The sequence below is a fragment of the Bacillus sp. C-3-6 genome, from assembly GCF_054509685.1.
This window is the reverse complement of record NZ_CM137247.1, coordinates 3,185,641-3,300,983: the sequence shown is the minus strand read 5'-3', so window position 1 is coordinate 3,300,983 and position 115,343 is coordinate 3,185,641. Positions and strand designations below refer to the sequence as shown.

The 115,343-nt window shown below is 33.6% G+C and carries 116 protein-coding genes and 4 pseudogenes (2 of these 120 only partly in view); 84 read left to right on the top strand and 36 right to left on the bottom strand.

Annotation, left to right across the window (positions count from 1 at the left end):
* Nucleotides 1-277, top strand: the 3' portion of a protein-coding gene (locus ACW0JX_RS16950; protein ID WP_095690417.1) for a fascin domain-containing protein. It extends 272 nt beyond the left edge of the window; 277 of the gene's 549 nt are visible here — the last part of the coding sequence; its start codon lies beyond the left edge, outside the window; the stop codon is at nt 275-277.
* Between the two features lie 898 nt (nt 278-1,175).
* Here the strand turns inward: ACW0JX_RS16950 and ACW0JX_RS16945 are convergent.
* The 4 genes from ACW0JX_RS16945 to ACW0JX_RS16930 all read right to left on the bottom strand — a co-directional run bounded on the left by ACW0JX_RS16945 (nt 1,176) and on the right by ACW0JX_RS16930 (nt 6,796).
* Nucleotides 1,176-2,303, bottom strand: a complete 1,128-nt coding sequence (locus ACW0JX_RS16945; RefSeq protein WP_459244957.1) for a Ger(x)C family spore germination protein — start codon at nt 2,301-2,303, stop codon at nt 1,176-1,178.
* Complete coding sequence (locus tag ACW0JX_RS16940) at nt 2,300-3,403, bottom strand: GerAB/ArcD/ProY family transporter (RefSeq protein WP_075678058.1); 1,104 nt, start codon at nt 3,401-3,403, stop codon at nt 2,300-2,302. The genes ACW0JX_RS16945 and ACW0JX_RS16940 overlap by 4 nt, the downstream gene beginning before the upstream one ends.
* 1 nt (nt 3,404) lies before the next feature.
* Nucleotides 3,405-4,898 (bottom strand): spore germination protein, encoded by a 1,494-nt coding sequence (locus ACW0JX_RS16935; protein WP_098976448.1) that lies wholly within the window; start codon nt 4,896-4,898, stop codon nt 3,405-3,407.
* Nucleotides 4,899-5,752: 854 nt separating this feature from the next.
* The gene (locus ACW0JX_RS16930; protein ID WP_001204212.1) at nt 5,753-6,796 is read right to left on the bottom strand and encodes a Fic family protein; all 1,044 of its coding nucleotides are present in this window, start codon (nt 6,794-6,796) and stop codon (nt 5,753-5,755) included.
* A 1,393-nt stretch (nt 6,797-8,189) separates the two neighbouring features.
* Here ACW0JX_RS16930 and ACW0JX_RS16925 point away from each other — a divergent pair.
* Nucleotides 8,190-9,566, top strand: a complete 1,377-nt coding sequence (locus ACW0JX_RS16925) for a lytic polysaccharide monooxygenase (RefSeq protein WP_459244956.1) — start codon at nt 8,190-8,192, stop codon at nt 9,564-9,566.
* Nucleotides 9,567-9,837: 271 nt separating this feature from the next.
* Here ACW0JX_RS16925 and ACW0JX_RS16920 read toward each other — a convergent pair whose 3' ends face one another.
* Entirely contained in the window at nt 9,838-11,253 is a 1,416-nt protein-coding gene (locus ACW0JX_RS16920) for a phosphatidylinositol-specific phospholipase C (RefSeq protein ID WP_089171538.1), read from the bottom strand.
* Nucleotides 11,254-11,665: 412 nt separating this feature from the next.
* Nucleotides 11,666-12,235 (bottom strand): methyltransferase, encoded by a 570-nt coding sequence (locus ACW0JX_RS16915; RefSeq protein ID WP_089171537.1) that lies wholly within the window; start codon nt 12,233-12,235, stop codon nt 11,666-11,668.
* A gap of 707 nt (nt 12,236-12,942) precedes the next feature.
* Between ACW0JX_RS16915 and ACW0JX_RS16910 the strand changes: the two genes are divergently transcribed.
* Together ACW0JX_RS16910 and ACW0JX_RS16905 are read left to right on the top strand one after the other, a co-directional pair.
* Nucleotides 12,943-14,142 (top strand): NAD(P)/FAD-dependent oxidoreductase, encoded by a 1,200-nt coding sequence (locus ACW0JX_RS16910; RefSeq protein WP_459244955.1) that lies wholly within the window; start codon nt 12,943-12,945, stop codon nt 14,140-14,142.
* A gap of 66 nt (nt 14,143-14,208) precedes the next feature.
* Nucleotides 14,209-15,645 carry an MBL fold metallo-hydrolase gene (locus ACW0JX_RS16905; protein ID WP_089171535.1) on the top strand — a complete coding sequence of 479 codons (1,437 nt, stop codon included), beginning with the start codon at nt 14,209-14,211 and terminating at the stop codon, nt 15,643-15,645.
* Nucleotides 15,646-16,251: 606 nt separating this feature from the next.
* Here the strand turns inward: ACW0JX_RS16905 and pssA are convergent.
* The 3 genes from pssA to ACW0JX_RS16890 form a co-directional block, all read right to left on the bottom strand.
* The gene (gene pssA, locus ACW0JX_RS16900) at nt 16,252-16,743 is read right to left on the bottom strand and encodes a CDP-diacylglycerol--serine O-phosphatidyltransferase (protein WP_000483075.1); all 492 of its coding nucleotides are present in this window, start codon (nt 16,741-16,743) and stop codon (nt 16,252-16,254) included.
* Nucleotides 16,744-17,619: 876 nt separating this feature from the next.
* Complete coding sequence (locus ACW0JX_RS16895; RefSeq protein ID WP_078186891.1) at nt 17,620-17,802, bottom strand: hypothetical protein; 183 nt, start codon at nt 17,800-17,802, stop codon at nt 17,620-17,622.
* Nucleotides 17,803-18,003: 201 nt separating this feature from the next.
* Nucleotides 18,004-18,507: a GNAT family N-acetyltransferase gene (locus ACW0JX_RS16890; RefSeq protein WP_098127981.1), complete on the bottom strand. Its 504-nt coding sequence runs from the start codon at nt 18,505-18,507 to the stop codon at nt 18,004-18,006.
* A 255-nt stretch (nt 18,508-18,762) separates the two neighbouring features.
* Between ACW0JX_RS16890 and ACW0JX_RS16885 the strand changes: the two genes are divergently transcribed.
* From ACW0JX_RS16885 to ACW0JX_RS16860, 6 genes and pseudogenes are all read left to right on the top strand, one after another.
* Entirely contained in the window at nt 18,763-19,161 is a 399-nt protein-coding gene (locus tag ACW0JX_RS16885) for a DUF2871 family protein (protein ID WP_000737891.1), read from the top strand.
* Nucleotides 19,162-19,287: 126 nt separating this feature from the next.
* The gene (locus tag ACW0JX_RS16880) at nt 19,288-20,679 is read left to right on the top strand and encodes an FAD-binding oxidoreductase (protein ID WP_459244954.1); all 1,392 of its coding nucleotides are present in this window, start codon (nt 19,288-19,290) and stop codon (nt 20,677-20,679) included.
* Between the two features lie 50 nt (nt 20,680-20,729).
* A pseudogene (locus ACW0JX_RS16875) lies at nt 20,730-20,873 on the top strand (transporter); the annotation flags it as partial.
* A gap of 12 nt (nt 20,874-20,885) precedes the next feature.
* Nucleotides 20,886-21,233: a DUF4260 domain-containing protein gene (locus ACW0JX_RS16870; protein ID WP_446025790.1), complete on the top strand. Its 348-nt coding sequence runs from the start codon at nt 20,886-20,888 to the stop codon at nt 21,231-21,233.
* 23 nt (nt 21,234-21,256) lie between these two features.
* Nucleotides 21,257-21,784 (top strand): GrpB family protein, encoded by a 528-nt coding sequence (locus ACW0JX_RS16865; RefSeq protein ID WP_459244953.1) that lies wholly within the window; start codon nt 21,257-21,259, stop codon nt 21,782-21,784.
* Between the two features lie 141 nt (nt 21,785-21,925).
* Nucleotides 21,926-22,525: an FMN-binding negative transcriptional regulator gene (locus ACW0JX_RS16860; RefSeq protein ID WP_095690421.1), complete on the top strand. Its 600-nt coding sequence runs from the start codon at nt 21,926-21,928 to the stop codon at nt 22,523-22,525.
* 58 nt (nt 22,526-22,583) lie between these two features.
* On the opposite strand, the gene ACW0JX_RS16855 is transcribed toward ACW0JX_RS16860, so the two are convergent.
* The 5 genes and pseudogenes from ACW0JX_RS16855 to ACW0JX_RS16835 all read right to left on the bottom strand — a co-directional run bounded on the left by ACW0JX_RS16855 (nt 22,584) and on the right by ACW0JX_RS16835 (nt 27,150).
* A complete protein-coding gene (locus tag ACW0JX_RS16855) occupies nt 22,584-22,793 on the bottom strand; it encodes a hypothetical protein (RefSeq protein ID WP_000721431.1) in 210 nt (69 codons plus the stop codon).
* Entirely contained in the window at nt 22,793-23,887 is a 1,095-nt protein-coding gene (locus tag ACW0JX_RS16850) for a response regulator aspartate phosphatase (RefSeq protein WP_089171529.1), read from the bottom strand. The genes ACW0JX_RS16855 and ACW0JX_RS16850 overlap by 1 nt, the downstream gene beginning before the upstream one ends.
* 257 nt (nt 23,888-24,144) lie before the next feature.
* The gene (locus ACW0JX_RS16845) at nt 24,145-25,611 is read right to left on the bottom strand and encodes a protein adenylyltransferase SelO (protein ID WP_095690422.1); all 1,467 of its coding nucleotides are present in this window, start codon (nt 25,609-25,611) and stop codon (nt 24,145-24,147) included.
* A 177-nt stretch (nt 25,612-25,788) separates the two neighbouring features.
* Nucleotides 25,789-26,787 carry an NADP-dependent oxidoreductase gene (locus ACW0JX_RS16840; RefSeq protein ID WP_095690423.1) on the bottom strand — a complete coding sequence of 333 codons (999 nt, stop codon included), beginning with the start codon at nt 26,785-26,787 and terminating at the stop codon, nt 25,789-25,791.
* Between the two features lie 18 nt (nt 26,788-26,805).
* Nucleotides 26,806-27,150 (bottom strand): annotated as a pseudogene (locus tag ACW0JX_RS16835) (ArsR/SmtB family transcription factor).
* 91 nt (nt 27,151-27,241) lie between these two features.
* Between ACW0JX_RS16835 and ACW0JX_RS16830 the strand changes: the two are divergent.
* The 3 genes from ACW0JX_RS16830 to ACW0JX_RS16820 all read left to right on the top strand — a co-directional run bounded on the left by ACW0JX_RS16830 (nt 27,242) and on the right by ACW0JX_RS16820 (nt 30,620).
* Complete coding sequence (locus ACW0JX_RS16830) at nt 27,242-27,373, top strand: hypothetical protein (protein ID WP_001227549.1); 132 nt, start codon at nt 27,242-27,244, stop codon at nt 27,371-27,373.
* Between the two features lie 287 nt (nt 27,374-27,660).
* On the top strand, nt 27,661-29,280 hold the full coding sequence (locus ACW0JX_RS16825) for an FAD-dependent oxidoreductase (RefSeq protein WP_095690425.1): 1,620 nt from the start codon (nt 27,661-27,663) through the stop codon (nt 29,278-29,280).
* Nucleotides 29,281-29,675: 395 nt separating this feature from the next.
* Nucleotides 29,676-30,620, top strand: coding sequence for a glycerophosphodiester phosphodiesterase (locus ACW0JX_RS16820; RefSeq protein ID WP_459244952.1), 945 nt, complete (start codon nt 29,676-29,678; stop codon nt 30,618-30,620).
* Between the two features lie 38 nt (nt 30,621-30,658).
* Here ACW0JX_RS16820 and ACW0JX_RS16815 read toward each other — a convergent pair whose 3' ends face one another.
* Both ACW0JX_RS16815 and ACW0JX_RS16810 read right to left on the bottom strand, forming a co-directional pair.
* Entirely contained in the window at nt 30,659-31,168 is a 510-nt protein-coding gene (locus ACW0JX_RS16815) for a DUF3916 domain-containing protein (RefSeq protein WP_001208334.1), read from the bottom strand.
* On the bottom strand, nt 31,161-32,012 hold the full coding sequence (locus ACW0JX_RS16810) for a LysR family transcriptional regulator (RefSeq protein ID WP_016512498.1): 852 nt from the start codon (nt 32,010-32,012) through the stop codon (nt 31,161-31,163). Before ACW0JX_RS16810 ends, ACW0JX_RS16815 begins: the two co-directional genes overlap by 8 nt.
* Nucleotides 32,013-32,098: 86 nt before the next feature.
* On the opposite strand from ACW0JX_RS16810, the gene ACW0JX_RS16805 reads away from it, so the two are divergent.
* Complete coding sequence (locus tag ACW0JX_RS16805; protein ID WP_141241004.1) at nt 32,099-33,328, top strand: MFS transporter; 1,230 nt, start codon at nt 32,099-32,101, stop codon at nt 33,326-33,328.
* Nucleotides 33,329-33,438: 110 nt separating this feature from the next.
* Here the strand turns inward: ACW0JX_RS16805 and ACW0JX_RS16800 are convergent, their stop codons facing one another.
* The gene (locus tag ACW0JX_RS16800) at nt 33,439-33,669 is read right to left on the bottom strand and encodes a hypothetical protein (protein ID WP_095690427.1); all 231 of its coding nucleotides are present in this window, start codon (nt 33,667-33,669) and stop codon (nt 33,439-33,441) included.
* A 257-nt stretch (nt 33,670-33,926) separates the two neighbouring features.
* On the opposite strand from ACW0JX_RS16800, the gene ACW0JX_RS16795 reads away from it, so the two are divergent.
* From ACW0JX_RS16795 to ACW0JX_RS16765, 7 genes are all read left to right on the top strand, one after another.
* Complete coding sequence (locus ACW0JX_RS16795) at nt 33,927-35,054, top strand: serine hydrolase domain-containing protein (protein WP_000915203.1); 1,128 nt, start codon at nt 33,927-33,929, stop codon at nt 35,052-35,054.
* 329 nt (nt 35,055-35,383) lie between these two features.
* Nucleotides 35,384-36,541, top strand: a complete 1,158-nt coding sequence (locus ACW0JX_RS16790) for an agmatine deiminase family protein (protein WP_459244951.1) — start codon at nt 35,384-35,386, stop codon at nt 36,539-36,541.
* Between the two features lie 168 nt (nt 36,542-36,709).
* Nucleotides 36,710-37,126 (top strand): phosphate-starvation-inducible protein PsiE, encoded by a 417-nt coding sequence (gene psiE / locus ACW0JX_RS16785; RefSeq protein ID WP_000916570.1) that lies wholly within the window; start codon nt 36,710-36,712, stop codon nt 37,124-37,126.
* A 180-nt stretch (nt 37,127-37,306) separates the two neighbouring features.
* Nucleotides 37,307-38,239 (top strand): bestrophin family protein, encoded by a 933-nt coding sequence (locus ACW0JX_RS16780; RefSeq protein ID WP_071731252.1) that lies wholly within the window; start codon nt 37,307-37,309, stop codon nt 38,237-38,239.
* 231 nt (nt 38,240-38,470) lie between these two features.
* Nucleotides 38,471-39,448, top strand: a complete 978-nt coding sequence (locus ACW0JX_RS16775) for an agmatine deiminase family protein (RefSeq protein WP_000435519.1) — start codon at nt 38,471-38,473, stop codon at nt 39,446-39,448.
* A gap of 42 nt (nt 39,449-39,490) precedes the next feature.
* Complete coding sequence (locus ACW0JX_RS16770) at nt 39,491-40,312, top strand: MerR family transcriptional regulator (protein WP_000287980.1); 822 nt, start codon at nt 39,491-39,493, stop codon at nt 40,310-40,312.
* A 187-nt stretch (nt 40,313-40,499) separates the two neighbouring features.
* Entirely contained in the window at nt 40,500-41,546 is a 1,047-nt protein-coding gene (locus ACW0JX_RS16765) for an agmatine deiminase family protein (protein ID WP_001244187.1), read from the top strand.
* Nucleotides 41,547-41,593: 47 nt separating this feature from the next.
* Here the strand turns inward: ACW0JX_RS16765 and pepF are convergent, their stop codons facing one another.
* Both pepF and ACW0JX_RS16755 read right to left on the bottom strand, forming a co-directional pair.
* Nucleotides 41,594-43,381 (bottom strand): oligoendopeptidase F, encoded by a 1,788-nt coding sequence (gene pepF, locus ACW0JX_RS16760; RefSeq protein ID WP_029442916.1) that lies wholly within the window; start codon nt 43,379-43,381, stop codon nt 41,594-41,596.
* 117 nt (nt 43,382-43,498) lie between these two features.
* Nucleotides 43,499-44,290, bottom strand: a complete 792-nt coding sequence (locus ACW0JX_RS16755) for an arylamine N-acetyltransferase family protein (RefSeq protein ID WP_095690428.1) — start codon at nt 44,288-44,290, stop codon at nt 43,499-43,501.
* A gap of 203 nt (nt 44,291-44,493) precedes the next feature.
* Between ACW0JX_RS16755 and amyS the strand changes: the two genes are divergently transcribed.
* The 4 genes from amyS to ACW0JX_RS16735 all read left to right on the top strand — a co-directional run bounded on the left by amyS (nt 44,494) and on the right by ACW0JX_RS16735 (nt 49,833).
* Nucleotides 44,494-46,035, top strand: a complete 1,542-nt coding sequence (gene amyS, locus ACW0JX_RS16750) for an alpha-amylase (RefSeq protein ID WP_017656311.1) — start codon at nt 44,494-44,496, stop codon at nt 46,033-46,035.
* 494 nt (nt 46,036-46,529) lie between these two features.
* Nucleotides 46,530-48,431, top strand: a complete 1,902-nt coding sequence (locus ACW0JX_RS16745) for an endonuclease MutS2 (RefSeq protein WP_095690429.1) — start codon at nt 46,530-46,532, stop codon at nt 48,429-48,431.
* A gap of 6 nt (nt 48,432-48,437) precedes the next feature.
* On the top strand, nt 48,438-48,962 hold the full coding sequence (locus ACW0JX_RS16740; RefSeq protein ID WP_095690430.1) for a GNAT family N-acetyltransferase: 525 nt from the start codon (nt 48,438-48,440) through the stop codon (nt 48,960-48,962).
* A gap of 160 nt (nt 48,963-49,122) precedes the next feature.
* Nucleotides 49,123-49,833: a histidine phosphatase family protein gene (locus tag ACW0JX_RS16735; protein ID WP_001042044.1), complete on the top strand. Its 711-nt coding sequence runs from the start codon at nt 49,123-49,125 to the stop codon at nt 49,831-49,833.
* Between the two features lie 65 nt (nt 49,834-49,898).
* Here ACW0JX_RS16735 and ACW0JX_RS16730 read toward each other — a convergent pair whose 3' ends face one another.
* Nucleotides 49,899-50,864, bottom strand: a complete 966-nt coding sequence (locus ACW0JX_RS16730) for a quinone oxidoreductase family protein (protein WP_459244950.1) — start codon at nt 50,862-50,864, stop codon at nt 49,899-49,901.
* 123 nt (nt 50,865-50,987) lie between these two features.
* Between ACW0JX_RS16730 and ACW0JX_RS16725 the strand changes: the two genes are divergently transcribed.
* The 3 genes from ACW0JX_RS16725 to ACW0JX_RS16715 all read left to right on the top strand — a co-directional run bounded on the left by ACW0JX_RS16725 (nt 50,988) and on the right by ACW0JX_RS16715 (nt 53,188).
* A complete protein-coding gene (locus tag ACW0JX_RS16725) occupies nt 50,988-51,881 on the top strand; it encodes a LysR family transcriptional regulator (protein ID WP_459244949.1) in 894 nt (297 codons plus the stop codon).
* A gap of 300 nt (nt 51,882-52,181) precedes the next feature.
* A complete protein-coding gene (locus ACW0JX_RS16720) occupies nt 52,182-52,694 on the top strand; it encodes a DUF2690 domain-containing protein (protein WP_098976461.1) in 513 nt (170 codons plus the stop codon).
* Between the two features lie 17 nt (nt 52,695-52,711).
* The gene (locus ACW0JX_RS16715) at nt 52,712-53,188 is read left to right on the top strand and encodes a DUF2690 domain-containing protein (RefSeq protein WP_459244948.1); all 477 of its coding nucleotides are present in this window, start codon (nt 52,712-52,714) and stop codon (nt 53,186-53,188) included.
* A gap of 113 nt (nt 53,189-53,301) precedes the next feature.
* Here the strand turns inward: ACW0JX_RS16715 and ACW0JX_RS16710 are convergent, their stop codons facing one another.
* Entirely contained in the window at nt 53,302-53,790 is a 489-nt protein-coding gene (locus ACW0JX_RS16710; protein ID WP_098126235.1) for a DinB family protein, read from the bottom strand.
* Nucleotides 53,791-53,982: 192 nt separating this feature from the next.
* On the opposite strand from ACW0JX_RS16710, the gene ACW0JX_RS16705 reads away from it, so the two are divergent.
* Together ACW0JX_RS16705 and ACW0JX_RS16700 are read left to right on the top strand one after the other, a co-directional pair.
* Complete coding sequence (locus tag ACW0JX_RS16705) at nt 53,983-54,438, top strand: DinB family protein (RefSeq protein WP_459244947.1); 456 nt, start codon at nt 53,983-53,985, stop codon at nt 54,436-54,438.
* A gap of 192 nt (nt 54,439-54,630) precedes the next feature.
* Nucleotides 54,631-55,668: a DUF4003 domain-containing protein gene (locus tag ACW0JX_RS16700; RefSeq protein WP_459244946.1), complete on the top strand. Its 1,038-nt coding sequence runs from the start codon at nt 54,631-54,633 to the stop codon at nt 55,666-55,668.
* A gap of 128 nt (nt 55,669-55,796) precedes the next feature.
* Here the strand turns inward: ACW0JX_RS16700 and ACW0JX_RS16695 are convergent, their stop codons facing one another.
* Nucleotides 55,797-56,561 carry a DUF817 domain-containing protein gene (locus ACW0JX_RS16695; protein ID WP_050844368.1) on the bottom strand — a complete coding sequence of 255 codons (765 nt, stop codon included), beginning with the start codon at nt 56,559-56,561 and terminating at the stop codon, nt 55,797-55,799.
* Nucleotides 56,562-56,838: 277 nt separating this feature from the next.
* On the opposite strand from ACW0JX_RS16695, the gene ACW0JX_RS16690 reads away from it, so the two are divergent.
* The 5 genes from ACW0JX_RS16690 (at nt 56,839) to ACW0JX_RS16670 (ending at nt 60,918) form a co-directional block, all read left to right on the top strand.
* Nucleotides 56,839-57,873 (top strand): FecCD family ABC transporter permease, encoded by a 1,035-nt coding sequence (locus tag ACW0JX_RS16690; RefSeq protein WP_071731237.1) that lies wholly within the window; start codon nt 56,839-56,841, stop codon nt 57,871-57,873.
* Nucleotides 57,874-58,890 (top strand): FecCD family ABC transporter permease, encoded by a 1,017-nt coding sequence (locus ACW0JX_RS16685; protein WP_071731236.1) that lies wholly within the window; start codon nt 57,874-57,876, stop codon nt 58,888-58,890.
* A 21-nt stretch (nt 58,891-58,911) separates the two neighbouring features.
* Nucleotides 58,912-59,820, top strand: coding sequence for an ABC transporter substrate-binding protein (locus ACW0JX_RS16680; protein WP_459244945.1), 909 nt, complete (start codon nt 58,912-58,914; stop codon nt 59,818-59,820).
* Nucleotides 59,821-60,039: 219 nt separating this feature from the next.
* Nucleotides 60,040-60,591, top strand: coding sequence for a GNAT family N-acetyltransferase (locus ACW0JX_RS16675; protein WP_000178509.1), 552 nt, complete (start codon nt 60,040-60,042; stop codon nt 60,589-60,591).
* Between the two features lie 99 nt (nt 60,592-60,690).
* Nucleotides 60,691-60,918, top strand: a complete 228-nt coding sequence (locus ACW0JX_RS16670) for a coiled-coil domain-containing protein (protein ID WP_001047304.1) — start codon at nt 60,691-60,693, stop codon at nt 60,916-60,918.
* A 71-nt stretch (nt 60,919-60,989) separates the two neighbouring features.
* Here ACW0JX_RS16670 and ACW0JX_RS16665 read toward each other — a convergent pair whose 3' ends face one another.
* Nucleotides 60,990-62,315: an ArsB/NhaD family transporter gene (locus ACW0JX_RS16665; RefSeq protein ID WP_000437988.1), complete on the bottom strand. Its 1,326-nt coding sequence runs from the start codon at nt 62,313-62,315 to the stop codon at nt 60,990-60,992.
* A gap of 262 nt (nt 62,316-62,577) precedes the next feature.
* On the opposite strand from ACW0JX_RS16665, the gene ACW0JX_RS16660 reads away from it, so the two are divergent.
* Nucleotides 62,578-62,928, top strand: a complete 351-nt coding sequence (locus ACW0JX_RS16660) for a YojF family protein (protein ID WP_000407045.1) — start codon at nt 62,578-62,580, stop codon at nt 62,926-62,928.
* A gap of 15 nt (nt 62,929-62,943) precedes the next feature.
* Nucleotides 62,944-63,606, top strand: a complete 663-nt coding sequence (gene bshB2, locus ACW0JX_RS16655; RefSeq protein WP_459244944.1) for a bacillithiol biosynthesis deacetylase BshB2 — start codon at nt 62,944-62,946, stop codon at nt 63,604-63,606.
* Nucleotides 63,607-63,718: 112 nt separating this feature from the next.
* Here the strand turns inward: bshB2 and ACW0JX_RS16650 are convergent, their stop codons facing one another.
* Entirely contained in the window at nt 63,719-64,462 is a 744-nt protein-coding gene (locus tag ACW0JX_RS16650; RefSeq protein WP_000768018.1) for an SDR family NAD(P)-dependent oxidoreductase, read from the bottom strand.
* 699 nt (nt 64,463-65,161) lie between these two features.
* Between ACW0JX_RS16650 and ACW0JX_RS16645 the strand changes: the two genes are divergently transcribed.
* The gene (locus tag ACW0JX_RS16645) at nt 65,162-65,440 is read left to right on the top strand and encodes a hypothetical protein (protein ID WP_078994393.1); all 279 of its coding nucleotides are present in this window, start codon (nt 65,162-65,164) and stop codon (nt 65,438-65,440) included.
* A 310-nt stretch (nt 65,441-65,750) separates the two neighbouring features.
* Complete coding sequence (locus ACW0JX_RS16640; protein ID WP_000390469.1) at nt 65,751-65,975, top strand: hemolysin XhlA family protein; 225 nt, start codon at nt 65,751-65,753, stop codon at nt 65,973-65,975.
* Between the two features lie 43 nt (nt 65,976-66,018).
* Here ACW0JX_RS16640 and ACW0JX_RS16635 read toward each other — a convergent pair whose 3' ends face one another.
* Nucleotides 66,019-66,585 carry a DUF5823 family protein gene (locus ACW0JX_RS16635; RefSeq protein ID WP_065484590.1) on the bottom strand — a complete coding sequence of 189 codons (567 nt, stop codon included), beginning with the start codon at nt 66,583-66,585 and terminating at the stop codon, nt 66,019-66,021.
* Between the two features lie 397 nt (nt 66,586-66,982).
* Here ACW0JX_RS16635 and ACW0JX_RS16630 point away from each other — a divergent pair, with 397 nt between their 5' ends.
* The 3 genes from ACW0JX_RS16630 to aiiA all read left to right on the top strand — a co-directional run bounded on the left by ACW0JX_RS16630 (nt 66,983) and on the right by aiiA (nt 71,265).
* Complete coding sequence (locus ACW0JX_RS16630) at nt 66,983-68,182, top strand: multidrug effflux MFS transporter (RefSeq protein ID WP_459244943.1); 1,200 nt, start codon at nt 66,983-66,985, stop codon at nt 68,180-68,182.
* Nucleotides 68,183-68,719: 537 nt separating this feature from the next.
* Nucleotides 68,720-70,111, top strand: a complete 1,392-nt coding sequence (locus tag ACW0JX_RS16625) for an amino acid permease (RefSeq protein WP_001284410.1) — start codon at nt 68,720-68,722, stop codon at nt 70,109-70,111.
* A gap of 401 nt (nt 70,112-70,512) precedes the next feature.
* Nucleotides 70,513-71,265, top strand: coding sequence for a quorum-quenching N-acyl homoserine lactonase AiiA (gene aiiA, locus ACW0JX_RS16620; protein ID WP_071731229.1), 753 nt, complete (start codon nt 70,513-70,515; stop codon nt 71,263-71,265).
* A 40-nt stretch (nt 71,266-71,305) separates the two neighbouring features.
* Here the strand turns inward: aiiA and ACW0JX_RS16615 are convergent, their stop codons facing one another.
* From ACW0JX_RS16615 to ACW0JX_RS16605, 3 genes are all read right to left on the bottom strand, one after another.
* A complete protein-coding gene (locus ACW0JX_RS16615; protein ID WP_000901701.1) occupies nt 71,306-71,800 on the bottom strand; it encodes a hypothetical protein in 495 nt (164 codons plus the stop codon).
* 89 nt (nt 71,801-71,889) lie between these two features.
* Nucleotides 71,890-72,354, bottom strand: a complete 465-nt coding sequence (locus tag ACW0JX_RS16610) for a DMT family transporter (RefSeq protein ID WP_000965811.1) — start codon at nt 72,352-72,354, stop codon at nt 71,890-71,892.
* A 13-nt stretch (nt 72,355-72,367) separates the two neighbouring features.
* Nucleotides 72,368-72,814, bottom strand: coding sequence for a DMT family transporter (locus ACW0JX_RS16605; protein WP_071731227.1), 447 nt, complete (start codon nt 72,812-72,814; stop codon nt 72,368-72,370).
* 108 nt (nt 72,815-72,922) lie between these two features.
* Between ACW0JX_RS16605 and yeiL the strand changes: the two genes are divergently transcribed.
* From yeiL to ACW0JX_RS16585, 4 genes are all read left to right on the top strand, one after another.
* Nucleotides 72,923-73,615 (top strand): transcriptional regulator YeiL, encoded by a 693-nt coding sequence (gene yeiL, locus ACW0JX_RS16600; protein WP_459244942.1) that lies wholly within the window; start codon nt 72,923-72,925, stop codon nt 73,613-73,615.
* Between the two features lie 13 nt (nt 73,616-73,628).
* A complete protein-coding gene (locus ACW0JX_RS16595; RefSeq protein ID WP_000632403.1) occupies nt 73,629-73,982 on the top strand; it encodes a glyoxalase superfamily protein in 354 nt (117 codons plus the stop codon).
* Nucleotides 73,983-74,132: 150 nt separating this feature from the next.
* Nucleotides 74,133-75,176 (top strand): flavin-containing monooxygenase, encoded by a 1,044-nt coding sequence (locus ACW0JX_RS16590; protein WP_459244941.1) that lies wholly within the window; start codon nt 74,133-74,135, stop codon nt 75,174-75,176.
* 280 nt (nt 75,177-75,456) lie between these two features.
* A complete protein-coding gene (locus ACW0JX_RS16585; protein ID WP_000666947.1) occupies nt 75,457-75,705 on the top strand; it encodes a hypothetical protein in 249 nt (82 codons plus the stop codon).
* Nucleotides 75,706-75,793: 88 nt separating this feature from the next.
* On the opposite strand, the gene ACW0JX_RS16580 is transcribed toward ACW0JX_RS16585, so the two are convergent.
* Complete coding sequence (locus ACW0JX_RS16580) at nt 75,794-75,988, bottom strand: hypothetical protein (RefSeq protein ID WP_459244940.1); 195 nt, start codon at nt 75,986-75,988, stop codon at nt 75,794-75,796.
* Between the two features lie 133 nt (nt 75,989-76,121).
* Between ACW0JX_RS16580 and ACW0JX_RS16575 the strand changes: the two genes are divergently transcribed.
* Nucleotides 76,122-76,403, top strand: a complete 282-nt coding sequence (locus ACW0JX_RS16575; protein ID WP_459244939.1) for a hypothetical protein — start codon at nt 76,122-76,124, stop codon at nt 76,401-76,403.
* A 28-nt stretch (nt 76,404-76,431) separates the two neighbouring features.
* Here ACW0JX_RS16575 and ACW0JX_RS16570 read toward each other — a convergent pair whose 3' ends face one another.
* Nucleotides 76,432-76,722: a DUF3784 domain-containing protein gene (locus tag ACW0JX_RS16570; RefSeq protein ID WP_459244938.1), complete on the bottom strand. Its 291-nt coding sequence runs from the start codon at nt 76,720-76,722 to the stop codon at nt 76,432-76,434.
* A 124-nt stretch (nt 76,723-76,846) separates the two neighbouring features.
* On the opposite strand from ACW0JX_RS16570, the gene ACW0JX_RS16565 reads away from it, so the two are divergent.
* The 8 genes from ACW0JX_RS16565 to ACW0JX_RS16530 all read left to right on the top strand — a co-directional run bounded on the left by ACW0JX_RS16565 (nt 76,847) and on the right by ACW0JX_RS16530 (nt 83,750).
* Nucleotides 76,847-77,128 (top strand): MazG nucleotide pyrophosphohydrolase domain-containing protein, encoded by a 282-nt coding sequence (locus tag ACW0JX_RS16565; RefSeq protein ID WP_001028132.1) that lies wholly within the window; start codon nt 76,847-76,849, stop codon nt 77,126-77,128.
* A 34-nt stretch (nt 77,129-77,162) separates the two neighbouring features.
* Nucleotides 77,163-77,900, top strand: a complete 738-nt coding sequence (locus ACW0JX_RS16560) for a glycoside hydrolase family 25 protein (protein WP_459244937.1) — start codon at nt 77,163-77,165, stop codon at nt 77,898-77,900.
* A gap of 136 nt (nt 77,901-78,036) precedes the next feature.
* Complete coding sequence (gene bla2, locus ACW0JX_RS16555) at nt 78,037-78,810, top strand: BcII family subclass B1 metallo-beta-lactamase (RefSeq protein WP_095690445.1); 774 nt, start codon at nt 78,037-78,039, stop codon at nt 78,808-78,810.
* A gap of 747 nt (nt 78,811-79,557) precedes the next feature.
* Nucleotides 79,558-80,844, top strand: coding sequence for a hydroxylamine reductase (gene hcp / locus ACW0JX_RS16550; RefSeq protein ID WP_263039649.1), 1,287 nt, complete (start codon nt 79,558-79,560; stop codon nt 80,842-80,844).
* Between the two features lie 486 nt (nt 80,845-81,330).
* Nucleotides 81,331-81,651, top strand: coding sequence for a PadR family transcriptional regulator (locus ACW0JX_RS16545; protein ID WP_000429488.1), 321 nt, complete (start codon nt 81,331-81,333; stop codon nt 81,649-81,651).
* A 75-nt stretch (nt 81,652-81,726) separates the two neighbouring features.
* Nucleotides 81,727-82,068 (top strand): DUF1048 domain-containing protein, encoded by a 342-nt coding sequence (locus ACW0JX_RS16540; RefSeq protein WP_000891986.1) that lies wholly within the window; start codon nt 81,727-81,729, stop codon nt 82,066-82,068.
* A 170-nt stretch (nt 82,069-82,238) separates the two neighbouring features.
* On the top strand, nt 82,239-83,000 hold the full coding sequence (locus ACW0JX_RS16535) for an ABC transporter ATP-binding protein (RefSeq protein ID WP_071739348.1): 762 nt from the start codon (nt 82,239-82,241) through the stop codon (nt 82,998-83,000).
* Nucleotides 83,001-83,750, top strand: a complete 750-nt coding sequence (locus tag ACW0JX_RS16530; protein ID WP_095690446.1) for an ABC transporter permease — start codon at nt 83,001-83,003, stop codon at nt 83,748-83,750.
* A gap of 159 nt (nt 83,751-83,909) precedes the next feature.
* Here ACW0JX_RS16530 and ACW0JX_RS16525 read toward each other — a convergent pair whose 3' ends face one another.
* Entirely contained in the window at nt 83,910-84,872 is a 963-nt protein-coding gene (locus tag ACW0JX_RS16525) for a helix-turn-helix transcriptional regulator (RefSeq protein WP_000755025.1), read from the bottom strand.
* A gap of 109 nt (nt 84,873-84,981) precedes the next feature.
* On the opposite strand from ACW0JX_RS16525, the gene ACW0JX_RS16520 reads away from it, so the two are divergent.
* The 12 genes and pseudogenes from ACW0JX_RS16520 to ACW0JX_RS16465 all read left to right on the top strand — a co-directional run bounded on the left by ACW0JX_RS16520 (nt 84,982) and on the right by ACW0JX_RS16465 (nt 96,694).
* Nucleotides 84,982-85,461 carry a GyrI-like domain-containing protein gene (locus ACW0JX_RS16520; protein WP_000801042.1) on the top strand — a complete coding sequence of 160 codons (480 nt, stop codon included), beginning with the start codon at nt 84,982-84,984 and terminating at the stop codon, nt 85,459-85,461.
* 146 nt (nt 85,462-85,607) lie between these two features.
* Entirely contained in the window at nt 85,608-85,865 is a 258-nt protein-coding gene (locus tag ACW0JX_RS16515) for a DUF3963 domain-containing protein (protein WP_095690447.1), read from the top strand.
* Nucleotides 85,866-86,016: 151 nt separating this feature from the next.
* A pseudogene (locus ACW0JX_RS16510) lies at nt 86,017-86,182 on the top strand (LysE family translocator); the annotation flags it as partial.
* A 169-nt stretch (nt 86,183-86,351) separates the two neighbouring features.
* Nucleotides 86,352-87,836, top strand: a complete 1,485-nt coding sequence (locus ACW0JX_RS16505) for a WD40/YVTN/BNR-like repeat-containing protein (RefSeq protein WP_459244936.1) — start codon at nt 86,352-86,354, stop codon at nt 87,834-87,836.
* 105 nt (nt 87,837-87,941) lie between these two features.
* Nucleotides 87,942-88,097: pseudogene (locus tag ACW0JX_RS16500) on the top strand (DUF3963 domain-containing protein); the annotation flags it as partial.
* Between the two features lie 152 nt (nt 88,098-88,249).
* Nucleotides 88,250-88,882: a LysE family translocator gene (locus ACW0JX_RS16495; protein WP_459244935.1), complete on the top strand. Its 633-nt coding sequence runs from the start codon at nt 88,250-88,252 to the stop codon at nt 88,880-88,882.
* A gap of 98 nt (nt 88,883-88,980) precedes the next feature.
* Nucleotides 88,981-89,742 carry a glycosyltransferase family 2 protein gene (locus ACW0JX_RS16490; RefSeq protein ID WP_459244934.1) on the top strand — a complete coding sequence of 254 codons (762 nt, stop codon included), beginning with the start codon at nt 88,981-88,983 and terminating at the stop codon, nt 89,740-89,742.
* Between the two features lie 574 nt (nt 89,743-90,316).
* Nucleotides 90,317-91,039, top strand: coding sequence for an RNA polymerase sigma factor SigI (gene sigI, locus ACW0JX_RS16485; RefSeq protein WP_002082432.1), 723 nt, complete (start codon nt 90,317-90,319; stop codon nt 91,037-91,039).
* The gene (locus ACW0JX_RS16480; protein WP_063548130.1) at nt 91,029-92,366 is read left to right on the top strand and encodes an anti-sigma factor domain-containing protein; all 1,338 of its coding nucleotides are present in this window, start codon (nt 91,029-91,031) and stop codon (nt 92,364-92,366) included. Before sigI ends, ACW0JX_RS16480 begins: the two co-directional genes overlap by 11 nt.
* Before the next feature lie 204 nt (nt 92,367-92,570).
* Nucleotides 92,571-95,918 carry a glycosyltransferase gene (locus tag ACW0JX_RS16475; RefSeq protein ID WP_098127950.1) on the top strand — a complete coding sequence of 1,116 codons (3,348 nt, stop codon included), beginning with the start codon at nt 92,571-92,573 and terminating at the stop codon, nt 95,916-95,918.
* A 250-nt stretch (nt 95,919-96,168) separates the two neighbouring features.
* Nucleotides 96,169-96,444: an ArsR/SmtB family transcription factor gene (locus ACW0JX_RS16470; protein ID WP_000660066.1), complete on the top strand. Its 276-nt coding sequence runs from the start codon at nt 96,169-96,171 to the stop codon at nt 96,442-96,444.
* A 94-nt stretch (nt 96,445-96,538) separates the two neighbouring features.
* Complete coding sequence (locus ACW0JX_RS16465) at nt 96,539-96,694, top strand: hypothetical protein (protein WP_016080830.1); 156 nt, start codon at nt 96,539-96,541, stop codon at nt 96,692-96,694.
* Between the two features lie 193 nt (nt 96,695-96,887).
* Here ACW0JX_RS16465 and ACW0JX_RS16460 read toward each other — a convergent pair whose 3' ends face one another.
* Entirely contained in the window at nt 96,888-97,211 is a 324-nt protein-coding gene (locus ACW0JX_RS16460; RefSeq protein WP_001072958.1) for a winged helix-turn-helix transcriptional regulator, read from the bottom strand.
* A gap of 124 nt (nt 97,212-97,335) precedes the next feature.
* Between ACW0JX_RS16460 and ACW0JX_RS16455 the strand changes: the two genes are divergently transcribed.
* The 6 genes from ACW0JX_RS16455 to ACW0JX_RS16430 all read left to right on the top strand — a co-directional run bounded on the left by ACW0JX_RS16455 (nt 97,336) and on the right by ACW0JX_RS16430 (nt 102,599).
* Nucleotides 97,336-97,869 carry an NAD(P)H-dependent oxidoreductase gene (locus tag ACW0JX_RS16455; protein WP_048538105.1) on the top strand — a complete coding sequence of 178 codons (534 nt, stop codon included), beginning with the start codon at nt 97,336-97,338 and terminating at the stop codon, nt 97,867-97,869.
* Between the two features lie 143 nt (nt 97,870-98,012).
* Complete coding sequence (locus ACW0JX_RS16450) at nt 98,013-99,506, top strand: class I adenylate-forming enzyme family protein (protein WP_098127976.1); 1,494 nt, start codon at nt 98,013-98,015, stop codon at nt 99,504-99,506.
* Nucleotides 99,507-99,650: 144 nt separating this feature from the next.
* Nucleotides 99,651-100,214, top strand: a complete 564-nt coding sequence (locus tag ACW0JX_RS16445) for a GNAT family N-acetyltransferase (RefSeq protein WP_089171498.1) — start codon at nt 99,651-99,653, stop codon at nt 100,212-100,214.
* Nucleotides 100,211-100,915 carry an SDR family NAD(P)-dependent oxidoreductase gene (locus ACW0JX_RS16440; RefSeq protein WP_098127952.1) on the top strand — a complete coding sequence of 235 codons (705 nt, stop codon included), beginning with the start codon at nt 100,211-100,213 and terminating at the stop codon, nt 100,913-100,915. The genes ACW0JX_RS16445 and ACW0JX_RS16440 overlap by 4 nt, the downstream gene beginning before the upstream one ends.
* Nucleotides 100,912-101,688, top strand: coding sequence for a GNAT family N-acetyltransferase (locus tag ACW0JX_RS16435; RefSeq protein ID WP_103597362.1), 777 nt, complete (start codon nt 100,912-100,914; stop codon nt 101,686-101,688). Before ACW0JX_RS16440 ends, ACW0JX_RS16435 begins: the two co-directional genes overlap by 4 nt.
* An 11-nt stretch (nt 101,689-101,699) precedes the next feature.
* Nucleotides 101,700-102,599, top strand: a complete 900-nt coding sequence (locus tag ACW0JX_RS16430) for a PhzF family phenazine biosynthesis isomerase (RefSeq protein ID WP_048564551.1) — start codon at nt 101,700-101,702, stop codon at nt 102,597-102,599.
* A gap of 33 nt (nt 102,600-102,632) precedes the next feature.
* Here ACW0JX_RS16430 and ACW0JX_RS16425 read toward each other — a convergent pair whose 3' ends face one another.
* On the bottom strand, nt 102,633-102,842 hold the full coding sequence (locus tag ACW0JX_RS16425; RefSeq protein WP_000801654.1) for a hypothetical protein: 210 nt from the start codon (nt 102,840-102,842) through the stop codon (nt 102,633-102,635).
* 82 nt (nt 102,843-102,924) lie between these two features.
* Between ACW0JX_RS16425 and ACW0JX_RS16420 the strand changes: the two genes are divergently transcribed.
* The 6 genes from ACW0JX_RS16420 to ACW0JX_RS16395 all read left to right on the top strand — a co-directional run bounded on the left by ACW0JX_RS16420 (nt 102,925) and on the right by ACW0JX_RS16395 (nt 108,534).
* Nucleotides 102,925-103,674 carry a Nif3-like dinuclear metal center hexameric protein gene (locus ACW0JX_RS16420; RefSeq protein WP_048564552.1) on the top strand — a complete coding sequence of 250 codons (750 nt, stop codon included), beginning with the start codon at nt 102,925-102,927 and terminating at the stop codon, nt 103,672-103,674.
* A gap of 165 nt (nt 103,675-103,839) precedes the next feature.
* Nucleotides 103,840-104,679, top strand: coding sequence for an aminoglycoside phosphotransferase family protein (locus tag ACW0JX_RS16415; RefSeq protein ID WP_000355256.1), 840 nt, complete (start codon nt 103,840-103,842; stop codon nt 104,677-104,679).
* A gap of 27 nt (nt 104,680-104,706) precedes the next feature.
* Nucleotides 104,707-105,264 carry a DUF7010 family protein gene (locus ACW0JX_RS16410; RefSeq protein ID WP_098127956.1) on the top strand — a complete coding sequence of 186 codons (558 nt, stop codon included), beginning with the start codon at nt 104,707-104,709 and terminating at the stop codon, nt 105,262-105,264.
* Between the two features lie 25 nt (nt 105,265-105,289).
* Nucleotides 105,290-106,117, top strand: a complete 828-nt coding sequence (locus ACW0JX_RS16405; RefSeq protein WP_081366351.1) for an MBL fold metallo-hydrolase — start codon at nt 105,290-105,292, stop codon at nt 106,115-106,117.
* A 15-nt stretch (nt 106,118-106,132) separates the two neighbouring features.
* On the top strand, nt 106,133-106,699 hold the full coding sequence (locus ACW0JX_RS16400; RefSeq protein WP_029442875.1) for an SGNH/GDSL hydrolase family protein: 567 nt from the start codon (nt 106,133-106,135) through the stop codon (nt 106,697-106,699).
* 458 nt (nt 106,700-107,157) lie between these two features.
* On the top strand, nt 107,158-108,534 hold the full coding sequence (locus ACW0JX_RS16395) for a S8 family peptidase (protein ID WP_071731211.1): 1,377 nt from the start codon (nt 107,158-107,160) through the stop codon (nt 108,532-108,534).
* 161 nt (nt 108,535-108,695) lie between these two features.
* Here the strand turns inward: ACW0JX_RS16395 and ACW0JX_RS16390 are convergent, their stop codons facing one another.
* Nucleotides 108,696-109,112, bottom strand: a complete 417-nt coding sequence (locus ACW0JX_RS16390; RefSeq protein WP_088024547.1) for an SRPBCC family protein — start codon at nt 109,110-109,112, stop codon at nt 108,696-108,698.
* 80 nt (nt 109,113-109,192) lie between these two features.
* Nucleotides 109,193-110,203, bottom strand: coding sequence for an aldo/keto reductase (locus ACW0JX_RS16385; RefSeq protein WP_000040529.1), 1,011 nt, complete (start codon nt 110,201-110,203; stop codon nt 109,193-109,195).
* Between the two features lie 413 nt (nt 110,204-110,616).
* On the opposite strand from ACW0JX_RS16385, the gene ACW0JX_RS16380 reads away from it, so the two are divergent.
* The 5 genes from ACW0JX_RS16380 to ACW0JX_RS16360 all read left to right on the top strand — a co-directional run bounded on the left by ACW0JX_RS16380 (nt 110,617) and on the right by ACW0JX_RS16360 (nt 114,982).
* Complete coding sequence (locus ACW0JX_RS16380; protein WP_459244933.1) at nt 110,617-110,961, top strand: winged helix-turn-helix transcriptional regulator; 345 nt, start codon at nt 110,617-110,619, stop codon at nt 110,959-110,961.
* A 191-nt stretch (nt 110,962-111,152) separates the two neighbouring features.
* Complete coding sequence (locus ACW0JX_RS16375; RefSeq protein ID WP_000816339.1) at nt 111,153-111,479, top strand: winged helix-turn-helix transcriptional regulator; 327 nt, start codon at nt 111,153-111,155, stop codon at nt 111,477-111,479.
* Nucleotides 111,480-111,764: 285 nt separating this feature from the next.
* On the top strand, nt 111,765-112,937 hold the full coding sequence (locus ACW0JX_RS16370; RefSeq protein WP_098127960.1) for a cyclopropane-fatty-acyl-phospholipid synthase: 1,173 nt from the start codon (nt 111,765-111,767) through the stop codon (nt 112,935-112,937).
* Between the two features lie 213 nt (nt 112,938-113,150).
* A complete protein-coding gene (locus tag ACW0JX_RS16365) occupies nt 113,151-114,212 on the top strand; it encodes an oxidoreductase (RefSeq protein WP_098127962.1) in 1,062 nt (353 codons plus the stop codon).
* 32 nt (nt 114,213-114,244) lie between these two features.
* Complete coding sequence (locus ACW0JX_RS16360) at nt 114,245-114,982, top strand: GntR family transcriptional regulator (protein WP_000146276.1); 738 nt, start codon at nt 114,245-114,247, stop codon at nt 114,980-114,982.
* Nucleotides 114,983-115,034: 52 nt separating this feature from the next.
* Here ACW0JX_RS16360 and ACW0JX_RS16355 read toward each other — a convergent pair whose 3' ends face one another.
* A protein-coding gene (locus ACW0JX_RS16355) for a winged helix-turn-helix transcriptional regulator (RefSeq protein WP_000860831.1) crosses the window boundary here: on the bottom strand, nt 115,035-115,343 show its 3' portion. Its footprint extends 36 nt past the window's final position; only the last 309 of its 345 coding nucleotides appear in the window; its start codon lies off the right edge, out of view — the gene reads right to left on this strand; the stop codon is at nt 115,035-115,037.

The window sequence follows — 115,343 nt, the reverse complement described above, 5'->3', positions numbered from 1 at the left end:
CGAATTAATTCCGACTGGGGAATTATATACGTACGCTTTAAAAGCTAAAAGTAATGGGAAGTATGTTTCGTTTGAGCCAAATGGTAGAGTAGTAGCAGATCGTACATCAATTGGGGCATGGGAAAAGTTTATCTTATATAATGGTGGAGACAATAGGATATATGTATTACAAGCATTAAGTAATGGTAGATATATATCAGCAAATGGTGGTAGAGAATTAACAGCTACTAGTTATGTAGCTGGAAGCTGGGAAAGATTTGTTATTGTATACTTCTAAACTTTGAAGTGTTATATATTTAAATGATAATGGCATGTTTAGTTTTTATAAACGCCTTAATACAATAAAGTATTAAGTATTTAATACAAGTGTATATTAACGTGTAAAAGGGCTGCAAGTAATTAGCAGTCCTTTTTACATGTTAAATAAGGACTTACTGAGGTTATAATGAAAAGAAAAAGAACCCTATAGGGTTCTTTTTCAAGGCATATTAACAGTAAGGAGAATCATGAAATGCTACTTCAAATCTTTATTAGGGGAAAGATTTTGAATAAGCTTAACATACATCTATTTTTACATAAATGTAATATATAGTAAATTGATAATGTTTATACTTACTATTACTAATATTCAATTAAGATAATTAACACTATTTGTATAGTGTTAATTAAGTCTGTATTTAGAAAACTAATAATAGTCCCCAAGTTGGTTATATATGTATAATATTATATTATACATATATTATATTTGCTAAAAGAGCTTATAGATATATCATTTTAAAAATTAATTAACATTTAAACAATTTTAACTGAAATTGGGTGTGTATTATCTAAAAGCAAATAAAATAAACAAAGACCCTGTAATTATTGTAGTAAGGTACATAGAACTAAAACCAAGATATTCTTGCGAACTCAAAAAGCCTAAATTCCTAAATTCCTTAATTTAGGAATTTAGGCTTTGACGCTATGTCATGGATTACAATCGGAATGGAATCGGGCATATCTACTACAACAGAGTTATAATTTCTTCAGCTCACTAAATTAGAAACTGGTGTTTGATTACCGTAGTTGAATTATTTCTCTTTTAAAAGAACGGAAAGATTTTTTACGTTAGCATTTTTTACATAATAATTATTTAAGAGAAAAAATACTACTGAGTAATGCTATTAAATCCCAGTCTAATTTCTAATGGTCCCAGTATCTTTTATTTTGACGTGCGTCTTTACATTTATTTTAGCCTCTGCTAACGCTTGCAACCAATCACCTTTTACTTTTTTCCACTCTTTATATTGAAATGCTCTAGCATATAGGGATAATCCGATTGGATCAATTTTATTCTGCTGTATTTCATACAACATATTTTGTAAATTATTATTAATTTCTTTTTGAATAGCCCTTTTTAAATTATTTATATTTTTTTTATTATCATAGTGTCCCTTAATTAAATTCGCATTGGTTTTTTCTATTAAAGCTACATTAGCATATATATCGAGATTAAATACAAACTTTCCGTTTTGAAAATTAACAACTACCTTCCTTGTCGCGTTCTGTACGAAGATAGAAGTGTTTGTTTTTTTGTTCGACTTTTTAGGAGGAAGCGCAAGGTGTAGTATCATTCGCCCGCTATTTTTTTGCTTATTTATAAGATTGAAAAATTTAACATCTTTTTTAGGGATATGAGTTAAATATTTCCCTTTTCGATTTAAAAATGCAATTCCTACTGTGTCGATTTCATTCTTTGTTTTTTTGATAATTGGAACAGCTTGCGTCATTCCTTCTTCATTTTGTTCTCTCATTAATTGTTGAATTGTAGAAGAGACGGATTGGTTATTTTGAATTGACGATTCAATTACACCATTTATATAAGATGAAAGTGATGGTTTACTAGGCTTATGAATTTTAAAAATTTCTTCTGCAGGTCCATCTACAAGTACTACTTTAGCATTAATGGTAGCGTAAGGATCACGGTAAGAAGAATCAAGCTCCTGCAACCAATTTGCTTCTTGCGCTAATTTTTTCCCAATTAAAATGATTTCAGCTTTGGAAGCTGTCATAAAGCCCGTTAACTTCGTATCTATCTTACTGAATCCAGTATATACAGTTGATGCTTGTGTCCAATGTTCTATAGTACTTTTTTGCTGTTTATGATGAAAGAGTGGTATGCTTGTTCCAACTTTTATATCTCCATTAGGGGTTCTATCCAAGCCAATTAACAGGATTAATGAAACCTTCTCAAGAGGAATTCTCTGACTACAACCAATTATATATACACAACAAATTACAATCCATATCCATTTTCGAATCAAAGTTGTTTCCTCCTAGTAATCCAAGTAAAAAGAATACTGTAAGTGAAAAATAAGATTGGTAATAGAATAAAGAAAACGACATTTAAGATATCCATAAGAGAATATATAAACAAATATTGATCCACATCAGGATTTAGGAAAATAAATAGGCCAACTATAAATAACATAAAAGCAAGCAGCACCCAATTGCGGGCGTTTTTTTGAAGTGAAATGGTCACAGATTCAAAACTGAAAAATAAATACGGATATATCGTAGTGGAAAATACAATTAAATAGTAAGCGATATATATAATTTCTAATCGTTCCATGAAAGAAAAACGAACCCCTTTTAACAGATGAAATACTGGCCAGATTACGTCTTTTATCCCCTCTGGACTAAAGTATATATAAGAAAGAATAGTAACATATAGATAGAAAAACATGGTTCCAGTATTCGCTATTAGTAGTCCTTTTATGGCTTTTTGTTTTTTTTGTAAGAATGGGTATATATAATATGCAATTTCTAGCCCAGCATAAGGAGTAATGGTTTCTTTTGTTGCTTTTACAATAGGGTATAATCCTTCTTTAAATATAGGTAGTAGGTGTAAAGGATTGTAGTTAGTCTTTAGTGAAAAAAGAAGAAATAGTGGCATCCAAGTAGTGAAGAAGAAAACAAGCATAGAATAACTAGTAAGAGCCCTTAACCCACTCAGGGCTAAAATAATGAAAGGTAATAGTAATAATATGGTGATTTGATAAGCAGGAGTGGAAGGGAATATCCACACTTTTACAATATCAGTTGCCTTTAATAAAGTATTAAATCCAGCAAAAAATAGATAAAAGGCATATGCAAGAAAAAGAATTGTCCCTATCCATTTACCAAAGTATGTTTTTAAGATTTGTGAGAAATTTTTGTTAGGATTTTTTTGTAACATTAATATAATAAATACACCGATTATAGAAGTAACTATCCATCCGAGAATGATCGAAATCCAGCCATCTGTACCAGCAGTAGTAGCAAGTGGGCTTGGCATAATTAACATACCAGATGCAAGTTGCAGCGAATGAATGAAAATAATAAATTCGAATAAAGTTACTTTTGGGAACTTAAGATACCCCATGTTAACCACCTTCTTTTTTCTTTCTTTGTTTCGGCTGTCCTGTACTCGAGCGGGTGGTAATCATCGAAATAGGAAATCTTACAAAAGAATCTTTTAGCTCTTGGAGACGAAATGGTGCGATTGGCATGCCGTATGGTGAACCATAGGAAGTTAGTGAAACAAAATGAGCAAATAAGAGCATTAATCCACTAACAATACCGACAATCCCATAAAAGTAGGCCAATAACATCATTGGAAAACGGATAAGGCGTATAGAACTTGATAAATCATAATTAGAAACAATAAATGAAGCAATGGCTGTAATAGATACGATAATAACCATAACGTTACTAACAAGACCAGCTTGAACAGCTGCCTGTCCAATTACAATCCCTCCAACGATCCCAATAGTTTGTCCAATTGGTTGTGGTAAGCGAATACCAGCTTCACGTAGCATTTCTAGTGTAATTTCCATTATAAAAGCTTCCAATAAGGGGGAGAAAGGGACTTTGACTCTTGATGTTGCAATAGAAGTGTATAAGTCTATAGGAATAATTTCAAAGTGAAAAGAGACTATAGCAATATAAAATGCGGGTAAAAAAATAGCTATAATAAATCCTGCAAATCGTAATAAGCGAAAAAATGATGCGATGAGCCAATGAATATTATAGTCATCTGGGGTTTGAAAAAATCCAATCAAATTCATAGGAACAACCATTGCACCAGGGGATCTATCCATTAATACTGCTACTTTCCCATCAAGTATATGATTTGAAATGGCGTCTGGGCGCTCGCTTAAATAAGCCTGTGGAAAAGGAGTCCAATTTTGATCTTTTGTATAATTAGATAGCTCTCCAATACTTAATACCGCATCTGTTTTGATTTTACAGATTCTAGTTTCAATTTCTTGGACTACATCTGCGTTTGCTACATCACCTAAGTAAATTAAATAGACTAAAGAAGTGGCTCGTTCTCCAATCGTCAGCTTTTTGATTTTTAACTCTGTAGAAGGAATATATCGACGGATAAGACCTATATTTTTTGTGGCATTTTCAATAAATCCATCATGGGATCCTTTAATAGTAACTTCTGAAATTGGCTCTTGAATTGCTCTCTCTGCCCAGCCTTTTGTATTTATTAGAAGTGACCGCTTTTCTTTCTCCATAAACAGTACACATTGCCCCTCAAGTAATCCTTCTTTAATTTCATTCCATGTATATACTATTTTGGTATGAGTAGCAATAATATTAGAATTAAATATTTGACTGTCGTCATTTACTTCTTGTAATAATGGTGTAACAACATTGGTTTTTAATGCAACACCATCTGTAAGGCCTTCAAAATAATATAGTAAAATATTCGTGTTTGTTTTTAATTGCAAAGGATGTTCAATTAAATCTGCACTAATATCAAAGATATTATCTAGTGTATTTTTAAGTTGTTTTAAGTTACTTGTTTGGATCTTTTCAATGGTTTTATCTGTCTTAGTTTCTAAGGTCTCTTCATTTAAGGACAAAATTGACACCTCTTTAATATATAACGATTAGTTGTATTTATTATTTTTATATGATTGAATTTTATTCACTAATTTAAACTAATTGAAGATAAGAATTAATAAATTTGATGTGCTATATTATTAATTCAATAATTGAGAGCAAAAAGTAGATGTAATTTGTGTGGAAATGTAAGTATTAAGATAGAATTGAAATTTGAATGATTATAATAAAAAGAACCCTCGATAGGTTCTTTTTATTTGGTAAATATGTTGTCAACAATAGATGGCGATAAAGGTAGTAATTTAGATGTCTTTATGTTAATCAGCTAAATTTTGTAGGAAGAATTCTTTTTTCATACCTTAATACTCAATGAAAAAGGATATTTCATTTATTTGGATGTTCTAGTGTATTTGAATTTTGCGCACCAACAAATTTTGTTTAGGGACAAAATGCATTTTCTTAATTATCAGAAAAAACAGCGCAACAAAATTCCTATTCATTATTTTGGTAGGTATCAAATATTTCTTTGGCCTTATTTTCTTGATATTACCGTACGTTTATATGTTTCTAAGGGAAAGAAATACTTTCATTTTTATTACCATCTATTGTTTGATTAAGATGGTAACATGAAAGTGAAACGTTTACAACCAGAAAATAAAGAAAAAATATTAAAATGCGACTTTTTTCGACAATTATTCTATGTTTATATTTAATTTTATTATAGGAAAAGGCGGAGGGAAGCGGACCTTTTCCTATAAACTGTTTTGTTGGAATTAGAAATAACTAAAAAAGTAATAATAGCTTAAAAGGAAAATGAAATTCAATGATAAAGTTATTATTGAATTTGTGAACCTCAGATATCTTGAAAGTATGGTCAAATTTTAATCCACTTTGCGTTTCTTCCTTTTGTAACTAGCTTAATATGGCCAAACAGTTGCAAGGAATTTAAAGCCTTACTGATTGTGCTCTCTGCAATGTCTGGATAAGTGTTACGAATACTTTCCTTAGTAAAGGGTTGTTTTTGTTTAAGTATAAAATTCTGAATTCTCTCAACTTTAGTATGTTTACATATAGAATCTAGAACTGTGTTATGAAGATCTTTGTAAGCCTCTAATATAATTGTTAAAAACGTTTTTAACCAAAAGCTATTATTATGTTCCTCGCAGTACCAATTCACCGAAGATTTATAAATCGAATTGTAATAATCAGATTCATGTTTCTTAATATATTTATCCAAACATACATATTTTACAAATGTGTGTCCACTCCTAATTAACAGCAATTGCATTAACATAAATGCCAACCTGTTATTACCTTGATTGAAAGGGACTATGCAATAAAAATTTAATATAAAACGAGCTATTAATAAAAGTGAATGAAGCCCCTTACTAGTATTTAATGAGTTGTATTGATCACATAATTGCTCCATAAACTGTGGAATAAGTTCATGCGGAAGAATGCGGTAACTATTCAAGTGCATTCCATGTTCTGGAATTCCTGGAATAATAAAAGGTTTTTCACGCCATTTGGCACTGTCAGAGGTAATGTAATGTATTAGTTGAAAATGTAATTCCTGTATAGTTGCTGGATTGATTAATAAAGTACAGGAGTTTTTATGTACAAAAGAAAGTGTTTGATAATAGCAAAAAATAGCATCTTCCGAAATATTTTGAGGTACGATATCATCTAAAATAAGTTCTTTTAATCTTTTATTAGGAACTTTTATATCCTCGTAAATAGTTGTGAAATTTTTTATGTAATGTAGTGGTATAGTTTTTTCTAAGCTATTAAATATGTCCGGGTTTTGTTCCTGATAAGCAGCTAATTTTCCTTTGAATTCGCTAATTTCACTTATTAAATTTATTAACCTCCTTTTCAATTCAATATTTTTATACTTATCATCAAAAAAGTCTCTCATTTTTGTTCCCCCTGTAACCCCTTAACACGTTGTTGCATATATCTTTCCATTCTAAAGGTATGCCACGACATCATTGTAAAATAACGACATTTTCATTCTGATTTTAAATATATATCAGAATCAATATTTTTATTTAACAATTAAAACATGGAAATTATAAAGAAGAATCGTTAGGATTCAATTTTAATAGGCATAATCCTAACATCAAATGTACAAATGTACAATAAAAAAATAAAAAATATAAAACTATTGACTCTTTTGAAAGATTATTTAAAAGAATTTTAAGAAATTGTAGGTACAGAGGTGCTTTAGTTTAGCGGTAAATATTGAAGTGGTAATAAAGTTTTCATAGCTAATCAAAAAGTAGATAAACTATTAATTTGTGACAATTATGTGCCTAATCTATTATATACTTTTATGAGAATTCTAAAATTAAATCCTAAAGAGCTGAATTTTCTATATTTATCATAAAGATTAGAAGAGGCGTGTTGATGAAATGTATCATTTTATATAAAAATATGTAACGTTTAATACTCGTATTGTAAAATATTTTGACATACGTTAATTTAAATATTAGGTACAGGAACATTTAATAAAAACTCAGTACTAAAGTACCCTTTAAACGTTCCACCCTAAGAACGTTTTCTCAAGCACACTGAAGTTCATCCTTTGTTTCTGTACCTTATTAGATAAAAATAACACAACAAATTATTGAAATACGATAATTAAAATTGGATTTTTAAATCATTTCTCTTTTCTTGGACATTAATAATCTCTTGATAATCTGTTTAAAGTAAGGAAATACAGGATAGAAAATGGCTATTAATAAAGAAAATATAGTTAAGCTAGATACCTTAAGTTATTTTATGAGTAATTAAGCGTTAGTTTGAATTAGTAGGAGTATTATATGTGTTTGTTAAAAGGCTTGTTTTATTTGATTTGTTACTATTAATTTATGAATTTTAACATCTAGAAGCTAGTCAATATATAGATAATATTAGTTATGTGGGTTTTAACCTCAAGTGTATATGTTTAAGGTTAAAGGATTTGTGGTGGTATAAAAGAAGTGAAAGTCTGGAAGAAACGGATATAATCGGTTTCTTCCAGACTTTTTTTGCTTTTTTTGTAATATAAAAAATTTATTTTTCCTACATGATTTAATTATCTGTTTTAATATTTGAATTTTTTGTGAAATCAAACGGAGTTTTTAGTCTTCTTTAAATACATAATGTTACAAAATAGCGTAATTGTATTTACTTTATTTTTATAGGAGATTAAAAATAATAATAAATGTACCAATTTATGAGAGATATTAATATATTAATTGGTGATTTGTTCGTTTATCCCTATATTGCTATTATATTAGCGAGAACAATATATTGGGGGGACAAGAATGAATTTGAAATTAACATCTAAATTGGAAAGATTAAGAAAAAGTAAAAAAGGAATTGGTGCTTGTGTTCTGGCTGCAGGGGTGACGGCAATTACAATGATTCCTCAAAGTGCGTATGCACATGGGTTTGTTGAAAAACCGAGTAGTCGTGCTGCTTTATGTAGTCAGAATTATGGGGCATTAAATTTAAATTGTGGAAATGTAATGTATGAACCTCAAAGTCTAGAAGCACCTAAAGGGTTTCCAGATGGTGGACCGATTGATGGGAAAATCGCTTCGGCAGGAGGATTATTTGGAGGAACTCTTGACCAACAAACAACAAATCGTTGGTTCAAAAACACAATTAAGGGTGGAGAAAATACATTTACATGGAAATATACAGCAGCACATTCTACAAGTAAATGGCATTATTACATTACAAAAAAGGGATGGGATCCTAACAAACCGTTAACACGTGCTGAATTAGAACCAATTGGTACTGTGAAACATGACGGTTCGGCTGCATCAAATAATTTAACACATACAATTAATGTACCAACTGATCGTAATGGTTATCATGTTATTTTAGCTGTATGGGATGTAGCAGATACGTCAAATGCCTTTTATAATGTAATTGATGTAAATTTAGTAAATAATGAAACACCTGATACAGTAGCTCCAAGTCAACCAACTGAATTAAATGCCTCTAAAGTTTCTGCCAATAGTGTTGAAATAACATGGAAGGCTTCTACTGATAATATAGGTGTAAAAGAATATCAAGTGTTACGTAATGGAGAAGTAATTGATACGGTACCAGGTACAACTTTTATTGATAAAAAGTTAAAAGCAGATACGGAATATACCTATACAATAAAGGCATTAGACTCTGCTGGAAACATATCAAAAGAAAGCGAAAAACTAATGGTTAAGACAACACATGCAATCCCAGATATAGAGGCTCCAAGTCAACCAAAAGGATTACATATTATGGGTACAACAGCGACAACTGTTGATTTGATGTGGAGTCCGTCAGAAGATAATGTAGGTGTTGACCATTATATTGTATATAGAGAAAGCGCTGGGGTTATGAATAAAATTGGGACCGCGGCTAATTCATCCTTTATGGATAAAGATTTGAAGGCTAATACATCGTATAAATATGTAGTGACGGCGGTTGATTTAGCTGGAAATGAATCTAGTAGAAGTGATGTTTTGAATGTAACAACAAAGTCAGAGGATTCCGTATATGAAAAATGGGATGCAAGAAAAGCATATACTAAAGGTGATAGAGTAGTACATGAGGGGAAAGTGTATGAAGCAGTTCAAAATCATCAAGGAAATGGCGACTCAAATTGGATTTTTGCTTTATCGCTTTGGAAGCCAGTTTTGAATAAATGATAAGCTGAAAAAGGTAGTAAACAATTTTGGATTGCTCTTTAAAAATTAAGGGCTGTTTCAAATATAATTATCTAATGGATTAAATGATATGTTAATAAAGTGAAACTTTAATCAGTGAAGGTTTTGTTCATCCCCCACTGATTATCATCCCTCACCAATCGGGCTTTTACGGGCGCCCGTTAATGCGGGATAAAATTTAAACGCCACCCTAATGTTTACGAAATGAAATTAAAAAAGAATCCCAATAGAATTCCATTGGGATTCTTTTTTTCTAATTTGTAATAGCGTATATTTTCACTGTGAATTTGCTAGTGGCACCAATTGGACTTGCAATATAATATTTAGTATTTGTGTAAGCTTCAGTCCTAGATTCATGTGAAATATTTTTCCAACGAGTGGAATCTATTCCTAGGGAAACATCAATCATTACATTGAAAGAAATAGTAGAAGGATAATCTTTTTCTGAAGGCACAATAACCCATTTTAATTCTTTGGTACCTACAGGTAAACTATCAATTTTAAAGTTTTGGCTGGATCGATTTTGTTGCCCTGATAAAGGACTAGATTCAGATGATATTTGTGAAATTAATATTTCCTTTTCATTTGAATGTATACCATTTAATTTAATGATACTATCAATTAAACCTGGACCGGGAAAATCAGCTGCGATGATACCAGAATGTTTAATTGCGCCTTGTTGTAAGAGTTCGGTCCCAAGTGTATTCATCCCCCCATAGTATACTTGTCCGTTTCTATCGCGAGGGAAATCACTCCACGCATTAGTGGAATTCGTTTGAATCAATTTAGGACTACTGTCAGTATTTCTGCTCTCTTTTCCGCTTGCAACAAACCAAGGATATACATTATTTAAAAATGCGGCTGCGCCCCCCGTACCACTAAAATGGTTGAGATAAATTTTTCCATTATTAAAATTAGTATTTGTATTTTGTAGATGGTTTTTTATCGCAATCCATTTTGTATATATTTCGTCTGGTCCGCTTCCAATTTCAAATTTATCTTGTATATTCAAACCTTCGTAATCAATCCCGTACAATTGAGTGGATGTAAAGTTTTGTAAGATTACAATTTTCCCGCGGGTATCTCCTAAAGTAGGGTTATTTCTATCTGAAGTTGGTACGGAATTAGGATCCCAAAAATATGAAGCATTAACGTTTTTATATTTTAAAAATATCTCCTCAAATGATAGAGATCCACTTTCAGGAGTAGTTTCTTCTTTTAAGCGCATTAATATTGTTTCTGTTGGGTGATCTTTTAAAAATTGAATGGTCTCTTTTAATACATCTTCAAACACAGCTTTTTGATTTACAACGCCATGATACATTGCAAAAGAATCTTTTACACGTTTAACACGCATATCTACATATCGAATTCCGGAATTTAATTGTTGGGATAAACTCATAGTTTGATTTCTTGTCAAATTTTCATCAAGAAAACTCGCTCCATGTAAAGCCATCGTACCGTGAGTCCCTGGAATAGATATTTCACTTATTTTTGTTGAACCTTCTATTTTCGACATCCACGATGGATTTTGATACCCTATATTGGATTCGTAGGAGTAACCTGGATGACTATCAGCTAAAATAGTAGATGGTGTACTTAAACTTGCTAGTGTAATACAAGTAAGGATGCTAATTTTAAAGAAATTTCTCATTTTTATTTTGTTCATTTTTTCTCTCCTGACCTTTAAACAATTGTTAGATGATTTTTTACTATATTTATTGTTTTTCATTCTTAAGATAATAAATTTTTGTATTTAAAAATAATTAACAATAGGGGGAGTAAGTTATTTGAGACTTTAATAATTTTTTATTATAAATTGTCCCTAATAGCTAAACAGATTCTTGAAAACTCGAAGTATAGCCTCCAAAAAACAACTGTTTATCGTATTGAATACAAACAAAACAGAAGTCCTAAAAAAGACTTCTATTTTGTGACATATAATGAATGATAAGGTGGTAAACAAGTCAAGATAATGTGATTGAGTGGTAAAAATTTATTAATAGCTGTTTTAGAATCTCTTATAACAAGGCTGATTACAAAAAGCAGATCTCTACACTGCTAATAAAAATTGAAAAATTCTACTCATTAAAACTGAGACTAACTACAGTTGCAATTGATTGGGCTGCATGTTCCCAGCTTCCATCTATAACTTTACCAATCTGCTGACCAAGTGCATTTAAATCATTTGGATTAACTGGAATTCCATTATACGCAGCAAGAATTGATAAAAGTGGAGCAGCAAATGGTGTCCAACCACCTCTATCAATATTAAATACAGGTTTATCTAGTACCTTTCCATCTTGTACTGTAAACTCATAATAAAATTGATCATCTGGACGAAAACTTAAATGATGAGAGATTTGCCCCTTAACATATTTTTTTCCTGCACCTAGATTTACTACTTCTATTTCTTTTACATTAAATTCATGTTCAAATACTTTGATTTTTTTGACTTCTGGACCATTTAAGGCAGCTTGAACGGCTGTTTCCAAATTGTTTTGTGCAAAAGGTTGAATACTTAATTGTGCCTCTTTTGGTTGAATGGGAGCCTCCTTTTCTGCAGCAAACACTGAGGTAGTAGGTAGTGCACCTGTAGCTAACGTAGCTGCAAGTGCTGTTGTCATCATGATTTTCCTTTTCATCTTCATAGTTTTTCTTCCTCTCTAAAAGTTTTGATATATAATCTTTTAAAGACTGACACGGTGCATTTTTTTTCATAATGTACGCAAAAAATCAGTTTAAGAATTATGTGAAATCGTGTCAGAAAATTAAAAATCATATATGTATTTAAGATGATATCCATCTACACATATTTTTTCAATTTTTAGATAAATGTAATAGTAATGACTTCTTGAGAATTAATTTAGCACCTTGTTTATTTAAAAAAGTCCTATAAACACATTTAGTTCATAGTAAAAGTAATATATTTGATATTAAATGTCTTGTATAATGCGATAAAATTTCACAATTTTTTATCATTATATACAGAAAAAGGTAAAGAAACTTAAGTGATATTTAATGCTTGTCTTAGTTGTGAATTATGTGAATCTATTTATTGTAACAGCTAAGATGTTAGATCTTGTTTTTTTTAAACATTACTTATCCGGATTCATGAAAAGTATTTTAAGATATTAGTTTTATTCGATGTAACAATATATGGTTTTGTTATTTAAAATAAAATATGGAAGTAACATAGGGGATTTACGCATATAGTAATGGTAATGGTGTAATTAACGGAATTTTCACTTAAATATGATAAAACTATGGTGTTTTTAACTTATAATAATGTTACTACGATGAAAATATGGCTACTAATTAGTTAATTTAAAAATCAATTTTAGATAGGAAGAGGATAATGAAGACTAGAGATAGTTATAAAATTATTGTCATTGGTGCCGGGACTGCAGGACTATCTTCTACTGCACATTTATTACGAAATGTCCCCCTATTGAAAGAAAGTATAGCGATTATTGATCCGTCAAAAAAACATTATTTTCAGCCACTATGGAGTTTAGTGGGGGGAGGAATTGTTTCAAAGGAAAGTACGATGCGTGATCAAGAATCACTTATTCCAAAAGGGGCAACGTGGATCCCTAAAAGTGTTGTTAAGTTATGTCCATCTGAAAATAAGATACTTTTAGATGATGGACTGTTGCTTGAGTATGAAATTCTTATTGTAGCAGCCGGAATACAAATGAATTGGGAAGGTATTAAAGGCTTAAAAGAGTCTATTGGGAATAATGGGGTTTGTAGTAATTACTCTTATAAATATGTTGATTCAACTTGGAGAGAAATTGAAAAATTTAAAGGAGGAAATGCGGTTTTTACCCACCCCAATACTCCTATTAAATGCGGTGGTGCTCCACAAAAGATTATGTATTTAGCAGAAGAGTATTTTTCTAATAGCGGTGTAAGAAACAAAAGTGAAGTAATGTTTTATACTGCGAACGCTAACATATTTCAGGTTCCACGTTATGCAAATACTTTAGAACAAGTGCTAGAAAGAAAGCAAATTATAACAAATTATAATAAAAACTTAGTAGAAATTATTGCCGAAAAGAAAGAAGCAATTTTTGAAGATACGCAAACACTGAAAAGAGAAACTGTACCATACAGTATGATCCATGTTGTTCCACCAATGGGGCCACCTAATTTTATTAAAGAGAGTGAGATAAGTGATTCTCAGGGGTGGGTAGATATAAGCCCTTATACTTTACAGCATATACAGTATAAGAATATTTTCGGACTTGGAGATTGTACCAATTTACCCACCTCTAAAACTGGAGCGGCAATTCGAAAACAAATACCTGTCTTAAAACAAAATATTATGGACGTAATTAACGGAAGAGACTTGCATGCTAAATATGATGGATATACATCCTGTCCGATTGTTACAGGATATAAAAGTCTTATACTCGCTGAATTTAATTATGAACATGAGCCCCAAGAAACGTTTCCATTTAATCAAGCGAAAGAACGGTATAGTATGTTTTTACTTAAAAGATATATGTTGCCCTATATGTATTGGAATTTAATGTTGAAAGGGACCTTATAGGAGAAGATAAAAAGTGGTTATAAAAATTGAAAAACAATTTGAAATAACTATTTGGAGGGAATAACTATGCTTTTAAAATATTTTTATGATGAAAAATTAGCACATGCTTCCTATTTAGTCGGTTGTCAGAAGGAAGGTGTAGCAATTGTAATTGATCCAGGTCGCTATATAGAACAATATATAGAGTTTGCTAAGAAAGAGGGGATGGAAGTAATTGCTGCAGCTGAGACTCACATTCATGCAGATTTTCTTTCTGGATCTAGAGAACTTTCTAATCTTTATCATGCAAATTTATATGTATCTGATGAAGGAGATTGTGATTGGAAATATCAATATCTTAACGAAGGTCGATACAAATTGGTTAGAGAGGGCACAGAGTTTAAAGTAGGCCATATAAAATTTAATGTAATTCACACCCCAGGGCATACGCCTGAAAGTATTTCTTTTTTAGTAACTGATACAAGTCAAAATAACTATACCAATGATAAGCCGATAGGAATATTCACAGGTGATTTTATATTTGTAGGGGATATAGGAAGACCGGATTTATTAGAAACTGCTGTCGGCATGAAAGATACTGCAAAAATAGGAGCGAAACAATTATTTGATTCTATACAAAAAATAAAAATACTCCCTGATTATTTGCAAATATGGCCTTCACATGGTGCAGGAAGCGCATGTGGAAAAGCATTAGGAGCAATTCCAACTTCTACATTAGGTTATGAAAAGATGTTCAATTGGGCATTTCAGTGTACTGAAGAAAGTGATTTTGTATCGACTTTATTGACGGGACAGCCAGAGCCTCCAAAGTATTTTTCATTAATGAAGAATTTAAATAAGTATGGTCCGCCAATTCGTAAGAAGAGAAAAGGTACTGCTATTAATACAGTAGAAGAACTTCAAGAAATTTTGAGGAGCGTTCATCAAATAGTTGATATAAGGGATGTAGAGAGTTTTGCTGCAGGTCATATTGAGAAATCAATTAACATACCTTATAACAATTCATTCACAACTTGGTGTGGATGGTTATTAGATTATAAAAAAGAAACTTTAATAATTCTAGATGAAGAAAAAGTTAAAGTGGAGGCAGTTATTAGAGAATTTGAATCCATTGGGTTAGATAATATTATTGCTTTTGCACCCTTAAAAGTAATACAAAGACTTGATAGATTTGAAAGTTATAAAGAAAAAACATCGATTGAATTATATCCGCATATAAAAGGTGAAAGCGTTAAGGTTATCGATGTGCGTAGTAAAAAAGAGTGGGAGGAAGGACACCTTCATGATGCAATACATATCACTTTAGGTAATCTAATTGAACAGATAGATTATATACCGAAAGATTGTCCAATAGTTTTGCAATGTCGAACCGGACTACGTTCCGCTATAGCAGCTAGTATTTTACAAAGAGCTGGTATAAAGGAAGTAGTGAATTTAAAGGGAGGATTTCTTGCATGGAAAAAAGAAGGGCTTCCTTATACAACATGCAATCTCAATGTGTAGGAAAATATTATATGATAGGTAAGGATAATTAAAAGAAGTTATAGATGACGTGTTAGACAAGGAAATCATAATTGTTGCAGCTTCAGGAAATACATTAGGATTATTAATTGATTATCCGGTAAATATGAAAATGTAATATTTGTTTTAGCATTAATGAATTTAACATTTGATCCATCTTTTATGGAATGGTAGTGTTGGAAGTACTTAGGTATTATCAATATGAACCCAATCAAAAATTCTCTTGGATGCAAGAGAATTTTTTTATTGGGAATAGTAAGGGGGAGGGGAGGTGCATTACATATGGGAAAAGGTAGAAGTAATAATGCTGGTAAAAAGCAACCGAATTTTGATGATTCATCTAATTTTGCTAAACAAAGCCAACCGACAGAAAAGAAGAAGAAATAAGAACAGGAGCTCTCTTGATAAAGGGAGCTCCTATTAAAAGTGTATTAACGCTTCAGAACAACATATCGAAATAGCTATAAATACAAGGTTTTAATTTTTACGAATGGCACCTCATTTAATATTATTGTCCCGCTTTTTTATACTTATTGACGCGTTAAATCTATTTGAGATGCTCCTTAATGGCGTTGGGCGTGACCTTAATTAAAATTTTTTAAACCTAATGGGACTTACCATTAAGAGGGCGAGGATTAAAGTAATCCATGCATTACTATATGAAAACAATGCCATACCAGCCAATGATAATCCTGCAGCTGGAATAGGTAATCCCTTAAAATATCCAATAGTTGGTTTAATACTAAATTTAGCTAATCTTAAAGCACCCATTGTTGGGAATAGGATAAATGCCAAAGAAGTTAAAATAGAAGGTGTTGCTATCGTATGAAATAAAAGCGCAGGAGCGACGCCGAAACTAACAATATCAGCTAAGGAATCCAATTCTACGCCAAACTCACTGTTCACTTTTAATTTTCTCGCAATTCTTCCATCAAGAAAATCTAAAACAGCTGAAAAGAAAATGAGAATGGAGGCTGTTCCTAAATATTCACTCATATTCAAGGTAATTGAGAAAACACCGCACAATAAATTTCCAATCGTAAATAAATTCGGTATAATTTTTACAAGCTGATTAAACAAGTTTGTTCCTCCTAAATTAATTAAACTTCACATTTCTGTAGCGATTTCTATATATTCTTCCGTTATTCTTAAAAATATATGACTATTGTATTACTATAAGCTAATTAAATTTCGATAAGAGAAAAATCGACTTCCTAAACGTTACGCTGATTTATAATAATGTTTAATCATTTTCGGTACGCGTTATTGAATATTAGCACCTGATAGTTGATATTTCGAGTAGTCAGGGATTTTCCGGTTCTGGTGCAAAAAATTCAAGGTAATTAAAAATAATCTCTAAAAAGGAGACATAATGATACTATTATTCTAAAAAGTTTCGTGGTTGGTATCGAATATAAAATGGGGTTTTTATACAAAAAGCACCCGAAAGGGTGCCTTTTGTATCTCTTAAAATGACTGAAGATGCGTTTACTTGAGTTCATTAGGTAGTTAGAGACTATCTTTAACGAAAATGTTGAATAGTTTATCATCATTATATATCAATTTAGTAATGGATAGGAATTTAGAAAGTTCCATGGAAAGTACATATCAACCTCATTGGAAGATTGGAAATTTAATAACTGGTGATACATTTTACTTAACGCAACATTTTGGTGCGCAAATGAAAAATTTTAAAGTCCACACAAATGGTACCCTAGAACGATTTCAAACAATAGAACTAGAATTAAAATAAAATTTTTGCAGGATCAATTAAATTCATTTCTTGTTATGCAAACACATTTTCAGCGAAACTAACTTCTTTACTATTTTGCGCAGGACAGACTTTATAAAAAATGGCTACGTTTCCTGATTTTGAAATAATCCTCTTAAATTGCAATTCTGCTTTTCTAAAAGCTTTACTGCATCAACAATAGAAGTAATTGCTACAAAGGTTATTCAAATGAAATTTATAAAAGCTTGATAGGCGATACCAAGTGAAAATACCGTAGCTACTATATGTGCAGTCCATTTAGGCATATTTAATTTCAATACGGTATTGTACAAGATTCCATATACGATACAAATAATTAATATAAATGCAATGAATTGAAGAACTAATAAAAATAGCGGTTGTTCCATTTATTTTCACTTCCTTTATTTAATATATTAATATATTTTCTTTAGAAGTGAAAGTTTTATTTCTGTAAATTTCCAAAAATGTGATATGAAAGGAATAGTGGTAATCACAAGAATTACTGCAAAACTATAATGTAACTAAAAGTATTATTACGAGATCAGTAAAGTAGTAAAGAAGGTCGCCATTCAAGGCGACCTTCTTTACTATGCGTTATACCCAAATAATTTTAAATCTTCTCCTGAATCTGAAATGATTTTCTCAAATCGTAATCCTACTTTTTCTAAAAGCTTTCCTGAGGCGATGTTATCTATAGAAGTAATTGCTACAATTCGTTTCATGCCGAGCTTTTGTACACCGTATTCGATTATCGCAGAAGCTGACTCGTAGCCATATCCTTTTGAACGGAATGTTTCTAAAAAGGCAAATCCGATATCAACGTCTTCTAATGAATCTCTTTTAATAAGGCCACACATACCAAGTGGAGTGAGATCTTCTTTGCATTCTACTAAGTAAAGGCCAAATCCGAGTTTGTTATACATATCGATGGGACCGTTTACAATATAATTTTTTGCATCTTCTAAGTTTCTAACTCCTTTGTCACCGATAAACTGAATCCATGCAGAATCGTTTACTAACTCAAGAATAAAAGGAGCGTCTTTTATATCAAGCCAACGAAGGTTAAGACGTTCGGTTTCAAGAACTATCAATGATTACACCACCTTTAAAAAGTTATAACAATTAGTATGGATTGTGTAAAACAAAAGTGCAACATATTTTAGTGGGGCTTTGTTTGTTCACATAAAGTTCGTTTGTTTTGTATAGAGAGATATTTTATAATTAAGATTGATTGTAAAGAGTGAGATGCTTATACAATGACTCCTAGGTGACTAGGAGTTTTTACTATATAACTATCATTATTACTAAATATGACACACTACACATTCTACTCAAGGAGGTACATAATGAAGAAATTATATAATGCATCGTTTACGTATTTGATTATCGGTTTATTATCAGGGATTTTCGCTAGGGAGTATGGTAAGTATAAAGGGATTTTAGGATCTACTTTGTTAAATCTTTTGCATACACATACACTTGTACTTGGCTTTTTCTTCTTTTTAATTGCTTTAGGATTAGCAAAAGTATTCGCGTTTCATGAAGTGAAAGGGTTTAATAAGTGGTTTGTTTTACATAACATTGCATTAACATTAATGTTAGGTTCGCTAGCAGCGAGAGGGCTTCTTCAGTTAAATGGAGCTGACTTTAAAGGGTTAACTTATATTGTAGGGTTTTCTCATTCGTTGATGGCAGTTACTTTAATTTGGTTTATGTTGTTAATAAAGAAATCGTTTAAAATGTAGTGAAAAAGAACTTGTAGCGTGTGCTGCAGGTTCTTTTTTCTATGTTCACGCTAAATAATCTTATTTTTCTAATTATTTTGTATAAAAATGGTATACTAATTTTAAACTTAAAAAGGAGAGTTGATTATGGAAATAACAATTGAACATGTAGTAAATGAATTAAAAGGCATACTTCCTGAAGATCGAGTAGTAATAAATATGACAGTAAGAGAGTTACATAGTAAAGATGAATCTTACCATGTTAGTAGTTTACCTGATGTAGTTGTTTTTCCAAAAACGACCGAAGAAGTTAGCGCGATAATGAAAATAGCGAGTCAGCATGGGACAGCTGTCGTTCCATTTGGAGTAGGGTCCAGTTTAGAGGGACATGTAATTCCTTACGAAAAAGGAATTACAATGGACTTTTCTCTTATGAATAAAATACTTGAAATAAGAGAAAAGGATTTTCTTGTGAGAGTACAGCCAGGGGTGACGCGCTCTCAGCTTAATAAAGAATTGAAAAAGTATGGATTATTTTTTAGTGTAGACCCAGGAGCTGATGCAACGTTAGGAGGAATGGCTGCTACAAATGCGAGCGGAACGACAGCGGTAAAGTATGGGGTAATGCGTGATCAAGTTCGAGATTTAAAAGTCGTTCTTGCTGATGGAGGAGTAATACATACCGGGAATTTAGCGGCGAAGTCATCATCAGGTTATCATTTAAATGGTATTTTCGTAGGCTCAGAAGGAACACTTGGATGTTTCACGGAGTTAACTTTAAAAGTATACGGTATACCAGAACATGTTATGGCTGCGAGGGCATCGTTTCCAACTATAAATGATGCAGTAGAAGCTGTAATTAACATATTACAAGCAGGTATTCCAATCGCGAGAATTGAACTCGTTGATGAATTATCTATGAAACAAGTAAATCATTACAATGAAACAAGTTACAGAGAAGAACCGACACTGTTTTTAGAGTTTCACGGCAATGAAGCAGGGTTAAAGCAAGATATTGAATTTACGAAAGAAATCGTTCTTGATCATAAATGTATAGAAATTGCATTTGAGACGGAAACAGCAGCGAGAAATAAACTGTGGGATGCAAGACATAACTTAGCGTACTCTTACGTGCATAGTTATCCTGGTAAAAAGCTAATGAGTACAGACGTATGTGTGCCAATTTCGGAATTAGCTGGCGCAATTCAACATGCGAAAGAGGTATTAGATAAAGTAGGCCTTATTGGTGGTATTCTCGGTCATGTTGGGGATGGGAATTTCCATGTACTCTTAATGATTGACGCAAATGATAAAGAGGAAGTGAAGAAGGCAGACGAAATAAACGAAAGTATCGTTTTGTATGCTCTTAAACGAGGAGGAACGTGTACAGGAGAACATGGCGTTGGAATCGGAAAACGAAAGTATCAAGAAGAAGAACATGGGGCGGCATTATTTGTAATGGAGAAAATAAAGAAAGCTCTTGATCCGCAAAATATTTTGAATCCGAATAAGGTGTTTCAATTAAAAGATAGGGGCTGAGTGGATGAAAGTACTAGAAGCGATAAGTAATATAGCTGGAAAGTATTTTGCATTTTGGACCGGCTGCTGCACTCCCAAGTGTATTAGCGGCAGTATGGCATAACATTGCAGGGCTAATATTAGCAACCATCTGGTCAAAAAATGCAAAGAATACTTTCAGCGATGAAAATGTATTAATAAATATAGAAAAATAGGAATGATAAATAATGCAAAAACGTATTGTACATTTTGAAGGAATGGTTGTATTTTTAGCCACGATTTATATGTATTCAATATATGAGTTTAATTGGATTATATTTTTTGTATTCCTTTTAGCGCCGGATTTATCCATGTTAGCGTATGGGATCAATAATCACGTTGGTGCGAAAATATATAACGTATGTCACACATATATTATATCCATATTAATTGTTCTAATAGGTGTCTATTTTAAGATAGATACCGTTATAGTGATTGGCTTAATATGGACAGCACACATTGGAATGGATCGAATGTTTGGATATGGATTGAAATATGAGACGGATTTTAAGGATACTCATATTCAACGGTTATAATTTGTTTTGAGAAGAGGGGTACGTTGAAGCAGAGAATTGCTATCGAAGAATATAATGTCAAATGGGAAAGTGAATTTAATAAAATACACACTCTTATTAACAATGTAATGGAAGACAGCATTGTATCTATTGAACATGTTGGGAGTACATCTGTTAAAGGGCTTGCATCAAAACCAATACTAGATATCGATATTGTAATAGAAGAGTACGAAATTTTTCATGAGGTAGTAAAAAAACTTGAGAAGATAGGGTACTATCATCAGTTAGAATGGAGCTTTAAAGGAAGAGAGGCGTTTGGAAGAAAGGATACGTTCGTTCCATGGAACGAGGGAAATACAGTTTGGATGGAACATCATTTATATGTGTGTGATAAAAATAGTGAAGAGTTGAGAAGGCATATAGTGTTTCGAGATTACCTTCGTGAACATACTGAAGTAGCTAATGAGTATGGAAACTTGAAGGAAGAGTTAGCAAGAGAGTCGAAAAATCAATCTAGTTATATTGAGGGTAAGACCGTATTTATTACAAATATATTAGAAAAAATAAACTAAAGCAGCATGGAATACATGCTGCCTATTGTTTTGAAATAGAAAGCTGCCATTATAAAACAAATGCAAACTGGCCCTGTTGATTGATGCGGTTACTAAATATAATAGGAAATAAAATAGAAAAGAGCGGAAAAGAGGGAGCTTATGTACATACCAAAATATTTCGCAATACAAGATGAAGAGATGAAGTACGAAATAATGGAACAAAATAGCTTTGCGACATTATTTTCTCAACATAACGGAGAACCATATGCAACGCACTTGCCGTTGTTATTAAATAGGGAGACCCTTACTTTACATGGTCACTTCGCACGGCCGAATGAACAGTGGAAAGATATTGGGACTCAGCAAGTACTAGCTATATTTCAAGGACCACATAGTTACATCTCTCCGTCATGGTATGAAACAAACAATGCAGTACCAACATGGAATTACGTTGCAGTGCATGTATATGGTGAATTAGAAATTGTTGAAGATGAGAAGAAATTAGTAGATTCTCTTCAAGATTTAGTAAGTAAATATGAAGATCCAGAGAGCACCTACTCACTTAATGATGTAGATCCGAATTATATGGGAGGATTAAGTAAGGGGATAGTTGGATTCAAAATAAAGATAAATAAAATAGAAGGAAAAGCGAAGTTAAGTCAAAATCATTCTGTAGAGAGACGAAATTTAGTTGTGGAGAAACTTGAGAAAGTTGGTAGTGAGGGGAGTAGAGGGATTGCAGGGTTCATGAGAAAATAGAGTTTATTCTAAATAAGCGTATTTAAAAAGACCTTCTTAATGGAAGGTCTTTCGTTTTTTAAAGTGCTTTTTCAGTTGTTGTTGAGTTGTAGTCTTTACTTACGTCAACGGATTGAACAAGGTCAGGTCTTTGTGGTGCAGGGGTGTCCCCAATGTTTAATGCTACATATCCTAACTGTGTTTTCGGTGTTTCTGAGGTGAAGCTTAATCCAAGAGTTGTGATGCTAATAACAGCTAAGCCAATGATGCTCAATTTAATCTTTTTCATTATATCAAAGCTCCCTTTTCTTCATGTTTTTTTCTTGCTTGATTGGCCATGTAAAAGTATTGACTAGCTTTTATATGGTCTTCTTTTTCATAAAACATATTTGCTAGAACATCAGTGTACTCTTGTATACATTCCCAAAGGTTTTCTGTTTTAAAGTAAGAAATTCCTTCCAAAATTATCATTTCTAAATCATTTATAGAAGTTTTATTATTTAGTTCTCTTAAAATCATGAAACGATATTGAAACTCTTTGTTTTCTAGTTTATTTGAGATGTTTAATCCTTTTTTTATAAGTTCTTTAGCCTGGGTATATTCTCCAAGCTTGTAGTATTCACGTGCTTCAACAAAAAGTGCTTTAAAGTGATTTGGTTGCTTAGTTGTAACCTCTGAAATATGACGCATTGCTAACTCTGAAAGGTTTTGACTTGCATATAGCCAAGCTAAATTATGTCGTACTCTTAATGATAAAGTCTCCTCTGAATACTTCTGTAGAATATTTAATGCTGAATCAAGTCTAATTTCAGCTTGTTCAAACTGTTTTAAATCAATACAAGATAAACCAAAGATGTTATCACACAAAGCAACATTAATTTCGCAGTTTATATGTTTTGAAAAAATCGCTTTAGCTTCATTTGCAGATTGGATTGCTACTAGTGGTTGATATGTTTGATAATAATAGGAAGCTAAGCGGTAGTTAAATTCAGCATTCTCTAGTTCGTCAGATACGTGTATTAGCAGCTTTTTAGCGTTCTCGAAAAGGTGTTTTGCTGTATTGTAGTTTCCAATAATTGTATTGTGAATAGCCTTAAAAAAATGATAATAATAAGAAAATAGCCCATTCTCTGGAAGTGGGAAAGAATCAATTTTATTAAAATCATCTTTATTAATATTTAAACCATCTGTTAAAATTTTGTATCTGAAATTAAAAAGTGAATAATACAATTGTAGGTTTGTATCTTCTTCTGAATTAGAGATGATATTTTCAATATCTTTTTTTATTTTTGTTGCATGGGTAGTTTGATGTTGTAACATAGCTCTATACCAGTCATTAAATAATTTTGTAATTTGTTCATTACCTTGTAGTTGAACGTTCATGAAATCCCCTCACTTTTTGAATATTCTTATAAAATATAGTATCAAAAATAAAAATATTTAGAAATGATGTTTTATATTTCTCAATATTTGTTTAACAAGCTTCCGAGTAAGTATATGGGAATAGTGTGGAATTTGTTTTGAACTAAAGAAATGGCATCGGGGGATGTGCATTTTAAAGTTTTAGTTGAGTGGGGGGGGATATAAAAAAGGTGCGTTCACACAATTTATATGAACGCATCTTTTTACATATTAAACAATCAAGTCCCACAAAAAGTACGATAAGGGCGATTCGTCGGTGCAGGTGGAATGCAGTATTCTTCTTGATCTGTAGAATACGCATAAGGGTTTGATAAAGCTTCAAGAAGTTTCTCCATTACGCTATAGTCGTCATTTGTAACAGCTGCTTCTAGTGCTTCTTCTACACGGTGGTTCCTCGGGATGATTGATGGGTTATTATTTTTCATCATCTCGTAGGCGTTTTCTTTCGATTGTTCTTGTCTGTCTAATCGAGATTGCCACAGTTTGTACCATTCTTTAAATTCAGGACTTTCAAATAGAGCTGTATTTTCGATAGCATCAAGAGTTAATGAACGGAATGTATTTGTGTAATCCGCTTTATATTTCTCCATCATTTTTAAAAGTTGCTCAATAAGTGATTGATCTTGTTCTTCGTTGCTAAATAGTCCTAATTTCTTTTTCATTCCAAGGAACCAATGGTTTTCATACTGTACGCTAAATTTCGAGATTTCGTCTTGGGCGATTTTTAGTGCTTCTTCTTCATCTTCGTGCAGAATTGGTATTAAAGATTCTGCTAATCGGGCGAGGTCCCATGCGGCCATATATGGTTGATTTCCATATGCATAACGGCCTTGTGTGTCAATAGAGCTAAATACGGTTCCTTGGTCGTAATTGTCCATAAATGCACAAGGACCGTAATCAATTGTTTCGCCACTGATCGTTATATTGTCAGTGTTCATTACGCCGTGAATAAATCCAACAAGTTGCCATTTTGCGATAAGACTTGCTTGTTTTTTAATGACTTCTTGTAGTAATGCAGTATATCGGTTTTCATGGGATTCACTTTCTGGGTAATGTCTTTTTATCGTATAGTCAGCTAGCGATTTAAGGTCCTCTATTGAACCACGAGCTGCAGCATATTGAAATGTACCAACCCGTATATGACTACTAGCGACTCTAGTTAAAATTGCTCCAGGTAATTTTGTTTCACGATATGTTGGTTCCCCGGTTGTAACAACTGCTAAACTGCGAGTAGTCGGAATATCAAGTGCATACATTGCTTCACTAATAATATATTCACGTAGCATCGGACCGAGTGCAGCACGGCCATCTCCTCGGCGTGAATAGGGAGTAGGGCCAGAACCTTTCAGTTGAATATCGAAACGCTCACCTGAAGGAGTAATTTGTTCGCCAATTAAAAGAGCACGACCGTCGCCTAACATATTAAAATGTCCGAATTGATGACCAGCATATGCTTGAGCTAATGGATGAGCTCCTTCTGGAAGTCCATTGCCAGCGAAAATGGCAATTTCAGCTTCCTTTTTCAGTTCTTCAGGGGTTAAGCCAAGAGATATCGCTAATGAATGGTTTAGTTTAACTAACTCCGGTGAACTTACGGGAGTAGGGGGGATTTCTGTATAAAATGATTGTGGTAAAGTCGTATAACTATTATCTAAATTCCAACCTGTTTCATTATTTTTAGTCATTGTATCTCCTCCTTTTTGTATTTTAAATTATGTATTTGTACGTATATATTCTTTGTAAAGTTAACTAAAAGTATAATATAATATTTCCCCTTGCAATCTATTGTAAGGACTTCATTGCACTATGTCTATTTAACAGCAAATTTAAAACCTCCATTTTTTAAAATGGAGGTTTTATTATTATTTAATTTTTACAATTATTTTGCCTTTTGCTCTTCCAGCCTCGGAATATTCCATTGCTTTTTGCGCATCTTCAAAAGGGAAAACTCGATCGATTACAGGTTTGATTTCACCAGCTTCAATATAGTTTGCAATAGTACGTAATTGATCCCCACTTGGCTTCATAAATAAAAATGAATATTGAGCATTATGCTTTTTTTCAAGTGCAGTAAGTTTTTTGCTGGCTAATGAAAATAAGAGAGTTTTAAAGAATCCTGAACCAAATTCTTTACCGAAGCGAGCATTCGGCATGCCTGAAACGGAAACAATGTTTCCTCCCCTTTTTATAATATTGAATGATTTTTCAAGTGTTGCACCGCCGATTGTATCAAATACGGCATCATAATTTTTTAGTATATCTTCAAATTTCTCTGTTTTGTAATTAATAATTTCATCTGCGCCAAGAGACGTTACTAAATTCGCACCAGCTTCACTAGCAGTCGTTGTAACAATGGCACCCATTATTTTTGCTAGCTGAATAGCGAAAGTACCAACACCACCGGATCCGGCGTGAATTAAAATCTTTTGTCCTTTTTGTAATTGCATGATGTCATGTAATGCTTGATATGATGTTAAGCCAACAAGTGGAATCGAAGCCGCTTCCTCAAAACTTAGATTTTTTGGTTTTAAAGCAATATCATCTTCATGAATGGCTATATACTCCGCGAAAGTACCAATCTTATTTTTTCTTGGACGAGCATATATTTCATCACCGACTTTAAAACGAGTCACTTTTGATCCAACCTTCGTGATGACACCGGAAAAGTCATTCCCAAGGATTAGAGGCATTTCATATTTCAGTAACATTTTAACTTTTCCATCACGTATTTTAAAATCAATTGGGTTAATACTAGCTGCATGAATTTCTGCGAGCACTTCATACTCATTAATTTCAGGAGTAGGTACCTCTGCCATACGCATTGGGACTTTTCCATATCTATCAATTATCATTGCTTTCATTTCTTATACCTCCAAGTTTTAATAAAAGTTTTGCAATAGCTTCTCAATATCTAATACAAGATTTTTTAATAAACCTAATTTTGTACGTATATTAATATAATAAAAATTCTTTGTACCTTCTTTTCTCATTAAAATAATGCCAGCTTATCGTAAAATCTTAAGGTGATGTGATACTGCTGGACGGGAAAGGTGTGTTTGCTTCGTAATTTCTCCTACACGTAATCCTGTTTGACATTCTGTTTCCATTAGCACTAATAAAATAGCTTGACGTGTTTCATCACCAATTGCCAATAATACTTTTTGAGAATCAATAAAATCTTTTTTTATAATATTTAATTGTTCTTGTTTATTCATTTCAATCACTTTGCCTCCAGGTAATTAGTCGAAAGGTTTAAGATGATGAACCATTACTTCGATACGGTAATGCTACATGATTGTTGTACGAGGTGCAATATTGAGAAAGAAAATCGAGACGAATGAATTTTTTATTGTTGAAAATTATAGGGAGATAGAAAAGGGATTGGAAGGATTACATAACACAATAGATGAAGTTTTAAAAACAAAAAATGATGTAACAATAAAATAAGCGGTCGTAACCTTGTATAATCCATAAGGTTACGACCGCTTATAATGTTTGTATTATTTTTGATTTTTACGATAGAACATGGTTCAACGTAAAGTACATTCTTTTGTTTTACACTTTCATACAGACACAATTCAGGTGGATTATAGATGTATGAAAAGGTAAAAGGAATTTTGGGGCATAATCTATCCATATGATAATTCAAAATGAAATATAAGTCTATATTTTAATGTTTTTTTTGATTATATTTATGTCACTGAGCTCAGAACAATGATGTGGAGGGTAAATATATGAAATCCAATTATGTACCAGTTTTAATTGTTGGAGGGGGATTATCTGGGTTAGCGTCTGCGTTATTTCTTGCAAAACATAACATTGAGTACTTACTTATTGAAAGGCATCCGTCTACTGCCATTCATCCGAAAGCAGGCGGTCTTACTTTACGTACAATGGAGTTATTTCGAGAATTAGGCTTGGAAAAAAGAATTAAATTGGCAGGTAAAGCATTAGAGAACTGCAGAGGAAGAATAGCGGTTCATACAATAGCTGAGGCGAATAAAGAAGAATTGGAACAAATGAGAGCGACGCAATACGGAAACGATGAAGAGTTACTTCAAAAAATAGAAAAGATTAGTCCATCAAAACAAACTGCGTGTTATCAAATTATTTTAGAAGAGATGATGTTACAAGAAGCGAAAATATTAGGCGGGCAACTATCTTTTTATCATGAATTAGTTTCATTTGAACAAAATGAAAACGGGGTAAAAGCAACGATTCGAAATCGTGAAACAGAAAAAGAAAGTGTCATACATTGTGACTATGTAATTGCAGCGGATGGAGCGAAAAGTAAAATACGTGAGCAGTTAGGGATTAAAACTGAGGGTCGTGGAACCATTGGTGGCTATTATATGAATATTTATTTTGAAGCTGATTTAAGAGAGCTTATACAAGGAGACGCATTCGGTTTTTCGATGGTACTTCATCCGGAGGTTCTTGGTGCACTTATCCCGGTTGATAACGTAAAAAAATGGATTTATCATGTAGCCTACGATCCATTAAAAGGAGAGGGGCTAGAGGACTTCACTATAGAACGTTGTAAACAAATTATTCAAATAGCAATTGGAAGTACAAATGTTGAATCAAAAATATTAAGTGTTTTACCGTGGGAAGCGGCCGAAAGTACAGCGGTGAAATTTCAAGAAAATCGAATTTTTTTAGTTGGAGATTCAGCACATATTATGCCGCCAACAGGAGGATTTGGTTCAAATACAGGAATACAAGATGCGCATAACTTAGCTTGGAAATTAGCGGCTGTTATAAAAGGGAAGGCAAAACCAAAATTGTTAGAAACATATCATGAAGAGAGACACTCTGTTGCAAAATTAACGACAGCTTATGCAAGTAGTTTACTGTTTCGTGCTGCGAAGAGAGAGGAAGGCAGTTTGAATAATATGGATGGTTTAGCTGTTACAGTTGGATATCAGTATTGTTCAGAGGCGATTATAGATAATTCAGTCACTCCACATAGAATGGATAGCATAGAGTTGAACGGAAGACCTGGAACGCGAGCGCCACATTTATGGGGAACGTATGAAGGAAAGGAAGTTTCTATATTAGACTTATTCGGTAACAGTTTTGTATTACTTACAAGAGTAGAAAATAGTTCTTGGGCTGAGGCAGCACATGCTGTTTCAGCTAAATTAGGAATAAATATAAAAGGGTATCGTGTTGGCTTAAGTGGAGACTTTGTTGCTCCAGAAGATATTTTTAGCAAATTATATGGTATAGAGAATGGAGGTGCTGTATTAATTAGACCAGATGGCTTTATCGGATGGCGTTCGGAAAAAACAGTAGTAAATCCAGATATAGTATTGGAAGAGGTAATGAGAAATTTATTATGTGATTTTTAAGTAACTACAGAAATATTGTTTTATGTGCTTCACTGTACTGAAAAAAATATTCACAAATTTCAATAGGTTTGATATGATTAAATTCGACAAGTTAATAGAGGCCGGAGATATTTGAGAAAAGCCATAAATTTATTTAGGGATACAGGAGTGTAGCCTAAATAATTTATGGCTTTTTTTATTGAATGAACCGTACAAAATAGGGAGTTACATGTGAAAAGGAGGGCTATAGGAATTAAATAGGATAATACTAGTTTTCTATATTAATAATATAGAGAAAGTATATTTGTAAGATTGGAATTTTAATATAGGTTTATAAAAATATTGAAAGTGTGTCTTCTATTTCGTGTAAATCTCATTAGCTTGTTGAAATTTGCAACGTAGGAAGGGTTAGAAGGATGAGAAAGATTATTAGCGTTTTAGTTATTTTCTTTATGACGGGGAGCATCTTTGCTGGGGGAGCTGTTCATGCGAAAGCAGAAGGAAAGCATGAATGGAATACGAATAAGTTTTTAAATATTGCACATCGCGGAGCAAGTGGACATGCACCTGAACATACTTTTGCTTCTTATGATCTAGTGAAAAAAATGAAAGCGGATTATTTAGAGTTAGATATTCAATTAACAAAGGATGGCCAATTAATTGCAATGCATGATACAGCAGTTGATCGCACTACAAATGGAACAGGCGAAGTACGTGATAAAACGTTAAGCGAAATAAAGAGTTTAGATGTAGGATCATGGTTTAATAAAGCGTATCCAGAAAAGGCTAAGCAAGAGTATGTTGGGCAAAAAGTTCCAACTCTTGAAGAAATTTTTCAAAAGTATGGAAGAAGTATGAAGTATTATATTGAAACAAAATCACCAGATGTGTACCCAGGAATGGAAGGGAAATTGTTGGCGTTGTTACAAAAATATAATTTAGTAGGTCAAAACATGTCTTCTAGCCGTGTTATGATTCAATCATTTAGTAAAGATAGTTTGAAAAAGATTCATAGTATGAATGAAAATATTCCGTTAGTTCAATTGCTTTGGTATTATCCAAATGAAAACAATGAAAATGTCGAATGGTCTGGCATTACACATGAACCGAAAAGTGTAACGAATGATGATTTTCAAGAAATTAAAAAGTATGCAGCTGGTATTGGACCAAACTTACGTAATGATAACGGAGAACTAATTATTGATGAGTCATATATGAAAATGGCTAGGAAAAATGGACTGTTAATTCACCCTTATACAATTAACGAGAAACCTGATATGAGACTGTTAATCAAATGGGGTGCTACAGGAATGTTTACAAATTATCCGGATCGATTACATAGTGTATTGAAGGAAAAATAAGTGGAAAAGGGTATACCAGTGTTTTAGGTATACCCTTTTTAATTTAACTCCCCGATAAACAGAATCTCTTTTTCATAGCATTCATCTTCATCATAAATAATTTCTTGAAAGCGAAGTGTTTGGAAGGAATGATAAACTGAAATTTCCCATGTCTCCCAAAAATCAATTTCATTTGAAAGAAGGATCCATTTTTGACATTCACTATTTCTATTAAAGAAATTATGAAAATAGTCCTCATTTTTAAATATAATGATTTGCGAATCCCACAAATTATTTATAGAAATCAAAACAACAACTCGATATGTATGTGTATCGCTCGGTTTCATATTTATTAAATGATTTGCTTGATTTAATAAGGTTTGAATACACAATCGTTTTACTTTTCTAGGTGTTTTACGAGAGGCAATAAAAGCTTGCGAAACTGGCAATAGCATATTCCAATATTCATCGTTATAGAAAGTAGAAGGGAATGTTTTTGTATGTTCCTCAATTCGCTTTATCATAGTGTTTGTTTTTCGTTTCATACCACGTATTTTCTTTTCACGCATTGAGAGTCATCTCCATAAATTTTTGTAATGCAGCAGAGTGATATATATCTTTTCTAGTAATAAAAGTAGTAGGAACTTTTTTGAAGCTATTTGGCAAAGGATTGAATGATATGTCATGTTTATGACCATTTAAAATAGACTTCATCATAATTGCTACGCCCATACCTGATTTTACACATGCGAGTATCGCTTCAATTGTTCCAAACTCTAATACTCGTTTAGGTGAAATTCCTTCTTCTTGAAGCCAATCTTCTAATAAATTTCTATAATAGCACCCGTGACTAAATGCAAGTAAATTCATGTCTCCTATGTCTTTAAAGGAAGATAAAGGCTTTTTGCTAATGAGAACTAATTCTTCTTCATGAAATATATTTGTATGAAGTTCAGCATGCTGAGTGGTTCCAGCGATAAACGCCCCGTCTAGTTTTCGTTCTAATACAAGTCTAATCAATTGTTCCGTCGTATTTGATTCTAAAATCAATTCGACTTTTGGGTATTCCTCATAATAGGCCGTTAATATAGATGGAAGTCTTACAGCGGTTGTAGATTCTGTACATCCAATTTTTAAAGTGCCCCTTGGTTCGATCCCATTACTTTGAACTGCTTTAATAGATTGATCCATTAAGTGGATAATTTGTTTAGCGTATGTTAATAAAATCTCACCGTTAGAAGTTAAAGTTACACCTTTTCCGTTTCGGTAAAATAAAGGTACACCTAGTTCGTTTTCTAGTTGTTTCATACGCATTGTTACGCCAGACTGTACATAGTTTAAATTTTTAGCTGCGTGAGATATGTTTTTTTCTTTCGCAACTTCGTAAAATACAGTTAAATCTTTTATATCCAAGTATCATCCCTCCATAAAAGGTATCATTTTTTTTGATGGATTACATGATAAATCTTTATTTTATATGATATCAGAACTTTCATACAATGGAAGGGGATGGAGGGATTATTGTGTTAATGGAAGAAAGGATGAATGGTACTTATAAGTGGGTTATGTTAATTTTTGCGACAGTTGCTCAAACAACAGCGACACTTATAACGTATGGTGTTGGAGCATTTGCTTTATTTTGGAAAGAAGAATATGCACTTACGAATACGGAGAGTGGATTGTTAGTAAGTGTTGTAAATATAGGACCGCTATTTTGTATGCTTTTTGTTGGGCGGCTACTTGATCAATACAATGAAAAGTTGTTAATTTCGATAAGTTTATTTTTACTAGGGGGTTCGTTTTTACTGACTAATATGGTCAATGGATTTAATGGGTTACTCTTTGTACTTTTATTAGTAGGAACGTTTTATAGTGTTTCGCAGCCAGGAGGAAGTAAGGTGATAATGAAGTGGTTCTCAAAAGAAAATCGCGGGTTAGCGATGGGGATTAGACAAGCCGGTATACCGATTAGTGGTACATTAGCGGGAGTATTGATCCCGTTTCTTACAATAAAATATAATATGGCCTATGCGGTAAATAGCATTGCATGCATTTGTATAATTGGAGGGTTTTTATTTTTTATATTTTATAAGGAACCATATATTCAAGAGAAAGTTAAACAAGAACGTAGTAAACTTTCTTTTTGGATGCAGTTAAAAGAAGTGATGTGTAAAAAAGAGTTGTATGCAATTTATATAACTGGCATTTGTATGATTTCATTGCAAATGGTGTTAGTTGCACACTTTATAAAATTTTTAGTATTGGAACAATCAATCACGCCAATTTTAGCTGGAAAAGTATTTTCCGTTATGTTCTTTTCTGGAATGGTTGGTAGGGTTATATTAGCAGCTACTAGTGATTTATTTTATAAGGGGAATAGGCGTACCCCCTTATTTATAACTGTTTGTATTTCTATTTTCTTCATTCTAATATTAGTAATGAGCATACATACAATAACGAATGTATTGTATGGCGTAAGTGCATTGTTAGGGTTCTTTTCAATTGGATGGTTTAGTCTTTTTATAACTGAAGTTACGGAATCAGCAAGTGAAGAATCGGTAGGGATGACAGTGAGTTTTGCACTTACATTAAATCAAATTGCTATTATTGTTGCGCCTGCTTTATTTGGTTATATTGTAGATAAGAAGGGATATACGTACGCGTGGTTATGCATAGTTGTATTACTAACTATTTCAGCGGTTAGCTTATATAGGAAGTATAGAAAATGAAGGAATGTTAGCAATGTGAATTTTTTATGAAGAAAGTCTAAAGAAATGTTGAATGAGCGACATTTCTTTTTTTATTTGTTGTATAATCAAAATGTAAATGAGATTCGTTTTCAATTTCGTTCATTACCTCTTTTGAAATTACCTGTAATTTTAGCTATAATTAGCTGTTTTTCTTTATCGTTATTTGCATGATTTATTTTATTTAAAAATTTTTCAGCATCATTCCCTTTTAATATTTTAATTCGTTTTCCGTAATATTCAATTAATTCCATGTTGTTTTTTATTATCCGATAATGAAACATCTTATCATCTAAACGATTGCGTTTATCGGTATTTTTCATATTACATCTCCATTCTTTTTAGTATGTAACAAATGTTACAAAAGAATTTGAAATTATAGTTTAATGCATCCGATTGTATGTTGGAAATTTTGCAAGAAAGAAATACAATAGAGAGTAGTAAAAATTGAAAATGAGAAAAAGGAATCTAGTTTTAACAGAGTGAATATTAAATAATATTATAATATACTTGATAATTAAAAGATATAAAATAGAATGGATGTACGTTAAGTGAAACTAGATAAAAGAGGGTTCCTAGTATGTTAAAGAAATGGTTAATCGTTTTCTTTATTTTTGCTGTTTTTTGTGGAAGTGTTGTTACACTAATACATGCAAATAAAGGAAAAAAATATGATACAAAGGCATTTTCTAATGTAAATAGTAAGCAAAAAGATGTTAAGCAGGAAGTTGATGCGAATGAGAAAAAGCGTTATGAAATTGCAGCTGGAAAACTAGATCAGTACTTAAAAGATAAAGGATTTAATGGGAGTGTTCTTGTAGCAAGTAAAGATCATGTCATTTTACGAAAAGGCTACGGTTATGCGAATGTGAAAGATCAAGTATTAACAACGCCAAGAACGAAATATCGCATTGGGTCTATTACGAAAACAGTAGTTGCAATATCTATTATGCAACTAAAAGAAAAAGGGAAGTTGAACATTGAAGACAATGTAAATAAATATATCCCATCGTTTCCGGCAGATAAAAACATTACGTTACGAAACTTGTTAACACATACGTCTGGATTACCAGAACAGGGACAAGGTAGTGTTGACGCAGCATCACGGTTAAAATTAGTAACGTGGATTGGGGCACAAACGTTACAATTTCCAGCAGGGACAGGATGGAAATATACAGATTATAATTATATGGTGCTTGCATATATTGTAGAAAAAATATCGAATAAACCACTTGCTGAATATGTGAAAGAAAATATTTTGACTCCTGTTGAAATGAATGAATCTGGAATGGGCGCAACACTCCCAGAAGATATTTTCTTAGCAGAAGGGTATACGAAAAAAGATAATAAGTTAATAGCCACGCCTCGCTTAAAAATGAACTGGCTGTATGGTTGTGGTGAAATGTATACGACTGTTGAAGATATGAAAAAGTTAGATGAAGCTATTATGGATGGTAAACTACTTTCCAAACAAAGTGTATCAGATATGTTTTCTGCATCACCTGCAAGAAAATATGGATTTAGTTTCTATATTTACCCAGATTATTATCATAACCACGGTGTATTAGCTGGCTGGAACACTTTTAATAATTTTAACTGGGATAAACGAACGTTTGTCATATTATTTTCTAACGTCCAAAATGGTATGAATGATGCATTTAATCAAGAATTTAGGAAAATGGCGAATGATTTAATAGAAGGAAAGTAATTATAAAAAAATCGGTATTGATATGTAATTATCAATACCGATTTTTTTATTTTGTAAAGTTTTACTTACTGAATAAAGTGAAACTTTAATCAGCAGGGCCCCACCTAACTTCTTTGCTTTCGCTGAATTTTGAGGTGGGGGTCTTACTGCCCACAAATGGCGGGATAAATAGGTAAAAAAGGTGATTGGCATTTGAATAAATCTAAATAGGTAGTTAAATGATAAGTAATGCAAAGAACAATTGGTAATTTTTACATTGATAAAAAAGCTTGAGCTTCACACTATGTGAAGCTTTACAGTATTGGAGACAAGAACAGGAGGTTGGAAAAATGAAAAAAGCAATAAAGTTTTGTTTAATAGCTACATTATCTACAACGATTATTAGTGGATGCTCTTTTGAGGGTAACAATGAAAATGTTAAAGGGAAAGAAGGAGAAAAAGTAGAGGTACAGAAAAACGCTGGGAAATATACGATGCCAGATGAAAAAGATAAACATGAAGGTACATGGCTGCAATGGCCACATGAATACACATATGGTGAAGAGTATAAGCAGGAAGTTGAACCTATTTGGGTTAAGATGGCAAGTGCTTTAACTGAGGGTGAGAAAGTTCACATTGTTGCATATGACCAGGAAGAAAAGGAGAGAATCAATAAGCTTTTAACAGATGAAGGGTTAAATATGGAGAAGATTGATTTCTTTATCGCGCCTACTGATGATGTATGGGCAAGGGATAGTGGACCAATTTTTGTTTATGACAGCAACAAAAATCTCAAAATATTAGATCCAGCATTTAATGGTTGGGGGAAGAAGACACCTTATAAAAATGATGCTCAAATACGTAAGAATGTTAGTAAACAATCAGGAATTGAAAGAATTGATTGGGGGAAATTTGTCCTTGAAGGCGGCGCAATTGAATTAGACAGCAATGGGACTGCTTTATTAACTCGAAGTGCGGTAACGAATAAAAATAGAAATCCTGATTTATCAGAAAAGGAAATTGAAAAATATATAAGTGACCTTGGGGTATCAAACTTTATTTGGTTAGACGGAGTACCTAATTTAGATATTACGGACTTTCATATTGATGGATTTGCTAAATTCCATAATAAATCTACCATTGTAACGATGAAAGAAGATGACCTAGCTGAATGGGGTTTATCTAATAAAGATATGGATACATTGTTAGATGCCAAAAATGCTTCAGGACAGAAATATCAGTATGAATACTTGCCGCTTAGTAAAGAAAAGGTTGCTTTAGAGAATGGAAAAACTCTCGATTATAAGGGATCGTATATCAATTATTATATTGGGAATACAGTTGTATTAGTGCCTAATTATAATGATCCGAATGATAAAATCGCAAACGATACGATTCAGAAGTTATACCCAGATCGTAAAGTAGTCGGTATTGATGTGAGAGAGTTGTATAAAAACGGTGGTATGATTCATTGTGTGACACAACAACAACCAATTGCATTGAAGTAATTGATTGTAATTTCGTTGTGCTGCTTATATAGACAAAATAGGTGAAATCTTATCTTTACCTATTTTGTCGTTCCTTATTATTTGTAAAAATAAAATTTAAATATAATGATAATTGAATTGTAGTGTATGTTCGCTTTTCGTTTTATATGGTAAAGGAGAAAAATGTTTGTGTTAAAGAATTTTAAAATAGTGTTTTCGTATTTCCCTATCGTTTTACAGTACATTTTAAATGTAGCTTTAATTTGCTTAGGGGTTGTTCTAAGTGTGTTTCTTATGAAAGAAGTCATTCAGTTTATACAAGAACTGAAATTGGATGGTAATGAATCTAGTTATCATTTAATTGATAGTATCGTCGTATTCTTTTTGTACTTTGAATTCATCGTAATGATTATAAAGTATTTTCAAATGAATTTTCATTTTCCATTACGATATTTTATATATATAGGTATAACAGCTATTGTTCGTCTTATTATTATAGATCACGATAGTCCGTTAGATTTATTGTTATATGCCTGTGCAATCTTTGTATTAATTAGTGCGTTGTTCATTGCGAATTCTAAAATGATGCGTCGTGATTTAGAATAGTGAACATTTGTTGTTGAATTAAATAAGATATTTTATCTTTTTGAAAAAAGGAGTAACGGTATTGAAAGAAATAATCTTAACCAGCCTCATAATGATAGGGTTTATGATTCTATTATTTAATTGTATACTTTCATAATTTAAAAGAATAAAAGGTTAATAGAGAAAGAGGTTTTTGTAAATATGGTTCAGTACAATAATCAAAATAGTTTACATCAAATATTTACATTAAAAGGGACAATTATAAGAGATATTTTCCCGCAAATCGTATTATATACGTGTATTTCAACGATAGTAGCTGTAATTAATTATTACTATGCAGAAATAAATATAAATCAGACTCCTTGGGTAATCGTAGGAGGAGCTTTAGGATTACTATTAGTGTTTCGTACGAATACTGCCTATGATCGGTACTGGGAAGGTAGAAAGCTCTTTGGCACGATTGGTGCTTGTACTAGAAATTTAGCAATTAGTTTTTTATGTCATTGGGATTCTAAAGGGAAGAGTATGGAGCAGGAAAAAATAAAATTTTTACATTTATTAATTGCATTTCCAAAGTTAGCGAAAGGACACTTGAGAGAGGAAAAAAATCTATCTGAAGTGAAATCATTGCTCGCTGTCTGTTCTGAGAAGGAAAAAGCACTTTTGGTTGAGTCCAATCATTTACCGATTAGTATAGTTTTTATGTTGAAAACTATACTATCAAAAGGTTTGAAAACGGGGCAAATTCATCCAAATGCGATAATTAGTATGGAAATGGATTTGAATACGTTACTTACATCTGTGGGTGGATGTGATCGTATCAAAACAACACCTATTCCTTTTGCATATTTTGCTCATATAAAAATTTTATTGATTATATTTTGTGCGACTTTACCGATTGGTCTTGTTGATAGTCTCGGATGGTTTACAGTACTTGCGACTACGTTTATAAGTTTTGCATTCATAGGTATTGAAGCAATAGGGGTTGAAATTGAAGATCCCTTTGGTCAGGATCCAAATGATCTTCCGCTAGAAGGAATTTGTATAGGAGTAGAAGCGCATTTAGTGAATTTATATAATCAAAACGATCTATTAGAAGTAATGGGTTTGAATCTTGATACAAAAATCATTTAATCATTTATTGTTGTTTTAAAATAGGTTATTTAAAAAACTTGTCAAGAGTCAATTTAAGGCTTAACGTCAGCTTTATATTTTTTATATAAATATATAATATTTCTCCATGCTATAATCCATTCATGAAATATACGCGGTTCATGAGTTGTAATGAAAAGAGAAATGAATTGAGGAATAGTTGGCTTTGTGAAATCAGTTATGTAACTACTATTAAAAAGCGAGGTAAATAATATGGAACAAAAACATAATGGGATTATTTTTACTGCAATACCAGACGAATCGAATGAATATTATCAACCATTTTATGAAGACTTGATTTACTTTAATGAATGTTTAAATGAAAAGAAATCAATTGCGGATCAACTTATATCTTTATCTGTTGAAGAACAAGACTTTCATACGAGCTGTTTTGAGTATGATGATATTTGGCTAAGAGATGTTGCACCGGTTGTCACAAATCATCTAGTTAAATTTAAATATCGACCAAATTATTTGCCAGATGATCAAGGGCGATATTTAGATCAACAGTTTAATAAATGGTTGAAAAAGAATGACTTTGAATATGTGAAATCCCCATTAATATTAGATGGTGGTAATCTTATTTGGAATAAAAAAGATACCGTAATATTAACAGAACGTATATTTGATGATAACGATGATTGGACAGAAGAGGAAATTATTGAGCAGTTAGAATGGGATTTAGATGTGAGTCGAGTTATTATTATTCCTGCTGAAGAAGGGGATGTACTAGCACACGCAGACGGAATGGTTAAATTTATTGATGAACATACAATGTTTATTAGTGATTTTTTAGGAGATCATGAATTTAGATATAGTGTTCAAGAGATTATTCAAGAACAAATGCCAGAAGCTGAATTTATAGTTGTTCCTTCATCATATACAGAGAAAGGACAATATGATCAAGAGATAGCATCAGCAAAAGGGTTGTATATAAATATGTTAGAATCATGTGATGCTCTTTATGTTCCTAAGTTTGGACTAGCCAAAGATGAGGAAGTTTTACGATATATTCAACAGTATACGGAGAAGCAAGTTATTCAAATTCATGTAGGAGAAATATCAACAATGGGAGGCGCAATGAATTGTTTAACGTGGTATTGTCCAAGCCATTTGTTACCTTCGAAAATGAGAAGATTGAAAAATCAGAATGAAGATTTTTCAATGAAGAAGATTTTTGATTGGTTTTAATAAATAAGTAATGAAAAGAAAATATATTCAAGGAGTATTGATATGTATACCATCGCTGAGTTTTCTCGGATTTGTAAAATGAGTACGCGGATGTTAAGACATTATGACAAAGAGGAGATATTAAAACCGGCATATGTGAATCCGGTTAATGGGTATAGGTATTATGAACAAGAGCAGCTGGAAGTAGCATTGAAAATAAAAAAGCTAAGGGAGTATAAATTTCCTCTTCCAAAAATTAAAATTGTTTTGCAGTCATCGGATCAAGATTCGTTTGTTCAACATATACAATCACAAATTATCGAGTTGTCTCATGAAGTGAAGCAAAATTTACAGGTTATTTCAGAAATGAATGAAATGGTAATGGTGAATAGTAGTCTAAATATTGCTCGCCATAGAAGTTACGATATATTAATGGGAATGAGGAACGAAGTAACGATAATTACTCAAAGAGTAAAAATAGATATAGATGATATAGATGATTATTTTTATGACTTATATGAAGAGGTACAAAAAAATAACTTTCAAATAGTCGGTTCGCCATCTGCAGTCTTTTATGATGAAGAATATATTCCAAGTAACAGTGATATTGAATTAAGAATCCCGGTTATGCAGGGGAATGATGAAGATGTAGTACAAGAATATGAAATGAAAAAACTAAGTCCACATCAAATCGTTACTACTATGCATTATGGAAGTTACGACTATATAGGTTACGCTTATATAGCGTTAGAAGAATGGGTTGAAAAAAATGGGTATGTAATAGTTAATTCGCCATATGAGGTTTATATAAAGGGACCTGAATGTGATTGTTTAGCAGAAGAGTATGTGACACAAATTTGTTTTTTAGTTACGAAAATAGAATGAGAATAAGGATTGACATTAACATTATGTCAATCCTTATTCTATGTACGAAAGCAATTTATCATAATAAAAAGGTGAAATAAAGAGTCACCTTATAAAGTTGCTACAAGTAAATGAAGATATTCCTGTTGACCTTAACACGATGTCAAAGTATAGACTGTACGTACATTCATATAAGGGGTGAACACGTATGAGAAATATAGAAAATAGTTTGTTTTATATGCCTGCGGAATGGGAGAAACATGAAGGTACATGGCTCCAATGGCCACATGATAAAGCACATAGAGGTGAAGGTTATAGAGCTAAGTTAGATGATATTTGGATATCGATGGCAAAGGAGCTTCACTATGGAGAAAATGTCCATATTGTTGTATGTGATGAAGAAGAGAAAATACATGTCCAATCGAAGTTAATGGAAGCTAATGTAAATATGGATAAAATTGATTTCTTAATTCAAGAAACTGATGATATTTGGATAAGAGATAACGGACCAATCTTTGTAACGGATAAGGAAGGGAATCGCTGCCTAACACACTGGATATTTAATGGTTGGGGAAATAAATATCCGTACGAAAAAGACGCTAATATTCCGAATAAAATAAGTGAAATGTATCGCATTCCAAAAGTTGAATCTAGTGTCTGTCTAGAGGGCGGGGGAATTGAGATAAACGGAAACGGGACCTTAATGGCGGCGAAAACGTCTATTATAAATGAAAATCGAAATCCCACACTAAGTCAGAAAGAAATTGAAATGGAATTAACGAAATATTTAGGAGTAACGAATTTTATATGGATAACTGGTATACGCGGAGAAGATAATTATGATGAAGATACGGATTATCATATTGATGGCGCGGCACGGTTTGTAAATGAAAATACGATACTGTATGAATATGATCCTTTCGGTGAAGGAGAGCCATACCTTTTGGAGGCGTACGAAAAGCATTATCAAGAATTACGACAAGCGAAAAATATAGATGGAAAGCCATTTCAGCTCATTCCAGTACCAGTAACAAGAAAAGTGGTAAAAGAAGCAGACTGTAAGGGTTCATATTTGAATTTTTATATTGGTAATGAAGTTGTATTAGTTCCTGTATATGGTGATGAACATGACAAGTTAGGGCTGCAAATTATTGAAGGGCAGTTTCCAGGAAGAAGAATTGTCGGTATTTATGTGAATGAATTGTATGCGTATGGTGGTATGATTCACTGTGTGACGCAGCAGCATATAGAATAGAGTAATTCAAATGAAAAAGCATGCAGAGCATATACTCTGCATGCTTTTTATAATGCTGAAAACTCCTCAACAAGTTGAGTGAATTGTTTCAATGCACTTTCAATCGGTTCTGGCGTAGTTAAATCAACACCAGCTTTTTTCAATAGGTTTAGTGGATAATCAGAACTTCCACCTTTCAGGAATTCAATATAATTTTTCTGAGCATTCGGATCACCGCTTAATAGTTTATCAGCGATTTGAATGGCAGATGCGAATCCAGTTGCATATTTGTATACGTAAAACGGGCGGTAGAAATGAGGGATTCTAGCCCATCCGTATTTTACTTCTTCATCAAATACAAGTGAATCACCGTTATATTCTTTAAATAGTTTTTCATAAATTTCACTGAAGACTTGTGCATTTAATGGTTTACCTTGTTCCGCCATTTCATGTGTGATTTTTTCAAATTCTGCAAACATAATTTGTGTAAAGAAAGTACCTTTGAATTTTTCAATAAAATGGTTAACTAAATGGTTACGCACGTTCGTTTCTTTTGCTTCTTTTAATAAATAGTGAATTAATAACACTTCATTTACTGTAGAAGCGACTTCTGCCACAAAGATAGAATAATGTGCAGAAATTCTTGGTTGGTATCCATGTGAATAGTGCGTATGCATACCGTGCCCGCATTCATGAGTAAGAGTGAACAGGCTATTTAAATCATCGTGATGATTTAAAAGAATGAAAGGATGAACACCATATACACCAAAGTTATAAGCACCAGAACGTTTTCCTGGTGTTTCTCTTACGTCTATATATCGTTTATCTTTAAAACTTTTTAATGTTTCAATATATTCTTCTCCTAAAGGAGCTAGTGATGCAATCATAATGTCAAATGCTTCACTATATGGAATGTCTTGTTTTGCACCTTCTACTAAATCGACGCCTAAGTCGTATTGTCTTAGTTCATCTACGTTTAATTTTTCTTTTCGAATTTCATTGTATGTATGTAATGTTTGAATGTTTTTTTTCGTTGTATCAATAAGGTTTTCATATACTTCTTTCGGAACCATATCGCCAAATAATGATTTCTCTAGCGCTGATGGATAGTTTCTTAGCTTCGAAACGGTAACATTATTTTTAATAGCAGCGGATAAAGTAGATGCGATGGAATTCTTTAACTGAACATATGGTTTGTAATATGCTTTATAAGCTTCTTTACGCTTTTCACGATTCGTATCTTCTATTAACTTTGCATACATTCCGCGTGTTAAGTTCACTTTTTCTCCATCGTCAGTCGTCACTTCACCAAATAATATATCTGCATTGTTTAACATACCAAATGTGTGCTGTGGAGAAGAAAGAGCTTCACCCATCTGTGATAAAATTTCTTCTTGGTCCTTATTCAATACGTGTTTTTTATAACGGTATAATTCAAATAAGTCTTCTTTATAATATTGTAAGCCTTCTGTTTCTTCTATGTAAGAATGTAATGTGCTTTCGTCTATGCTAAGTAAGAAGGGGGAAAAGAAAGATTTAGCTGCACTTACTTTCACGTGTAATTGTGATACTTTATCGACAAGAGATTGCGCGTCAGTATCGCGTGTATCAAGGTCAGATTGTAATCGTGCATAAGCGAACATTAAAGATATTATGCTAGAAATTTCTTCACTCTTCGTTAAATAAGCTAATAAACTATTGCCATCGTGAATATTGCCATTAAACTCGTGTAATTCCTTCGTTAATACTTCAATTTTATGAAAATCACTTTCCCAATCTTCAATTGTATGGTAAATGTCTGTTAAATCCCATTTTTCTATATCAGCTACTTGTAATCGATCTTTAAGTTCTGTCATAATCATTTCCTTTCTAAACATGTAGTTATATTTCTATATAACTATGAAATACAACAAATTGCAAAAAATCCCTGCTGAAAATTGAAAAGCTTTGCTAAAATAACAAGGCTTACATACTTATAGTGTAATTCCAAATTTTGAATGTAAAAGGTTTGTAAATTGCATGTCTGTAACGGTTTCTTTCGTTTTTTTACCATTTTTCGCTACTGTAAGGCTATCTTTCGTTAAAGAGGCATGTCCATCTTCAGTTAGTTTTACAATAAGAGGTAGTTTATTAAAGGGTGACCCTTCATGTTCAACGATAATTTTTTGTGCTGTATTTGCTTTTTCTTCATCCACTTCTTCTATATAAAATGCATAGCCTAACGTCCAATCATCAGCAGAAGATTGATCCAAGAACTCATTGTTTTTCCGCATCTCTAAAATGTAGTTTCCCTTTTCGGTCATTTCTTTACGAATACGATAATCTCCTGTAACAGAGTGAATGACTTCACCTGAGAAAGGGACAGGGGCAAGAGGTAAGTATGATCCGAATCCTACTTCAATTAAATAAAGTTCATTATGATGTGTTAAAACGGTTGCGATATGGCCAGAATCAACAGCCCATATGGAGTTTGCAGCGTTATAAACTGTTCCTGAAACGAGATGAACATCGAATCCAAAATCTTTCAGGAAGTAATACATAGTAGGATTGAGTTCATAACAAAGACCGCCACGGTTATTTACTAAAATTTTCTCTTTCAAATTTTCTTTTGATATTTCTTTAAAATTCTTTTCGAGAATATTTAAGTTTTCAAAAGGAACAGTTTGTGCCATTGCGTACATAATGTTAGATAAATCTTCAAATGAAACTGTGTCTTTTTCTTCTACATGTAATCGTGCGAAAAATTGTTTTTGAAAGTCTGTCATAGAAATCCCTCCGTTATGTTTTTATAGGTAAATTGTAAACAATCTTGAATAGGATGTGAAATTAAAACTACGTTGAATATTTGAAGTGAGATTAAAAATAATGTGGGAGAGTGAGAGATTGCTACTTTACTAACGGTGGGACGAATATTATAATAATTCTGATAAACCATGCAAACGCTTTCTTAGAAGGGGATGGTGTACAGATGTTTAAAAGAATAACAATAGTCGGATTGTCAGTTGTTTTGTTTTTACCTAGTATATATGAGGGGAGTAAAGCATATGCAGATACAGTTAACAATGGAACGTTAATGCAGTATTTTGAGTGGTATGCTCCGAATGATGGGAATCATTGGAATCGTTTGCGTACTGATGCTGAAAATTTAGCGCAAAAGGGAATTACATCTGTTTGGATACCACCTGCATATAAAGGAACTACGCAAAATGACGTAGGATATGGAGCATATGATTTATATGATTTGGGGGAATTCAATCAAAAGGGAACAGTGCGGACGAAATATGGGACGAAAGCACAATTGAAGTCTGCAATTGACGCTTTACATAAGAAAAACATCGATGTATACGGTGATGTAGTTATGAATCATAAAGGTGGGGCTGATTATACAGAAACTGTCACAGCAGTTGAGGTAGACCCAAGCAATCGAAATGTTGAAGTATCAGGTGATTATGAAATTAGTGCTTGGACAGGATTTAACTTTCCAGGGCGTGGAGATTCTTATTCTAATTTCAAATGGAAATGGTATCATTTTGACGGAACAGATTGGGATGAAGGAAAGAAATTAAACCGAATTTATAAATTTAGGGGCATAGGTAAAGCGTGGGACTGGGAAGTGTCTAGCGAGAATGGGAATTATGATTATTTGATGTACGCGGATCTTGATTTTGATCATCCAGATGTTGCGAATGAAATGAAAAAATGGGGAACGTGGTATGCGAAGGAATTAAATTTAGATGGCTTTCGTTTAGATGCTGTTAAACATATTGATCATGAATATTTGCGCGATTGGGTAAATCATGTTAGACAGCAAACGGGGAAAGAAATGTTTACAGTAGCTGAATATTGGCAAAATGATATCCAGACTTTAAATAATTATTTAGCGAAGGTCAATTATAATCAATCTGTGTTCGATGCACCACTGCATTATAATTTTCATTATGCTTCAACAGGAAATGGGAATTATGATATGAGAAATATTTTAAAAGGAACGGTAGTTGCGAATCATCCTACACTTGCGGTTACTCTAGTTGAAAATCATGATTCACAGCCTGGTCAGTCATTGGAATCTGTAGTGAGCCCTTGGTTCAAACCGTTGGCATATGCATTTATTTTAACGCGTGCAGAGGGATATCCTTCTGTTTTCTATGGTGATTACTATGGTACAAAAGGAAATAGTAATTATGAAATTCCAGCGTTAAAGGACAAAATTGATCCGATTTTGACGGCACGAAAAAACTTTGCATACGGTACGCAGCGTGATTATTTTGATCATCCAGATGTGATTGGCTGGACAAGAGAAGGTGATAGTGTACATGCTAATTCTGGTTTAGCAACATTAATCTCTGATGGACCAGGAGGGTCAAAGTGGATGGATGTTGGGAAGAATAACGCAGGGGAAGTATGGTACGATATTACGGGTAATCAAACAAATACTGTAACAATTAATAAGGATGGTTGGGGACAGTTCCAAGTAAGTGGAGGATCAGTTTCCATATATGTTCAGCGGTAGGTTTCCCCCTTCTTTTTTACATGCTGCATAGTTATAAAGGTATGACACCTTTACTTCTCACTTAACATATAGTATGATGATTTCAGTAAATTAGATTTCAATGACTATAATATAAATTAATGAGAGGTGCTTTTTTGTGAGTGCGGTAGGTACTAAATAGGAAAAATTTAATGAAATAAATCGGATAAAATCAGGGGATTTTTATGTGTATCATACCCCTAAATTTGTCATGGATTTATTTCGATACCTATGAAGATACCTACAACACTTTATAAAGCGTGTAATAAGGGGATTGCCATCCGTTTTTTATGGTTTATTTCCTCATATGTTATTGCACATGCCTTGTAAATGTAAAAGCTGCGGTATCCCCGCAGCTTTTTTGTATATATTTTTAATGTATAAAAATGGTAATTGAATAATGTAGAGCTCATTGGAATCTAATGAGTAGGTATCTTCATTTATGATAAAAATCAATCATAGTGAGGAGAAACAAAATGAATACGATGACTTTTGAAAAGTTACAATATAACGAATTAAAGGATATAGTGAAATCTTATTGTGTAAGTGGATTAGGTAAGGAATTATTAAACAAATTAGAGCCGAGTACGAGTCTAAAAGTAGTGAGAAATCGCTTGAATGAAACGACGGAAGCACGAGCTATATTAGATGCAGAGGGGCATGTTCCTTTCTTCGGCATTTCTAATATTGCTAGTACAATTCAAAAATTAGAAAAAGGGATGATTTTAGACCCAGAAGAATTAGTAAGTGTTTCAGACTTTTTACGTGGGTGTAGAAAGATTAAAAAGTTTATGTTAGATAAAGAATTTTTTGCACCAGTATTAGCTTCTTATGCAAATTCAATGACTGAATATAAAAGTATTGAAGAGGAAATTAACTTTTCAATTAAAGGAAATAGTATTGATGTAGCTGCAAGTAAAGAGCTAAAGCGAATTCGAAATAATATCGATTCTGTAGATGGGAAAATAAAAGAACGTTTAACGAAGTTTTTAAATAGTAGTGCAAATAAGAAATTCATTCAGGAATTCTTTATTAGTAAAAAGGATGACCGTTATACGATTCCAATTAAATCTTCCTATAAAAATCAAGTTGCTGGAAGTATTATTGAAGCCTCGGCAAAAGGTTCTACTGTATTTATAGAACCACATACGGTTACGAAATTGAATGCAGAATTAGCAGGTTTGAAAGCAGAAGAAGCGGTTGAAGAGTATCAGATTTTAGCAACTTTATCAGGAATGGTGTTAGAAAACATTTATAGTATAAAGATTAACATGGAGCTAATTAGTCAGTATGATATGGTATTTGCGAAAGCGAAGTTTAGTAAATCGATTGATGGAATAGAACCGAAGTTAAACGATCATGGCTACATTCATTTAGTGAATTGTAAGCATCCGCTTTTAACAGGGCAAGTTGTACCGTTACATTTTAAAATTGGTCAAGAGTATCGTAGTTTAATTATTACAGGGCCGAATGCGGGCGGAAAGACAATTGTGTTAAAAACGATTGGATTGTTAACATTAGCTACAATGTCAGGTCTTCATATTGCAGGAGATAAAGGTACAGAAATCGCTATTTTCGAAAATGTATTCGTAGATATTGGTGATAATCAAAGTATTGAAAATGCACTAAGTACATTTTCGTCTCATATGAAAAATCTTTCTGAGATTATGAGGATGTCAAATAATAATACGTTACTTTTATTTGATGAAATAGGGAGCGGTACAGAACCAAATGAAGGTGCAGCACTTGCAATTTCTATTTTAGAAGAGTTGTACTTTGCGGGATGTATTACCGTTGCGAGTACGCATTACGGAGAAATTAAACGATTCTCAGAAATGCATGATGACTTTATGAATGCAGCGATGCAGTTTAATAGTGAAACGCTAGAGCCGCTTTATAAATTAGTTATCGGAAAATCAGGAGAAAGTAATGCACTTTGGATTGCGAATAAAATGAGCGTAAAAGAACATGTACTGAAAAGAGCGAAAGAGTATATGGGAAATAAAGAGTACGCTTTAGAAAAAGTGAATGAAAGTAAAATTAGAAAACCGAAATTTGTACAAGAAAAAAGAGAATCTCATTATGAGTACAAAATAGGCGATCGTGTTAATTTATTGGATCATGATGATTTTGGTATCATCTATAAGGAAAAAGATAATTTTTATAACGTTGTTGTATATTATAACGGTGAATTCGTTGAAGTAAATGTAAAACGTATTACTTTAGAAGTAGCAGCGAAGGAGTTATATCCAGAAGAATACGATTTAAATACACTATTTGTTGATTATAAAGAAAGAAAAATGCAACACGATATTGAGCGCGGATCGAAAAAAGCACTGAGTAAAATTCAAAAAGAAATAAGAAAGAATAGAGGATAAGTTAAAATGGTAACGATTAGACAAGAACAAAAAAATGATTATAGAAAAACAGAAGAAGTCGTAAAAGAAGCATTTTTAAAGGAAGAATTTAGTGATAAAACAGAACATGAACTTGTAAAACGTATTAGAGAATGTGACGCGTTTGTTCCAGAGTTATCAATTGTTGCGGTAGATGAAGATATAGTTGGTCACATTATGTTATCGAAAATTACAATAGAACAAGATGGAACTTCTGTAGAATCGTTAGCACTTGCACCAGTTTCAGTTGCTAGGGGTCATCAGAAAAAAGGAATTGGTGGAAAACTGATTGTAGCTGCATTAGAAAAAGCGAAAGAACTTGGATACGGATCAGTTGTAGTATTGGGACATCCAGAGTACTACCCGAAATTTGGTTTTAAGAAAGCAAGTGAGTGGAATATAAAAGCACCGTTTGAAGTGCCTGAAGAGGTATTTATGATAATGGAATTAACAGAAAATTCTCTTCGAGGTGTAGAAGGAATTGTACAATATTCGAGTGCTTTTGCTGAGTAGGAGTAACGGTTAAGAAATGTAATCATAAAAGATGCTATCTTTTTGTATGGATATACAGAAAGATAGCTTTTTTTATTAAGCGGATCTACTGACGTATATTTTGCTCAATGAATAATTGAGGTGGTAAAATTGATATAGAAACGTAAAGGGAGAGAATGAAATGAATAAGCGAGAAACAGATAGCAATGAGAATGCAGTTACGTTATATGTTACAAGACACGGTAAAACAATATTAAATACGAATCATCGCGCGCAAGGTTGGGCTGATTCTCCATTAGTAGAAAAAGGTGTTGAAGTTGCCACAAATTTAGGAACAGGATTAAAAGATATTCATTTTATGAATGCGTATAGTAGTGATAGCGGCCGAGCGATTGAAACTGCTAATTTAGTATTAAAATATAGTGAGCAATCAAAATTAAAACTTGAGCAAAGAAAAGATTTGCGAGAATTAAATTTCGGTATTTTTGAAGGTGAAAAACTTGAGAATATGTGGGATGTTGTTGGAAAAGCTGCAGGCGTTGCATCACCAGAAGAACTTATGAAGTTTTCTATTCAAGAAGTGATTAATCTTATTAGAGTAGCAGATCCTACAAAACAGGCGGAAGATTGGGAATTATTTTCTACTCGCATAAAAGCTGAGATAGATAAAATTAGTGAAGAAGCTGCTGGAAATGGTGGCGGTAACGTTTTAGTTGTCGTTCATGGGCTTTTGATTACTACCTTAATAGAAATGTTAGACAGTAGCAAAACAAAACTTGGGGTGGAAAATGCTAGTGTGACGAAGATTGTATACCAAGATGGAACATATACAGTCGAGTCGGTTGGAGATATGAGTTATGTTGCAAAAGGGAAAGAAAGTGTGGAAATATAATTAAATCTCAAATAGAAATAAGAAAAGGAAGGTAGATAAATCTAGCTTCCTTTTCATTTTGTGAATTATGGGATTAATAAAATCTTCCCTGTGCTTTTACGGCTCTCTAATAATTCATGAGCAAGAGCACCGTCTTGTAAAGAGAATGTAGTAGGATTTGAAATGTTTAATTTTCCAGTTGCGATCCAATCGAATAATTGAGTAGATCGTTTTTTACGTTCTTCATAAGTGGTAAGAACGTTCCAAAGGTCTCCGCCAGTTAAAGTTTTTGAAGTATCCATAAGCATACGTGGATCAACTGGAGCAGGATTACCACCAGCCATTCCGTAAAATACGACAGTACCGCCAATTTTAGTAGCGTTAAAACTTTCCTCTAATGTAGAACCTACTGATTCATATACGAGATTTACTCCAGTTCCATTAGTCATTTCAAGTACTTTCGTATGCCATTCTTCGTTATATAAAAATACGTGATCGGCCCCAGCTAATGTAGCTATCTTTGCTTTTTCTTTTGATGATGTAAGACCAATTACTGTTCCGCCCTGTAGTTTAATCATTTGAATAAGAAGTTGACCGACGCCACCAGCTGCAGCGTGTACTAAAGCTATATCACCTTGTTTTAGTTGATAGCTATCGTGCGTTAAATAATGTGCAGTTAATCCTTGTAATAAGACAGAAGCGGCTGTTTCAAAAGAAATAGAATCTGGTAGTGGGATTACTTTTTCAGATGGAACGGCAACTAGTTCTGCATTTGCAAATGGGACGTCCGCAAATGCAATACGGTCTTCTAGGTTGATAGTAGTAACGTCAGCCCCTACTTTTTCAACAATTCCAGCTCCTTCATAACCTAATACATAAGGCGGATTGCCAGCAAGATGATAATCGCCGCGGCGTCTATAAATATCAGCGAAGTTTAATCCGATTGCTTTCGTGCGGACAAGAATTTCATTTGGACTTATGATTGGATCGTGTATTTCTTTATAGTGTAGAACATTAGCGTCTCCGAATGTTTCGAAACAAAGTGCTTTCATATGGAATACCTCCATTTATATTGTTTATAGATGTTCTTTATCATACAATACAAATATCAATAGACAAAGAGGATTATTTCGATGGAATCAATCGGAAATATCGATTGAAAAGAGGGATGATAAATGGAAATAAAACAGTTAATTACATTTAAAGTAGCGGCACATACTTTGAACTTTACACAAACTGCGAAGAAATTAAACTTTGCCCAATCGAGCGTTACAGCACAAATTAAAACATTAGAGGCTGAGCTCGGTACACCACTATTTGAGAGATTAGGGAAACGTCTTTTCTTAACTGAAGCAGGTAGGAAGTTTCAACTATATGCCGACAAGATGATTGCACTCAGTAACGAAGCGAAAATGGCTGTGAAAGATGATGAAGAAATAGCAGGTACGTTAATAATTGGTGCACAAGAAAGTCAATGTACATACAGACTGCCTTCTATATTAAAGAAGTTTAAAGCACAATTTCCTCAAATAAAACTTATATTTAAACCAGCACACTCCAATAAAGATGCGAAGGAACAATTGATGGAGGGGAAAGTAGATCTTGCATTTATTTTGGACGAATGTAAAACAGAAGATGTTTTACATGTGGAACCACTTATGAAAGAAGAATTAAAAGTAGTAGCTGCTCCTACGCATCGTTTACTTGAACAACCTTCAGTTTCTATAAAAGATTTAGAGAGTGAAACACTTTTACTAACAGAATTAGGCTGCTCGTATCGGACTTTATTTGAAGAGCTATTTCGCTGGGAAGATGTATATCCAGCAAATAAAATTGAATTTGTTAGTGTTGAAGCAATTAAACAATGTGTTATTGCAGATTTAGGTATAGCCGTTTTACCAGCGATAGTAGTAGAAAAAGATATACGGGAAGGGACGTTAAAGGAGTTAATGTTAAACGAAACAATATCTCCAATTTATACACAAATCGCTTGGCATACAGACAAATGGATGACAGTGCCACTGCGACAATTTATTGATGTAACGAGGGAGTTTTTTACAACAGATTAAGTGGAGAAATATTTATTTTATATAAAAGAAAAAATGGCAATTTTGTTTAAAGAACCGATGCTTGAATATAACAAGTATTGGTTCTTTTATGTTTTAAATATAGAATGCTATAAAATGTGTATTTCTCAACTTTTTTTCTTACAAGGATAAGTGAAGTTTTTCGTATATTCTAATAATCATAAGGGAATTTACAACGTTTATTCGTTTCTGTAAGATGCCTCTAGGAAGCGTGAAAGGAGGGCTGGCACAGCGGTATAGGTTGTCTTTGGTATACATAATCATTTTGAGGAGGAATTTAAAATGTTTAAAAAGCTAATGAAAGTATGTGTGTTAAGTGCAGCGAGTGTAGGGGTATTATTTAGTTTTCAAGGAAGTACATTTGCAGCTACCGATCTTAGTAGCTATTATGACGGGAAAAATCCAGCAACAACGAAAGTATACGGAGGTAGTACAACATGTGATGCAGACGGATTTAATGCAAAGTCTACAGCGGTGTATGAAGGTAGTAAAAAAGTAGGAACAGTGTATTTACGTTACAGTAATAAATGTCACGCGGCATGGTCTAAGCTTGTTTTAGATCAACCAGCACCTTCTGTTTCTGGAGGAGTATATGCTTACGCTGTTATTAATAAATATAAAAATGGTGTATTTCAAAAATCCGTAGATTCTAATAGTGGCAATGGAGCAATTAAAACGGGGCAAACGAGCACCTATACAGGAATGGTATTTGATTTAACTGCTGATTTTGGTTATACAGCTGATGCTGAAGCGGTGACGATTAATAACGGCTACGGGAAAACTGGACGTTATTAATAAAGGAGTGAAATTCTATGAAGCTATTTAAAAAGGTGAGCGCATGTCTTTGTCTGGCATTGCTCGTCATAACTAGTGTTTTTAGTACGACGAATAATGATAAAGCATTTGCAGAAGACCATTCATATGATGGGAAAAGTCCTTACTACAATAGCTGTGATCAATCAGCAGTAACGAAAGAAAAGAAGTGGATTGATTCTAATTCATATGTGGAATTGAAATTTAGCACGACGTGTAAGACAGTATGGGCAAAGGTTACTGTAACTCGTGCAGCGGTTTATAATAATGAAGCTGATGCAAGGATCGTCAGACAAACTGATGGAAAGGCATATACTTGCGGAAGTGCTGGAGGAAATGGTGTTGTGAATAAAGGGCAAACATCATGCTATACGCCAATGGTATATGATTTAGATCCAAGAAAGGCACAAGCGCAGGGGAAACATGCAATTCCGAATAGTGATGCATATAATTATGCTGAGACGATTTGGTATTGATGGAATTATAAAAAATTTAAGATAGCATATTTTAAGAGCATGTTTTGATTGGATTTCAAAACATGCTCGATTTGTATTCATTCTAATTTTTTCGGTAATCATGGACCATTGAATTAACTAAGGTCTGTATCAGGAGGATTGTATCCAAGGTGACGAGCCATAGATACAATTTGTCCTTTATGGTGAAATTCATGCGTCTCCGTATGAGTTAAAAGCCATAGCGGAGTTGTGCTCCAAGGTTCTTTTTGCCATTTCACTTCATTTGCTATATTTTCGAGCCAACGGTCATTGTATTCATCTAAAAAACGTTGTACAGTTTCGTCTACTAACTTAAATCTAGCACGGACTTTTTCCACATCTGCATGCTCAATTTCATAATCGCTAGCAAATAAAAAATCTGCTCTTTTTTGCTTGAATGCGAAGGATCCAAGCCAGTATCGATAGCAATCGGCTACATGAATATGAGTCTTTATAATGCTACTGCTTCCGAAATTAGGAACTGTGCTATGTAATTTTTCTACTGGGATTTCTTCTAAAAATGTGAATAGAGTTTCTCTTGTAGAGCTAATAAGATTATATTGCTGTTTTAAAATATGTAACATGCAAGTACACTCCTCTTTTATTTACATAGTAAGTAATTCTATATTTACGAGGAGTGAACCTTTTTATTATTTTTAATAAGCATATTAGATGTATTTCTTATTTGTTTCTGATAGATTAAACAAGGTGAAACTTTAATAAGTTGAACATTCTTAGTTCATAATAAATTGTACATCAAGAAGGGGAACGATAAAATGAATAGACTAGTGGGTTTAAAACAATTTGAAATAACGCGCGGGGCGTTACTTAAATTTATGGAAACGTTAGATGATAAAATTGCAGATACGCAGCCAGAGGGTTTTAACAATACAATTCGTTGGCATATCGGTCACGTGTTAACAGCAGCAGAAGTTTTCATGTTTGGAAAAGAATTTAAACAATTACCAACTGAATATCCAGGTATGTTTGGGTATGGATCACGACCATCTAAATGGAAAACAGAAGGACCATCGTTAGAAGTGTTAACGGCTCAATTAAAAGAACAAGCAAAACGTATTAACGAAATTCCAGTAGAAGCATTTGAAAATAAACTGCCAGAGCCATTCCTAGGATTGGAAACAGTAGGGGAGCTTTACGGTATGATGCTTTATCATGAAGCTAATCATATTGGGCAAATGAAAGCGATGGAACGTATTATTAAAGCTCTTTAGTCTTAATTGCATATAACAAGCAATACAGTTGTAATGTTAAATAATATATACAAAAAAGGTAGATAAATTATTATCTACCTTTTTTGTATAACTTCTTGAAGGATTAGGGATTATCATCGTGGTGCTGATGAAGAAGGATAAGAGAATTTTATAATTTTTATGGTGTGATTATTAATTATAGTATTCCTAAATATGGAATATACGTATAATAATAGAGAAGAACTAGAAATAGGGGTGAATACTATGATTACATTAGAACAAAAGTTGGAGCAATATAAACATACATATGTACAGTTAAAGGGAGAACTAAAATGGAAAACGAGTGATTCTCGAACAGGAATGATGATTGCTGCTATGTATGCAGGTAGTGATAAATTGTTTGATCTCGGACGTTTTTTAGAAATTAGTAGTTATATTAAGAATCAGGTAGGGATGTTTTCATACTTAAAGTCTTATCATCGTTTTGTAGTGGCCGCAACATTAGATATTCACTTTACAGATTACAAGGAAGCTTTTCGGAAGTTTTTAGATTTATATGAACAATTGGTCACTGGTGGCTTTAGCCGGAGTATATTTACTTATCTCGCAGCAGCTGTGCTTTTAACAGAAGAAAATGAACAGCATGGCACACATATTCAGCGTTCGATGCAAGTATATAAACGCATGAAAAAGGATCACCTCTTTCTTACAAGTACAAATGATTATCCGCTCGCAGTTTTATTAGCAGGACAATCAGAGCATGTAGAAACACTTATGGATCGAGTGGAACGTCTTTATCAGAAACTAGCGACAGCTGGTTTGCGTAAAGGGAATGATCTTCAATTTTTGAGTCATATTCTTTCACTAAAGAAGGATGTCAGGGAAGAACTATTAGTTGCAAAATGTACAAATATATGGAATTTGTTAAAGCAAGAAAAGGTAAAAGTAAAACAGATGCATTACCCAGCTATCGGGCTACTAGCGTTACTCGAGGACGGAGAAAAAGAGATTCATTCTATTCGAGCATTTATTGAAAAATTGCAGGGGGATAAATTGTTCCGTTGGCATACAGATACAAATATTCTTATTGCTATTCAACTGTTCGTAAGTCAGAAAGGTGAGGAAAGTAAAGCTACTAACACAGGTTTACAAACAATGATAGAAGTCCTCATACAAGCACAACAGGCAGCCATGATGGCAACGATTGCCGCTTCATCTGCAGCAACATCTTCTGCTAGTAGCAGTTCATAATGTTTAATTGCTTATACTCTTGTAAATTATAACTCCCTTGATAAGGAAGGTTTAAAAAATATTACTAAAAACAGTTAGCCCATCACTCTCTAATGAGTGATGGGCTAACTGTTTTTACATAATCAGCATTATCTTTTTGATTCCTTCAAATGTTTGAGCTGTGTGACAATCATAATGCTAATAACAACGAGTAAAAACCATGAACTAATTTTGCTTAAGTGAACGAGACTCCATGCTTCCCGTTGATTTGGATATTGCCATGCTCCGAAAAATGTTGCGATGTTCTCTGCAACCCAAATGAAGAAACCGATAAGGAAAAAGGAGAGAACGAGTGGCATTTTATATGGAACGCCTCGTAATGAAAATTCCACAAATGTCCGAAAGAAAACGATGAATAGTAGTAAAGTTAATATCCATCTAAAATCGTATAGAAAATGATGCGTGAAAAAATTGAAGTAAATCATAGCTCCTAACGGCACGGCAAAAATGGCTTTCGGCCAATGATGCATTTTTAAATGCAACCTTCTCCACGCTTGACATATGTAACTCGCGACACTTGCGTACATAAAACCGCTGTAAAGCGGAACTCCAAAAACCTTCGAATATCCCTCTTCGGGATAACTCCATGAACCGAAATGTACTTTATATATTTCTAGTAAAAGGCCGATGAGGTGAAAGATGGTAATTACTTTTAGTTCGTCTTTTGTTTCAAGACCAGTCTTGTACATAATCCACTGCATAAGAAGGCATACGATGAGTATGAAATCATAGCGGTATAACTCTGGGATTGAAACAATTTTTGAAAGGGCTAGTGTTAAGAAAATAATGACTGGGAATAAGCAAGATAATGCTTGTTCGTAAGTGAAATGTAGTAGTTGTTTTATATAGAACATTGTGTCACCTTCGATGTTTTTTATCGAAAAAATCAAAATAATCAATAATTATACTACGATTTAAAAAATAATCCAGTAGTCTATTTTGCATGTATTTGTAAGTTTTAGAAGGGAATTGTAATGAGTATTTTAATATTGTAGAAAAGTAAAAAAATAGTTTGCTATTTAAAAAAAGTGGGGATATAATATCTAAATGAAAATGATAATTACTATCAATAATAATTACAAATAAAAAATAATTATAAAAAACAACTGAATATAAAGGATGAAATGAAACATGTTACATAAGTCTACTGTACATGCTGGTAATAACCGCTGGATACATATTAAGTTCATATGTTTCATGAGCTTAACAATTTTATGTTTAATTGGATCTATATTTTTAGCCATTTCATTTGGTGCAAAAGATATTCATTTACAAACGGTGTGGGCAGCGGTTTTGGATTACGATCCGAAATTAACACAGCACCAAATTATTTATGAATTAAGGCTCCCGAGAGTAATTGGAGCAGCAGTTGTAGGGGCAGCTTTTGCGGTTGCTGGTGCTGTTATGCAAGGTGTAACACGAAATCCTTTAGCTGATGCAGGTGTACTTGGCATAAATGCAGGAGCGATGTTTGTAGTAGCACTTAGTTTTGCTTTTTTTCCGCATATGCCGTATTCCTATTTAATGATTGTTTCCTTTATTGGAGCAGTCTTAAGTACAGTACTTATTTTTGTTATTGGATCAGCAACATCAGGCGGGTTAACACCAATGAGGTTAACGATTGCTGGAGCGGTTATGGCAGCGCTTTTACATTCATTAAGTTCAGGTGTTGCGATTTATTATGATTTAAGCCAGGATTTAGCGTTTTGGTATGCTGGTGGTGTTGCAGGGGTTAAGTGGGAACACTTGAAATTTTTAGTCCCTATTATTCTTATAACGATTATTTTTGCAATAGTGTTAGGGCGATCTATTTCACTCATATCAATGGGGGATGATGTTGCTACGAATTTAGGAGTAAAAACGAACCGAACGAGAATACTAGGGATGATTATAGTAGTCATTCTTGCAGGTGTATCTGTTTCAGCTGTTGGCTCTATTGGGTTTGTAGGACTAGTTATCCCGCATATTGCTAGAAAATTAGTTGGTGTGAATTATAGACTCATTATTCCTATGTCAGCATTATTAGGAGCTATGTTATTAGTTGTAGCTGATTTAGGGGCAAGAACAGTAAATCCTCCTAAAGAACTTGCGATAGGGATTATGGTAGCTCTTGTTGGAGTTCCGTTCTTCCTCTATATAGCACGTAAAGTTGGGAGGGAGTTGTAAGTGAAGGATCTTTTGAACACAGATAAAAAGAGAGCCATTACTGTAACTACAATTTTTGGTTGTATTAGTATCGCTGTCATTTTAATTAGTTTAAATACAGGGACACTGAGCATTGCACCGCTCAAAGTAATTCAAACGCTTTTCGGTTATGGTGATTTTGAGAGCGAGACCGTGCTATATGATTATCGTATGCCAAGAATAATAATCACAATGTTAGCCGGTATTGGCCTTGGGATTTCCGGTGCGATTTTGCAAGGGTTATCACGTAATGCACTTGCAGACCCTGGTATTTTAGGATTACATGCAGGTGCATCTTTCGGGCTAATTATATTCGTTACTTTCTTTCATTCTATTAATGAGAATGCATCGATTTTAATACCGTTATTTACATTTGGCGGGGGAGTACTAGCTGCATTTTTAATTATTATACTGGCGAGTGATCGGTCAAAAGGTTTACTTCCTATTAGACTTATTCTCGTTGGTATTGCTGTTTCAGCTGGATTTAGTGCGATTTCGTTATTTTTCTCTCTCAAGTTAAATGATGAGACGTATACATTCGCTTCTAGATGGTTAGTTGGTAACGTGTGGGGAAGGGATTGGATTCATGTCCTTGCATTATTACCTTGGATTTTCATACTAACCCCGTATACATGGATAAAATCTAAAACGTTAAATGCATTGTCACTAGGTGATAGTGTAGCAGCAGGGCTTGGTGTTTCTGTTCAAAAAGAACGGTTACTACTTTTAGCTACAGCGGTTGGATTATCTTGCGCGAGTGTATCGATGGCAGGAGGAATTGGTTTTATCGGTTTAGTTGCTCCGCATATCGCAAGGAAGTTAGTAGGTACTACATATCAACACTTTCTTCCTTTAGCTGGCATTATCGGAATGATTATTTTAGTGCTAGCAGATACGATAGGTCGTTCTATATTTGAGCCAAACTCTATTCCAGCTGGTGTAGTAGTGGCGGCATTAGGAGCACCGTATTTTCTTTATTTACTTACAAAAACAAAATAAATACTTCAAAGAGGAGAACATATGAAAAAGAAACTTATTATTTTATTTAGCATGATGTGTATTTTAGTATTAGCAGCATGTGGTCAAACGAAAGCTAATGAAGAGGCAACGAAAAAAACGGAAAAAAGTAATGATCCAAAAATCGCCTCTATGTCCATTCATTTAACAAATAATTTACTTGCATTAGGAATTACACCAGTAGGTTCTGTTATTGGTGGAGATTTAAAAGATTTCTTACCGCACGCTAAAGAGAAGTTGAAAGATACGAAGAAGCTTGGTGTTGTAACAGATCCGAATATGGAAGCGTTACTTCAATTAAAGCCAACGGACATTTATGTTGATGAAAAATATGCTGGTAAAGATGTAGCGAAATACGAAAAAATTGCAAAAACACATTCTTTCAATTTAGATGAAGGTACGTGGAGAGATCATTTAAAACAAGTTGGTAAACTTGTAAACCGTGAGAAAGAAGCAGATAAATATATTCAAGATTACGAAGAGCAATCAAAACGAGTAAAAAGTTTAATAGATAAAGAATTAGGTAATAACGAAAAAGTAATGGCAATTCGTGTTACTGCAAAAGAATTACGAGTATTTAGTACGAAAAGACCGATGGGACCAATTTTATTCCAAGACTTAGGATTACAACCTGCAAATGGTGTAGAGAAAATTGATGGAAACCGTCCTTTCGAAGTCATTTCACAAGAAGTATTACCTGACTTTGATGCAGATTCTATTTTCGTTGTTGTAAATAGAGATGACAAAGCAAAAGCAGCATTTAAACAACTTCAAGAAACACCAATTTGGAAAGACTTAAAAGCAGTTAAAGGCAAGCATGTATACATTATCAATGATCAACCATGGCTTGACTATTCTGCTTTAGGAAACAAAATGGCAATGGATGAAGCGGAGAAAATGTTTACGAAATAATATAGTTTTGTTATTAGGAAAGGCCCTCTAAATTTGGAGGGCCTTTCTATTATTGTTAGAATAAATGAAAAATTATACAATGAAGTTAATTCGATATGGAGGAGATGTGCCAATGTCAGCGCTTATTGTAAGTATCCCGTTTATGAAACAGTTTATGAAACGAGGGGGTAAATAGGCTTGAATAATTATCCCCGTTATTTAATAAAGGGGGAGTTTGAAATGACAATGAATCTTTTTCGAAATAAAACGATTAAATTATCAGCTATGAGAGAAACAGATGCTGAAGTAATGGCTATGTGGCAAGAAGATAGTGAGTATTTAAGAAATGTTGATACAGATGTAGCATTCCCGCAATCTTTAAATGAAATAGCAAGTGATGGGTTATTAAAAGGACGAAGATCGAATAGTGTTTCTTTCATGGTAAGGACAGTTCAAGAAGATCGCTTAATTGGTTTTGTGGCGATTCATGGTATAGAGTGGAATAACAGAACAGGTTTATTAGCCATTGGTATAGGAGATGCGAATGATAGAGGAAAAGGATATGGGAAAGAAGCAATACATCTTATTTTAAAGTATGCTTTCTATGAATTGAATTTACACCGCGTCGGTCTGGATGTGATTTCTTATAATAAAGCAGCCATTGCGTTGTATAAAAAGATAGGTTTTCAGATGGAAGGGTGTATGAGAGAAGCGGTTCAAAGAGATGGGAAGTGTTTTGATCGTATCATTATGGGGATATTGCGGGATGAATGGATAGGGTTGCAAGATTAGCGAATACATTCAATATTATATATGTAGTATGCAGGAGAAATAATGATAATTGGCGAAAATTTACAGTGAACTGATTGAATTTATAAGGAGTTATGTAAAATGAATTTAGAAAAAGCAAAACCAGTAAATGAAGAGGTCGCTGAATTAAAGGAACTAATTAAAGAGTTACACGGAAGTGTACATCAACTGCAAAGCGAAGTGCAGCAACTAAGGCACGAAAGACCAGTTGTTGAAGTGAGAAAAGGTGTTCAATTATCACCAACAATTGTCGGACAAATTGGTGGTATGATTTTAGGTGGGTTAGCAATTATCGGTATATTTTGGTGATGAAAAAAGGTTTGCAGCACGATGCTGCAAACCTTTTGGATTTGACGATATAATTTCATGCAATACAACTTTTACATTAAATAACGTAAATATATATAAGCATGTGATAACAAGAGTGCAACAATAGTTAATGGTAAACCAATTTTTAAGAAGTCCATATAAGAGAAAGCATGTCCTTCACGTTTTGCAATACCAGCAACGACTACGTTTGCAGATGCTCCGATTAGCGTTCCATTTCCTCCTAAGCAAGCTCCAAGAGATAACGCCCACCATAGTACTTCGATTTGCGGAGAATCGACAGATAGTCCGAGTCCTGTAGCTAAGTCTTGAATAAGAGGAATCATCGTAGCGACAAAAGGGATGTTGTCGATTGTCGCAGATGCGATGCCAGATACCCATAAAATAAGTATAGCTGCGAATCCGATGTCACCATTTGTTACGCCGATTACTTCTTTTGCAAGTGAAGAGATAAGTCCGATATCAATTAACCCGCCAACGAGAACGAATAGTCCGGCGAAGAAGAAAATGGTTACCCATTCAACGTGGGCAAATACATCTTCAATATCATGTTCTTTCACGCCGATTAACATAAGAAGTGTAGCGCCTGTCATCGCTATAACGGCAGCGTCTACATGAATAATCGAATGAAGTACGAAGCCTAAAATAGTTAGTCCTAAAATCGAAATAGATTTTAAAAGGAGGCTTTGATCCTTAATATAATCTTTTTCATTTAATGCCATTAGTTTTTCGATTTGTTCAGGTGTTGTTTTTAGTTTGTTACGGTACATGAAGTAAATAATGCCAAGTGTCACAATAGAAATAATAATTACGATTGGAGCTAAGTTAAGTAAAAAGGCGTTAAAGTCTAAATGCTTGTTTGCTGATCCAATCATAATATTAGGTGGATCACCGATTAATGTTGCTGTTCCGCCTATATTTGAAAACAGCACTTCTGAAATCAAATAAGGCACAGGATTTACTTTTAAAATACGTGTAATGGATAATGTAACAGGAACGATTAATAAAACAGTCGTTACATTGTCCAAAAATGCTGATCCGACAGCAGTTAATAGGGATAGTAATAATAAAATGCGAATCGGTTTTCCGCCAGCTGCTTTTGCCGCTTTAATGGCCACAAATTCAAAGACGCCTGATTGACTCGTAATATGTACGAGAATCATCATCCCAATTAAAAGGGTAATCGTTTCCCATTGAATATGTGATGTGAAAGCAGTATGTAAATCTACAACTCCAAAAATAATCATAATAGCAGCACCGAATAGTGCGATTACAGCACGATTCAATTTCTCAGAAATAATAAATCCGTACGTGATTAAAAATACGGCAATTGCAAAATAATATTGCCAATTTGCTACTTCATGTGCTGACTGTTCCAATCATGTCACCTTCTTTAAATTATGTATTCAATTGTCGAAATGTATCTCGCTACAATAATACGGGATAAAATATATTGTAGCAAATTCAAAAAAGAAAGAAAACTATTTAACAAAGTGAAGGAAAAAATGTATTTTTTACATATCATATAAAAAATATAAAAAACACAGTGCAAATTATTAGGAAAAGTGAGCGTTGTCCTCTAATATAGAGATAGCAATTTACATTATTTTTGCGTAAAATGGTTTAAAGAGGTGAATTCCGATGGAAATAGTAAAAGATAGTTCTCTTATTCAAAATGAAATTGAACGTTTTGTAAATAAAGATGTATATATTCATTTAGAAACGACAAACGGAGCGTATGCATCACACATAAATGAAAAGATGATGACAGTTGGTGCTTTCATTCGAAATGCGATTATCCGTTTTGAACGCGGGAAGATAACTGGAACAAATCCATACCGAGTTGGTCTGAAAATGGATCACGGTTGGGTATATGCTGAAGGTATTACGCACTGGGAAGTAGACGATCAAGAGCGTTTATTATTAGCTGGACATGATAATTTAGGTCGTCTAGCAGTTGCACTTGAGTTAAGCTTAACACCATTTAAGTAAGAAGGAGGGAAACTTATGGAGAGACATGTACTTGTTGTATTTCCGCATCCAGATGATGAAGCATATGCTGCGGGAGGGACAATTCGCTTATTAACAGATCAAGGAGTACCTGTAACATATGCATGTGGTACTCTAGGACAAATGGGACGTAACATGGGTAAGAACGTATTCGCTAACCGTGAAACGATTCCACATATCCGTAAGAAAGAATTGAAAGATGCTTGTGAAGCGATGGGTATTAAAGATTTAAGAATGCTTGGCTTCCATGATAAAACGTTAGAATTTGAAGATGTTGATTTCGTTGCTGACAAAATTGAAGCAATCATTCAAGAAGTAAATCCATCTCGAATTATTACATTTTATCCAGAGCACGGTGTACATCCAGATCATAATGCATTTGGCCGCGCTGTCGTTCGCGCTGTATCACGTATGCCAAAAGAAGAGCGCCCAGTTATTCATGCTGTTGCGATTACGAAAAATCGTGAAGCAGTATTAGGAGAACCGGATGTTGTAAATAACATTAGTGAAGTATTTGATCATAAATTAACTGCATTAGGTGCGCACCGTTCACAAACAGAAGCAATGCTTGAAGACACGCATGCAAAAATAAAAAACAAAGATGCAGCAACATTAAAATGGCTGCAACTTGAACAGTTTTGGACTTATAAAGGGGAGTAGGCTAGAAGGATATCTTCTAGTTGCTCTTACATAGAAAAAGCGCCGTCACTTGTGATGGCGCTTTTTCTTGTTGAAGACTATATATTTTTTAGGGTGCTTCAAAATTTTTAAATTAACGTGCAGTATAGCCTCCATCAACAAGAAGTGTTGTGCCGTTAACAAAACTAGCATCATCACTTGCTAAAAATAAGACAGCTTTAGCGACTTCTTCTGGTGTTCCAAGTCTGCCTTGTGGATGAAGTGAAGCTAAATATTCTTTCTGTTGAGGATTAACACTACCTAGTAAAGGGGTGTCAATATAACCAGGGCACACCGCGTTAATACGTATTCCATATTTAGCGTAGGCAGTACATAAATTTTGAGTTAATAGTTTCACACCACCTTTTGCAGAGGAGTATGCTGTTGGTGTAGGTAATGAAACAAAACTATGAATCGAACCAGCGTTAACGATGACACCACCTGTACCTTGTTTAAGAAATTGTTCAATCGAATATTTATCAGAAAGGAATACCCCAGACAAATTAATATCAATAGTTCTTTTCCACTTTTCATAGGATAATTCGTTTGCCGGTGCATCATCAGCAACGCCGGCATTGGCATACATAATATCTAATTTACCGTATGTACTTACTGTCTCATGAATTAGCTGTTTAATATCTGCCTCTTTTGTTACATCGGTTTTAATAAATAACGTATTATATCCATGTGCATTCAATTCATCTGATAGTTCTTTTCCACGTTCAGAAAAGTCAGCAATAACTACTTTTGCACCTTCTTCGATAAAAAGACGAACAGTAGATTCGCCAATTCCACTTGCACCACCAGTTATGATTGCTACTTTGTCTTTTAATTTCATATAAACCTCTCCATTCATTAATGAATTTAAGTCGAATTTTTAAATCTTGTTACTAAACTATTAACCTTAAATAGTAAGTAGATAGAAGAAAAAAGCTCGCGTTTACTTAATCGTGAGAGTGCTATTTTTTCTTTAGTGTACTTTTTGATACAGTTATGGACGAAAATATTAATTTGGTCAATTTTATCATTAGATTGAATATTTGGTAAAGAGCTCTCGAACAGAGCGAGTAAGGATGTTGAAAAAGTAAAATAAACATTCAGTATTATTTGTAGGGTAAGGAACAAAGGGGAGAGATGCATAACGAAAACTACTACTCTAGTTAAATAGGAAAAAGCCTTGCAGGGGGGCAAGGCTTTAAACAGGGTATTAAAAATGATTGATTTATTAAGAATAACTTCTTCTTGTGAATAAACTAATTTTAGCATAATAACTCATATATATGTGTTACGAATTTGTGAATAAAAACTCAATGATAAAAGTATGAGTGAAAGGAAATAATGTATTTGAAATATGCATTATTACACAAAGTTAAGTTGAAATAGGGGATTTGTATATGTAATTTCTTTTTGCATTTAATTCTTTAGAACTGATTTTTAATAATGTATATGAGAAGCGTATATTTTGAATTATTTAATAGAATAATATATATTTATATTGATTTAATGATTTTAGTTTGTTAAAAATGGGGAAATCGATATGAAGGTTAAATTTGCCGTAATAAAAGATGAGAATTTTGATTGTAGTTTATTGGAAACAAAATTATTGAAAACTTTTAAAGAAGTAGATTGTGAAGCAGATATTGTAAAGGTTGAGGATGAAATTTTTGAAAACAATGATGTACAAACGCATTTATCAGAAATAACCATACATGTTACTGGAAAAAATATCGGATATAGATCTGTTTCAGCCAGTATATTTATTGTTCTAGAGAGTTTATCAATACAGCTATTTCATATTCATATTAGTATACTTTAAACAGTTCAAAAAGTGGATTTATATTGCGTTGTAAATATGAAAATGGTGATGAAAACAATAGAAATTATCGTATGTGCTCCCGAATGTTGGATTGCACTTTGTTTGTTGTTAAATAAGCAAGGGGTCCCTTTTTAAATTTTAATCTATCTTAACGCTAATTTATAAATAGAAGAATGGAAACATGTGAGTAATTCAATTAGATTGTACAAAAAATTTGGTACGCGGATATACGCAATGTATTCACAGGTAAGAGGGTTGTCTCATAATATATATAGATTTTTCTATTAAGATGAACAGAGGGTGTGAATATATGGAAGATGTTTACGCTAAAATTGACAGTCTCAAGGCGGAGCAAAAAGAAATGATGAGAGACATTCGAAATTTAGAAACGCGTACTACTATTAATGAGAAAGATATAGCAACAATCAATAAGCAATTAGAAAAAATAAGTACAAACACTACTTGGATTTTGCGAATTATTATTAGTGCGATAATAATGTCAGTTTTAGGATTGATATTAAAAGGGATGATTTAAAAGAAAGAGGGGAGCTCCCTCTTTCTTTTATGTAAATGAGAAACTATAAATTTTCCGTTTCCTTTTCGTCTGCATACTTATCCTCTAAGGAAATTAATAGAGGGATTGATATAGTTACAAGAATGATTAAAGTGGTGATAAAAGATTTAGAAAGAGAAAAAGAACCTTCAATTAAAGGTGATAAAAACTTGAATGAAAGTATACTTGTTATGAAGGAAATTACTAAAAAGCTCAAAAGGGATATATTTTTATTCTTTATAGATGTCTCTATAAAGTCTTTAACACAGGTTATTACGACAAATATAGTTAATATGATAAGAGAAACAAAATAATGTGTTAAATTCGTCATATTAATAGTAGGATCGTCTATTATGTAAGCAAGTAACTTAGATACTAATATTCCTCCAAACAATAAAATAATAAAAGCAAGTAATCCTTCCAATATATAAGTGCTGAAATTGTCTTTCTTGTTAAAGAGTTTATAGTTTAGAGTAGATTGGGTTATTTGAATTAGGAATAGGGTAATAATCCATACATAATATACAAATGGTAATTCTCCTGAGAATAGAGAAATTAGAAAGTTTACTACTGTCCTTAAAATTTCAATCATTACGAAAGTCCTCCTACTTGTTCAGCTTTATGACATTAGGAATATATGAGTATATCATTTTATAATTAGGTTTATAGATTCAAACTATTTCTAATTATTCCATAATAAGGTGGTTATATCAAGTAGTTATCTTCTATGGCGTGTATTAGTTGTTCACTAATATAAAAAGAACATTTGAACGTTAATACTAGAAAAATAAAAGTAATATGTAATATAATTGAAAAAGTATATTTAAAAATCGATGTTAATATTACCCTCCTATAAGTATTAACATACGTAATTGAGGTGTTTTCTTTGTTGTTTTATGACCGGATTTCTATAATGGCCCCTCCTGTTCCGTAGCTAAGGAAAGTCTTTTTATTTCTGGGATTTTCAAAGTTATAGGAGGGTATGAAAAATGAAAAAAGTCTCAGTACCATCACTTTTGTTAATGATTGTTCTTGTCGCATTTCCGCAAATTAGTGAAACGATTTACACACCGTCTTTACCGGACATTTCAAAGGCGTTACATGTAAGTAATAATGAGGTGCAGTTAACACTTAGTTTGTATTTTGCTGGATTTGCTTTAGGTGTATTTTTTATTGGATGGCTATCAGATATAATTGGCCGTCGCCCAGCAATGTTATTTGGAATTGTAATATATGGCGTTGGGAGTTTCTTATGCTTTATTGCAAATTCCATTGAAGTTTTATTGGTAAGTCGTTTTATTCAAGCGTTTGGAGCAAGTGCAGGATCCGTGGTTACACAAACGATTCTTCGGGAAAGTGTAGAAGGGCATAAGAGGCATGTTATGTTTGCTCAAATCTCGGCAGTCATTGCTTTTACACCAGCGATAGGACCGTTAATTGGTGGCTTTCTTGATCAAATGTTTGGATTTAAAATAGTATTTTTAAGTTTAGTAGTTATGAGTGTCGGAATTTTTCTGTATACATTTGTTTCTCTTCCCGAAACAAAGACGGACTCAGTAACGAATAAAATAAATGTGTTTTCAGTCTTAAAGAAGTTAATTACAAATCCGAAAGTAGTAACGTATGGGCTATTAATTGGAGGAGCAAATGGTGTTTTATTTAGCTATTATGCAGAAGCGCCGTTTATCTTTATTGAATACTTTCAGTTATCGCCTAGTATGTATGGATTTCTAGGAATTGTTGTTGCGTCTGCTTCTATTGTTGGAGCGAAAGTTTCAAAACGTTTACTTGCTACTTATAAACCAGAGAAAATTATATATATTGGTTGTCTTGTAATGACAGTGGGAGCTATCCTTTTAACTGTTATTACAGCATTGGGATCAAATCCAAACATAATATATATGATTGGATTTTTAATAGCGATGTTTATATTGTTATTAGGGATTGGAGTAGCGTTACCTAATTGTTTAAGTTTAGCATTAGTAGATTTTCAAGATGTCATTGGTACAGCTGGTGCATTGTTTAGCTTAGGGTACTATGTAATTGTAACGATGACAATTTGGGGAATGAGTCAACTGCATACGGGCTCGTTACTAGTGATGCCACTTTATTTTCTAGTTATTGTAGTTATAATGGCAGTGTTTACTAGGGTGTTTATCTTTGGTAAGCAAACTTTGAAATCGGTTTAAATATGAAATCGTAAAAGAGTCTCATTTTTAAATGAGGCTCTTTTATATTTTGGCTGGGGTAAAGAAGTTAGTAGTTTATTAATATATTAAATTTCTCATTGGCATATAAATCGAATGTGTGGGAAATTACGTTATCAACTATAAAGGTTGAAGTATTTGACATATGAAACCGAGGAAGAAATGCTCTCCTCTGTTATTTATATTGTAATAATATACATGCCGGAATCATATTGAATAGATGTATTTTATTGTTAATTTAGTTAAAAATTAATCAGACTTATGTATAATAATTTATTGAAAAAATAATTGAATTTTTCAGATTAATGAATTAATATAAGGTAAGTAATTTTAAGATTTATAGAATATTGGAAGATGAAAGGTTTTGAGAATTTTATTAGGAGCACAAAACGATTTTAGGATAGCTTTAAAGCTAGTGTAAAATGACGTTTGCTTCATCATTTTCAGAGCCGAAAGGAATTAGGGGAAAGCATCTTGTTTTAAAATGCGGCTATGAATCATCTAAGAGGGGGAAGTGAAGTGGCAAACAAAGAATTGAAAAGAGGTTTAGAAGCACGTCATATTCAAATGATTGCTTTAGGCGGAACGATTGGTGTTGGTTTGTTTATGGGGTCAGCCAGCACAATTAAATGGACAGGTCCGTCAGTAATGCTTGCTTATGCAATTGCAGGTATTTTCATCTTCTTCATCATGCGTGCCATGGGAGAAATGTTGTATATGGAGCCAAGTACAGGCTCATTTGCGACGTTCGGTCATAAGTATATTCATCCGCTAGCTGGTTATATGACAGCTTGGAGTAACTGGTTCCAGTGGGTTATCGTTGGGATGTCAGAAATTATCGCGGTTGGAGCGTATATGCAATATTGGTTCCCGGACTTACCAGCTTGGATACCAGGTATAATCGCAATGGTCATTCTTGGCGCAGCTAACTTAATTTCTGTTAAGTCATTTGGTGAATTTGAATTTTGGTTTGCGATGATTAAAATCGTTACGATTCTATTAATGATTATTGCGGGATTTGGTCTTATTTTCTTCGGAATTGGTAACGGCGGAGAAGCGATTGGCATATCTAATCTTTGGTCAAATGGCGGTTTCTTTACAGGTGGTTTTTCAGGATTCTTCTTTGCATTATCACTTGTAGTTGGAGCGTATCAAGGTGTGGAATTAATCGGAATTACTGCTGGCGAAGCGAAAAATCCGAAGAAGACACTTACAAGAGCGATTCAAAGTACAATTTGGCGTATTTTAATATTCTATATTGGTGCTATTTTTGTTATTGTAACTGTATATCCGTGGGATCAATTAAGTACAATTGGTAGCCCGTTCGTAGCGACTTTTGCGAAAGTTGGTATTACGGCAGCAGCTGGACTTATTAACTTCGTTGTAATTACAGCGGCAATGTCTGGTTGTAATAGTGGTATTTATAGTGCTGGACGTATGCTTTATACGTTAGGTGTAAATGGACAAGCACCGAAATATTTCACGAAACTTTCTGGAAATGGTGTACCTTTATTCGGTACAGTTGGCGTAATTATCGGTCTGGCGGTTGGTGTTGTTTTAAGTTACATCGCACCGAAAAATTTATTCGTATATGTATATAGCGCGAGTGTACTCCCTGGTATGGTACCATGGTTTGTCATTTTAATTAGTCAAATTAATTTTAGAAAAGAAAAGGGAGCAGAGATGAAAGATCATCCGTTCAAAATGCCATTTGCTCCTGTAACAAACTATTTAACGATTGCCTTTTTAATTATGGTATTAATCGGAATGTGGTTTAACGATGATACTCGTATTTCATTAGTTGTAGGTATTATTTTCTTAGCTATCGTTACAATTAGTTTCTATGCTTTTGGAATAGGAAAGCGAGCTCCGTTAGACGTTCAAAATAATAAAGAGATTTCAAGTAAATAAAGAAAAGGCTGTTCATCTGGAACAGCCTTTTCTTATTGTTGTTATTTGTCGATAAATCAATATACCTTGTCGAATCGTTGATATAATTTGATTTGTGATAGATATATTTGAAAAATCGTTGATATATTGTACGTTATGATAGATATATTCGAAAAATCGTTAATATAATTTTACATACTATCTGTCACTATCATGATTAAAATTTCTCTAATACGATTTTTCCAATGGTGTGCCCGCTTTCAAGTAGTGCATGTGCTTTCTTTAAGTTTTCAGCGTTAATCGGTGTTAATGTTTCATTTTTATGTAAGCTGTACTGATAGTCTAGAAGGAGTTTATTTCTAAAAAGAAGAATTTTTTACTGTATTACTTTATCCAAAACTAAATGTAAAGGTGGATACATAATGACAGTAAAGAAACTTTATTTCATCCCAGCAGGTCGTTGCATGTTGGATCATTCGTCTGTTAACAGTACTTTAACTCCAGGGAAACTATTAGACTTGCCGGTTTGGTGTTATCTTTTGGAGACGGAAGAAGGTCCTATTTTAGTAGACACAGGTATGCCAGAAAGTGCAGTTAATAATGAAGGGCTTTTTAACGGTACATTTGTTGAAGGGCAGATTTTACCGAAAATGACTGAAGAAGATAGAATCGTGAATATATTAAAGCGTGTAGGGTATGAGCCGGACGACCTTTTATATATTATTAGTTCTCACTTACATTTTGATCATGCAGGAGGAAACGGTGCTTTTACAAATACATCGATTATTGTGCAGCGAACGGAATATGAGGCAGCACTTCATAGAGAAGAATATATGAAAGAATGTATATTACCGCATTTGAACTACAAAATTATTGAAGGGGATTATGAAGTGGTACCAGGTGTTCAATTATTGTATACGCCAGGTCACTCTCCAGGCCATCAGTCGTTATTCATTGAGACGGAGCAATCCGGTTCAGTTTTATTAACAATTGATGCATCGTACACGAAAGAGAATTTTGAAGATGAAGTGCCGTTCGCAGGATTTGATCCAGAATTAGCTTTATCTTCAATCAAACGCTTAAAAGAAGTTGTGACAAAAGAGAAACCGATTGTTTTCTTTGGTCATGATATAGAGCAGGAAAAGGGTTGTAGAGTGTTCCCGGAGTATATATAGTGCAAAAAGTCATGAGTTCGCGTGCTCATGACTTTTTCGTTTAAATAATTTTTTTAAATAAATTATAAACTTTTTTTGAACTATCTTCGTTTAACTGATAGTACGTAAGGTTTACATCATCAGGAGTATCTTGCTGAGCAATCATCACTTCGCTGCTGTGATGATCAACTACCCATATGAAATATTTTTTATAAGTTCCATCCTCGAAAGTAATCCACATATCACAATCTATTAAGTCTGATCCTTCTTCATCTAATGTTAATTTACCTTTTTTTGCGGTATTCATACTGTTAATAAACGTTTTTAATTCATCTGTTTTTGTGAGAAAGATATCCTGTTTTGTTTTAATTGATTCTACATGTATATCTTTTATTTCCTGTTTTCCTAAAAAAACAGGGGGCTCATTTGGATCTCGCGAGCTTGAAATAATAGTAGCTTTCTTTTTCGGTTTATTTGCAGTATAGAGATCTTGAATAGATTTTCCCGAGTTTATAAACCATGCAATTCCAGAAATAATTAATACGCTACCTAGCAATAAAATAATTTTTTTAATAGGATTTTCTCCTCTCTATTACTTCGTGTGAAGAGCTTTTCTATTAATATATGATAGGTAAGCGTAAAGTATTATAGTTGAACTTGGTTATGCTTCACAGTTTTTATCGGGCGATCTATGAGTAAATTGTAAGTGAGCCCAATTAATACGAAAATGCCACCGATAACTTTACCAATTGAGAGTTCATTTGTCAGGAAGAAATCAATAATAGTCCCCGCAAATAATTGTCCGATAAAGATGAGTAATGTTAAATAAAAGGCTGATATTTTAGGAGTAATATAGTTGGATAATGAAATAACGATAACGCCTACTAATCCGCCTAAGTATACGGCGATAGGAATAGATTGCAACTTATGAATAGGGATATACAATGAATCTGAACTGAAAATTAAAAATAACATAGAGAAAAATAATCCAGTAATATAATTGAAAAACGTGCCTTCCCAGTTTCCAATTTCCTTTGCTAAATTCGCGTTAATAATTCTAGCAACAACGATAGAAACACCAGCTAAAATAGCAATCGTAATATATAGCATTTTCTTGCCCCCATTAATAAATTGTCATGATTATAATTCCAGAAGAGATGAAACATAATCCAATTAGTTTTTTCTTTTCAAACTTTGCAACTTTCATTCCTAATAAGCCGAAATGATCAATAACGATGGAAGCAATAGATTGACCGAGTAAACTTAATGCGATCGTAATAGAAGCACCAAGGACGGAGAAACTTATATTGTTAAAAAGAACAGTGAATACTCCAATCGCTCCAGCGCTATATAAAAAAAGTGGAATACTTTTATCGAAACGAATTTTATTTTTGTTTATGATTAAAATGAAGATAACTGCAATTAAACCGACAAGGTGAATGACCACGCTTGCTGTGTACTTGCCAATTAACTTAGATAAAATCCCATTCAGTGGAAGCATAACGGCGATGAGCACACCAATAAAGACAGAAAGAAAGTTATACAATGTAATATCCCCTTTGTATTTCATATTTGTAATGACTGTATCATGCTGAAATTGTGTATTGTTATGACATATGTCATAGTGGAAGAAGAAAATTTTGATTACAATGGGGATGAGTTGTAAAGGTGGGGGACTATGAAGAAAATATGTAATTCTATTAAATTAGCAGAGTATATAAAGCAAAATAATATTGATTCATTTTTTAGTCATGATATGAAGCCATATATGGAACTTATATTTTTTAAAAAGAATGAGTTTATTTGTAGAGAAAATGAAGTGATAGATTATTTATATTTCTTTGTTGAAGGAAAAGCGAAAGCGTTTAACACATTAAGTAACGGAAAATCGGTATTATTATGTTTTTACGATAGTTTGCAGTTACTTGGAGATGTGGAGTTAATTCATTCCCAAAGGATTACTTCAAACGTACAAGTGATGGCAGATTCGTATTGTGTCGGTTTACCTTTAGGAAAGGTGAGAAATAAGCTATTTCATGATGCGAAATTTTTAAGATGTATTTGCGGATCATTAGCACATAAATTAAACCGACTTTCCAAAAACAGTACAATTAATTTATTGTATCCACTTGAAAATAGACTTGCGAGTTACATGTTAGCAGCAGGGGAGCGAGCAGTTCAGCATGAAAATAGAATTGTATTTAGTGGGAATTTAACGGAAATAGCGGAATTGTTAGGAACGAGCTATCGGCATTTGTTGCGAACATTAAATATTTTTTGTGATAAAGAGATAATAAAGAAGAACGATGGATGCTATGAAGTAGTAAACGTGGATGTTTTGAGAGAATTGGCAGCAGATGTTTATAAATAGGAGGAGAGTATAAATGATAACACCTATATTTAGAATTTTTGATATTGAAAAAGCAAAACTATTTTACTTAGGTTTTTTAGGATTTAAACTGGATTGGGAACATCGGTATGAGGAAAATATGCCATTATATTTGCAAATTTCGTTACAGGATGCTGTGATACATTTATCAGAACATCATGGTGATGCCTCACCAGGTGGTGCGATTCGGATCAAAATAGATGATGTAAAGGATTATCATTCTGTATTATTAAGTAAAGAATATGCTTATTCGAAGCCGAATATAGAAAAAACACCTTGGGGTACAATTGAATTAACTGTGATTGATCCGTTTTCAAATAGAATTACACTATACGAGGAAAAATTGTAGAAATGGAATGAAGAGTAGTTCATAGAGCAGTGAACTGCTCTTTTTTATTTTGAGTAGATATTGAATCATATAAAAAGAAAATGTTATGATTATGGAAACGTATGAATATATGAACAAGTATTCATATGTTTAAGAAGAGGAGGGATTAGAATGAAAGATCTAATTATTATTGGGGCGGGTCAAGCTGGATTAACAATGGGATATTACTTGAAGCAAGAAGGGTATAATTTTTTATTACTTGAGGCAGGAAAACGAGTTGGTGATTCATGGAGAAATCGATATGATTCTTTGCAGCTTTTTACCTCAAGGTCTTACAGTAGCTTGCCGGGTATGACGTTAATAGGTGAAAAAAATGAATTTCCATATAAAGATGAAATTGCAACTTATTTAGAAGAATATGCAAGACATTTTCAATTACCGGTACAATTACAAACGGAAGTTTTAAAGATAAAGAAAGAAAAAGAAATATTTGAATTACACACTCCTACAGAAATTTTACAAACGAAAAAAGTTATTATCGCATCAGGTGGTTTTCAGCATCCATTTATTCCCTCGCTTTCAGAAAATCTTTCACCACATATTTTTCAAATACATTCATCACAATATAAATCATTATCGCAAATTCCACAGGGGAAGGTACTTGTAGTAGGGGGCGGAAATTCAGGAATGCAAATCGCAGTAGAACTTGCAAAAACGCATGAAGTTACGGTGTCTATTAGTCATCCTTTAACGTTTTTACCGTTACAACTTTTTGGAAAAAGTATTTTTAATCTGCTAGAAAAAGTGGGTTTATTGTACGCTGAAATAAATACAAAGAGGGGAAGATGGTTTCAAAAGAGAAAGGACCCTATTTTCGGTTTTGAAGGTAAGAAACTTATTCGTAATGGAGCAATTAAACTGCAAGAAAAAGCAGTAAGTGCATCAGGAAATAACATTATGTTTCAGAATGGTGATATTTATAGTGCAGAAAGCGTTATATGGTCAACTGGTTTTGTTCAAAATTATAATTGGATTGAAATTGAACAGGCAGTGAATGAGAAAGGATTTCCTAATCATATAAAGGGAATCAGTCCAGTAAAAGGATTGTATTATATCGGATTACCGTGGCAATCTCAAAGGGGTTCCGCACTTATTTGTGGTGTAGGAAAGGATGCAGCGTATGTACTTTCTGAAATCAAAAAAATAGATCAGTAGCAAGAACTACTGATCATCCATATGTACATGAATTAGGAGAGGTCAAACATTTATTAACTTTATTATAATAGATTTTCATGGAATTAAAAACTGAAAATTCAAATTTCATGTTGAGAAAGTTTTTTGTATCGAAATATATGAAAAAATAGGGGTTTTTATTAAAACAGAAAAAGATATTTCTATTTTAGTAAATTATGATATAGTCTAAATAAGCGTGTTTTTCCATAAATGTAATTATTTTCATTGTAGTTTTGTTTATATGAGGGAAGGAGAAGTAATTATGAAGTTTGATGATCAACGCTTACTAGGAGTCCGATTAGGTTCTGTACTTGTGACAGAGGAAAATCAATATTTAGTAATTAAGAAAAAAGATCATTATGCACTGTTAAATATACATAATTTAGAATGCACTCATGTTGAAGTGCAGTTAGAACATTTGGAAGAAATGTTACATGAAGATTTCCAGGAAAGTATAACGGAAATTATCGCACCAGAACATATAAAAATTGTTGCGAAAAATGTTATATAGATAAAGAAGCTGGAAGGAACAGCTTCTTTATTTTCATTATAAGGATAACGTTTTTACAACCTCACCAATGAAGTGTTTTCTTTTTTAGTTAGTTTGAAGTGAACTTTTGAAAAAATTTGTCTCGGTACATGTACATAACCCATGAGATTGTTATTAAAGAAATGATGATTTGTTTGTTTTTAATTGGTGCATTGAAAACAAGCCAACCAACTATATCAAATAACAAATGTAGCACGATTGAAAGAACTACAAATTGAAATAACGTATTTAAAAATCTTTTCATAAAGTGTCCCCCTAAAATAATAGGTTTTATTAACAGTTTGATATAGTGATGTTATACATTAAATGTGTATTGTGGTAAAATTTACATAAGTTAGTGGAATAAAGCAAATGAAAGTTAGTAAGGGGGAAGATTTATGGGATTCTGGATGGTTATACTGATAGTAGCTGTTGGTTTCATTTATATCGCTGAAAAATTAACTACAATTGAAAAGAAAAATGATGCGCGTTTAAAGAGAATTGAAGATAGATTACAATTAATTACGAAAGAAATGAGAATTATAGAAAGAGAACCTGAAATTAATAAAGAACTACGCCAGCTTGTAGAAGAAGGCAAAAAAATTACAGCAGTTAAGAGAGTAAGAGAAGCTTTTGGTTTTTCCTTACTAGAAGCGAAGCAATATGTTGATAAATTATAAAAAAGATCATCCATTTGGGTGATCTTTTTCACTGCACCATGTGTGTATTTACATAAGCCGCGATTATAAAGTGTCCAATTAGAGTGATAGGAATAACGATTGTGACATTAGGCGTAGTGAAGACACTACCGATTGTCGCAATGACACCAGCAATTAAATTATAAAGACCTACTATTTTTGATAGTTTCACTTTATCAGGCACGCGGCGTTCGTTGAATCCTGATAAGAGCCAAGTGTACTGCTTTACTCCGATGAAATAAGCTAGTGCAAATGAAATGATTGCTACTATAAATAATGTTGGTGAAGCGAAGAGAGTCATTGCAAACACCTCCGTTAATGGGCTATAAATAAATTATAGTCCGAATGTTATAATTTAACAAAATATAATTTTGGTTTTAAGTGTAATAGAAAAATGGAGTATTGGTAATGAGGGGAGATTAAGTATGAATATTGTGGAGTTTCAGAGGTATGTATCAAATTTCAGTAAAGAAAAAGGATTTCAAGATACAACAATTGAAGAGCGTACGATATATACGATGGCGGAATTAGGTGAATTAGCGGAAGTCATATTAAAGCGTGATACAATACAAGATGCGAAAAGAGAAATCGGTTTAGAAATGTTTGATGTAATTTGGAATGTATGTGATTTAGCAAATAAATTAAATATTGATTTAGAGAAGGCGTTTAAAGAAAAAATGAAAATTAATAAAAAGCGTGAATGGTAAGTAGAATTTTAATTTGTAAAGATGGGTGATATGAATGAAAAAGAAGCTTTTTATAGGAGGAATCTTTACTTTAATTAGTGTAATAAGTGTTGTCGTTTACTTAGTTTTTCAAGGCATATTCATTCCGAATCAAATAAGTGCTGATAAGTATGAAATAAAAGGTGTAGATGTCGCATCGTATCAAGGGGATATAGATTGGAGAGAGTTGGAAAAGCAAAATATGAAGTTTGCGTTTATAAAGGCGACTGAAGGAAGTTCGTTTGTGGATGAGTACTTTTCGAAAAATTGGAGGAATGCGAATAAGACAGATATGCGCATCGGAGCGTATCATTTTTTTAGTTTCGATAGTAAGGGTGAAACACAAGCAGAGCAATTTATACGAACTGTTCCAAAATATAAACAAGCACTGCCACCCGTGATTGATGTTGAGTTTTACGCTAACAAAAAAGATAATCCGCCTAAGCGTGAAGATGTTACGAAAGAGTTGGCGGTCATGATTGAAATGCTAGAAAAACATTACGATAAGAAAGTAATATTGTATGCAACGCAAGAGGCGTATGATTTATATATAAAGAATGCGTATCCAAAATGTGATATATGGATTCGTAGTGTTCTTACAAAACCGAGTTTATCTGATGAGAGAAAATGGACGTTTTGGCAATACACGAACCGCGGGAGATTAAGCGGTTATAATGGAAAAGAAAAGTATATTGATTTGAATGTATTTTATGGGAATGAGGAAGAGTTTGAGAATTATGGAATGGAAGATTAAGTTTTAAAGCGTACAAAATTTTGTACGCTTTTTTGTTAATTACATAAAAGTATGCAAATGAAGATGGAACAAACATTTGAGATGAATTGTCTAATATAGGTAATAATTATTTAGCTTGAAAGAAAGGGTTGATAACATGAAAAAGAATACGTTGTTAAAAGTAGGATTATGTGTAAGTTTACTAGGAACAACTCAATTTGTTAGCACGATTTCTTCTGTACAAGCATCACAAAAGGTAGAGCAAACAGTAATTAAAAATGAGACGGGAACCATTTCAATATCTCAGTTAAACAAGAATGTATGGGTTCATACGGAGTTAGGTTATTTTAATGGAGAAGCAGTTCCTTCGAACGGTCTAGTTCTTAATACTTCTAAAGGGTTAGTACTTGTTGATTCTTCTTGGGATGATAAATTAACGAAGGAACTAATAGAAATGGTAGAAAAGAAATTTCAGAAGCGCGTAACAGATGTCGTTATTACACATGCGCACGCTGATCGAATTGGCGGAATAAAAACGTTGAAAGAAAGAGGCATTAAAGCGCATAGTACAGCATTAACCGCAGAACTAGCAAAGAACAGTGGATATGAAGAGCCGCTTGGAGATTTACAAACAATTACGAGTTTGAAGTTTGGCAATACAAAAGTAGAAACGTTCTATCCAGGGAAAGGACATACAGAAGATAATATTGTTGTTTGGTTGCCACAATATCAAATTTTAGCTGGAGGCTGTTTAGTAAAATCTGCGGAAGCTAAAGATTTAGGAAATGTTGCGGATGCGTATGTAAATGAATGGTCTACATCGATTGAGAATGTGCTGAAGCGATATGGAAATATAAATTCGGTAGTACCTGGTCATGGAGAAGTAGGAGACAAGGGATTACTTTTACATACATTGGATTTATTAAAATAAGAAATTGTAGAAATACAAAAGAAAGGAGAAATAATTTTCTCCTCTCTTTCTTCTAACTATATTTAAATGCTGAATTTGTCGATTACGTCAGCATATATTACTGAGATTTTAATTCCAAGTATACAAATACTAGTACTGTCATAATTGCAATAACAACGTAAGTAGCATCAAGCATTATAAGTGTTTTTAAAGTTTCAGTCATCGTAATTCACCCCTGTTATAAAAATATAACATGATCTTTTTATTGATTAGAGATCATAAAGATAAAATGTATATGAAATTTCTTAAGTAGCTTCTATATAAATATATCATATAAATAATGTAAGTAATGTTAAGATAGTGTAAATGTATTGTAAATAAAGAGGTTTACAATGAAGGCTTTAATAAAAAAATGATAGTTCCTTAAAATAAAAAATACGCTATTCTTTCTATTGAATGATAGAAAGAATAGCATATTTGTATTTGTATGTCTATTTTCATATGTGATGAATTGCAATTATTTGTATAAGGGATTCAAAAAATTTTTTTCGTTGTATATATTTCTCCAAATTAATTATTTAGCTATTTAAAAGTATCGAAAGATGTGTGCACACTAATGTATATTTTTTGGATGTCAATAAAAGTATTATGTCAACAATATGAACTGTCACAAATCTTTATATATTATTGTGATTGATATCACATCACTTTTTTTCAATGGGTATTATGCTTAAGGTGTAATGAATGATTGGGAGAGGGTGGGATGATATGTTTTGTTATCAATGTGAACAAACGCCAACAGGCGGATGTAAAGTAATGGGTGTTTGTGGCAAGAATGAAACGATTGCGAGTTTACAAGATACGATTGTGTTTGGGCTAAAAGGAATTGCAGCTTATCGCACACATGCTGCTCAGCTAGGGTATACGGATGCATTTGTAGATGCTACAACACAAGAAGCTTTATATATGACATTAACAAATTCTAACTTTAACGAACAAGAGCATATTGATATGGCTATGAAAGTTGGGAAATCAGCTTTACGGGTGATGGAGTTATTGGATGAGGCACATACGAATCATTTTGGTGTGCCAGAGCCTGTACAAATTACACAAAATCGTGTAGAAGGTAAAGCAATTGTAGTTACGGGCCATAATTTATTTGCATTAGAAGAACTATTAAAGCAAACAGAAGGAAAAGACATTAATATTTATACGCATTCTGAAATGCTACCAGCACACGGATACCCGCAGCTGAAAAAATATAAACATTTAAAAGGAAACATCGGTAAGGCATGGTACGATCAAAGACGCCTTTTTGAAAAATTTACTGGTGCCATATTAGCTACAACGAACTGTGTTATGCCAATTAAAGGATCATACTCTGATCGATTCTTTTCATATGATATTGCAGGTTTAGAAGGTGTACAAAAAATTGAAAATGATGATTTTACACCATCGATTCAAAAAGCACTAGAACTTCCAGAAGTACATATGGAGTCGGATGAACAGTTAGTGACAGGGTTTCATCATAATACAGTATTATCATTAGCTCCAGAAATTATTGATGCAGTAAAAGAGGGGAAGATAAAGCGTTTCTTTGTTATCGCCGGTTGTGATGCACCGGGAAAAGGCGGAGAATATTATCGTGAATTAGCAACGTCACTTCCGCCAGAAACGGTTATTTTAACAACTTCTTGCGGGAAATTCCGCTTTAATGATGTGGATTACGGTGTTGTACCTGGTACGGAAATTCCGCGTTACATTGATTTAGGACAGTGCAATAATTCAATTTCTACAGTGAAAATAGCGGCTGCTTTAGCTGATGCTTTTCAATGTGAAGTGAATGAATTGCCAGTAAGTATTGTACTATCATGGTTTGAACAAAAAGCGGTTGCCATTTTACTCGGGCTATTTAGTCTTGGGATTCAAGATATTCGCATCGGTCCAAAGGCTCCTGAATTTATTTCACCTGGCGTGCTTGATGTATTACAAGAAACATTTGGTTTAAAACTAATTACAAATGCAGCAGAAGATATGGCTATGATGTTATCGTAATAAAAAATGATCTGTCTTATTAATAAGAAGAGCTAGCCATATTCATTAACTTTGGTATAGTATAGCGCCCCAAAATAAAAATGTAGAATTTTTGTTTTGGGGTATTTTCTTTTCTTAGTGGGATAGGTATGGGGCAAAATAAAAAAAGAAAATAGGCTGTATCGAATAGGTAATAGTTGATTTTAGAAAAAATATAAAAATCGAGTTGACATCCATCACTACTTAGTCATACAATGTACTTGTAATAAGCAATACTGAGTAGTGTTGCTTCTCAAAATATTTTCAGTAGACAATAGGTAATAGCGGATTTTAGAAAAAATTTGAAAATCAGTTGACATCTATCACTACTTAGTCATACAATGTAGATGTAATAAGTGATACTGAATAGTATGGATTCAAAAAAACTACTCAGTAAAAAATTCGCCTTAGTACTCTGTGATACTGAATATAAGTCAGACAGAATAGGGGGTAAAGGAGGATCAGGACATGGAAAATTTAACTGAAATGCTGAAAGGTTCACTGGAAGGGTGTGTACTGGAAATCATTAGTCGCCGTGAAACGTATGGCTATGAGATTACCCGCCACCTAAATGATCTTGGGTTTACCGAAGTTGTGGAAGGTACGGTGTATACCATCCTCGTACGATTAGAGAAGAAAAAGCTTGTGAATATTGAAAAGAAACCATCAGATATGGGACCGCCTCGTAAGTTTTATTCATTAAATGAAGAAGGCCGCCAGGAGCTTGAATTGTTTTGGAAAAAATGGGATTTTGTATCGTCAAAAATTAACGTCTTGAAGTCAAAATAGGTTCATAAGATAAAATGTTCCGGCCGATATTTTGAGAATTTCTTGTTTGGTTTTATAAAAAAGGAGGAAAATAAGATGTTAGAAATGTTCAAAAAGTTAATTGGTGATAAAAAAGAGTACAAAATGATGATGGCACGAGTTGAGGCTCTGCCAGAGGACTACCAATTTGTATTTAAGAAAATTCAAAACTACATGTGGAATTTTTCAGCGGGTAACGGGATGGATATGTTACACATACAGTATGAATTAATCGATTTGTTCGAAGCGGGTGCAGCGGAAGGAAGACAAGTGCTTGACATTACTGGGGATGACGTGGCTTCCTTTGCTGACGAACTAGTGGCAAATGCTAAAACTTACGTCTCCAAGTATCGTGAAGATTTGAATGAAAGTATTATGAAGAAATTGAGAAAAAAATAAATGGAATAAGTAGTACCGACTGATTAGCTGGTTACACATATGAATTGCCATCATAGCTATTCAGTTATATTTTTAACTCGGTACTAAGTAATACAGAATATCAGTGATACTAAATAGATAGAGGTAAATAAATAGTCTTCGCAAAACATTTTTATAGGGAGGAAAAAAGTATGAGTCATGCAGTGATTTCTGTAAAAGGCTTGAAAAAATCCTTTAAAGACAAGGAAGTTTTAAAAGGGGTAGATTTTGAGGTGCAGCGTGGAGAAATTTTCGCGCTGCTAGGCTCAAATGGAGCGGGAAAGACGACAACGGTCAACATCCTTTCGACACTAATGAAGCAAGATAGCGGTGAAGTAAGTATTTGTGGATTTGATGTACAGAGTCAACCAGATCATGTTCGTCAAAGTATCAGTTTGACAGGGCAGTTCGCAGCTTTAGACGGTATGCTGACTGGGAGGGAAAACTTGATAATGATCGCCAAATTACGTGGTGTTTCCAATCCCGCTCAAGTTGCTGACAATCTACTTGCAAGATTTAGCCTGACTGATGCGGCAAACCAAAGGGCAGATCAGTATTCAGGCGGGATGAAGCGCCGGCTTGATATCGCGATGAGTTTGATTGGGGCGCCAGCAGTTATTTTTCTTGACGAACCAACGACTGGACTTGATCCTGAAGCGCGAATCGAAGTGTGGGATACAGTCAAGGAACTTGCTGGTAGCGGTACAACTATTTTGCTTACGACTCAGTACTTGGAGGAAGCAGAACAACTGGCAGACCGTATTGCTATTTTGCATGGCGGAAAAATTATTACGACAGGTACTCTTGCTGAACTAAAAGAGATGTTCCCGCCAGCAAAAGTGGAGTATATCGAGAAGCAACCGACATTGGAAGAAATATTCCTTGCGATCATTGGCAAAAAGGAGGAGATGTAAATGAAAAGTAGAACAGGTGTATTACTAGGTCGTTTAATGCGTAACATTATGCGCAGCCCGGATACAATTATTACAGTAGCGATTACGCCGATTATGATGATGCTATTATTTGTCTACGTGTTTGGCGGCGCAATAAAAACAGGAACGGAAAATTACGTCAATTATTTATTGCCGGGAATTTTGCTAATGGCTATCGCATCCGGTGTAGCTTACACTTCCGTGCGACTCTTTACGGATGTAAAGAGTGGGCTGATGGCACGTTTCATTACGATGCCTATTAAGCGCTCATCGATATTGTGGGCTCACGTTTTAACCTCTCTTGTTGCTAATGTACTTACTATCGTGGTGGTTATTCTTGTTGCACTCTTAATGGGTTTCCGTTCCAGTGCTAATATTCTAGATTGGCTCGCGGTAGCTGGGATACTTGGGATGTTTACGCTGGCGCTAACATGGCTAGCTATCATTCCAGGATTGAAAGCGAGGTCTATGGAAGGGGCGACTGCTTACTCGTACCCGCTAGTTTTTCTTCCATTTATTAGTTCGGCCTTTGTGCCTACCGAAACGATGCCAAAAATTGTTCGTGCGTTTGCAGAGAATCAGCCTGTAACTTCAATCGTGAATGCGATTCGTGCTCTTTTATATGAAGGAACTGTTGGAAACGATATTTGGATTGCGCTCGCTTGGTGCGTAGGTATAATGGTCATCTCTTACTTTTTCGCCAGTAAAGCATTTAAACGTCAGTTAGGGTAAGAAACGTGATAAACGAAACCTTCAGGAATAATATATATTTAGAAAAGCACGGGAGATTTTCCGTGCTTTTATTATTTATCATGCTCTCATTGTAGTAAATGAAATGGTATTTAAAAATAGAATAATTGTCCATAAAGCTTAATATTTGAGGCTCACTGCTTATGGAATGTATAAGCACACTCGTTTTTGTAAATCTGCTAATACTTCATCGGGTATTTCTTTGATTTTAATATCCTTCCCTAGAAAAAGCAGCCAATTTATTATTTCCGTCACTTCATCGGGATTGTTAACATTGATAAAAGTTTTTAAAATGGCTGTAGATTGGTAAGGATTAGTATAAGATATTGAAATTTTTAAAGGATGGTATTTTTTGAACTGGGCAATTGCTTTTGGTCCAAGTTCAAGTACCAAGTTGATTATTTCGTCCTTCTTACTTAGTTTTTCTAAAATCTTTTTCTTATTTAGCCTTTTGTTCGTCGTGTATGGTTCAATATTAATGAGATCATCGACAGGAAACATCATCTTCTTTTCTTTTTTTAAGTCAAACCCTTCAATGATCCAATGGCTTTTTTCTTGATAAAGGTGCAATAGATAAATTGGATAAGACTTGATTTCTTCATCTTCTTTCATAGTAATCAATAAATGGTTATCCAAAAGAAGGATTTGAATGAGTTTTTCTAACATAGGATGGGGGAGATCAGAAAGCTCAAGTAGATCGGGATTATGAGGGTTAGTCCCTTGGAAAAGCAAGAGTTGATTTAAAAGAACGAGATCATCTTGCTGGGTTTCTGAGATGAGTCCTAGTAGTTTTTCGGCTAAAGATTGACGACTCTTTAGGTAGGGAAGTTGTTGATTCCTCGTAGCCATAAAGGCAATAAAAAGAGCTTTCACTTCATTATCAGTAAAGCGAACAACGGGCAGGATAGAGTTGTGCATAACAAAATATCCCCCAGTCCTCCCAACTTCAGTGACAAGTGGCATTCCCATAGCTTCAATTTCTCTAATGTCTCTAATAGCTGTCGACCGTGATATGTTAAATTCTTGTATAATTTCAGAAATTGTAAAGTGAGAGCGGTTGTTGATATACCGCATAATTGTATTAATCCGTTCAACTTTTTTCATTTTAGTCTCCTAAACAGTATCATTTTTTGACATGGTTTAAAGGTATTATAAACGTATCAGATGAAAAGATAAATCGTTTGATTAATAAAAAAAGAGGCAGGTTTTGAACATGAAAAATTATACTATAGAAGAAAAAGATAGCTTTATTGTGTTAGGTATTGGAACTGAAATTAAGAGTGAATACACAGACTTTGCTGGAATAAATAAAGAAAAGGAAGACTTTTGGTCGGCTGTTAAAGAAGATGGAAGGCTGGACACTTTAAAAGCTTTAGCTACAAATGAATACATTTTTTCCGTGAGCGAAGCGGTGAATAACAAAATGATGTATTATGCGGGGGTCATGACAGAAGCACAAATAGAAGAAGAATCTAGAGTGATTCAGTTTCCGAGGGGAGAATACTTAGTAGTGAAAGGGGAAGACCAAACGGCTGAAGAGCTAAGTAATAAGCTTACTGGCATCGCCTTCGGTCAAGCTTTACCAGAAGCAAAGGATTTTGCCTATGTTGGTGGACCGAATACAACGGTTGAGATGGGGCAGAGAAATGGCTTAGTATTTGGTGAAATGTGGATTCCGGTTGTTAGGAAGTAAAGTGATAAAAGGTGCGAATATGGAAATTAGAGGCTAACGATCTTGTATTGTTGGCCTTTTTGAAATGAATATAATATTCATATACTGCTACACAGTATGTTCTGATAAAATGGAATAAAAGGGAATTGTTGTAAGGTGGTGGCAGATTGAATAAAAAAAGATTATTTGAGCTATTCATAGTAACGTTTGTTTTTCTATTCCTTCATGTAAGTACATTTACTAATGAAAAATTTAACGATAAATTGGGATCTTTTACTTTCATTGTGCTACTTCTTATGCTTTCTATTTACACTGCATTTATAGAAAAGTATTTTGATGATATACAAAAGTGGATTCGAAATATTACATGTTGCTTTGCTTTATTCGTAGTGGTTTTATTAGCTCTATGGATAGGTTATTTTTAGTCCTTACTTAAGAGAATGAGAAATATGTGATTACACTACATTCGATCCGATACTATTACTTAGCTGCATCAGTTTATATTAATTTTTTCTCTCCTCAATCATGATAAAATGTACAATAGGAAATTTTATGTAAGATAAAGAAGGAAGGTTTATGGTGAGCCTGAGTACTTTGCTAGCTTTTGCGCTTGTTTTACTTAGTATGGTTTGTTCACCTGGGCCTATTTTGATTTATCTTATTTCTCGTTCCATTACACAGGGGCGTATGGCAGGATTTATTTTTTTATTAAGCATCATGCTTGGATTTGTAATTCATATAAATGAAGCAACTTTAGTATTCACTCAAAAATCCGTTGTTTATGAAACAACTAGATTTGTAAACGGCTTTAATAGAAAGATGTCTATTGTATTTTTTGCGGCAAGATTAAATAGCTTTTTTGTTACTTTACAATAAAATATACTTAATATCAGTAATTCATGTAATTAGGGGTGGTTTCTATATTTAGAGAAAATACAAAAAGGATACTTCTGTCATTAGTAACGAATCCAATACTAATAATTGTATACGGGATTTTTTGTTATGAGTTGGCCTTATACTGTAAGTACGGAAGAATGAATTATAATATTTACATTTTGTTATTATGTATAGTACTTTTTATATCCATAACTACATTTACTACAATACGGGTGATAAAAAATAGAGAATATGAATCTAAAAAATTAACTAATTCAATAGTATGGAGATCCATTTCTATTATCATTATTGTTGTAATTACATCATTTTATGGGATGCAGATTTATAAAAGTGCAATAAATTACAATGGTAAATTGGCATGGTTTATAGAAAAATTAAAACATGAAAGGTCAGTTAAACTTAAACATAATAATATATATAAATCTGGAGTAGAAGGTATTTTTGAAGATATAAATAAAAAATATCCTTTGCCAAAGAAATTGTATTTGGCAACTGATTTTGATCTTACATTTCATTCAGATGGAACAATCACAGCGTTTGATACATTTGTTTATGGGAAAAATGATGATGGGAAAGAAGAAACTTATTTAATCTCTTATAATAAGAAGAAATCAGAAGATATTACTATAATACGAGATGGATATGCAAAGCCTGATTATAATGATGATAAATTAGTAGAACCTTTAATTAAAACGGTTAAGGCGATCCCAGTTAAGCAAACGGTCAAAAAATGGAATGAAAGTAAGTATGGGTTGATTTATTATGGAAAAAGGAATTGGGGATCCAATACAGAGGGAATTATTAATATTACTGAGGATGGTAAGGGGCAGAGTCTTAAAAAAGCAGCTTCTGATATCATTGGATATACTGTATCTATATTTGTCCCTGGAAAAGAGCAAGAGCTAGTCCCTGCTAGATATAATTTAATAAGTGACGCAAGTTGGAGTAAATCAAAGACGCCTCCAAAAGAAGATATGCTTAAAGAGAAGAAACAACAAGATTTAAAGAATGAAAAAGAACAGTTTTTCCTATCGAAAGAAGTTGGTTATAAACTAAATATGACAGATAAAGCATTAGGGAGCGCCTTTTATTCATTAAGCAAGACTAGTGATGAAGGGAAAACATGGGAGGTTATCAATCCAGACCCATTTAATGGGGGGATTGGTAGTGTATCAGGAATCACTTTTATAAATGATAAACTTGGGTTTTTAGGAGCAATTAGGCCTTCTGGTAATGAAGGAGAGTTATATCGTACAGATGATGGGGGAGTATCTTTCAAAAAGGTAGAATATCCGCCGCATGAAGTGAAATTAGATTATACACAGTCCACAATAAGTCCTTTTGATTCACCTAGTATGCCATATGAGAAAGATGGGGTTTTTAATATGTTAGTTGGACAAGGGGCAGATGGAGACTACAATGGCGATAGTAGTGCACTTTATCAATCAAAAGATAACGGAGAGACATGGGAATTTGTAGAAGAAGTGAAAAAGAAATAATCAGAATTTTTTTGAAAAATAAGGTAACTACTCAGCTATACATTTTATTTAGAAGTTTGGTAAGGGGTATAATTCCAGCCATGAAGATAAAAATGGACCTATACCTCGCTGCCTTTCTTTGTTTTATTTCTTATGCTTACTATCAACGCTATATTTATAGAAAGGTATTTTGGTGATATACAAAAATGGATTCGAAATATCACATGTTGTTTTGCTTTATTTGTAGTGGTTTTAGTAGCTCTATGGATAGGGTACTCTTAGATCCTTACTTAAGAGAATGAGAAGTATGTGATTACAATACATTCGATCCGATAATATTACTTAGCTGCATCGTTTTATATTAATCTTTTCTCTCCTCAATCATGATAAAATGTACAATAGGAAATTTTATGTAAAATAAAGGGGGAAGGTTTATGGTCAGCTTGAGTACATTGGTAGCTTTTGCAATTGTTTCGCTTAGCATGGTTTGTTCACCTGGGCCTAATATGATTTACCTCATTTCCCGTTCCATTACGCAAGGACGTATGGCGGGATTTATTTCTTTATTGGGCATCATGCTCGGATTTGTAATCTATATAATCGCAACTATGTTTGGACTTACAGTTCTATTCGTTGCTGTTCCCGCTGTATATGAAGCAGTAAAGTGGGCAGGTGCTGCTTACTTACTGTGGCTCGCCTGGAATTCGATTAAACCGGGTGCTACATCTATTATGGAACCTCATATGATTTCTAATGAGCCACCAAGGAAATTATTTCTGATGGGACTCATGACGAATCTTCTGAATCCAAAGATTGCTATTTTGTATGTATCACTTCTACCTCAATTTGAAGATCCAGAGAAGGGATTGTTGCTTTTTCAAGGTGCAGTTTTGGGGCTTACGCAAATCACTGTTAGCTTTATAGTTAACCTTGTAATTGTATGTACAGCAAGTAAAATTGCAAAATGGTTTGGCACACGCCCGACGTGGCTACGAGTACAGCGTTGGCTTATGGCAAGTGTTTTAACGGGGCTTGCTGTACGTCTTGCTTTTGAACGTCGACAGTAAGAGCCTCTTTACCGTCAGTTTCTATAATATAACCTAATAAATATTAATATAATTTATGTATAGTAGATATTTACCTTATAAAATAAGGGGGGAATATTATGACTGAGACAAACGAATCTTCAGGAGTTAATTTGAAAAAAGATGTGAAGTTTTCTATTATAATTCCTGCGCATAATGAAGAAAAGTACATTAGAAAATGTTTAGATTCAATTGCAAAGGCATCAGAGGCATATAAAGAGCAAACGGAAGTTATAGTTGTTTTAAATCGTTGTACAGATAAAACAGAGGAAATAGCAAAATCTTATAATTGTGTTACATTGAAAAATAACGATAAAAACTTATCTAAAATTCGAAATGCAGGGGCTAAAATAGCTAGTGGAGAAATAATCGTTACTATAGACGCTGATACCATAATGACAGAGTCTATGTTGTTTAATGTAGATAAATATTTAGCTTCAGGTACATACATTGGTGGTGGGGTGAATGGTAAGTTTGAAAGAATATCTTTAGGAATATTTCTCTCCGCAATGTTAATCATAATCCCCTTACTTTTTAAGTACGGAGCTATATCTGTAGGGATTTTTTGGTGCTATAGAAAAGACTTTATGGCAATCAACGGATTTAATGAAAACATGCTTATGGCAGAAGATGCAGATTTCGCTAAACGTTTAAAAGAGTGGGGAAAGAAAAATAATAAGAAATTCGGTACTATTAAAAATGGAATGATGACTTCATGCAGAAGATTTGATACATATGGAGACTGGACTTTACTTAAAAATCCAAAAGTAATTTTAGCTTATCTAAAAGGAAATGATAGAAAATACGCAGATAAGACATATTATGATAACCAAGAAAGATGAAAATGGAGAAAATTGGAAGAAGATAGCTAGTACTTTTTTAGATATAATGAGAATCCAACTTAATTTAATAGATATTATAAGAAAACCATCAATTTGATTATCTTTTTTCAAATTGATGGTTTTTATTTTTGAAATAAATATGTATTTTTTTATGAAAATATTTTTTGACCCCCATAAAACTATGTATTCCTCCGAATATGTATAGTGAAGAAAATAAATAGAAGAAAAATGACTATGAAAGAATATAGAAGCATTAATAAAATTACTAGATTAAGTGGGCATCCAAAATGGAAGGATGAAATTACCAATTATATAAAGAAGAGTTATTCAAGGATTGCAGATAAAATAGAAAGAGAATAAGCAAAACGAACGGTAGAAAATAAGAAAGTAGATAAAAATACAAACTTAACTGTAGTGCCGAGAGAAAAGGAAAAATCATTAAGAAAACGTTAGACTCTAAAAATATAACTAACAGCAAGAAAACAAGACCGAAGAAAAGTACCAAGAAAATCTGGTTAAATGGTCACTTTTGTAGTGGCCATTTTGCTATTTGAAGGAGGCTGGGAGATTACAAGTGTTGAGTTTAGTAATGAAGATCTTAAGAAAACCGAAAATAGAAGATATCGTATGTAACATACAAAACAACGAAGAAGATAAAGAAGCGTTTATCGTACAGTATCAGCCTTTTATTAGAAAATCAATTTCATCAGTCTGCCGCCGATATATTACAGAACAGGATGATGAATATAGCATTGGATTGTTTGCGTTTAACGAAGCAATTGAACAGTATTCCTATACAAAAGGAAAATCCTTTTTAGCGTTTGCTGATCTTCTTATAAAAAGAGATGTAATTGACTATATACGTAAGGAGTCTAAACATAACTTTGTCTTTTTAAAAGAAGATGAGCAAGAGGAAATGTTAGAAATGCAAGTGTCGCTTACGGAGTATATGAAAGAGATGGAAAATAGTAACCGTAAGGAGGAAATTCTTCATTTTCAAAGTGTGCTAGCTGAGTTTAAAATCACATTCTCAGAGCTTGCTAAAGAATCTCCTAAGCATCGTGATACGCGTGAGCACTTAATAGAAATTGTAAAAATTATTATAAAAGAAGAGGAAATGATGGAAGAGCTGTTCCGAAAGAAAAAGTTACCGCTTAAACATATTGAACCGCGTGTTAGGGTAAGTCGTAAAACGTTGGAACGACATAGAAAATACATTATTGCAATGTGTATTATTTTTGCAAACAACTATACATATATTCTGGATTACATAAGAGGGGAAAAGCATGATGAATAAAGGAATTGTGATGGATATAAAAAAGCATAGCGTAGTTGTTTTAACACCAAATGGAGAGTTTATTACGTGTAAAAGAAAAGGGGATTCTTGCATGATTGGGGAGGAAATCTCATTTGATGAGCAAGAACAAAAAGCATCGCATTTTTCGATCCCTTCCTTTTTAAAGCCTGCATCAATACTTGTTGCTTGTTTTCTATTTGCAGTGCTGTTTTTCTACAACCAACCAGAAGAAAAAGTATTTGCTTACGTCTCAGTTGATATAAATCCAAGTTTAGAGGTGAGCGTAACGAAGGATTTTCGTGTTATAGATTTACAGGCTTGTAATGATGATGGAAGGCGTATTTTAAAAGAATTGAAGCAATGGGAAAATAAACAATTACAAGAAGTAATACGTACTATTATAAAGCAAAGTCAAGAGGATAAGTATTTAACGAATGATAAGCAAGTTATGCTAACAGCAGTTGCAAAGGACAAGGCGCTAGAACCACAGTTAGAAAAGGCAATGAAAGAATTGAAGAAAGAATATGAGTTAAAACATATTACAGTTGAATATCAAAGTAGCACGATGCAAGTACGAGAGAATGCTAGAAAAGCTGGAATTGGCACAGGTGTCTATATAAAGCAAGAGAATGAGAAAAACAAATCGCTTACTCCTCCTGCCACGCCGCCTAATCCGGTGGAAAATGAAGAAGAGGTGCAATCACAGCCGGAGTCATCTCCTGATGCATCAATGGATTTATCTCCTGTAGACGAAAAAAAATATGAAAAGCAAGAGCAGAAAGAACAAAAGAAAACAGAGGAACAGCCATCGAAGCAAATAAAAGAAAACAATGGAAGAGGATCTCAGCAAGAAAATAGAGGGAATCAACAGGAGAATAAAAGTAGAGAAGCTCAACAAGGAAATAATGGGAATCAGCAAGGGAACAACGGAAGAGGATCACAACAAGGGAATAATGGAAATGGGCAAGGAAGCAACGGAAGAGGCTCACAACAAGGGAATAATGGAAATGGGCAAGGGAACAACGGAAGAGGATCACAACAAGGAAATAATGGGAACGAGCAAGGGAACAACGGAAGAGGGTCTCAACAAGGGAATAATGGGAACGAGCAAGGGAACAACGGAAGAGGGTCTCAACAAGGGAATAATGGGAATCAGCAAGAGAACAACGATAGAGAATCTCAAAAAGGAAATAATGGGAATCAGCAAGGGAACAATGGAAGAGGATCCCAGAAAGAAAATGGTGGAAACGAGCAAGGGAATAATGGTAGGGGATCTCAACAAGAAAATAGAGGCCACCAGCAAGGGAATGAAAAGAAGAATCAATAGAATATGGAAGTGAGAGATTCATTTCAAAGCTAAAAGGATTTCTCTCGCTATTGTGGGCAGTAAAACTCCCATCTCAAAATTTGGCTGGAGCAAAGAAGTTAGGTGGGAGTTGGGCTGCTTGTAAATGCCCAATTGGTGAGGGCTGATTAAAGTTGCACTTTATTATTTTATAGTTCTATTAAGAAGGAGTATGTGAAAAATATAATGGAGAAAAACATTCAACAAGAGAAAGATAAAGAAAAACCTGTTTTTTATGATCCGAAAGGAAGGAGAAACATAGCCTTTATTTCGTTTCTATGTATCTCAATAGTTAGTGTAGGTGTTGTATTTTATTTTTTCTTTCAAAGTATTTTTTCAACACCAGAAATTCCAAATATGAATACCGCTGTACAACAAGATACTAAACTTGTACCAATTAATCAAAAACTTAGTGATCAGCAGTTAAAGAAGGAAGAATTTAACCCAAATACCGAAACGAAGGATAATAAAAATTTGGTGAATCCGCCGAAGGATAGTAAACAACCTAAAGAAGTGTATGGTTTTTATGTAAACTGGGATGAAAATAGTACCGCTTCTTTAAAAGAAAATATCGATTCCTTAACTACGTTAGTACCAGAGTGGTATCATTTAAAAGCAGATTTAACGATTAGAAGTGAGATCAAACCTGAGATAGTAAAGTTGGCAGAAAAAAATCAAGTGAAGATTATGCCTTTGCTTACTAACTATACTGAGGAAGCTTCTGGTCCTGATAATGGGCTAATTCATAAGTTACTGAATTCCTCAAATGATGTAAAGACAAAGTTTATTAATGATTTAGTAAGCCAAGTTAAAAAGAATCAGTTTTCAGGTATTAATATTGACTTTGAGGCCGTACCTGAAAGTGATAGAGAAAACTTAACAAATTTTATGAAAGAACTTACTACGGAATTTCATGAACATGATTTGCTCGTTACACAAGATGTTCCAGCTAATGATAAGGCTTTTGATTATAGTGCGTTAGCAAAAATAATAGATCGAATAATTGTAATGATGTACGATGAGCACTATGGAGCCGGGGAACCAGGACCAATTTCTTCAAATAAATGGTTCCAACACACATTAAAAGAACTGAATATTCCGTCTAATAAGCTTATAGTTGCTTTCGGTAACTATGGATATGATTGGGAAGTAAATAGTAAAGAAGCTGCGAAGTCTTTAACTTTCTCAGAAGTTATGGCAATGGCTCATGATTCAAATATGAAAATTCAATGGGATAAAATGAGTGGAAACCCTTATTTTAGGTATAAAACAGAAGGGAAAGAACATACTGCTTGGTTCTTAGACGGTGTAACTCTTTATAATCAAGTGAAAATCGCAATGGACAATAATACAAAGGGATTTGCGTTATGGAGACTAGGAGCAGAAGACCCTACAATATGGAAAGTTTTAAAAAATCCGATTGAGGCACAAAAAAATCCTAATGTATTACATAAAATCAATAGTTTAGATGAAGTAAATTATTCTGGACAAGGTGAAATTTTACAGATTGAGAATGAAAGAAAAAATGGATTGAGAGATTTTAAAGTAGGCAAAGATGGTTACCTTACAGATGAAGTATATCAATCCTTACCATCTGCATATGAAGTGCAACGATATGGAAAACCAAATGGGAAACAAGTAGTATTAACATTTGATGATGGACCAGACCCGAAATATACGCCAGAAATTTTAGATATATTAAAAGAGAATCAAATAAAAGCTGCTTTTTTTGTACTTGGTGAAAACGCGCAACTAAATACTAGTATTGTAAAAAGAATATACGATGAGGGGCATGAAATTGGCAATCATACTTTCAAGCATCCTAACATAGCTGATACGTCTTTATTACGAACGAAAGTAGAACTTAATACGACGCAACGTTTAATTCAGGAAGTAACTGGACATTCTACGGTTTTATTTAGACCGCCATATGAAGCGGATGCTAACCCGGATTCATCAAATGAAATATTGCCTATTTTACGTGCACAAAATATGAACTATACAATGGTAGCGGAAAAAGTTGATCCCGAAGACTGGGCAACACCATCAACAAATGAATTAGTAAGACGTGCTCTTAATCCCATTTATAAGGGAGAGGGAAATATTATTCTTCTCCATGATGCGGGAGGGAATCGTACCCATACAGTAGAGGCACTCCCGATCATTATTAAAGACCTAAAAAAGCATGGATATAGTTTTGTAACAATTTCAGATTTAATGAATAAAGAACGAGATGAAATTATGCCTCCTGTTTCTTCTGAGGGGAAGCAATATTTACTTTACAATAAAGCTGTCTTTTCAGGAGCTGGATATTTTAAGCATATATTAACTACTATTTTTTATATTGCTATTGGATTAGGGATTTTTCGATTTTTATTCTTAATTTATTTTGCATGGAAGCAGAAAAGAAAAACGTTATCTCGCTATATTAATTCGTCCTATCAACCTTTTGTTAGTGTTGTCATAGCAGCATATAATGAAGAAAAGGTGATAGCCAAGACAATTCACTCAATTTTGGATAGTAATTATAGAGAATTTGAAGTTATTGTTGTGGATGACGGATCGACAGATGCTACGTCAAAAGTAATGAAAGAAACATTTTATAAACACCCTAAAGTTCGTTTCATTCAGAAAGAAAACGGCGGGAAATCATCGGCAATGAACCTAGGGTTTCAACAATCGCGAGGAGAAATCATTGTCACTTTAGATGCGGATACTATTATTGCGCAAGACGCCATTTCTCTAATGGTTAGACACTTTGAAGATCAGAATGTAGCTGCAGTTTCAGGTAATGTCAAAGTGGGGAATAGACGGAATTTGTTAACTACTTGGCAACATGTTGAGTACATTACAGGGTTTAATTTAGAACGTAGAGCTTTTGATGAGTTAAATTGTATTACAGTAGTTCCAGGAGCTATTGGGGCGTGGCGCAAAAAGAATGTAGTTGAATCTGGATATTTAAGCGAAGATACATTAGCAGAAGATACCGATCTTACTATTACATTTTTACGTCAAGGGCATAGAATTGTATATGAAGAAAAAGCGCATGCTTTTACGGAATCACCTGAGGATGTGAAAAGTCTCATTAAACAGCGATATCGTTGGTCATATGGTACACTTCAATGTCTTTGGAAACATCGAAAAGCGTTGTGTAATTCAAAACATAAAACGTTAGGGTTTATTGCACTGCCTAACATGTGGTTATTCCAATATGTTCTGCAATTCATTGCTCCTTTTGCAGATATATTAATGATTATAGGACTATTTAGTAGTAATCCGCTAAAAGTTTTAGGATTTTATTTTGTATTCTTTTTAATGGATCTTCTCGCTTCTCTGTTCGCATTTAAATTAGAGGAAGAAAATCCGAAACCATTAGTATGGTTAATTTTACAACGTTTTATTTATCGTCAATTTATGACTTATGTTGTCATTAAATCTATATTCTCATCGCTTCGAGGAGTAGCGGTAGGGTGGAATAAACTAAAGAGACTGGGGAGTGTTAAACATTCCACGGAACATAAGGAGGCATCATAAAAGAGCGGACTATCTGCTCTTTTTTTCATTGATTTTAGTTAGTTGAATGTAGAGTTGTAGCATAAAAACTACTGCTTCTATAACGAGATTCCTATTCATTATGAATAGTGAGACATTATGTTAAGCTAATCCTTTAGTTTCGGATTAAAGTTTTTTTATATTTTTTTAAAATGACGGACACAAAAACGCATATACCTTCGAATTATATATATGGATAACATAAATATGTATATAAAAGGGGAGAAATAGGATGAAAGAAAAAAAAGAAATGTTTCAAGAAATCGCTGAGGTGTTAAAGGTATTGGCGCATCCAGTTCGTCTATCTTTAGTAAAAATAATGCTTGCAAAAGGTCCTACTAATGTAACAACAATGTATGGGGATTTACAAATGCCTCAAAGTACAATTAGTCAACATTTATCTAAATTAAAAGCTGCTAAAATGGTTACAGGTACTCGGAAAGGATTAGAAATTTATTATGAAGTAACTGACAATCGTACAAAATCAATATTAGCATGTTTAGTTTAAATACAGACTTCTATTTCAAAATAAAAAACGCTATTCTTTTCTATGATTTTAAAGAGAGAATAGCGTTTTTTATTTTTAAGGAGTATCTTTTTATATGCCTATAGAATGGAGTGGAAGGTTTATGGGTTTAAATGTACCTACTATTACCTTAGGTTCTAATGCGTCTAATAATGAAAAAATTCTCGGTTTAGGGGTGCTTCTTTATAGCTTACGTACAATTGAGATTAGAAAAAGTAGAGCGAGCGTTTAATGAGGCGGAAGTAGTGTTTATATGCGAAACTTTATAGAAATCTCATTTTTCTAATTGTATCTTTTTAGATTGATGGATGTGGGGTCACGTCCATCAATCTAAGAAAACAAGTTAGCTAAAAAATGATGAAAATAAACTTTATAGAAATAAAAAATATGAACGTAGAGGATTAAACAAAGTATATAGTGCTTTTTTAGTCATGTAATCTTTTAATCTGATGATCTTTTCCCCATTCAAACAGATCATTCATTATTTGCATTAAAGATTTTCCGTATTCACTTATGGTGTACTCAACCTTTGGTGGTACTTCTTGATATACGGTACGATAGATAATCCCATCAGCTTCAAGTTGCCGAAGTTGTTGTGTAAGAACCTTTTGTGTAATGTTTGGGATTTCTCGTTTAATTTCATTTGTTCGCATTTTTCCATCCGACAAAATACATAAAATATGAACTTTCCATTTTCCACCGATTACATCGAGTGTTGTTGCAATTGGGCAATCATCATTTTGATTCATATAACACCTCCAAAGGTACTTCAAGGTTCCTATAGTACCTGAAAGTACGTACTTTTCAATTATATGTAACTCATTCATACTAATACGTAAAGGATTGATTAATTTATAAAGGGGCTGGAAAATGATGAGAACACTTGTAATTGTAGCACACCCTCATATTGAAAAATCAAAAATTAATAAAAGATGGATAGAAGAACTTGAGAAACATTCAGATGAAATTACGGTGCATGAATTATATAAGGTGGCACCAAATTGGGAGTTTAATATTGAACAAGAGCAAAAGTTATTAGTAGAACATGACAGATATATATTTCAATTTCCGCTTTACTGGTACAGCACACCACCATTATTAAAAAAATGGTTCGATGATGTATTAACATATGGATTTGCGTACGGATCACAAGGAGATAAAGTGAAGGGGAAAGAATTTGGTGTAGCTATTTCTATAGGTGGATTAGAAAAAGACTATGAAAATAGTGGGATTACAATGGATGAGTTGACGAAACCATTCCAAGCTACATGCCTATATACAGGTATGGAATTTATACCTTCCTTTTATTTATATGGTGCAGAATATAAACTAAGTGATGAAGAGATTGATAAAAGTGCACCTGAGTATGTGCAATATGTAATGAACAAGAAGTATTCTAATATATAATGAAAAATAGCCATTTACTTGTGAAGTAAATGGCTATTTTATATTCTTCTTATATTCACTAAGTGTAATCTTTAGTAAATTAATAGTTAATCTGGTAAAATAAAAAACCTAACATATATAAAGGGGAGTTTTACTTGAGAACGATGCGACAATTATTACAAAAGAGAGCAATGCAGTCACCAAATTTGGAAGCGCTTGTAGGAGGGAAGAAAAGATATTCGTTTCAGCAATATAATGAACGAGTAAATCAGCTTGCACATTATTTGTTACATAATGGTGTGCAAAGAGGAGATCGTATAGGAATACTATGCAAAAATAATCACCCATTTCCAAGTGTTATGATGGCAAGTTTAAAAATTGGAGCGGTATTTATTCCGCTAAATCATCAGCTTACTGTATATGAATTAGAAACGATTGTAAAAGAAGCGAAATTAAAAGTGTTAGTTATTGATGAAGAATTTAGTGAAGTGTTATTAAATGTTGATGCTGTTAAAGAAATTCCTTATGTAATTCAAACGATAAAAGAAGGTTTTGGTTCATTTGAATTAGAGCTGCAAAAACAGCCAACGACAGAACCGAACGTAGAAGTTCATGAAGAAGACGACGCCATTTACTTATTTACTTCAGGAACGACTGGACAGGCGAAAGCATGTGTAATTGGACATAAAAACTTACATCACTATTTTGCTGAAATTGCGGGACAAAGAGAAATCCCAGCAGGTGAACGCTTTTTATCTGTGCATCCATTGTTCCATATGAGTGGCGTGCTTTCTATTTTAAATTGTATTTATCATGGCGTTACGATGATTTTCTTAGCTGATTCGAATCCTACTCTTATTTGGGATAAGATTGAAGAAGAGAAAATTACTACGATGCTTGCGTTCCCTGCTGTTTATAGTTACATGCTTGATGAATTAAATAAAAAAGAACGTAATATTTCAACCTTTAAAGTAGCACAAAGCGGTGGTACAAAAGTGCCAGAAACACTCATTCAAAAATATATGGAAAAAGGAATATATATGGTGCAAGGTTATGGTAGTACAGAAGGTTGGGTTGTAACCTCATGGCATCCAATGATGGGAAAAGAAAAGATGTCTTCTGTAGGAAAAACCTTGAAAAATGTAGAGGTGAAAATTGTTCATCCGGAAACAGGACATGAACTAACAACAAATGAAGTTGGAGAGATTCATGTGAAAAGTCCATACATGTTTAAAGGGTATTGGAATAATGAAAAGGCGACAAAGAAGGTAGTAAAAGATAACTGGTTTAACATGGGTGATGCTGGCATGATAGATGACGATGGATTCCTGCATATTATGGGAAGATATAAAGACGTTATTATACGCGGTGGTGACAATGTATATCCAGATCAAGTAGAAGATGTTATTCATGAAATACATGGTGTTTTAGAAGTTGCAGTAGTTGGAGTTCTAGATGACTTTTGGGGAGAGGTTCCAAGAGCTTTCATTGTGAAGGATAGCGAAACAATATTAACAGAAGAAAGTATTACTCAGTATTGTAAACAGAAATTAGCCAGTTACAAAATACCAGAAGTGGTATTCATAGATGAGTTACCGAAAAATGCTTTAGGAAAAGTGTTGAAGAGGGAATTACGAGATGTAGTTCTTGTGAAATAGAAAATTATGAAACGATGGAGAACCCAGTTATGTATAAAGCATGACTGGGTTTTTATGTATCAAAAACATAATAATTTACTAGATTTTGTATTTTGTGTAAGATAATAAAGAATATTCAATTAATAATTCGAGGGATGAAATTAAATGAAGCTACCGTTATTAGAAGTAGAGACGGATAGACTCATTATCCGTCCATTTCAAAAAGATGATTACGAAAGTTGGTTAGATGGATTTAATAAGAGACTGCCATCGCAGTATAAATATGACGATGGCTATCAAGTTATGGCATCGTCAACAAAAGAATGGTTCACGGAATGGATAAGAGGCTTTGATGAAGCAGCACATCGAGATGAGATGTATGTATTAGGTATTTTTCGTAAAGAAGACGGAGCTAATATTGGAAAGCTAGAGCTAATAAAAATTTTACGTATGGATTATCAGTGGGCAATGATGGGCTACTCTATTCATAATCAATATTGGAAAAATGGATATGGGGTAGAAAGTGTAAACGCTACGTTATCGTTATTTTTTAATAGCCTTAATTTTCATAGAATCGAATTACATATACATGTCGATAATGAGCCATCAGTGCGTCTTGCGGAAAGCGCAGGCTTTTCATTTGAATGCAAGAGAGAGGCATTTTCATTAGAGAATGGTAAGTGGATGGATTTTCTTATTTATTTTAAAAATAAGGAGATGAGTATATGAGAGTGGTTATTACAGGTGGAAATCGGGGATTAGGGTTACAGTTAGTAAAAGTATTTCATGAAAAGGGGCATATCGTTTATCCGTTAGTTAGAACTGAGGTTGCGGTAACGCAATTGAAGCAAATGTTTAGTGGTAGATGTTTTCCTATATTGGCAGACTTATCGGCTGATGAGAGTACGGAGCAAATTAAGAAGCAGCTTGAGGAATATACAGAATATGTTGATCTAGTTATAAATAACGCTGGCATTACTGGGAAGGAGACTGAGATTTTACATACAAATTCAGAAGAATTAACAGACTTATTTAATATTCATTGCTTAGGTGTAATTCGGGCTGTAAAAGGTACATATGTGGCGTTAGCTAAATCGGATCATCCGAGAATAATAAATGTGTCCTCTCGATTAGGATCATTACATAAAATGGCGAACAAAGAGTTTCCGCAAGGTCAGTTCTCATATTCATATCGAATTGCTAAAGCTGCACAAAATATGTTAACACTCTGCTTACAACAAGAGTTTGAGAATAAAAGAATTCGTGTAACTGCCATTCACCCAGGAAAATTAAAAACTGATATTGGTGCCTTTGATGCGAATATGACTCCGGCTGAAGGAGCAAAAAATATATATGATTGGGTAATAGATTCAAATGAGGATATTTCAGGGAAGTTTATTGAGCCTGGTGTAGGGGAATTGAAGTGGTGATATACGATCTTGCAATCATTCAGAATCTATTTGGCCCTTCTAAAAAAGTATTAAATGGCTTACCAAATGCAGTAACGATTGAAGAAATAGAAGAAGATGTTTTGTATAACGTACAAACATATAAAGAAAAGATAAGTAGATTTGAAGAGGTTTGTTTTAATTGGGAGTTAAAAAGAGCAAGTATTGTATTAAACAAAAGGTTTAGTAGTTATAACTCAAGTGTGAAAGTGTTACTTGATGTCGGTTTTTCTTTGTATGCCGCAAAGATAGAAGTATGTAGAGAATTGAACAATGTAGAAGAGCTTGAAAGACAATATACATATCGATCAATAGCAGAAGGAACGTTATCGGAAAAAGAATTTAAATACATTTGGGAGCAATGTATGTTGAACTCAGGAAATCAAACTTCAATTTTAACTATCGATGAGCATTTTTATTCCGTGCAAACAGAGTTAGGTAAGGGTTGGGAAAAGTCATGTATTGTTTTTTATGATAAAACTGAGCCAATTGGTATGTCCATACCGCATATAGAAACTGGAACAGAAAGTGAAGGACGATTATTTTACTTTGGAGTAATGCCTTATTATCGCGGGAGAGGAATTGCTTCTCATATGCATCTTCAATCGTTGCATATGTTAAAGGAAATGGGGGCTACTTATTACATCGGAAGTACACATACTTCAAATGAAAAGATGCAGAAGATATTTTGGAGAAATTATTGTTCGGTGAAAACGGAGACAGAGCTTTATTATAAAATTTTTAAAGTAGATTAGGAGAAAAGAAAATGAAGACTATAAACGTATTTCATTACGACGCATTTACGAATAAACCAAATAAGGGAAATCCAGCAGGTATTGTATTAGAAGCAGATGGATTAACGGAAGAGGAAATGCAAATTATTGCTGAAAAAGTTGGATATAACGAAACAACTTTTGTTCTTTCCTCAGAAGTAGGAGATATAAGAATGCGCTATTTTACACCTGGTTTTGAAATGGATTTATGTGGTCATGGGACAGTAGGGACGATATATGCCTTGCGCGAAAAAGGTTTATTAGAAGAGAAAAGTAACCTTACGATTGAAACGAAGGCAGGGATTTTACCAATACAAATAGGTGTAAATGAAAAGGGAGAAACCTTTATTAAAATGAGGCAGACAGCACCTCAGTTTAAAGATTTTGCAGGTTCAAAAGAAGAATTAGCTCATAGTATTGGTTTAGAAGTAAATGATTTAGATGAAAGTTTACCGATTGTATATGGAAGTACGGGGAATTGGACTGTAATTGTACCGATTAAAAATCTTGATGCGTGTGAGAGAATGAAACCTAATACTGATGCATTTCCGTCAGTATTAAAAGAAATACCTAATGCTTCCATTCACCCAATTTGTCTAGAAACTTATGATGAACTAGCACAAATGCACGGCCGTCATTTTTCATCAGCTTACGCTGGAACGATTGAAGATCCAGTGACAGGAACAGCTTCAGGTGTAATGGGAGCGTATTATGCGGAGTATTTAGAGAAAGATTTTGAACATGAATTGGATTTAATCGTTGAGCAAGGACAGGAAATAAATAAAGATGGTCGTGTAACTGTTTATGTAACGAAAGGGATAGAAAACGAGAAGTTACAAATAGATATTGCTGGAACAGCGGTATATGTGAAAGAGTTTGAAGTTTTAATATAAAAAAAGAAAGCCCGGCATACATCCGGACTTTCACTATCTGTTCAATACTTCAATATACGAAGCATTTCCAGTTGTTCTTAAAGCAGAGCGAAAATTGTTATTTTCTAGCGTTTTAGCGACTTGTTGTAATTGCTGTGCATCATCATGATGGATAAGTAAGCTGTCAGCACCGCTTTCTTCTATATGAATGTGTTCGACATTTCCGATGGCATCATGTACAGCTTTTAAAAATTCAGGTTTCATATTGTCCTCCTATATGTATGTAACGTTGTTGTTAGTATTTCCTTATTTTTGAAATATAAAAGTAAATGAAAGGAGAAATAAAATGAATATAAAGCAGTTTAACGAACATATAACATCATTATTTGGAGAGCATCTTCATAAATACGGCGATGATGAATATGGTTTTACTCATATAAGTAAAGATGAATTTCACAAAATCGGTTACACAACAAATTTAACGTTAGAAACTATTGAAGAAGCGTATAGAAATGGAGTCGATATGATAGTTACACATCATGCGCCGTGGAGTTTTTTATTTGGTATGGAAGAGGCTTGTATTGAGAAATTGAAGCAATATGAAATGAATCATTTTTGGGTTCATTTGCCGTTAGATTTTGTAAAGTTTGGCACATGTACATCGTTATTTAACGGAATTGGGATAGATACAATACTGGAATATTCCACGTATGAGGAAGAAGAACTACCGGGAATAGGAGAATATAAAGAAGCGATTCCTTTTTCAAACTTAGTTGGAAAACTTGAAGAAAAAATGGAAGAGAAAGTGAAGAGCTGGAAAAATCACGATAAACCAGTAAAACGGATTGCGATTTTAACCGGTGCAGGAAACAATACAAATTTGATTGAACGTGCATTAGAAAAAGGGTGTGACACGTACATAACAGGTGAAAAAACATTATATACAGTTCAACATGCGAAATTTAAAGGGATTAATTTAATTGTAGGCAGTCATACGTTTACAGAAGTGTTTGGTGTAGAAAGTTTGGCTCATAAATTACAAGACAGAGACCCTGCAATAGAAATTATTAGAGTATATGAAGAGCATTTAGAGTGATAAAATCACATTACCATAAATGGAATATTGAAGAAAGCCATTGTAATAAAATAAAATTATTGTTTGTTATATTAGGATGGATGAGAGGATTTCCCTTGCGTTTGTCAAATAATAGTAAAGCTGCCTTTTGAATTGAGGGAATATTCGGAGTTAAAGGGTGAGAGAATGGACATTTCAATAATCACTGCACAACTAGTTAAGGAAAAAGTTATTTCACATTATCCAAATAGCGTAAAAGCATTAAACGGGGGTACGACAAGTACTATATATTTGTTAGATGAACAATACGTTGTAAAGTTGAATGAATCGGATGTCATACGTGAAGAAGCTTATTTTCTTCAGTTTTATAAAAAGGACGAATTATTTCCAAAGCTTTTATATAAGGAACCTTTAAATCGCTATATTGTTTACTCATTCCTTGAGGGCACAAATTCTTGCAAACTAGGCTATAAACGGAGTGTTCTTTGTAAACTTGTAAAAGAAGTTATCAATGAGTATGAAGTAGCTACAGAGGTTGATGGCTGGGGATGGAAAGAAAATCCGGTTCAATCTTGGAGTGGATTTTTAACAACAAATGTGATAGAAGCTCATGAAAATGTAAGGCGTTACATAAGTGAAGAAGGGTATAGAACGGTTCTTAAGTTAGCGAATAGGGACGCTGGAATAAATCAGCCGTTTTTATTGCATGGTGATCTTGGATTTCATAACTTTATATTTAAAGAGAATGAGCTGCACGGTGTAATTGATCCTTTACCAGTGTTAGGAGATCCTATATATGATTTAATTTATGCGTTCTGTTCAACTCCGGAAGATTTAACAAAAGAAACGATTGGTTATGCGATGAAACAATGTGTATTTCATAAAAATGACCGTGATTTATATGAAGAAATAGTCATAGGATTATATTTGCGTATAGATACATGTTTACGGCACCACCCGAAAGATTTAGAAGATTATTTAGAAGCTTGGCGTTATTGGATGGGTGAGGTTGAGGTGACTTTATAGTACAAATATTTTTGGGGAGATAGTGAGATGAATGTTGCAGAAGCGAAAAAGGATTTAGCAATAAAAACGAAGAGAGGCTTACCGATTATATTAGCCGGCGTTTTATTTTGGGTAGTTATGAGTATAACGGGATTTGTTCTTTCTGAAAAACAAGTGGTGTGGGTATATTTAATCGGTATGGGCTGTGTGTTTCCTTTTGGCTTAATGATAGCTGCTATATTGAAGATTGATATGTTTGCGAAAGGAAATCCGTTAGGGGTTTTGGCAGGCTTAATTGGTGGAATAAATGTATTGAATATTCCACTTGTATTACTTGCCTATTTTCAATTTCCAGAATGGTTACCTTTTGTAGTAGCGATGTTAATAGGTGTTCATTTTATTCCGTACGTATGGATTTATGAAAGTAAAAGTTATGGTTTATTATCAGTAGGGACTGTATTTGTAACGTCAGTTTGCGGGATTCTTTTTGCAGAAAAAGGATTTACTGTAATTCCATTATCGGTTACAGTTGTCTATTTACTTACTTTTATAAGTTTAATAATTGAAAATAAAAAAGCAGATCATTATCAACAAAAGTCAGCTTAATAAAAATATAGGGATAGGGGAAATTATGATGAAAAATTTCGTTTGTACAACGTGTGGCGTGCAGTATGCAGCGAGTGTAGAAGAACCAGTGAGTTGTCATATTTGTGATGAAGAAAGGCAGTATGTGAATCCGAAAGGGCAGTCTTGGACGACTTTAGAAAATTTGCAAACAGATGATACATATAAAAATGAAATAATTAAAGAGGAAAATGGACTTTATAGTATTACGACAAAACCAGGATTTGCGATCGGTCAAACGGCATTTGTAGTGAAAACAGAGTCATATCGTTTACTGTGGGACTGTATTACGTATTTAGATGAAACGACAATTACGAAAATAAAAGAGCTTGGCGGATTAGATGCGATTGCATTGTCTCATCCTCATTATTATTCAACGCAAGTAGAATGGGCAGAGACATTTGATGTACCAATTTATATACACGAAGATGATAAAGAGTGGGTGATGCGTCCGAGTAGTCGTATTATTTATTGGTCTGGTGAGTCTTTACAATTAGCTGATGGATTAGTCATTCATCGTTTAGGGGGACATTTTAAAGGTGGATCTGTCTTACATTGGGAAGAAGGTAATGACGGAAAAGGAATTTTGTTAACAGGTGATATTATTCAAGTTGTAGCAGATGAGCGGTGGGTAAGCTTCATGTACAGCTATCCAAACTTAATTCCACTACCAGCGAGAAAAGTGGAAGAAATGGTGAATCGAGTGAAGCCGTTACAGTTTAATCGTTTATACAACGCTTTTCATCGAGTAGTAAAAGAAAATGCAAATGAGGCAGTTGAACGTTCTGCTGACAGATATATAAAAGCAATAGAAGGAAAGTTGTTTCATACGTAAAAGGAGAGTAGCTTAATGAAAACGTTAGTATGTTTTGGAGATAGTATTACAGCTGATGAAACATTTTTTGATGGAATGCCGAGATTAACACCACGTTTGCAAGAGATGTTTCCGAACTGGAAAGTAGTGAATGCAGGTGTTCCAGGTGATAATACATTCGATGCGTTAAATAGGATTGAAGAAGATGTAATATCATATAAACCAGATTTCGTAACAGTTTTTCTTGGTACGAATGATGCAGTTTCTTTTTCTCAAGTGTCATTACAAGCATATAAAGAAAACTTAGAGAAGATTGTGAACCAAGTTTCATCAGATAAAGTACTACTGATTAGTCCTGCACCAGTTGATGAAGAAAGACAGCATAATAGAACAAATAGAGTGCTTAGTCAGTATGCAGACGTGGTGGAGAAAGTGGCGAGGGAAACAGGAAGTTATTTTCTAAACGTATTCGCTGAAATGATTCAAGAACGGGATTATAAAAGATTTGTAGAAAATGATGAAAAAGATGGATTACACTTTGGGCCAGAAGGTTATGAGTATGTAGCGAAGTTAATTGGTGAAAAGTTAAAAGGGATTTTATAAGGAGCAAAGCACTTAGTGCTTTGCTTTTTCGTATTTCTTTCGTAGTCCATAAACTTATTGATTGCTGTAATTTGGATAGATATTTTGCATTTTTATCCCGCATTAACTGCCCGTAAATGCCCGATTGGTGAGGGCTAATAATCAGTGGGGGATGAGCAAAAAAACCACTGATTAAAGTTTCACTTTATGTGGGTAAAAGGTTAGTGCTGTTTTAAAGTAATATAAATTTATTTTTAAAAATTTATATTTCGTAGTTGAAAATTAATAAAGGTGTAACTATAATAGTTACAGTAAGTTTGTTGTTTTGAGATGTACATATTGAATTACAAGAATGAAGGGAGTTTTTATGTAAATCAAAAAGCTATAAAATCCATTAATTTTTATAATAAGATAAAATGCTTTTGGTTCATACACATTATTAAATATGTTATTTCTAATAGAAAACTAGAGGTGGAAAAATGAAAAATTTTAAAGGTATGTTAATATCATCACTTGCAATTACAGCTTTTGCTGGGGTAGGTACGACATTTGTAACAAATACAGTACATGCTGCTAATGACGATTCTAGTAAAATACAAGTTCGTTCTAATAAGAGTATAAACACAACAACTGGCTCGAGATTGCCTGTATTATCAGTCAATCCTTATGATGAACCTAGATTTTCAAGACAGGGATATCTTGAAGAGGCACCTTTAGGAATTAATGCTCCTTATGCTTGGGGAATTAAAGGAGGAAATGGCCAGGGAGCAACTTTTGTAGATTTGGAAGAAGGTTGGTTATTAAATCATGAAGATTTAGTCGGTCAAAATATTGAATTTATGTCTGGAAAAATGAGTAATGATCTTTCTCACGGTACTTCAGTTCTAGGTGTTGTTTCTGCAGCTGACAATGGGATTGGGAACATTGGGATTGCACCAAAAGCAAAGGCAAAAGTAATTTCAGTGATCCGAGATAATGGGAGAATCGATGTAAGAGATGCTATTTTAAGTGCCGTAGATTCTTTACAGGCTGGAGATGTTTTATTAATAGAAGAATCCTTTAAATATGATGGATATGGAGATGACCCTTTACCAGTAGAAGTATACCCGAGTATATTTAACGCAATTCGCAAAGGTACAGATAAAGGCATTATTATTGTAGAAGCAGCTGGTAATGGTGGGATTGATTTAGATGAATTTAAAGACCGTAATGGTAAGCAGATTTTAAATCGAAATAGTCGAGACTTTAAAGATTCAGGAGCTATTATAGTTGGAGCATCTACTGCAAGAGTTCCTCATAAACGTTTAGCTTTCTCTAACTATGGTAGTAGAATTGATGTATATGGTTGGGGAGAATATGTTGATACATTAGATACATATCAAAATCAAAATAGTAAAGGACAAAAAGTTACAGATCAGAACATAATTAATCGTTATACTTCTAATTTTCGTGGTACTTCTAGCGCTTCGCCTATAATTGCTGGGGCTGCTGTATCGATTCAAGGGATTGCTAAAGAACATTTAGGTAAGGCATATACACCAAAAGAATTGAGAGCAATTTTAAGTAATCCTAATACAGGCACAAAGACTAATAACCCATCATCTGATAAAATAGGGGTTTTACCAGATTTAAAAGCGATTTTGTCTAACCTTGGATTTCATAATGATTTGACTACCAATGATCCTATGGTATTTCCAGATAACGTAGAAAAAAATGAAGGAAAAGAAAATTCAACTTTCGTATTTCCAGGTGAAGAAACAAAAAGAACAGGTGATAAAAATTCAACTGTAACCTTTCCAGAAGAAGATTTAAAACAGGAGGAAAAAGAAGAGGGATTAATTGTTTTTCCTGATTAATAAAAAAATACTACCTTCCATTTGGAGGTAGTATTTTTTATTTCTTGTCAATAACAAGCAGGCATGAAATTTGTATTTGTTTATCTTTCATAATGAATTTAACTAAAAAAATCGAATATTTGACTGTTAATTTACTTTTTCGTCTCAATCAATTACATGAATTAATCTAGAAATGCTTGCTGTAATGCTTTCAGTCCATCGCTGTAAATACCATGAAACAGATTTATTGCCTCTTCATCACTAACCTCAACAGGAGTGAATGTACCAGACCACTCTACTAACGATGTATTACTTTCAGTACCTTCTTTCACCTGGATTGTAGATAAATAATTAGTGACTGGGAACGGTGCATTCATGATTGAATACGTGTAGTAGCGTTCTTTAGCATTGAATATTTCTAAGCGTTCTATAATTGTATCACCATCTGGATTAGCTAGATGACGTACACGACCGCCTTCCGTTAATTTACTGCTAGGTATATAAGGTAACCAGTCTGGAAGGGAGTTGAAACCTCCGATTAATTGCCATACTTGTTCAGGTGAACCGAAAATTTCCATAGATGTAGTAGTATGTGCCATATTCATTACGCTCCTTTTCATCCCGGTATTTACGGGTAAATAATCAGTGGGGGATGCTCCCACTGATTAAAGTTTCATTATTATTTTACGTTGATTGGTAGTGGTGCATTAGGTGCTACTAGTTTTTGTTCGCGCATTTCTTCCCAGAATGCTGCTGGAATTACTGTATTTAAGGCGTTTTGGTCTTCTACAATTCGTTCCGGTTTACTTGCACCAGGAACAACGGCAGCAACTGCTGGATTTGCTAGTGAAAATTGTAATGCAGCAGCTTTGATGCTGATGTCGTGACGATCTGCAAGAGCTTTGATTTTCTCAACCTTTGCAATAATTTCTGGCGATGCTTTTTGATATTCGAAGTGAGCGCCTCCAGCAAGAATACCTGAGCTATATGGGCCACCAACAACAATATCCATATTATGCTTTACAGCTGCAGGCATTACTCGTTGTAATGCACGTTCGTGGTCTAATAATGAATAGCGACCAGCTAGTAAGGATATATTTGGTTTCGCTTCTTCTAAATCAAGCATAAGTTCAATTGATTCTACTTTGTTTACTCCAAGCCCCCAGCCCTTAATAACTCCTTCTTCACGTAAACGTGTTAGCGCACGGAATGCTCCTGTTCGAGCTGTTTCAAATTGTGAAATCCACTCATCACCATAAAAGTCTTGTGCTAAATCATGAATGAAAACAAAGTCTAGACGATCTGTTTTTAAACGTTTCAAACTTTGCTCGATAGAACGAAGTGTTGCATCTGCGCTATAGTCATTGATCATTTTATTTTTGCGACCAAATTCGAAAAGTCCGCCTTTTTCACCTAAATCACGTGCAGATGGATCTTCTAGTTCATCTGAAATCGTTCGACCTACTTTGGTGCTTAAAAAGTAATCATCACGATTTCTTTTTGACAGTGCTTCACCAAGACGGATTTCCGCTAATCCAGATCCATAAAGTGGAGCTGTATCAAAGTAACGAACGCCATTCTCCCAAGCAGCATCCACTGTAGCGATTGCTTCTTCCTCTGGGATATTACGGTACATATTTCCTAGTGGTGCTGTACCAAACCCGATTTTTTCTTTTAGTAATTTACTCATTATAGATATCCTCCTAAAATGTATTTGAAAATTATTTATTCATTGTGAATGGATGTGAAAATGAAAACATGTCATTTCATCGTCTGACAAAATGTATGATAAAAATACTCACTTTAAAGTACAGGTACTAACAGGTAATTTCTAACACTGCATGACTCACTCAACTCTTACAAATGCTATTATGAAATGTATTTTACATAATGAAAAGTACGTACTTTAAAGTGATATAGATACTAAAAAGTAATACAGGTACTTTTTGGTGCCGTACTACTCATCTGCTGTTTACGTATGCTATTATGAAACATGTTTAACACAATAAAAAGTACGTACTTTAAGGTGCTATAGATACTTAAAAGTAATATTTAAATATTTTAGCTTATTTGTCTTATAAAATTATTAAAGGAGATTTTTATATGAAAACATACAATATTCCTGTAGAGGCAACTTTAGAGGTTATCGGTGGAAAGTGGAAAGTACTTATCCTTTGTCATTTAAAGAAAGACAAAAAGAGAACGTGCGAATTAAAACAATTAATGTCTGGTATTACACAAAAGATGTTAACGCAACAATTACGTGAATTAGAAGAAGATGGTGTAATCGAGAGAAAAGTGTATAACCAAGTGCCACCAAAAGTAGAATACTCTTTAACTGATTACGGTCATTCTTTAGATTCTATACTCGATACTCTTTGTAACTGGGGAGAAAATCATCTTGAAAAGAATGGTAACACGTCTATGCTTATAACCGCAGCTGAATAAAGAAAGAAAAAACGAACGAGAATACGTTCGTTTTTTCTTTTTGTATAGAGGGAGATTTTTAAGCAGCATAATTACTTTTTTGTAATATAGGTACTTTTTTGTGCTGTAGGAACTAAAATGTGCCGTATAGAAAATTATTTATTTTTACGTAACAATAGATAAGGAATTTATAAAAAAGGAGAGGAGATCGCGTGAAACAATATAATATACCTATAGAAGCAACTTTAGAAATTATCGGTGGAAAGTGGAAGGTCGTCATTTTATGTCACTTAACGAAAGGGACGAAGAGAACGAGTGAGTTGCAACGTCTAATTCCTGAAATTTCTGTGAGAATGTTAACGCAGCAACTACGTGAGCTGGAAGAAGATGGTGTGATTACACGTGAAATTTACAAAGAAATTCCCCCTCGAGTAGAATACTCCCTAACCGATTATGGGTGGTCTTTACAAAATGTATTAAATCAATTAACCGCATGGGGAGAACGATGCATAGATAGAAAAAACACAGAAGTTAAGTGAAATCTCTATATGTAATATTGAAAACACCACCTAATGAAGAGGTGGTGTTTTTCGTTTTAAAACTTTAGAAAGTTGTTATGATGAAAAGTAAAATTTTTGAGGACCTGTTTCAGTCATGGGTACTTAAAAGTGCCTACATCACTTTAAAGTACGTACTATGCTTCATAATATAACCGTTTTATAATGACACTCGTAGCAAGAAGTCATAAAGATTTTAAGCTATGTTCAAAAAGACGTATTAACTAGTATAGTTTTTTGTTCAATTTTTTAGTAGGAGATGTTTTTATGGTTGAAGAACTTTTTTATAAAAAAATACTTAAAAATCTGTTTTCAGATCCAGTTCAAATTACACTTTGGAATGGAGAAACAATACAATATGGCGAAGGGGAACCTCAATTTCATATAACATTCCATAAGCCGCTCTCAAAAAAAGAAATTGCTAAGGATCCTTCTATTGCATTCGGTGAAGCATATATGAATGGGGACCTTGAAATAGAGGGGAATCTTGAAAAAGCAATTCAATCTATTTATAAAAGGCAGGATAGCTTTTTAGGTGATAGTAAGTTGCAATATTTCAAAAGTAAATGGAATTTCTCAAAACAAAAAAATAAAGAAGATATTGCTCATCATTATGATATTGGGAACGATTTCTATAAATTATGGCTTGATGAAACAATGACATATTCTTGTGCGTATTTCCAAAATGAACAAGATTCTTTAACGACAGCGCAGCATAATAAAGTGAATCATATTTTGAAAAAGTTGAACCTTCAAAAAGGTGATACGCTATTAGATATCGGTTGCGGGTGGGGTGAGCTCATTACAGCTGCCGCTAAGCAGTACGGTGTGAAAGCGATGGGAGTAACATTAAGCGAGGAACAATTTGCAAAGACTTCCGAGCGAATTAAACAAGAGGGACTTACGGATTTAGTTGAAGTATCTTTACTTGATTACCGCGATATTAGGAATCGTAAATTTGATAAAATTGTTAGTGTAGGTATGATCGAACATGTAGGAAAAGACAACATTACGCAATACTTTGAAACAGTTAACAAACTACTAAATGATGGCGGGATTTCTCTGCTACATTGCATTACTTCTCCGGCTAATGGTGGTGCTACGAATGGTTGGATTGAAAAATATATATTCCCTGGTGGGTATGTTCCTGCTGTTAACGAATTAATCACGAACATGACAAACGAACAATTTTTCATTGTTGATGTGGAAAGCTTACGTAGACATTACGGGAATACATTACAACATTGGGCTCAAAATTTTGAAAACGTACTAGAGGAAGTTCGCAAAACGAAAGATGAGCGATTTATCCGCATGTGGCGTTTATATTTAAATGCATGTGCAGCTTCGTTCTTTACAGGTAATATTGATTTACATCAATTTGTATTTACAAAAGGGATTAATGATACAATTCCGATGACACGTTCGTATATGTATGAATAAGAGTATATAACCAAGTAGCTCTCAAGTCGTTGAGTATAAATAAAATGATGATAGGATATAAGTCTATAACGTAAAGTCGAGATGGGAATCAGAAAATGATTTCTATCTCGACTTTTTTATATATAATTTTGAAATTAAAACTATATACTTTTAAAGATAAAAATATATAATAAATGTAGAAACGAAAATTTATGAGCAAGGAAGTTGAAGAACATGACATTAACAATGGGCTTTATTGGATTTGGAAAATCAGCTAACCGTTATCACCTACCTTATCTAAAGACACGTAATAATATAAAAGTAAAAACAATTTTTGTACGTCAAATAAATGAAAAATTAGCGGCTCCATATGAGGAAAAAGGTGTTTACTTCACTACTGATTTAGACGAATTGTTGAATGACAAAGAAATTCAAGTCGTGACGATCTGTACGCCAGCACATACGCATTATGAATTAGCAAAAAAAGTTATACTAGCCGGAAAATCAGTTATCGTTGAAAAACCATTTTGCGATACAGTAGAACATGCGAAAGAATTATTAGCTTTAGGACGAGAGAAAGGTGTAGTCGTTATGCCTTATCAAAACCGTCGTTTTGATGGTGATTTTTTAGCTGTAAAGCAAGTAGTTGAACAAGGATTCCTTGGTGATATTATTGAGATTGAATCACATATTGATTATTTCCGTCCTGGTTCAATCACTCATGAAGCTCCAAAAGAAGAAGGTTCATTTTACAGTTTAGGTATTCATACGATGGACCGCATGATTTCACTATTCGGCCGTCCAAATACAGTGACATACGATATTCGTAATAATGAAGTGGAAGGTGCGGTTGATAACTATTTCGATGTTGGTCTACATTATGGAAATCAGTTGAAGATTAAGCTGAAAACGAACCATATCGTAGCGAAAGATTATCCACGCTTTATCGTTCATGGAACAAATGGATCATTTATTAAATACGGTGAAGATCAGCAAGAAAATGATTTGAAAGCGGGGATTATGCCTGAGAGTGCAGGGTTTGGTGAAGATTCACCGATGTACTATGGAGTTGCTAAGTATCGTAATGCAAATGGTGACTGGATTGAAAAACAAATTAAAACACCGCTTGGTGATTATGGTCGTTTCTATGATGCAGCTTATGACACAATTGTAAATGGTGCACCAAAACTTGTGAAAGACGAAGAAGCGGTAACGAATATTGAAATCTTGGAAAACGGATTTGCTGCCCCATCACCTTCAGTCTACAAACTTGAGGCTTTACATTTGAATGAATAGAAGCGAGTATGCAGTATAAAGGAGGTATGGAAATGGCAAGCGGATCAACACAAGTAAAATACCTCGGCATTTATCAAAAGATTAAACAGCAAATTTTAGACGGTGAATATAAAATCAATGAAAAAATTCCGAGTAGCCCCGTCCTTGCTGAAGAATTTGATGTTTCAGCACTTACTATTAAAAAAGCGCTGGATCTGTTAGTAAGAGACGGCTACATCATCCGCCGGCGCGGAAGTGGAACAGTGGTGCAAGATTGGCGTCAGCAGGAAAAGGCACGAATGATTCAAACTTTAACAGGTACGAAAGCTGTTTACGGCAGTGAGGTAGAAAGTAAAATTATCGAGTTTGCGATTGTTGGTGCTGATGAAGTAGTTGCTGAGAAATTGGGAGTTTCAATCGGTGATTTCGTCTATAAAATCATTCGCCTCCGCATCATTCACAGCATTCCGACGATTATGGAGCATACATGGATGCCAATTTCGGTTATCCCAGGTGTTAAGGCTTCTGTTTTAGAGGAGTCGATATACTCACATATTCAAAATAAACTTGGTCTTGAAGTAGGGACATCTGTTGTCAGGGTTAAAGGAATTCGCCCAGATGATAGGGAAAAGCAGTTTATGAACTTAACAAATCAGGATTTCCTCATGCGAGTTGAACAAGTAGCTTACTTAACGGATGGACGAACTTTTGAATATTCTTATGCAGATCATCTACCGGAAACCTTTGAGTTTGAAACAGTCATTACGGCAAAAAATTATAAAGAGACATAAAAACTGGTTGAGGCAAGTATTGTCTCAACCTATTTTATGTCTTCTACAGTTATTATTCATCTGCTGTAATCAGCATGGATGTGTTCCCGGTTTTTTCAAGATGAACTTCTCCCCAGGAACAGAGGGAATCGAGTATAGCTCCTAAAGACGAACCGTAATCCGTTAAAGAGTACTCTACTTTTGGTGGTACTTGGTCATATACTTTCCTTTGGATTACACCATCTTCTTCTAGTTCCCGTAATTGTTGGGTTAACATTTTTTGCGTAATACCAGGCATTAAACGTTTTAATTCACTCGTTCTTTTTGTTCCTTTTTTTAAGTGACAAAGGATAACAACTTTCCACTTTCCGCCAATAACTTC

Bases quoted from the DNA above. Each gene is read 5' to 3' on its own strand.
- ACW0JX_RS16940 (WP_075678058.1), bottom strand. From the start codon at position 3,403: ATGGGGTATCTTAAGTTCCCAAAAGTAACTTTATTCGAATTTATTATT.
- ACW0JX_RS16930 (WP_001204212.1), bottom strand. From the start codon at position 6,796: ATGAGAGACTTTTTTGATGATAAGTATAAAAATATTGAATTGAAAAGG.
- ACW0JX_RS16925 (WP_459244956.1), top strand. From the start codon at position 8,190: ATGAATTTGAAATTAACATCTAAATTGGAAAGATTAAGAAAAAGTAAA.
- ACW0JX_RS16920 (WP_089171538.1), bottom strand. From the start codon at position 11,253: ATGAACAAAATAAAAATGAGAAATTTCTTTAAAATTAGCATCCTTACT.
- ACW0JX_RS16915 (WP_089171537.1), bottom strand. From the start codon at position 12,235: ATGAAGATGAAAAGGAAAATCATGATGACAACAGCACTTGCAGCTACG.
- ACW0JX_RS16910 (WP_459244955.1), top strand. From the start codon at position 12,943: ATGAAGACTAGAGATAGTTATAAAATTATTGTCATTGGTGCCGGGACT.
- ACW0JX_RS16905 (WP_089171535.1), top strand. From the start codon at position 14,209: ATGCTTTTAAAATATTTTTATGATGAAAAATTAGCACATGCTTCCTAT.
- ACW0JX_RS16895 (WP_078186891.1), bottom strand. From the start codon at position 17,802: ATGGAACAACCGCTATTTTTATTAGTTCTTCAATTCATTGCATTTATA.
- ACW0JX_RS16885 (WP_000737891.1), top strand. From the start codon at position 18,763: ATGAAGAAATTATATAATGCATCGTTTACGTATTTGATTATCGGTTTA.
- ACW0JX_RS16880 (WP_459244954.1), top strand. From the start codon at position 19,288: ATGGAAATAACAATTGAACATGTAGTAAATGAATTAAAAGGCATACTT.
- ACW0JX_RS16870 (WP_446025790.1), top strand. From the start codon at position 20,886: ATGCAAAAACGTATTGTACATTTTGAAGGAATGGTTGTATTTTTAGCC.
- ACW0JX_RS16860 (WP_095690421.1), top strand. From the start codon at position 21,926: ATGTACATACCAAAATATTTCGCAATACAAGATGAAGAGATGAAGTAC.
- ACW0JX_RS16855 (WP_000721431.1), bottom strand. From the start codon at position 22,793: ATGAAAAAGATTAAATTGAGCATCATTGGCTTAGCTGTTATTAGCATC.
- ACW0JX_RS16850 (WP_089171529.1), bottom strand. From the start codon at position 23,887: ATGAACGTTCAACTACAAGGTAATGAACAAATTACAAAATTATTTAAT.
- ACW0JX_RS16845 (WP_095690422.1), bottom strand. From the start codon at position 25,611: ATGACTAAAAATAATGAAACAGGTTGGAATTTAGATAATAGTTATACG.
- ACW0JX_RS16840 (WP_095690423.1), bottom strand. From the start codon at position 26,787: ATGAAAGCAATGATAATTGATAGATATGGAAAAGTCCCAATGCGTATG.
- ACW0JX_RS16825 (WP_095690425.1), top strand. From the start codon at position 27,661: ATGAAATCCAATTATGTACCAGTTTTAATTGTTGGAGGGGGATTATCT.
- ACW0JX_RS16820 (WP_459244952.1), top strand. From the start codon at position 29,676: ATGAGAAAGATTATTAGCGTTTTAGTTATTTTCTTTATGACGGGGAGC.
- ACW0JX_RS16815 (WP_001208334.1), bottom strand. From the start codon at position 31,168: ATGCGTGAAAAGAAAATACGTGGTATGAAACGAAAAACAAACACTATG.
- ACW0JX_RS16805 (WP_141241004.1), top strand. From the start codon at position 32,099: ATGGAAGGGGATGGAGGGATTATTGTGTTAATGGAAGAAAGGATGAAT.
- ACW0JX_RS16800 (WP_095690427.1), bottom strand. From the start codon at position 33,669: ATGAAAAATACCGATAAACGCAATCGTTTAGATGATAAGATGTTTCAT.
- ACW0JX_RS16795 (WP_000915203.1), top strand. From the start codon at position 33,927: ATGTTAAAGAAATGGTTAATCGTTTTCTTTATTTTTGCTGTTTTTTGT.
- ACW0JX_RS16790 (WP_459244951.1), top strand. From the start codon at position 35,384: ATGAAAAAAGCAATAAAGTTTTGTTTAATAGCTACATTATCTACAACG.
- ACW0JX_RS16780 (WP_071731252.1), top strand. From the start codon at position 37,307: ATGGTTCAGTACAATAATCAAAATAGTTTACATCAAATATTTACATTA.
- ACW0JX_RS16775 (WP_000435519.1), top strand. From the start codon at position 38,471: ATGGAACAAAAACATAATGGGATTATTTTTACTGCAATACCAGACGAA.
- ACW0JX_RS16770 (WP_000287980.1), top strand. From the start codon at position 39,491: ATGTATACCATCGCTGAGTTTTCTCGGATTTGTAAAATGAGTACGCGG.
- ACW0JX_RS16765 (WP_001244187.1), top strand. From the start codon at position 40,500: ATGAGAAATATAGAAAATAGTTTGTTTTATATGCCTGCGGAATGGGAG.
- pepF (WP_029442916.1), bottom strand. From the start codon at position 43,381: ATGACAGAACTTAAAGATCGATTACAAGTAGCTGATATAGAAAAATGG.
- ACW0JX_RS16755 (WP_095690428.1), bottom strand. From the start codon at position 44,290: ATGACAGACTTTCAAAAACAATTTTTCGCACGATTACATGTAGAAGAA.
- amyS (WP_017656311.1), top strand. From the start codon at position 44,494: ATGTTTAAAAGAATAACAATAGTCGGATTGTCAGTTGTTTTGTTTTTA.
- ACW0JX_RS16745 (WP_095690429.1), top strand. From the start codon at position 46,530: ATGAATACGATGACTTTTGAAAAGTTACAATATAACGAATTAAAGGAT.
- ACW0JX_RS16740 (WP_095690430.1), top strand. From the start codon at position 48,438: ATGGTAACGATTAGACAAGAACAAAAAAATGATTATAGAAAAACAGAA.
- ACW0JX_RS16735 (WP_001042044.1), top strand. From the start codon at position 49,123: ATGAATAAGCGAGAAACAGATAGCAATGAGAATGCAGTTACGTTATAT.
- ACW0JX_RS16730 (WP_459244950.1), bottom strand. From the start codon at position 50,864: ATGAAAGCACTTTGTTTCGAAACATTCGGAGACGCTAATGTTCTACAC.
- ACW0JX_RS16725 (WP_459244949.1), top strand. From the start codon at position 50,988: ATGGAAATAAAACAGTTAATTACATTTAAAGTAGCGGCACATACTTTG.
- ACW0JX_RS16720 (WP_098976461.1), top strand. From the start codon at position 52,182: ATGTTTAAAAAGCTAATGAAAGTATGTGTGTTAAGTGCAGCGAGTGTA.
- ACW0JX_RS16715 (WP_459244948.1), top strand. From the start codon at position 52,712: ATGAAGCTATTTAAAAAGGTGAGCGCATGTCTTTGTCTGGCATTGCTC.
- ACW0JX_RS16710 (WP_098126235.1), bottom strand. From the start codon at position 53,790: ATGTTACATATTTTAAAACAGCAATATAATCTTATTAGCTCTACAAGA.
- ACW0JX_RS16705 (WP_459244947.1), top strand. From the start codon at position 53,983: ATGAATAGACTAGTGGGTTTAAAACAATTTGAAATAACGCGCGGGGCG.
- ACW0JX_RS16700 (WP_459244946.1), top strand. From the start codon at position 54,631: ATGGAATATACGTATAATAATAGAGAAGAACTAGAAATAGGGGTGAAT.
- ACW0JX_RS16695 (WP_050844368.1), bottom strand. From the start codon at position 56,561: ATGTTCTATATAAAACAACTACTACATTTCACTTACGAACAAGCATTA.
- ACW0JX_RS16690 (WP_071731237.1), top strand. From the start codon at position 56,839: ATGTTACATAAGTCTACTGTACATGCTGGTAATAACCGCTGGATACAT.
- ACW0JX_RS16680 (WP_459244945.1), top strand. From the start codon at position 58,912: ATGAAAAAGAAACTTATTATTTTATTTAGCATGATGTGTATTTTAGTA.
- ACW0JX_RS16675 (WP_000178509.1), top strand. From the start codon at position 60,040: ATGACAATGAATCTTTTTCGAAATAAAACGATTAAATTATCAGCTATG.
- ACW0JX_RS16670 (WP_001047304.1), top strand. From the start codon at position 60,691: ATGAATTTAGAAAAAGCAAAACCAGTAAATGAAGAGGTCGCTGAATTA.
- ACW0JX_RS16660 (WP_000407045.1), top strand. From the start codon at position 62,578: ATGGAAATAGTAAAAGATAGTTCTCTTATTCAAAATGAAATTGAACGT.
- bshB2 (WP_459244944.1), top strand. From the start codon at position 62,944: ATGGAGAGACATGTACTTGTTGTATTTCCGCATCCAGATGATGAAGCA.
- ACW0JX_RS16650 (WP_000768018.1), bottom strand. From the start codon at position 64,462: ATGAAATTAAAAGACAAAGTAGCAATCATAACTGGTGGTGCAAGTGGA.
- ACW0JX_RS16645 (WP_078994393.1), top strand. From the start codon at position 65,162: ATGAAGGTTAAATTTGCCGTAATAAAAGATGAGAATTTTGATTGTAGT.
- ACW0JX_RS16640 (WP_000390469.1), top strand. From the start codon at position 65,751: ATGGAAGATGTTTACGCTAAAATTGACAGTCTCAAGGCGGAGCAAAAA.
- ACW0JX_RS16635 (WP_065484590.1), bottom strand. From the start codon at position 66,585: ATGATTGAAATTTTAAGGACAGTAGTAAACTTTCTAATTTCTCTATTC.
- ACW0JX_RS16630 (WP_459244943.1), top strand. From the start codon at position 66,983: ATGAAAAAAGTCTCAGTACCATCACTTTTGTTAATGATTGTTCTTGTC.
- aiiA (WP_071731229.1), top strand. From the start codon at position 70,513: ATGACAGTAAAGAAACTTTATTTCATCCCAGCAGGTCGTTGCATGTTG.
- ACW0JX_RS16610 (WP_000965811.1), bottom strand. From the start codon at position 72,354: ATGCTATATATTACGATTGCTATTTTAGCTGGTGTTTCTATCGTTGTT.
- ACW0JX_RS16605 (WP_071731227.1), bottom strand. From the start codon at position 72,814: ATGAAATACAAAGGGGATATTACATTGTATAACTTTCTTTCTGTCTTT.
- yeiL (WP_459244942.1), top strand. From the start codon at position 72,923: ATGAAGAAAATATGTAATTCTATTAAATTAGCAGAGTATATAAAGCAA.
- ACW0JX_RS16595 (WP_000632403.1), top strand. From the start codon at position 73,629: ATGATAACACCTATATTTAGAATTTTTGATATTGAAAAAGCAAAACTA.
- ACW0JX_RS16590 (WP_459244941.1), top strand. From the start codon at position 74,133: ATGAAAGATCTAATTATTATTGGGGCGGGTCAAGCTGGATTAACAATG.
- ACW0JX_RS16585 (WP_000666947.1), top strand. From the start codon at position 75,457: ATGAAGTTTGATGATCAACGCTTACTAGGAGTCCGATTAGGTTCTGTA.
- ACW0JX_RS16580 (WP_459244940.1), bottom strand. From the start codon at position 75,988: ATGAAAAGATTTTTAAATACGTTATTTCAATTTGTAGTTCTTTCAATC.
- ACW0JX_RS16575 (WP_459244939.1), top strand. From the start codon at position 76,122: ATGGGATTCTGGATGGTTATACTGATAGTAGCTGTTGGTTTCATTTAT.
- ACW0JX_RS16570 (WP_459244938.1), bottom strand. From the start codon at position 76,722: ATGACTCTCTTCGCTTCACCAACATTATTTATAGTAGCAATCATTTCA.
- ACW0JX_RS16565 (WP_001028132.1), top strand. From the start codon at position 76,847: ATGAATATTGTGGAGTTTCAGAGGTATGTATCAAATTTCAGTAAAGAA.
- ACW0JX_RS16560 (WP_459244937.1), top strand. From the start codon at position 77,163: ATGAAAAAGAAGCTTTTTATAGGAGGAATCTTTACTTTAATTAGTGTA.
- bla2 (WP_095690445.1), top strand. From the start codon at position 78,037: ATGAAAAAGAATACGTTGTTAAAAGTAGGATTATGTGTAAGTTTACTA.
- hcp (WP_263039649.1), top strand. From the start codon at position 79,558: ATGTTTTGTTATCAATGTGAACAAACGCCAACAGGCGGATGTAAAGTA.
- ACW0JX_RS16545 (WP_000429488.1), top strand. From the start codon at position 81,331: ATGGAAAATTTAACTGAAATGCTGAAAGGTTCACTGGAAGGGTGTGTA.
- ACW0JX_RS16540 (WP_000891986.1), top strand. From the start codon at position 81,727: ATGTTAGAAATGTTCAAAAAGTTAATTGGTGATAAAAAAGAGTACAAA.
- ACW0JX_RS16535 (WP_071739348.1), top strand. From the start codon at position 82,239: ATGAGTCATGCAGTGATTTCTGTAAAAGGCTTGAAAAAATCCTTTAAA.
- ACW0JX_RS16530 (WP_095690446.1), top strand. From the start codon at position 83,001: ATGAAAAGTAGAACAGGTGTATTACTAGGTCGTTTAATGCGTAACATT.
- ACW0JX_RS16525 (WP_000755025.1), bottom strand. From the start codon at position 84,872: ATGAAAAAAGTTGAACGGATTAATACAATTATGCGGTATATCAACAAC.
- ACW0JX_RS16520 (WP_000801042.1), top strand. From the start codon at position 84,982: ATGAAAAATTATACTATAGAAGAAAAAGATAGCTTTATTGTGTTAGGT.
- ACW0JX_RS16495 (WP_459244935.1), top strand. From the start codon at position 88,250: ATGGTCAGCTTGAGTACATTGGTAGCTTTTGCAATTGTTTCGCTTAGC.
- ACW0JX_RS16490 (WP_459244934.1), top strand. From the start codon at position 88,981: ATGACTGAGACAAACGAATCTTCAGGAGTTAATTTGAAAAAAGATGTG.
- ACW0JX_RS16480 (WP_063548130.1), top strand. From the start codon at position 91,029: ATGATGAATAAAGGAATTGTGATGGATATAAAAAAGCATAGCGTAGTT.
- ACW0JX_RS16475 (WP_098127950.1), top strand. From the start codon at position 92,571: ATGGAGAAAAACATTCAACAAGAGAAAGATAAAGAAAAACCTGTTTTT.
- ACW0JX_RS16470 (WP_000660066.1), top strand. From the start codon at position 96,169: ATGAAAGAAAAAAAAGAAATGTTTCAAGAAATCGCTGAGGTGTTAAAG.
- ACW0JX_RS16465 (WP_016080830.1), top strand. From the start codon at position 96,539: ATGCCTATAGAATGGAGTGGAAGGTTTATGGGTTTAAATGTACCTACT.
- ACW0JX_RS16460 (WP_001072958.1), bottom strand. From the start codon at position 97,211: ATGAATCAAAATGATGATTGCCCAATTGCAACAACACTCGATGTAATC.
- ACW0JX_RS16455 (WP_048538105.1), top strand. From the start codon at position 97,336: ATGAGAACACTTGTAATTGTAGCACACCCTCATATTGAAAAATCAAAA.
- ACW0JX_RS16450 (WP_098127976.1), top strand. From the start codon at position 98,013: ATGCGACAATTATTACAAAAGAGAGCAATGCAGTCACCAAATTTGGAA.
- ACW0JX_RS16445 (WP_089171498.1), top strand. From the start codon at position 99,651: ATGAAGCTACCGTTATTAGAAGTAGAGACGGATAGACTCATTATCCGT.
- ACW0JX_RS16440 (WP_098127952.1), top strand. From the start codon at position 100,211: ATGAGAGTGGTTATTACAGGTGGAAATCGGGGATTAGGGTTACAGTTA.
- ACW0JX_RS16430 (WP_048564551.1), top strand. From the start codon at position 101,700: ATGAAGACTATAAACGTATTTCATTACGACGCATTTACGAATAAACCA.
- ACW0JX_RS16425 (WP_000801654.1), bottom strand. From the start codon at position 102,842: ATGAAACCTGAATTTTTAAAAGCTGTACATGATGCCATCGGAAATGTC.
- ACW0JX_RS16420 (WP_048564552.1), top strand. From the start codon at position 102,925: ATGAATATAAAGCAGTTTAACGAACATATAACATCATTATTTGGAGAG.
- ACW0JX_RS16415 (WP_000355256.1), top strand. From the start codon at position 103,840: ATGGACATTTCAATAATCACTGCACAACTAGTTAAGGAAAAAGTTATT.
- ACW0JX_RS16410 (WP_098127956.1), top strand. From the start codon at position 104,707: ATGAATGTTGCAGAAGCGAAAAAGGATTTAGCAATAAAAACGAAGAGA.
- ACW0JX_RS16405 (WP_081366351.1), top strand. From the start codon at position 105,290: ATGATGAAAAATTTCGTTTGTACAACGTGTGGCGTGCAGTATGCAGCG.
- ACW0JX_RS16400 (WP_029442875.1), top strand. From the start codon at position 106,133: ATGAAAACGTTAGTATGTTTTGGAGATAGTATTACAGCTGATGAAACA.
- ACW0JX_RS16395 (WP_071731211.1), top strand. From the start codon at position 107,158: ATGAAAAATTTTAAAGGTATGTTAATATCATCACTTGCAATTACAGCT.
- ACW0JX_RS16390 (WP_088024547.1), bottom strand. From the start codon at position 109,112: ATGGCACATACTACTACATCTATGGAAATTTTCGGTTCACCTGAACAA.
- ACW0JX_RS16385 (WP_000040529.1), bottom strand. From the start codon at position 110,203: ATGAGTAAATTACTAAAAGAAAAAATCGGGTTTGGTACAGCACCACTA.
- ACW0JX_RS16380 (WP_459244933.1), top strand. From the start codon at position 110,617: ATGAAAACATACAATATTCCTGTAGAGGCAACTTTAGAGGTTATCGGT.
- ACW0JX_RS16370 (WP_098127960.1), top strand. From the start codon at position 111,765: ATGGTTGAAGAACTTTTTTATAAAAAAATACTTAAAAATCTGTTTTCA.
- ACW0JX_RS16365 (WP_098127962.1), top strand. From the start codon at position 113,151: ATGACATTAACAATGGGCTTTATTGGATTTGGAAAATCAGCTAACCGT.
- ACW0JX_RS16360 (WP_000146276.1), top strand. From the start codon at position 114,245: ATGGCAAGCGGATCAACACAAGTAAAATACCTCGGCATTTATCAAAAG.